96 protein-coding genes and 1 tRNA gene (2 of these 97 only partly in view) are annotated in these 115343 nt (G+C 67.5%); 53 read left to right on the plus strand and 44 right to left on the minus strand.

The genetic code is table 11. The annotated features are described in order from the left end of the window. The 3 genes from BWQ93_RS17605 to BWQ93_RS17615 all read right to left on the minus strand — a co-directional run. Positions 1-839, minus strand: the 5' end (the start) of a protein-coding gene (locus BWQ93_RS17605; RefSeq protein ID WP_077031626.1) for a beta strand repeat-containing protein. The gene continues 1519 nt to the left of window position 1, outside the view; 839 of the gene's 2358 nt are visible here — the first part of the coding sequence; it begins with the start codon at positions 837-839; its stop codon lies off the left edge, out of view. Between the two features lies 1 nt (position 840). Next, positions 841-2760: a proprotein convertase P-domain-containing protein gene (locus BWQ93_RS17610; protein WP_077031627.1), complete on the minus strand. Its 1920-nt coding sequence runs from the start codon at positions 2758-2760 to the stop codon at positions 841-843. 332 nt (positions 2761-3092) lie between these two features. Next, positions 3093-3836: a 16S rRNA (uracil(1498)-N(3))-methyltransferase gene (locus BWQ93_RS17615; protein WP_077031628.1), complete on the minus strand. Its 744-nt coding sequence runs from the start codon at positions 3834-3836 to the stop codon at positions 3093-3095. 203 nt (positions 3837-4039) lie between these two features. On the opposite strand from BWQ93_RS17615, the gene BWQ93_RS17620 reads away from it, so the two are divergent. Genes BWQ93_RS17620 through ubiA form a run of 4 tightly spaced genes read left to right on the plus strand, consistent with a single transcriptional unit; the run spans position 4040 to position 8266 of the window. Continuing rightward, the gene (locus BWQ93_RS17620; RefSeq protein WP_077031629.1) at positions 4040-6037 is read left to right on the plus strand and encodes a TadE/TadG family type IV pilus assembly protein; all 1998 of its coding nucleotides are present in this window, start codon (positions 4040-4042) and stop codon (positions 6035-6037) included. Beyond that, positions 6034-6630: a TadE/TadG family type IV pilus assembly protein gene (locus BWQ93_RS17625; RefSeq protein WP_077031630.1), complete on the plus strand. Its 597-nt coding sequence runs from the start codon at positions 6034-6036 to the stop codon at positions 6628-6630. Before BWQ93_RS17620 ends, BWQ93_RS17625 begins: the two co-directional genes overlap by 4 nt. Continuing rightward, the gene (locus tag BWQ93_RS17630) at positions 6627-7298 is read left to right on the plus strand and encodes a TadE/TadG family type IV pilus assembly protein (RefSeq protein WP_077031631.1); all 672 of its coding nucleotides are present in this window, start codon (positions 6627-6629) and stop codon (positions 7296-7298) included. The genes BWQ93_RS17625 and BWQ93_RS17630 overlap by 4 nt, the downstream gene beginning before the upstream one ends. Before the next feature lie 56 nt (positions 7299-7354). After that, a complete protein-coding gene (gene ubiA, locus BWQ93_RS17635; RefSeq protein ID WP_077031632.1) occupies positions 7355-8266 on the plus strand; it encodes a 4-hydroxybenzoate octaprenyltransferase in 912 nt (303 codons plus the stop codon). Here ubiA and smc read toward each other — a convergent pair whose 3' ends face one another. The 4 genes from smc to BWQ93_RS17655 all read right to left on the minus strand — a co-directional run bounded on the left by smc (position 8267) and on the right by BWQ93_RS17655 (position 14153). Further along, on the minus strand, positions 8267-11710 hold the full coding sequence (gene smc / locus BWQ93_RS17640; protein ID WP_077031633.1) for a chromosome segregation protein SMC: 3444 nt from the start codon (positions 11708-11710) through the stop codon (positions 8267-8269). 343 nt (positions 11711-12053) lie between these two features. Beyond that, positions 12054-12794: a thioredoxin domain-containing protein gene (locus BWQ93_RS17645; protein ID WP_077031634.1), complete on the minus strand. Its 741-nt coding sequence runs from the start codon at positions 12792-12794 to the stop codon at positions 12054-12056. 35 nt (positions 12795-12829) lie between these two features. Next, positions 12830-13561, minus strand: a complete 732-nt coding sequence (locus BWQ93_RS17650) for a thioredoxin domain-containing protein (protein ID WP_077031635.1) — start codon at positions 13559-13561, stop codon at positions 12830-12832. 16 nt (positions 13562-13577) lie between these two features. Then, positions 13578-14153 (minus strand): DUF721 domain-containing protein, encoded by a 576-nt coding sequence (locus BWQ93_RS17655; RefSeq protein ID WP_077031636.1) that lies wholly within the window; start codon positions 14151-14153, stop codon positions 13578-13580. 26 nt (positions 14154-14179) lie between these two features. Here BWQ93_RS17655 and BWQ93_RS17660 point away from each other — a divergent pair, with 26 nt between their 5' ends. The 7 genes from BWQ93_RS17660 (at position 14180) to BWQ93_RS20565 (ending at position 20563) form a co-directional block, all read left to right on the plus strand. Then, the gene (locus BWQ93_RS17660) at positions 14180-15208 is read left to right on the plus strand and encodes an A/G-specific adenine glycosylase (protein ID WP_077031637.1); all 1029 of its coding nucleotides are present in this window, start codon (positions 14180-14182) and stop codon (positions 15206-15208) included. After that, on the plus strand, positions 15205-16491 hold the full coding sequence (locus tag BWQ93_RS17665) for a serine hydrolase domain-containing protein (RefSeq protein WP_077031638.1): 1287 nt from the start codon (positions 15205-15207) through the stop codon (positions 16489-16491). The genes BWQ93_RS17660 and BWQ93_RS17665 overlap by 4 nt, the downstream gene beginning before the upstream one ends. Then, positions 16491-17360 (plus strand): NAD(+) diphosphatase, encoded by an 870-nt coding sequence (nudC, locus tag BWQ93_RS17670; RefSeq protein WP_077031639.1) that lies wholly within the window; start codon positions 16491-16493, stop codon positions 17358-17360. Before BWQ93_RS17665 ends, nudC begins: the two co-directional genes overlap by 1 nt. A gap of 80 nt (positions 17361-17440) precedes the next feature. After that, on the plus strand, positions 17441-18163 hold the full coding sequence (locus BWQ93_RS17675; RefSeq protein WP_156878282.1) for a hypothetical protein: 723 nt from the start codon (positions 17441-17443) through the stop codon (positions 18161-18163). Next, on the plus strand, positions 18160-19392 hold the full coding sequence (locus BWQ93_RS17680; protein ID WP_077031641.1) for a hypothetical protein: 1233 nt from the start codon (positions 18160-18162) through the stop codon (positions 19390-19392). The genes BWQ93_RS17675 and BWQ93_RS17680 overlap by 4 nt, the downstream gene beginning before the upstream one ends. Positions 19393-19403: 11 nt before the next feature. Further along, the gene (locus BWQ93_RS17685; protein WP_077031642.1) at positions 19404-19736 is read left to right on the plus strand and encodes a hypothetical protein; all 333 of its coding nucleotides are present in this window, start codon (positions 19404-19406) and stop codon (positions 19734-19736) included. Positions 19737-19805: 69 nt separating this feature from the next. Continuing rightward, positions 19806-20563, plus strand: a protein-coding gene (locus tag BWQ93_RS20565; protein WP_232314652.1) for an IS5 family transposase whose coding sequence is annotated in 2 segments (ribosomal slippage) — positions 19806-20133 and positions 20133-20563 — 759 coding nt in all. Because the reading frame shifts where the segments join, the coding sequence is not laid out codon by codon here. A 31-nt stretch (positions 20564-20594) separates the two neighbouring features. Here BWQ93_RS20565 and BWQ93_RS17700 read toward each other — a convergent pair. From BWQ93_RS17700 to BWQ93_RS17710, 3 genes are all read right to left on the minus strand, one after another. After that, positions 20595-21023, minus strand: coding sequence for a DUF2497 domain-containing protein (locus BWQ93_RS17700; RefSeq protein ID WP_077031645.1), 429 nt, complete (start codon positions 21021-21023; stop codon positions 20595-20597). Between the two features lie 76 nt (positions 21024-21099). Continuing rightward, positions 21100-22572 carry a TolC family outer membrane protein gene (locus BWQ93_RS17705; protein WP_077032512.1) on the minus strand — a complete coding sequence of 491 codons (1473 nt, stop codon included), beginning with the start codon at positions 22570-22572 and terminating at the stop codon, positions 21100-21102. Positions 22573-22607: 35 nt separating this feature from the next. Next, positions 22608-23285: a protein-L-isoaspartate O-methyltransferase family protein gene (locus tag BWQ93_RS17710; protein WP_077031646.1), complete on the minus strand. Its 678-nt coding sequence runs from the start codon at positions 23283-23285 to the stop codon at positions 22608-22610. Between the two features lie 222 nt (positions 23286-23507). Between BWQ93_RS17710 and BWQ93_RS17715 the strand changes: the two genes are divergently transcribed. Then, a tRNA-Cys gene (locus BWQ93_RS17715) sits at positions 23508-23581 on the plus strand. Between the two features lie 198 nt (positions 23582-23779). Here BWQ93_RS17715 and BWQ93_RS17720 read toward each other — a convergent pair. From BWQ93_RS17720 to BWQ93_RS17745, 6 genes are all read right to left on the minus strand, one after another. Beyond that, positions 23780-24475: a lipoate--protein ligase family protein gene (locus tag BWQ93_RS17720; RefSeq protein ID WP_077031647.1), complete on the minus strand. Its 696-nt coding sequence runs from the start codon at positions 24473-24475 to the stop codon at positions 23780-23782. Then, the gene (locus BWQ93_RS17725) at positions 24476-24706 is read right to left on the minus strand and encodes a biotin/lipoyl-containing protein (RefSeq protein ID WP_198040418.1); all 231 of its coding nucleotides are present in this window, start codon (positions 24704-24706) and stop codon (positions 24476-24478) included. It lies immediately after the preceding gene. Then, positions 24706-25749 carry an alpha-ketoacid dehydrogenase subunit beta gene (locus BWQ93_RS17730; RefSeq protein ID WP_077031649.1) on the minus strand — a complete coding sequence of 348 codons (1044 nt, stop codon included), beginning with the start codon at positions 25747-25749 and terminating at the stop codon, positions 24706-24708. The genes BWQ93_RS17725 and BWQ93_RS17730 overlap by 1 nt, the downstream gene beginning before the upstream one ends. Then, positions 25736-26725, minus strand: coding sequence for a thiamine pyrophosphate-dependent dehydrogenase E1 component subunit alpha (locus BWQ93_RS17735; protein WP_077032513.1), 990 nt, complete (start codon positions 26723-26725; stop codon positions 25736-25738). Before BWQ93_RS17735 ends, BWQ93_RS17730 begins: the two co-directional genes overlap by 14 nt. Then, positions 26722-27495: an SDR family NAD(P)-dependent oxidoreductase gene (locus BWQ93_RS17740; protein ID WP_077031650.1), complete on the minus strand. Its 774-nt coding sequence runs from the start codon at positions 27493-27495 to the stop codon at positions 26722-26724. The genes BWQ93_RS17735 and BWQ93_RS17740 overlap by 4 nt, the downstream gene beginning before the upstream one ends. 70 nt (positions 27496-27565) lie before the next feature. After that, the gene (locus BWQ93_RS17745; RefSeq protein ID WP_083721006.1) at positions 27566-28561 is read right to left on the minus strand and encodes a helix-turn-helix domain-containing protein; all 996 of its coding nucleotides are present in this window, start codon (positions 28559-28561) and stop codon (positions 27566-27568) included. Between the two features lie 276 nt (positions 28562-28837). On the opposite strand from BWQ93_RS17745, the gene BWQ93_RS17750 reads away from it, so the two are divergent. The 5 genes from BWQ93_RS17750 (at position 28838) to BWQ93_RS21405 (ending at position 34610) form a co-directional block, all read left to right on the plus strand. After that, positions 28838-31060, plus strand: coding sequence for a TonB-dependent receptor (locus BWQ93_RS17750; protein ID WP_198040419.1), 2223 nt, complete (start codon positions 28838-28840; stop codon positions 31058-31060). Positions 31061-31083: 23 nt separating this feature from the next. Further along, entirely contained in the window at positions 31084-31476 is a 393-nt protein-coding gene (locus tag BWQ93_RS17755; protein WP_077031653.1) for a 2,4'-dihydroxyacetophenone dioxygenase family protein, read from the plus strand. Between the two features lie 4 nt (positions 31477-31480). After that, the gene (locus tag BWQ93_RS17760) at positions 31481-33364 is read left to right on the plus strand and encodes an AMP-binding protein (protein ID WP_077031654.1); all 1884 of its coding nucleotides are present in this window, start codon (positions 31481-31483) and stop codon (positions 33362-33364) included. 137 nt (positions 33365-33501) lie between these two features. Next, positions 33502-34293 carry a serine hydrolase domain-containing protein gene (locus tag BWQ93_RS17765; protein WP_198040420.1) on the plus strand — a complete coding sequence of 264 codons (792 nt, stop codon included), beginning with the start codon at positions 33502-33504 and terminating at the stop codon, positions 34291-34293. A gap of 194 nt (positions 34294-34487) precedes the next feature. Continuing rightward, a complete protein-coding gene (locus BWQ93_RS21405) occupies positions 34488-34610 on the plus strand; it encodes a hypothetical protein (RefSeq protein ID WP_257787751.1) in 123 nt (40 codons plus the stop codon). Between the two features lie 12 nt (positions 34611-34622). Here the strand turns inward: BWQ93_RS21405 and BWQ93_RS17770 are convergent, their stop codons facing one another. The 6 genes from BWQ93_RS17770 to BWQ93_RS17795 form a co-directional block, all read right to left on the minus strand. Then, positions 34623-36647: a glycoside hydrolase family 97 protein gene (locus tag BWQ93_RS17770; RefSeq protein WP_083721010.1), complete on the minus strand. Its 2025-nt coding sequence runs from the start codon at positions 36645-36647 to the stop codon at positions 34623-34625. A 25-nt stretch (positions 36648-36672) separates the two neighbouring features. After that, on the minus strand, positions 36673-37719 hold the full coding sequence (locus BWQ93_RS17775; protein WP_083721012.1) for a cupin-like domain-containing protein: 1047 nt from the start codon (positions 37717-37719) through the stop codon (positions 36673-36675). Then, positions 37719-39194: a tryptophan 7-halogenase gene (locus BWQ93_RS17780; RefSeq protein WP_077032516.1), complete on the minus strand. Its 1476-nt coding sequence runs from the start codon at positions 39192-39194 to the stop codon at positions 37719-37721. The genes BWQ93_RS17775 and BWQ93_RS17780 overlap by 1 nt, the downstream gene beginning before the upstream one ends. After that, entirely contained in the window at positions 39191-40741 is a 1551-nt protein-coding gene (locus BWQ93_RS17785) for a tryptophan halogenase family protein (protein WP_077031655.1), read from the minus strand. Before BWQ93_RS17785 ends, BWQ93_RS17780 begins: the two co-directional genes overlap by 4 nt. Before the next feature lie 73 nt (positions 40742-40814). Further along, positions 40815-44207 carry a TonB-dependent receptor gene (locus BWQ93_RS17790; protein WP_077031656.1) on the minus strand — a complete coding sequence of 1131 codons (3393 nt, stop codon included), beginning with the start codon at positions 44205-44207 and terminating at the stop codon, positions 40815-40817. A 284-nt stretch (positions 44208-44491) separates the two neighbouring features. After that, complete coding sequence (locus BWQ93_RS17795) at positions 44492-46018, minus strand: MFS transporter (protein WP_232314653.1); 1527 nt, start codon at positions 46016-46018, stop codon at positions 44492-44494. Positions 46019-46074: 56 nt separating this feature from the next. Here BWQ93_RS17795 and BWQ93_RS17800 point away from each other — a divergent pair, with 56 nt between their 5' ends. After that, on the plus strand, positions 46075-47079 hold the full coding sequence (locus tag BWQ93_RS17800) for a LacI family DNA-binding transcriptional regulator (RefSeq protein WP_077031657.1): 1005 nt from the start codon (positions 46075-46077) through the stop codon (positions 47077-47079). Positions 47080-47088: 9 nt separating this feature from the next. Here the strand turns inward: BWQ93_RS17800 and BWQ93_RS17805 are convergent, their stop codons facing one another. The 3 genes from BWQ93_RS17805 to BWQ93_RS17815 are packed head-to-tail and all read right to left on the minus strand — an operon-like array spanning position 47089 to position 49341. After that, positions 47089-47472 carry an OsmC family protein gene (locus tag BWQ93_RS17805; RefSeq protein WP_077031658.1) on the minus strand — a complete coding sequence of 128 codons (384 nt, stop codon included), beginning with the start codon at positions 47470-47472 and terminating at the stop codon, positions 47089-47091. A 20-nt stretch (positions 47473-47492) separates the two neighbouring features. Then, on the minus strand, positions 47493-48461 hold the full coding sequence (locus tag BWQ93_RS17810; protein ID WP_077031659.1) for an alpha/beta fold hydrolase: 969 nt from the start codon (positions 48459-48461) through the stop codon (positions 47493-47495). 22 nt (positions 48462-48483) lie between these two features. Further along, positions 48484-49341 carry an oxygenase MpaB family protein gene (locus BWQ93_RS17815; RefSeq protein ID WP_232314654.1) on the minus strand — a complete coding sequence of 286 codons (858 nt, stop codon included), beginning with the start codon at positions 49339-49341 and terminating at the stop codon, positions 48484-48486. Between the two features lie 79 nt (positions 49342-49420). Here BWQ93_RS17815 and BWQ93_RS17820 point away from each other — a divergent pair, with 79 nt between their 5' ends. Further along, complete coding sequence (locus tag BWQ93_RS17820) at positions 49421-50632, plus strand: acyl-CoA dehydrogenase family protein (protein ID WP_077031660.1); 1212 nt, start codon at positions 49421-49423, stop codon at positions 50630-50632. A 157-nt stretch (positions 50633-50789) separates the two neighbouring features. Here the strand turns inward: BWQ93_RS17820 and BWQ93_RS17825 are convergent, their stop codons facing one another. The 3 genes from BWQ93_RS17825 to BWQ93_RS17835 form a co-directional block, all read right to left on the minus strand. Further along, a complete protein-coding gene (locus BWQ93_RS17825; RefSeq protein WP_077031661.1) occupies positions 50790-51881 on the minus strand; it encodes an acyl-CoA dehydrogenase family protein in 1092 nt (363 codons plus the stop codon). 31 nt (positions 51882-51912) lie between these two features. Next, entirely contained in the window at positions 51913-52560 is a 648-nt protein-coding gene (locus BWQ93_RS17830) for a TetR family transcriptional regulator (protein WP_077031662.1), read from the minus strand. Positions 52561-52696: 136 nt separating this feature from the next. After that, a complete protein-coding gene (locus BWQ93_RS17835; RefSeq protein WP_077032519.1) occupies positions 52697-53707 on the minus strand; it encodes a GlxA family transcriptional regulator in 1011 nt (336 codons plus the stop codon). Positions 53708-53836: 129 nt separating this feature from the next. On the opposite strand from BWQ93_RS17835, the gene BWQ93_RS17840 reads away from it, so the two are divergent. Both BWQ93_RS17840 and BWQ93_RS17845 read left to right on the plus strand, forming a co-directional pair. Then, on the plus strand, positions 53837-54664 hold the full coding sequence (locus tag BWQ93_RS17840; RefSeq protein ID WP_077031663.1) for an alpha/beta fold hydrolase: 828 nt from the start codon (positions 53837-53839) through the stop codon (positions 54662-54664). Positions 54665-54720: 56 nt separating this feature from the next. Next, a complete protein-coding gene (locus BWQ93_RS17845) occupies positions 54721-55206 on the plus strand; it encodes a hypothetical protein (RefSeq protein WP_077031664.1) in 486 nt (161 codons plus the stop codon). A gap of 137 nt (positions 55207-55343) precedes the next feature. Here the strand turns inward: BWQ93_RS17845 and BWQ93_RS17850 are convergent, their stop codons facing one another. Together BWQ93_RS17850 and BWQ93_RS17855 are read right to left on the minus strand one after the other, a co-directional pair. Further along, positions 55344-56840, minus strand: a complete 1497-nt coding sequence (locus tag BWQ93_RS17850) for an MFS transporter (protein ID WP_077031665.1) — start codon at positions 56838-56840, stop codon at positions 55344-55346. 249 nt (positions 56841-57089) lie between these two features. After that, positions 57090-58124 carry a LacI family DNA-binding transcriptional regulator gene (locus BWQ93_RS17855; RefSeq protein ID WP_077031666.1) on the minus strand — a complete coding sequence of 345 codons (1035 nt, stop codon included), beginning with the start codon at positions 58122-58124 and terminating at the stop codon, positions 57090-57092. A 325-nt stretch (positions 58125-58449) separates the two neighbouring features. On the opposite strand from BWQ93_RS17855, the gene BWQ93_RS17860 reads away from it, so the two are divergent. The 10 genes from BWQ93_RS17860 to BWQ93_RS17905 all read left to right on the plus strand — a co-directional run bounded on the left by BWQ93_RS17860 (position 58450) and on the right by BWQ93_RS17905 (position 78306). Then, the gene (locus BWQ93_RS17860) at positions 58450-61314 is read left to right on the plus strand and encodes a TonB-dependent receptor (protein ID WP_077031667.1); all 2865 of its coding nucleotides are present in this window, start codon (positions 58450-58452) and stop codon (positions 61312-61314) included. A 78-nt stretch (positions 61315-61392) separates the two neighbouring features. Continuing rightward, entirely contained in the window at positions 61393-62892 is a 1500-nt protein-coding gene (locus BWQ93_RS17865; RefSeq protein WP_077031668.1) for a tryptophan halogenase family protein, read from the plus strand. Further along, on the plus strand, positions 62889-64700 hold the full coding sequence (locus BWQ93_RS17870) for an alpha-amylase family glycosyl hydrolase (RefSeq protein ID WP_077031669.1): 1812 nt from the start codon (positions 62889-62891) through the stop codon (positions 64698-64700). The genes BWQ93_RS17865 and BWQ93_RS17870 overlap by 4 nt, the downstream gene beginning before the upstream one ends. A gap of 10 nt (positions 64701-64710) precedes the next feature. Next, a complete protein-coding gene (locus BWQ93_RS17875; RefSeq protein ID WP_077031670.1) occupies positions 64711-66354 on the plus strand; it encodes an alpha-amylase family glycosyl hydrolase in 1644 nt (547 codons plus the stop codon). Then, entirely contained in the window at positions 66354-68393 is a 2040-nt protein-coding gene (locus tag BWQ93_RS17880) for a glycoside hydrolase family 97 protein (protein ID WP_077031671.1), read from the plus strand. The genes BWQ93_RS17875 and BWQ93_RS17880 overlap by 1 nt, the downstream gene beginning before the upstream one ends. Then, positions 68390-69886 carry a tryptophan halogenase family protein gene (locus BWQ93_RS17885; protein ID WP_077031672.1) on the plus strand — a complete coding sequence of 499 codons (1497 nt, stop codon included), beginning with the start codon at positions 68390-68392 and terminating at the stop codon, positions 69884-69886. Before BWQ93_RS17880 ends, BWQ93_RS17885 begins: the two co-directional genes overlap by 4 nt. Positions 69887-70059: 173 nt before the next feature. Continuing rightward, entirely contained in the window at positions 70060-70758 is a 699-nt protein-coding gene (locus BWQ93_RS17890; RefSeq protein ID WP_077031673.1) for a glutamine amidotransferase, read from the plus strand. Between the two features lie 223 nt (positions 70759-70981). Beyond that, on the plus strand, positions 70982-72307 hold the full coding sequence (locus BWQ93_RS17895) for a hypothetical protein (protein ID WP_077031674.1): 1326 nt from the start codon (positions 70982-70984) through the stop codon (positions 72305-72307). Between the two features lie 300 nt (positions 72308-72607). After that, entirely contained in the window at positions 72608-77326 is a 4719-nt protein-coding gene (locus BWQ93_RS17900; protein WP_083721017.1) for an NAD-glutamate dehydrogenase, read from the plus strand. A 116-nt stretch (positions 77327-77442) separates the two neighbouring features. Continuing rightward, positions 77443-78306 carry an ATP-grasp domain-containing protein gene (locus BWQ93_RS17905; RefSeq protein ID WP_077031675.1) on the plus strand — a complete coding sequence of 288 codons (864 nt, stop codon included), beginning with the start codon at positions 77443-77445 and terminating at the stop codon, positions 78304-78306. A gap of 31 nt (positions 78307-78337) precedes the next feature. Here the strand turns inward: BWQ93_RS17905 and BWQ93_RS20945 are convergent, their stop codons facing one another. The 3 genes from BWQ93_RS20945 to BWQ93_RS17915 are packed head-to-tail and all read right to left on the minus strand — an operon-like array spanning position 78338 to position 79168. After that, on the minus strand, positions 78338-78601 hold the full coding sequence (locus BWQ93_RS20945; RefSeq protein ID WP_156878284.1) for a hypothetical protein: 264 nt from the start codon (positions 78599-78601) through the stop codon (positions 78338-78340). Positions 78602-78624: 23 nt separating this feature from the next. After that, positions 78625-78930, minus strand: a complete 306-nt coding sequence (locus BWQ93_RS17910) for a hypothetical protein (protein ID WP_077031676.1) — start codon at positions 78928-78930, stop codon at positions 78625-78627. 1 nt (position 78931) lies between these two features. After that, the gene (locus BWQ93_RS17915) at positions 78932-79168 is read right to left on the minus strand and encodes a ribbon-helix-helix domain-containing protein (protein ID WP_077031677.1); all 237 of its coding nucleotides are present in this window, start codon (positions 79166-79168) and stop codon (positions 78932-78934) included. Between the two features lie 106 nt (positions 79169-79274). Here BWQ93_RS17915 and BWQ93_RS17920 point away from each other — a divergent pair, with 106 nt between their 5' ends. After that, complete coding sequence (locus BWQ93_RS17920; RefSeq protein WP_077031678.1) at positions 79275-80024, plus strand: helix-turn-helix domain-containing protein; 750 nt, start codon at positions 79275-79277, stop codon at positions 80022-80024. A gap of 304 nt (positions 80025-80328) precedes the next feature. On the opposite strand, the gene phbB is transcribed toward BWQ93_RS17920, so the two are convergent. The 7 genes from phbB to BWQ93_RS17955 form a co-directional block, all read right to left on the minus strand. Continuing rightward, a complete protein-coding gene (gene phbB, locus BWQ93_RS17925; protein ID WP_077031679.1) occupies positions 80329-81051 on the minus strand; it encodes an acetoacetyl-CoA reductase in 723 nt (240 codons plus the stop codon). A 93-nt stretch (positions 81052-81144) separates the two neighbouring features. Continuing rightward, a complete protein-coding gene (locus BWQ93_RS17930; RefSeq protein WP_083721019.1) occupies positions 81145-82896 on the minus strand; it encodes a DUF1963 domain-containing protein in 1752 nt (583 codons plus the stop codon). A 70-nt stretch (positions 82897-82966) separates the two neighbouring features. After that, the gene (hemH, locus tag BWQ93_RS17935; protein ID WP_077031681.1) at positions 82967-83962 is read right to left on the minus strand and encodes a ferrochelatase; all 996 of its coding nucleotides are present in this window, start codon (positions 83960-83962) and stop codon (positions 82967-82969) included. Beyond that, entirely contained in the window at positions 83959-86247 is a 2289-nt protein-coding gene (locus BWQ93_RS17940) for a xanthine dehydrogenase family protein molybdopterin-binding subunit (protein ID WP_077031682.1), read from the minus strand. Before BWQ93_RS17940 ends, hemH begins: the two co-directional genes overlap by 4 nt. Before the next feature lie 189 nt (positions 86248-86436). After that, positions 86437-87060, minus strand: a complete 624-nt coding sequence (locus BWQ93_RS17945) for a hypothetical protein (protein WP_232314656.1) — start codon at positions 87058-87060, stop codon at positions 86437-86439. A 165-nt stretch (positions 87061-87225) separates the two neighbouring features. Then, positions 87226-87648, minus strand: coding sequence for a CoA-binding protein (locus BWQ93_RS17950; protein WP_077031683.1), 423 nt, complete (start codon positions 87646-87648; stop codon positions 87226-87228). Continuing rightward, positions 87648-88625: an Mrp/NBP35 family ATP-binding protein gene (locus BWQ93_RS17955; protein WP_077031684.1), complete on the minus strand. Its 978-nt coding sequence runs from the start codon at positions 88623-88625 to the stop codon at positions 87648-87650. Before BWQ93_RS17955 ends, BWQ93_RS17950 begins: the two co-directional genes overlap by 1 nt. A gap of 91 nt (positions 88626-88716) precedes the next feature. Here BWQ93_RS17955 and hflK point away from each other — a divergent pair, with 91 nt between their 5' ends. From hflK to BWQ93_RS18000, 9 genes are all read left to right on the plus strand, one after another. Next, positions 88717-89898, plus strand: a complete 1182-nt coding sequence (hflK, locus tag BWQ93_RS17960; protein WP_083721021.1) for a protease modulator HflK — start codon at positions 88717-88719, stop codon at positions 89896-89898. Then, on the plus strand, positions 89898-90749 hold the full coding sequence (gene hflC / locus BWQ93_RS17965; protein ID WP_077031686.1) for a protease modulator HflC: 852 nt from the start codon (positions 89898-89900) through the stop codon (positions 90747-90749). Before hflK ends, hflC begins: the two co-directional genes overlap by 1 nt. 118 nt (positions 90750-90867) lie before the next feature. Beyond that, complete coding sequence (locus BWQ93_RS17970) at positions 90868-92370, plus strand: trypsin-like peptidase domain-containing protein (protein ID WP_077031687.1); 1503 nt, start codon at positions 90868-90870, stop codon at positions 92368-92370. Positions 92371-92495: 125 nt separating this feature from the next. Further along, positions 92496-92864, plus strand: a complete 369-nt coding sequence (locus BWQ93_RS17975) for a VOC family protein (RefSeq protein WP_077031688.1) — start codon at positions 92496-92498, stop codon at positions 92862-92864. 64 nt (positions 92865-92928) lie between these two features. After that, on the plus strand, positions 92929-93492 hold the full coding sequence (locus BWQ93_RS17980) for a methylated-DNA--[protein]-cysteine S-methyltransferase (protein ID WP_077031689.1): 564 nt from the start codon (positions 92929-92931) through the stop codon (positions 93490-93492). A gap of 563 nt (positions 93493-94055) precedes the next feature. Next, positions 94056-95651, plus strand: coding sequence for a helicase HerA-like domain-containing protein (locus BWQ93_RS17985; protein WP_077031690.1), 1596 nt, complete (start codon positions 94056-94058; stop codon positions 95649-95651). After that, entirely contained in the window at positions 95648-96100 is a 453-nt protein-coding gene (locus BWQ93_RS17990; RefSeq protein ID WP_077031691.1) for a hypothetical protein, read from the plus strand. Before BWQ93_RS17985 ends, BWQ93_RS17990 begins: the two co-directional genes overlap by 4 nt. A gap of 248 nt (positions 96101-96348) precedes the next feature. After that, positions 96349-97635: a cytochrome P450 gene (locus BWQ93_RS17995; RefSeq protein WP_077031692.1), complete on the plus strand. Its 1287-nt coding sequence runs from the start codon at positions 96349-96351 to the stop codon at positions 97633-97635. A gap of 96 nt (positions 97636-97731) precedes the next feature. Beyond that, complete coding sequence (locus tag BWQ93_RS18000; protein ID WP_077031693.1) at positions 97732-98124, plus strand: hypothetical protein; 393 nt, start codon at positions 97732-97734, stop codon at positions 98122-98124. Here the strand turns inward: BWQ93_RS18000 and BWQ93_RS18005 are convergent. Beyond that, on the minus strand, positions 98121-98531 hold the full coding sequence (locus BWQ93_RS18005; RefSeq protein ID WP_077031694.1) for an acyl-CoA thioesterase: 411 nt from the start codon (positions 98529-98531) through the stop codon (positions 98121-98123). The genes BWQ93_RS18000 and BWQ93_RS18005 overlap by 4 nt on opposite strands. A gap of 159 nt (positions 98532-98690) precedes the next feature. Here BWQ93_RS18005 and BWQ93_RS18010 point away from each other — a divergent pair, with 159 nt between their 5' ends. Continuing rightward, a complete protein-coding gene (locus BWQ93_RS18010) occupies positions 98691-99377 on the plus strand; it encodes an N-acetylmuramoyl-L-alanine amidase (RefSeq protein ID WP_077031695.1) in 687 nt (228 codons plus the stop codon). Between the two features lie 9 nt (positions 99378-99386). Here the strand turns inward: BWQ93_RS18010 and queF are convergent, their stop codons facing one another. Continuing rightward, positions 99387-99857: a preQ(1) synthase gene (queF, locus tag BWQ93_RS18015; protein WP_156878285.1), complete on the minus strand. Its 471-nt coding sequence runs from the start codon at positions 99855-99857 to the stop codon at positions 99387-99389. Between the two features lie 113 nt (positions 99858-99970). Between queF and BWQ93_RS18020 the strand changes: the two genes are divergently transcribed. The 5 genes from BWQ93_RS18020 (at position 99971) to BWQ93_RS18040 (ending at position 105973) form a co-directional block, all read left to right on the plus strand. Beyond that, complete coding sequence (locus BWQ93_RS18020) at positions 99971-101326, plus strand: hypothetical protein (RefSeq protein WP_077031697.1); 1356 nt, start codon at positions 99971-99973, stop codon at positions 101324-101326. Positions 101327-101501: 175 nt separating this feature from the next. Then, a complete protein-coding gene (gene sseA, locus BWQ93_RS18025; RefSeq protein ID WP_077031698.1) occupies positions 101502-102341 on the plus strand; it encodes a 3-mercaptopyruvate sulfurtransferase in 840 nt (279 codons plus the stop codon). Positions 102342-102501: 160 nt separating this feature from the next. Then, positions 102502-103818: a chromate efflux transporter gene (gene chrA / locus BWQ93_RS18030; RefSeq protein ID WP_077031699.1), complete on the plus strand. Its 1317-nt coding sequence runs from the start codon at positions 102502-102504 to the stop codon at positions 103816-103818. A 20-nt stretch (positions 103819-103838) separates the two neighbouring features. After that, positions 103839-105047 carry a cystathionine beta-lyase gene (gene metC, locus BWQ93_RS18035; protein ID WP_077031700.1) on the plus strand — a complete coding sequence of 403 codons (1209 nt, stop codon included), beginning with the start codon at positions 103839-103841 and terminating at the stop codon, positions 105045-105047. Further along, positions 105044-105973 (plus strand): mechanosensitive ion channel family protein, encoded by a 930-nt coding sequence (locus BWQ93_RS18040; protein WP_077031701.1) that lies wholly within the window; start codon positions 105044-105046, stop codon positions 105971-105973. Before metC ends, BWQ93_RS18040 begins: the two co-directional genes overlap by 4 nt. A 100-nt stretch (positions 105974-106073) precedes the next feature. Here the strand turns inward: BWQ93_RS18040 and ppa are convergent, their stop codons facing one another. Both ppa and BWQ93_RS18050 read right to left on the minus strand, forming a co-directional pair. After that, positions 106074-106610: an inorganic diphosphatase gene (gene ppa, locus BWQ93_RS18045; protein WP_077031702.1), complete on the minus strand. Its 537-nt coding sequence runs from the start codon at positions 106608-106610 to the stop codon at positions 106074-106076. A 211-nt stretch (positions 106611-106821) separates the two neighbouring features. Next, positions 106822-108747: a M61 family metallopeptidase gene (locus BWQ93_RS18050; protein ID WP_077031703.1), complete on the minus strand. Its 1926-nt coding sequence runs from the start codon at positions 108745-108747 to the stop codon at positions 106822-106824. 93 nt (positions 108748-108840) lie between these two features. Here BWQ93_RS18050 and hisS point away from each other — a divergent pair, with 93 nt between their 5' ends. The 6 genes from hisS to BWQ93_RS18080 all read left to right on the plus strand — a co-directional run. Next, positions 108841-110124: a histidine--tRNA ligase gene (hisS, locus tag BWQ93_RS18055; protein ID WP_083721023.1), complete on the plus strand. Its 1284-nt coding sequence runs from the start codon at positions 108841-108843 to the stop codon at positions 110122-110124. Positions 110125-110132: 8 nt separating this feature from the next. Further along, positions 110133-111200, plus strand: coding sequence for a peptide chain release factor 1 (gene prfA, locus BWQ93_RS18060; protein WP_077031704.1), 1068 nt, complete (start codon positions 110133-110135; stop codon positions 111198-111200). A 129-nt stretch (positions 111201-111329) separates the two neighbouring features. After that, positions 111330-112172, plus strand: a complete 843-nt coding sequence (gene prmC, locus BWQ93_RS18065) for a peptide chain release factor N(5)-glutamine methyltransferase (RefSeq protein WP_077031705.1) — start codon at positions 111330-111332, stop codon at positions 112170-112172. 253 nt (positions 112173-112425) lie between these two features. Further along, positions 112426-113301 carry a DUF4167 domain-containing protein gene (locus BWQ93_RS18070; RefSeq protein WP_232314657.1) on the plus strand — a complete coding sequence of 292 codons (876 nt, stop codon included), beginning with the start codon at positions 112426-112428 and terminating at the stop codon, positions 113299-113301. A 63-nt stretch (positions 113302-113364) separates the two neighbouring features. Next, positions 113365-114771 carry a DUF4139 domain-containing protein gene (locus tag BWQ93_RS18075; RefSeq protein WP_156878286.1) on the plus strand — a complete coding sequence of 469 codons (1407 nt, stop codon included), beginning with the start codon at positions 113365-113367 and terminating at the stop codon, positions 114769-114771. A gap of 10 nt (positions 114772-114781) precedes the next feature. Next, positions 114782-115343, plus strand: the beginning of a protein-coding gene (locus BWQ93_RS18080; RefSeq protein WP_156878287.1) for a DUF4139 domain-containing protein. It continues 1058 nt past the right edge of the window; only the first 562 of its 1620 coding nucleotides appear in the window; its start codon is at positions 114782-114784; its stop codon lies off the right edge, out of view.

Consider the following 115343-nt stretch of genomic DNA (forward strand, 5'->3'; position numbering starts at 1 on the left):
GTCTCGCTGCTTTCGGTCGCGGTGTCGTCGATCACCGCGATGCCGAGCGGCACGGTGGTGTTCTGATAGGTCCCCGCGGGGATGGTGACGGTGAAGCTCGCCGCGCCGTTCGGCGTCGTATAGTCGGTGCCGCGCGTCGCGGTGCCGCCGGTGATGCTGACGTTGACCGTGCGCGCCGAGAAGAGCGTGCCGCTGATCCGCAGCGCGGGGATGTTCGCCGAGGGGATCGATTCGACCCCCGAACCGGTCGCCGCCGACAGCTCGACAAAGGGGTTGAGGCTGATGCGGATGTCGTCGAGGAAATTGCCGAAGCTGCCCGCGTCGGTGGTGATGAACTGGACGCGCTGGACCCCCGACGCACCCGTATAGGTCGTGGTGCCGGAATTGACGTTCCAGACATTGTTGATCGTCGAGGCCTGAGTGGCGAGAAGCTGGAGCTGTGTGCCGCTGCTGTTTGCGATCTGGAAGCGTGCGGTCTGGGTGGCCGGGCCGCCGGCGCGGGCGCGGTGGGCAAAGGTCCAGCCGATCGTCTCGCCATTGACCATGCAGATATTCTGATAGAGTGCGCCGGGAACATTGGCGTTCATTTCGGCAAAGACCGCGCCGTCATAGGCGGGGACCGCGTTGAAGCCGCCGTCCCACAATTCGACCTCGCCCGAGACCGAGTTCCAGCCCGACACCTCGCCGTTCGAATAGATTTCGTAATTGGCCGCGCCGGCGCCCTGCGGGTCGTTCGCCTCGAACGAGGGATTGACGATGACGCGCTGGGCGTGCGCGGTGCCCGTCAGCGCGAGCGCCGCGGCGAGCAGCGCGGGCAGGAAATGCGCGCGGGCGGCCATCTCAGTTGACCGTGGCGGTAAAGGCGATCGCCATCGCCGCGGCCGGCGCGAGGCTGGCGGTGTTCGCGGTCACATTGGTGCCGACAAAGGCCGCGCCGAAGGGGTCGCTCTCGTCGGCACCCGTCGCATTGTCGTCCTCGACCGTCGTCGCGCCGGCGCAGCTGGTGCCGCTGCGCAGCGAGGCGGGGGTGTAGGTCATCGTCGCGGGGATCGCGTCGTTGATCGCGACGCTCGTCGCGGTGGCGCTTCCGGTGTTGGTGACGAGCAGGCAATAGCGGATCACCGCGCCCGGGATCGCCTTCGGGTTGGTTGTGCCGTTCGTCGGGTCGCTGACGATGCTGCTCGTCTTGGCGAAGACAAGGTTGGTCGTCGGGCGGCAGAAGACGATGTCGTGGATCGCGATCGCCTGCTGCCCCGGGTCGGTCGGCGCGGTCGAGTGGTTGCCGTAGTTGATGACGATCGTGTCGACGGGCGACGAAAAGGTGACGACGACATTGCCGTTCGCGCTGGTGTCGGCGGCGACGACGTCGCCATACGCGCTGTTGCCCACGACATAATTGCTGACGCCGTTGGTCAGCGTCGGGGTGACGCTGGCGCCATTGTAGCTGCCGGTCACGGTCACGCGGTCGGCGAACTGGTTCGCGTTATAATCGATGTCGAACAGGCGGAACTGCGCGCCCGGAACCGCGGTCGGCAAGGTGATCGTGCTGGTGACGCTACCCGATTGGCTGGTCATGTCGACCAGCTCGAAGATCGAATATTGCGCGGGCGAAAAGCCGCCGGTCACGACATTCTGCCTCGTCGGCGACTGGCCGCCATAGGTCGCGTTGCTCAAAAAGCTGCCGCCGCTGATCGCGATGGCGAAGTTCATCGTGCCGATATTGGCGAGCGCATAGCTGCCGCTGGTCGTCCCCGCCGACCAGCTGATGCTGTCCCAGTCGTGCGTCGTCGTGCCCGCGCTGCAGACAAGCGTCGGCGGCGTACCCGCGGTGCGGCTGCCCGCGACGGTGAAGCTGACGCTGTCATAATCGTCTTCGCCGATCGCGCCGTTGTTCGGGGTCGAATCGCTGTCGGTGATCGAGGACGCCGTAATCTCGGCGCTGTTGACGATCGTCGCGCCCGAGGTGGCATTGACAGTGCCGCTGATGGTCAGCGTGCGCGTCGTTCCCGCGGGAACGCTGCCGACGGTCCAGACGCCCGTGCCGCTGTTGTAGCTGCCGAAACCCGAGGCGCTGGCAAAGGTGAAGCCCGCGGGCAAAATGTCCTCGACCGTCACCCCTGTCGCACTCTGCGGCGAGCCGCTCGCGTTTGTGACGCTCAGGGTGTAGCTGATCGTCGCACCGTTGTTCGGCGACGCGTTGCTCACCGCCTTGGTCAGCGACAGGTCGGCATAATTGGCGGGCAGGCTGGTGATGTAAAGGTCGGCGCGGGTGAAGCTGCCATTGTCGGCCTGCGGATATTGGTCGCAGATCTCCAGCCGCCAGGTGCCCTGCGCATTCTGGCCGTTGAACGCCGAGAGCGCGGCGTTGGGGGCGAACTGGTTCTGATACGGCGGCGCGCTGGTCGAATGGTTCGCGGTGTTGCCGTCGGTGTTGACCGTGCTCGCCGCGGCGTCGTCGAGCCGGACGTTGAAATTGTCGCCCGAGATATTGTTCGTGTCGCCATCGACGAGCTGGACGCGCGTGCCCGCGGGCGACTGCAACGTGATGCGCAGGTCCCCGCGCCAGCTGTGCGTCGCGAGCACGCCGAGATCGACGTCGCCGACGAGATAGCTCGTAGACACGGTGAAATTGCGCACCAGCGGCGCGGTGCAGGTCGTGCCGTTGTTGATCGTGCCCGTGGTGCTGTTGCTGTAGGTCGTTATGGTCTGCGCGCGCGCGGGGGTTGCAACGGCGGCGAACGCCAGCAGGACGAGCGCCATCAGCGCCCGCCACAGCTGCGTTTGCCGGGCCCCACCCCGGCAATCTCGGCTCTGGTCCCGCCGTTGCATCGCGCCGCTATGGCGCGTTTGTGGCTAACATCGGGTTAAGGATGGTGAATTCGGGCCGTAACTGTGTCGGATGGGGACAGAACGACGCGATGGGTTCGGCGGGTTTTGGGCGTTTATGGACGAACCGCCCTATAAAGCCCGTTCGTGTCGAGCGAAGTCGAGACACGCGTGGGAAGCGCCACCCTTGACGTGTCTCGACTTCGCTCGACACGAACGGAAATAGGTGAATGTCTTAAATCCACCCCAAAACCGTCCCCGCAATCCTATCCGGCCCAATCGCCATAGGCCGCCATCCACAGCGCTGTCGCGGCGATCGCGGCGGTTTCGGCGCGCAGGATGCGGGGGCCGAGCGCCATGCGCCTTACCGCGGGCGCGGCGAGGAGCAGGTCGCGTTCGCGGTCGGTGAAGCCGCCCTCGGGACCGGTCAGGATTGCGGCGGGCGCGGGGGCGGCGAGCGCGGCCATCGGCACGCCGCCCGCCTCGTCGGCGAAGAGCAAAGCGCGATCTGCCGGCCAGGTCTTGAGCAGCGCGGGGAGCTTGACCGGTTCGGCGAGGTCGGGAAGCGCGGTGCGGCCGCATTGCTCGCACGCCTCGACGATCTGCGCGCGCAAGCGCTCTTCCTTGACGCGCTCGACGATCGTGCGCTCGGTGATCACCGGCTGCAGCCGCGCGACGCCGAGCTCGGTCGCCTTTTCGATGATCCAGTCGAGCCGCGCTTTCTTGACCGGCGCGAAGCACAGCCAGAGGTCGGGCACCAGCTCAAGCGGACGCATCTGCCGCTCGATCGTCACGGTCAGCGCGCGCTTCGCGGCATCGGCGACGATGCCAAGCCATTCGCCGCTGCGATTGTCGCAGAGTAACAGCGGGTCGCCCGCCTTGGCGCGCATGACGTTGAGCAGATAATGCGCCGCGCCGCCGTCGATCACCGCGTTGACGCCCGCTGCGAGCGGGGTTTCGACGAACAGACGCGGGGTGCTGGCGGGCGGCCAGGCAGGAACGGCAGGCATAGCGCCGCGATAGCAGACGCAGGAAATTTGCACATCCCGCGCCGCGATTTCGCGATTCTGTCTCATGCCGGGTCAGAATAGGGCCTTTGGCTCCGGCGCGGCTGCGCCCGATTAGCGTTTTGGTAAGCAATCCCGCCCTAGGTGCAGGTTACCTGCCGTGCGTCCGTTGGGGCGAACTGCGCGGCCAAGAGGGGTTTGTGACCATGCGAGGGACCTCGTTCCGCGATATCTGGCGCGCCATTCGCAGCTTTGCGCGCGACCAGCGCGGCAATGCGATGATGCTGACCGCTGCCGCGGTGGTGCCGATCATCGGGATCGTCGGGTCGGCCGTCGATATCGGCCGCGCCTATATGGCCGAGGCCCGGCTGCAGCAGGCGTGCGACGCGGGCGTGCTGGCGGGGCGCCGCGCGATGACGGGGACGACCTACAGCAGCGCGGCGCAGGCCGAAGCGAACAAGATGTTCAACTTCAACTATCCTTCCGACACCTATGGCAGCACGAACGTCGTCTTCACCTCGGCGGCGCAGGGCGCGTCGAACGTCAACGGCACCGCGACCGCGCGCCTGCCGACCGCGCTGATGCAAATCTTCAATTTCACCCAGTTCAACCTGTCGGTGGCGTGTACCGCAAAGCTCGAAATCTCGAACACCGACGTGATGATGGTGCTCGACGTCACCGGCTCGATGACCACGGTCAATTCGGGCGATACCGTCAACCGCATGGACGCGCTCAAGGACGCGACCATGGACTTCTTCGATACGCTGACCAATGCCGAAACCGGCGACGGCCGGCTCCGCTTCGGCGTCGTTCCCTACAGTTCGTCGGCGAACGTCGGGGCGATCCTCAACGCGAAGAACCCGGCGTGGCTGCGCAATTCGGTGCTCCTGCCCTCGCGGACGCCGATCTACCGCGTGACCTGGGGCAATGCGTCGACCACGACGGGGCCGAGCAACGACGGCACGACCACCTATGGCAATTGGAGCAACGTCGACACGATCAGCGGTAAGAACGCGACCACCTGTCCCGCAACCGAACCGCCGGCGGATACCACCCCGACGACGTCGGGGACGCCGTCGACCAACCAGACCGGTCAATATGTCGACGGCGACGGCAACCGCATCACGACGTACAACAACAGCCAGACCTACACCTATTACAACTACCGCTATTATTGGGACACCAGCGGCAGCAACAACCGCTGCCGCCAGCAGCGCCGCGTCGCGACCTTCACGCGGACCTCGACGTCGACGACGACCGAGACGCCCGTCCAGACCTTCGACAATAAATATCGCTACGAGAACCGCACGTTCGACGTCAGCGCGGTAAAGAACGGCACTACCGCGATCGTCACCGACACCGGCGATTCGGGGGCGAATGTCAGCTATACCTGGGGCGGCTGCGTCATGGAGCGCGAGACCGAGCCCTTTGCCGCGAACCAGACGGCGCCGTCGGACGCGCTCGACATGGACATCGATTCGGCGCCGACCAGCGACGATGCGACCAAGTGGCAGATATTGATCCCCGAGATCGCCTTCCCGCGCGCCAGCGGGCCGGGCAATACGCCGTCGAACACGACGACCGCGATCCAGGTGAACAGCAGCAACGTGTCGGCCGACACCACCACCAACGGCAGCTGGCAGCGTTATTCGAAATATTGGTCGAACGGCTGGGGCGTGTGCCCGGCGCCGGCGATGAAGCTGACCACGATGACCAAGAACGACCGCGCGACGTTCAACACCTACGTCCAGTCGCTCCAGGCGGTCGGAGGCACCTATCATGATTCGGGCATGGTATGGGGCGCGCGCCTGCTGTCGCCCGACGGCATGTTCGCCGACGAAAATTCGACGGCGCCGAACGGCCGCCCGATCAGCCGCCACATCGTCTTCATGACCGACGGCGACATGTCGGCGAACATGGGGAACCTGGGTTTCCAGGGCTATGAGTGGACGATGAATCGCGTCGGCGGTACGAGCGACAGCGACCTCACCTCGCGCCACAACAACCGCTTCCTGCAATTGTGCGAAAAGGCGAAGGCGAAGAACATCACTGTCTGGGTGGTCGGTTTCGGCGTGACGCTGAACAACCAGCTCACGACCTGCGCGACCGCGGGCAAGGCGTTCCAGGCGAACAACGCCGCGCAGCTCAACGACCAGTTTCAGGCGATCGCGCGGCAAATTTCTAAGCTGAGGCTCTCGCAATGACCCGGTTCCAACGCTCCGCACGCGCGCTTCGCCGCGACAATCGCGCCACCGCGGTGACCGAATTCGCGCTGACCGCACCGCTGTTCCTGCTCGTCCTGATGGGAATCTTCGACTATTCGTGGCAGATGTACGGGAAGCAGGTGCTGTCGGGCGCGGTGGCGAAAGTCGCCCGCGCCTCGACGCTGGAAGGGAATGCCAGCAGCCAGACCGCCCTCGACGCCGGGGTGCGGACACAGGTGCAAAAGGTGTTCAAGGGCGCGACCGTGACCTTCACACGCAAGGCCTATGACAGCTACGACGAAATCGGCGACCCCGAAAATTACACCGATTCGAACAGCAACGGCCGCTACGACAAGGGTGAATGTTTTCAGGACAGCAACGGCAACGGCAGCTGGGACACCGATCGCGGCCAGACGGGAAATGGCGGCGCCGAGGACGTCGTCGTCTACACCGCCAGCATGCAGGTCACCCGCGTGCTGCCAGTGTGGAGGATGCTCGGCCAGACCCAGAACAAGACGATCACGGCGAGCACGGTGCTGCGCAACCAGCCCTATAACGCCGCGACGTCGGTCAACACGGTGATCTGCACATGACCACCCAGCTTCCTCGCCGCCTTCGCCTGGCGATCGCCCGCGCAGCGCGCGTCGCCCGCGACGTCCGCGCGACGGTCATCATCGAAATGGCGTTCGCCATCCCCTTCCTCGTGCTCGTGGGCTTTGCGGGGCTCGAGATCGCCAATCTGACGCTGACCAATACGCGGATCAGCCAGATCGGGCTCAGCGCCGCCGACAATGCGTCCCGTATCGCCTTCGGCAACAATCTGTCGCTGCCGCGCGTGCGCGAGATCGACATCAATCAGGTTTTCACCGGGGTGGAGGAACAGGCGAAGGGCCTGAATTTCCAGACCCGTGGCAAGATCATCTTGTCGAGCCTCGAGCGCAATCCCGACGGCGGCCAGTGGATCAAGTGGCAACGCTGCTACGGCAATCTGGCGGTCAGTTCGAGCTATGGCACGCAGGGCCAGGGCGCGACGGGCACCGCGATCGCCGGCATGGGCCCCGCCGGGCGCCAGGTTGCGGCATCGACCGGCACCGCGGTGATGTTCGTCGAGATTGTCTATGACTATCAGCCTTTGCTCTATGGCAAATGGCTGGGTTCGAAGCGCATCCGGTCCACCGCGGCGTTCAATATCCGCGAGGCGCGCGACCTGACACAGGTGTATAATCCGTCGCCGTCGGTGACGGCGTCGACCTGCAGCTGATCTGCTGACGATCTTCCGTTTATCGGACCCGCGCGGGCTGCTATCGCGCGGGTCCGATGACGACCGCTCCTCCTCCCGACAGCCAGCTCACCGGCTTCGTCGCGCTGCTTCCCGCCGCGGCGCGGCCCTATGCGCTGCTCGCGCGATTCGACCGGCCGATCGGCTGGTGGCTGCTCTATTGGCCGTGCACCTTCGGACTGGGGCTCGCGGGCGGGGCAAAGAGCCACTGGCCGCTGTTCCTGTGGATGCTGCTCGGCGCGATCGCCATGCGCGGCGCGGGCTGCGTCTATAACGACATCGTCGACCGCGACCTCGACGCCAAGGTCGCGCGCACCGCGTCGCGGCCGGTGGCGAGCGGCGCGGTGTCGCTCCGCAATGCCTGGCTCTGGACGATCCTGCTGTCGCTCGTCGGGCTGCTTGTGCTCGTGCAATTGCCGCTGCGCGCGCAGCTGATCGCGCTGCTCAGCCTGCTGCTGGTCGCGGCCTATCCCTTCATGAAGCGCATCACCTGGTGGCCGCAGGCGTGGCTGGGGCTGGTGTTCAGCTGGGGCGCGCTCGTCGGCTGGGCGGCGGTCGGCGCGAACCCGCCGGGGCTGGCGCTACCCCTGCTCTATGCCGGCTGCATCGCGTGGGTGATCGGCTACGACACCATCTATGCGCTGCAGGATATCGAGGACGACGCGCTGGTCGGCGTGAAGTCGAGCGCTCGCGCGATGGGGCGTCACGTGAAGGCGGGGGTCGGGCTCTGCTACGCCGTCGCGCTCGCCTGCTGGGCCGGCGCGCTGTGGCAGGTGCGGCCCGACCCGCTGGTCTTCGTCGCGCTGCTGCCCGCGGGCCTGCATTTCATCGGGCAGGTGGTGACGCTCGATCCTGGACGCGGCGAGGACGCGCTGGCGAAGTTCCGCAGCAATCGTTTTGCGGGGCTCTTGATCTTCGCGGCAATGCTGGTGGTCGGTAACGCGCCCTAGTTACTCCGCCGCGAGCAGTTCCTCGGCGCCGCCGAGGTCGACCGAGACGAGGCGGCTGACGCCCTTTTCGATCATCGTCACCCCGAACAGGCGGTGCATGCGCGCCATCGTCACCGCATTGTGGGTGACGATCAGATAGCGCGTCTTGGTCTCGCGCGTCATGCGGTCGAGCAGGTCGCAGAAACGCTCGATATTGGCGTCGTCGAGCGGCGCGTCGACCTCGTCGAGGACACAGATCGGCGCGGGGTTGGTGAGGAACAGGCCGAAGATCAGCGCGATCGCGGTCAGCGCCTGCTCGCCGCCCGAAAGCAAAGTCAGCGTGCCGAGGCGCTTGCCCGGCGGCTGCGCCATGATTTCGAGCCCCGCCTCGAGCGGATCGTCCGAATCGACGAGCTCGAGATGCGCCTGGCCGCCGTTGAACAAAGTCGTGAAGAGGCGCTGGAAATGCTCGTTGACGGTTTCGAACGCCGCGAGCAGGCGGACGCGGCCCTCGCGGTTGAGATTGCCGATCGAGCCGCGCAGGCGGTGCACCGCCTGCGTCAGCTCCTCGATTTCGGCGGCGCTCTTCTCGCGCTCGGTGTCGAGTTCGATCAGTTCGTCGGCGGCGACGAGGTTGACCGGCCCGAGCCGCTCGCGGTCGGCGATGAGGCGGTCGTGCTGTGCCGATTCGGCGCCTGCGTCGCCGACGCTCGCGCTTTCGAAACCGGCCTTTTGCGGCAGCAGCGGCGGCGGGCATTCGAAGCGCTCGCCCGACAGGCGGCCCATTTCGACGCGGCGGAGCTCGGCATTTTCGGAGCGCGCGACCGCGCCGGCGCGGGTCTCGCGCGCGCTCGCCAGCGTCTCGCGGATCAAACCCAGCGCGGCCTCGGCCTCGCGCAGCGCGGCTTCGGCGGCGCGCTCATGCGCTTCGGCGGCGGCGACCGCTTCGCGCAGTTCGGCCTGCTTCGCCTCGGCCTCGCTGCGCTGTGCGGCGAGCTTTTCGGGGAGGTCGGCGAGCTTCGCGGCTTCGGCGGCGAGCGCTTCGGCGCGCTTGTCCATTTCGGTGACCCGGCGCGCGGCCTCGCCGGCGCGCGCCTTCCAGCTCTTGATCTCGGCGCTGACCACCGCCTGGCGTTCGCTCAAGGCGGCGAAGGCGCGTTCGTGCGCGGCCTGCGCCTCGCGCGCGGCATTGGCGTCGCTCCGCGCTCGCTCGGCGGCACCTTCCTGTGCGTCGAGCGCGGCGCGCGCGATGCTGTCATCGGGCAGCGCGGCGAGTGCGGCCTCGCTGTCGGCGAGTTCCTTTTGCGCTTCGGTCGTCGCCGCGGCGAGTTCGGCGCGGCGGCGGTCGAAGAGGCTCGCGGCGTCGCGGTGCCGGTCGAGCGCGGCTTGCGCCTGGTCGGCGGCGCGTAGCATCGTGCGGCGGCGCTCGTCGGCGTCGGCGAGCGCGCGGCGCGCGGTCGAGACGGCGGCCGTCGCTTCGGCGAGTGATGCGCTCGCGGCATCGCGGCGGTCGCCGAGCTGGGTGACGCCGAGCTCGACTTGCGGGCGCTGCGCGGCGAGCTCGTCGAGGCGGTTCTGGCGGACGAGGCGCTCGGTCGCGGTGGCGCCGTCGCCGCGCGCGACGAAACCGTCCCAGCGGCGCATCACGCCGTCCCTGGTCACGAGGCGCTGACCGACCGCGAGCGGCTGGCCCGAGTCCGTGTCGGCGACGGCGACCTGGCTCAGGCGGCGGAGCAGCGCGGCGGGCGCCTGGACGACGTCGGCGAGCGCGGTAGCGCCCGCGGGCAGCGTAGGGTCGCTCGCGTGCCGGTCGGCGCCGCGCCAACTGCGCTGCGCCTCGGCATCGGTGCCGGCGTCGAGATCGTCGCCGAGCGCGGCGGCGAGCGCGGCTTCATAACCGGGAGTGACGCGGAGCTGGTCGAGCACGGGGTTGGCGTCGGATCTGGCGGCGGCGAGCGCGCGCGCCAGCGTCGCGGCCTCGCCTTCGAGCGCGGCGAAGGCCGCGCGCGCTTCGGCGAGCCCCGCCTCGATTTCGGCGAGGCTCGCGGCCGCGGCCTCGCGGTCGGCCTCGGCGTCCTGCAGCGCTTCCTCGGCGGCGCCGATCGCGCCTTCGGCTTCGGCGGCGGCGCTCGCGGCCTCGGTCTGCCGCGCGGCGAGCGCGGCGCTGTCGCCCAGCGCCGCGACCTCGGCCTCGACGCGCGCGCTGTCGTTGGCCAAGCGGCGGACGGCGCCCTCGGCGCTGTCGCGCGCCGAGACGGCGATGCGGCGGTCGGCGGCCTCGCTCGCGGCCTGCGCGCGCGCCTGCGCCAGCGCGACCTCGGCATCGCGGAGTAAAGCCTGCGCGGCCTGGCTCGCCTCGACGAGCGCGGCTTTGCCGGCTTCGTGGACGGCGAGCTGCTGCGCCAGCGTCTTGGCCTCCGTATCGAGGTCGGTGAGCGCGCCATGCGCCTCGCGCGCGAATTCGCCCTCGCGCTCGCGGTCGTCGGCAAGGCGGGTTTGCTGCGCGGCGAGATCGTCGAGCCGCTGGCGCGCGGCGCGTTCCTCGCCCGCGAGGCGGACCTGCGTCGCGGTCGCCTCGGCAAGCGCGTCGCGCTGCGCCTGCGCGGCGCTGCGCGCGTCGGCGACGCGGGTCGCGACCTCGGTCTGCGCGCGGGCGAGCGTGTCGAGCTTTTCCTGCGCGGATTTGACGGCGGCCTCGGCGGCGTCGGCGTCGCGGCGCGCCTGGTCGGCGGCGGCGGCGGCGTCGCGCCAGCGCGCGTAGATCAGCCGGCCTTCGGCGATGCGAATCTCGTCGCTGAGTTTCTTGTAGCGCTCGGCGGCGCGCGCCTGGCGGCGCAGCGCATTGGCGCGCACCTCCATGTCGGCGACGATTTCGGACAGGCGGCCGAGGTTGGTCTCGGTCGCGCGCAGCTTCTGTTCGGCGTCCTTGCGGCGTACGTGCAGCCCGGCGATGCCGGCGGCTTCTTCGAGCATCGCGCGGCGGTCGGTCGGCTTGGCGGCGATGACGTTGGCGATCTTGCCCTGGCTGACGAGCGCGGGGCTGTGCGCACCGGTCGCGGCGTCGGCGAAGATCAGGGCGACATCCTTGGCGCGCACGTCGCGGCCGTTGGCGCGGTACGCGCTGCCCGCGCCGCGTTCGATGCGGCGGATGATCTCGAGCTCGTGGCCGTCGCTGGCGTCGGACAGCCCCGCGACGATGTCGCCCTCGCTGTCGCAATGGATCGCGACCTCGGCGAAGTCGCGCGGCGGGCGCTGCGTCGTGCCCGCGAAGATGACGTCCTCCATGCCGCCGCCGCGCATCGATTTGGGGCTGGATTCGCCCATCACCCAGCGGATCGCCTCGAGCAGGTTCGACTTGCCGCAACCGTTGGGGCCGACCACGCCGGTCAGCCCGGGTTCGATGCGGAGTTCAGTGGGTTCGACGAAGCTTTTGAAACCGGTCAGGCGCAGGCGTTTTATCTGCACGGGCGCATCCCGTGCAGTCGACCGAATCGCAGATGATGCAACCTGCTTGTCACATATCCCCCTTGGCCCCCGTCATGCCGCGCGGGCGGGGGAGTCGCAAGGGGGTTGGGGCGGGATGAGGCGCGGTTTCGCGTGGCCCTCGAATTCGGGCGCCGCCGTAGAGATCCTCCCCTTGGCGCAGCCATGGGGAGGTGGCAGCGCGAAGCGCTGACGGAGGGGTAATATCGCCGGGGTCGAGACCCCTCCACCACCGCCTACGGCGGCGGTCCCCCTCCCCAACGCTTCGCGATGGGGAGGATCTTTAGGGTCGCTTATCACCCCAAAGTGGGAGTCGAATGCGCCGTCAGCGCGCGCCGAGCGTCTTCAGGCGGTCGCGCAGCACCGGCCAGGTGCCGATGCCTTCGGCGAGCTGGCCGTTGATGATGAACGCCGGGGTGCCGGGGATCGGATAGGCCTCGTTCGCGGCGTTTACGCCCTTTTCCAGCTTTTCGAGATTGGCGACGTTGCCGAGGCAGCTGTTGATCTGCTCGGCGGTCATGCCGCGCGACTGGAAGAAGGTGTCGAGCTTGATCGCCTTGGCGAGCGCGGGAAAGCGCTGCGCCGGGGGCAGACCCATCGCGGCCTCGTAACCCGCCTGGTTGCCCTGCGCGTTGGCGAAGATTTCGGCTTGCGCCGCCATCGCATTTTCCATCAGCGCGAAATAGCGTTCCTTGGGCGCACACTGGATGATCGCCGCGGCAGTGATGTCGATCGGGTCGCGGACATAGTTGCGGATTTCGAAGCTGACGCGGCCGGTGTCGACGAAGTCGCGCTTCAGCTCCTCGTGGCTGGTGTTCGAGAAATCGGCGCAGTGCGAGCAGGTGAGCGAGGCAAATTCGATCACCTTGATCGGCGCCTCGGGGTTGCCCATCGCATAGCCGCCCTCGGGGGTAACGGTGACGGTCTGCGACCAGCTCTTGCCCGCGGGCGCCGCGACCTTTGCGATCGCCGCCTGTTCCTTGGCGGGATCGGTCTTGCTGTCGCCGCAGGCGGCGAGGGCGAGCGCGCCCATCGAGGTCAAGAGGGCAGTACGCAGCAGGGTCATTGGTATCATCTCCACTGATCGGGGAAGGCGGGCTTTTACGAGGCCTTGAGCGCAAGGTCGAGTTGCGATTTCACCGCCGGCCAGGCGGTGACTTCGAGCCGGCGGCCGTTGAGGAAAAAGGCCGGGGTGCCGCCGACGCGGTCGGCGTTGCGGCCGATGTTGGTCATGCCGGTGAGTTCGGCCTGCGCGACCTCGTCGTCGAGGCAGGCGTTCTGCTGCGCGGCGGTGTAGCCGCGCGCGGTCATCAGCGCGGTGAGGCCGGTGTCGGCGGCGATCTTGCGCGCGCGCTGGCCGGTGGTGCCCTCGAACCAGCTGGTCTTCTGCGCGTCGCTCGCCTTGGTCACCTTGTCGAGCAGCGCTACCTGGCCGCCGAAGATCGCGGCGTGGTTGCCGGCAAAGGCCTTGGGTCCGCCGCAGCGCGCGAGCAGCGCCGCGGTCATGTCGATCGGATCGCGCACGAGGTTGCGATATTCGAAGAGGACGAGCCCTTTGTCGACATAGAGCGTCTTGAGCGGCACCGCTGCCGCCTTGGCGAAGTCGCCGCAGACGTGGCAGGTGTAGCTGAAATATTCGACCAGCTTGATCTTCGCCGCGGGGTTGCCGACGGTATAGGCGCCGATGCTGCTGGCGGTGACGGTCGACGACCAGCGCGGCGCGGCGGCCGCGGCCTTCTTGGCGGGGGCGGCGTGGACGGCCGACAGCGCGAGGATGCCGAGCGCGGCGGTGGCGGCAAGGGCGATGATAGAACGCGGACGGAATGGCTTCATCGGGGCCGGGTCTTCCTCAACTGATGCGGGGGAGCTTGGGCGGCGTCGCGAGCCCGGCCGCCATCCGTTCGAGCACGGTGCGAAGCTCGGGGTCACCGATGTCGCGCAAACTGTCCCCCAGTTCGGCGGGTACGGGTTTGAGCATTGCTGGCGGCTGAACGGCGGGCGCGGGGGTGACCTGCCCGTGGCTCATGCGCACGCCGGCGATTGCGGCATAGCCGAAGAAGCGGTTGACCGCGGCGATCAGGTCGGGGGCGACGTGCTGGAGCATCGGCGCGTGCGCGCCGCTGATCGTCAGGTGCAGCGTGCCGCCGGCCTTTTGCCCCGCGGGGAAACGGATCATCGCGGGCTGGGTGACGTCGGCGAGGCGGTCGCCGACGATCTCGCGCCAGCGGCTGACCACCGACGACTGGATGAAGCCGAATTTGCGGAACGCCGTGCGGCCGATTTCGGGGACGAGGTCGGAGATCGCGCGCGCCTCGCCGCCGCGCGGGCGTTCATAGGGGCGCGCGGCGGGCTTGGCGGCTTTCGCCTTCGCCTTTTTCGCCTTCGGCTTGGGAGCCGGGCCATCCTCTCGCGTCTCTTTCGTCATTCGGGGCGTCATGCCATAGGCGGGGGGTGAGCGTCCAGACTTCCGACATCGCTGGAGACTTCGCCGCGCGCCTGCTTGGCTGGTACGACCGCGCGGCGCGCGTGCTGCCTTGGCGCGTGCCGCCGCGGAGCGCCACGGTGCCCGACCCCTATCGCGTGTGGATGGCCGAGGTCATGCTGCAGCAGACGACGGTCGCCGCGGTCGCGGGCTATTTCGAACGCTTCACGGCGCGCTGGCCGACGGTCGCCGATCTCGCCGCGGCCGAGGATGCCGACGTCATGGCGGCGTGGGCGGGGCTCGGCTATTACGCCCGCGCGCGCAACCTGCTCGCCTGCGCGCGCGCGGTGGTGAGCGAGCATGGCGGCCTGTTTCCCGATAACGAGGCAGGGCTTCGCGCGCTGCCCGGGGTCGGCGACTATACCGCGGCGGCGGTCGCGGCGATCGCCTTCGGGCGGCCGTCGGTGGTGGTCGACGCCAATATCGAGCGCGTCATCGCGCGCCACCGGCTGATCGAGATTCCGCTCCCCGCGGCGAAGCGTGACATCAAGGCGGCATTGGCGCCGCTGGTGCCCGCCGATCGCCCGGGCGACTTCGCGCAGGCGCTGATGGATCTCGGCGCGACTATCTGCACCGTACGCAGCCCCGCGTGCGGCATCTGCCCGGTGATGGCCGACTGCCGCGCGCGCGGGCGCCCCGATATCGAGCGGTTGCCGGTGAAGCCGCCGAAGAAGGCGAAGCCGCATCGTCACGGCCTCGCTTACTGGATCGAGCGGGACGGCAGCGTCTGGCTGGTGCGGCGGCCCGACAAGGGCATGCTCGGGGGGATGCGCGCGTTGCCGGGCGGCGACTGGACCGACATACGCCCACGCGAGTCGGGGATCGTGTCGGTCGACCATGGCTTTACCCATTTCGACCTGACGCTCACCCTGGTGCGCCGCGAATCCGCCGATGCCGCAGCGGAAGGCGCGTGGTGGCCGATCGCGGAGCTTGACGCGGCGGGGCTGCCGACGCTCTATCGCAAACTGACCGACAAGATGCTGGAGAGGTTGAGATGAACATGATGGTTTCGCGCCGGGCGATGCTCGGCGGGCTGGCGCTGGGCGGTTCGAGCCTCCTGCTCCCCAGTGCGGCGTGGGCGTATAAGGAGAGCGGGGCGCAGCTCTATCCCGCGACCAATGCCTTCATCAAAGGCTTTGTCGACCGCAAGGAACTGGCGGGCACGCTCGCCGCGATCGGCAAGGGGCAGGCGGAGGCCAGCTTCTTCGGCGCCGGGGTACAGTCGCTGAGCGACGGCGTGCCGGTCGGCCCCGATACGCTGTGGCGGCTCTATTCGATGACCAAGCCGGTCACCGGCATCGCCGCGATGCTGCTGATCGAGGATGGCAAGATGACGCTCGACCAGCCGATCGCCGACTTCCTGCCCGCCTTCGCCAATATGAAGGTACAGAATACCCCCGACGGCTCGATCACCGACGTGCGGCCGGCGAAGACGCAAATCACCTTGCGGCATCTGCTGACGCATACCGCGGGGCTGGGCTACAACATCATCCAGAAGGGGCCGATCAAGAAAGCCTATGACGACAATGGCATCGTCGGCGGGCAGGCGAGCCGGCTGCCGATCCCGGGGCTGCCGCCGGTCACCGCGGCGCCGAGCCTGGCGCTGATGGCCGACCGGCTCGCGACCTTGCCGCTCGTCTATGAGCCGGGGACGAAGTGGAGCTATTCGATCAGCCTCGACCTGATGGGGCGCGTGATCGAGGTCGTGTCGGGGCAGGCGTTCGACGCCTTTCTGAAGGCGCGCATTTTCGATCCCCTGGGCATGACGAGCACCGGCTTCCAGGTCGCGGCGAAGGATGTCGGGCGCTTCACGAGCAATTATGCCGCGTTCAACGGCGTGCTCATCCCCTTCGATCCGGCGAGCGCATCGATCTATCTCGACAAGCCGCCCTACCCCTTCGGCGGCGGCGGCCTCGTATCGAGCGCGCGCGATTACGACCGTTTCCTCGCGATGCTGCTCGGCGAGGGGGAGACGGGCGGCAAAAGGATCATGAAGGCCGAGACCGCGCGGCTCGCAATGTCGAACCTGCTCGACGACAGCGTCGATCGCAAGGGAACCTTCGTCGACGGCCAGGGCTTCGGTGCTGGCGGGCGCGTGTCGCTGCCGACCTCGCCGGGGGGCGAGGGGCTGTTCGGCTGGGCGGGCGCCGCGGGGACGATCGGATTTGTGCATAGGAAGCTCGGCTACCGCGTCGGCGGCTATACGCAGATCATGCCGTCGGAAACGGTGCCTTTCCAGGCCAAGTTCGGCGAGACGGTGCTGAAGGATGTGACCGCCTGATGCCGCGACCGCTGGGCTTTACGGGCGCGCGGCTCGACCGCGCCGACCAGGTCCGCACCAACGAAGCGGCCTTCGCGGCGGCGCTGGCCGATCCGCGTGCGCGGTGCCTCGTCCTCGACGGCATCGACTTCGTTCCGGGCGAGGGCGGAGGGCTCTGCTGGGAGCCCTTCGACCCCGCCGACGATCGCGCGGTCATGCTGCTCGGGCTCGACGAGGCGGGGGTGCCGCACTTCGTGCGCGAACCCGCGCCGAGCCAGCGGATCGATGCGCGCTCGCGCACGGTGATGCGGTTGTTGCCCATGCTTTCAACCGAGGAAGCCGCGCTCTACGGCGGTGCGCGCAGCCTGGTCGACTGGCACGCGCGGCATCGCTTCTGCGCGGTGTGTGGCCAGCCGACGGACCTCTTCCGCGGCGGCTGGGGGCGGCAATGCGGCAGCTGCAACGCCGAACATTTCCCGCGCGTCGACCCGGTGGTGATCATGCTCGCCGAATGCGAGGATCGCGTGCTCGTCGGACGCCAGCCGGGTTTCCCGCCGGGTTTCTTCTCGGCGCTCGCGGGCTTCGTCGAGCCCGGCGAATCGCTCGAGGAAGCGGTGGCGCGCGAATTGTTCGAGGAAGCGGGAATCCGCGTTGCGGACGTGACCTATGTCGCGAGCCAACCCTGGCCTTTCCCCTCATCGCTGATGATCGGCGCGCGCGCGGTAGCGCACGACCCGGCGCTGACGCTCGACACGACCGAGATCGAAGCGGCGATGTGGGTCGACCGCGCCGACGTCCGCGCCGCGCTGGCGGGCGACATGGGCGCGCCCTTCATGGCGCCCCCGCCGCTGGCGATCGCACGGTTTTTGCTGGAGGATTGGGCCGCTTAGCGAAACCGCCGCGATATTCGAAGAAATTTTCCCAAAATTATAGTAAATAGAAAACGAATCACGCGGATGGGGGAGGCGGGATGCAGAAATATTTGCTGTTACCGGCGCTATTGTTGTTGCCGGGATGTGTTTCCACTTTTGAAGACAAGCATCACTTCGCGACCGTCGATACGAGCACCGGTCAGGTGGTGAATGTCTTTCGCGTCTCTGTCACCGGCGGTGCGGAGATGGCGAATCTGCGGTATATCGCAGGCTATTACGATCCGCGCGCGGTCGACCTCTTCTTCAACGAAGTCAATTCCCAGAACTACACCGACGCCGAGCTGAAAGGCGCGGTCCCGTCGATCTTCAAGACGGTGTCGTGCGACGACCGGGGGGACGACGACTGCAAGAAGAAACAGGACGCCGTGCTGCGCACCGTGCCGGTCGGCGCCGATGGCGGCAAGGAAGGCCGCTTCGTCATGATCCTGTCGAGCAACGCCAATGCCGTGGCGAGCTCGATCGGCAAATTTGCCGAAAATGAACTGGTGATCAGCTCGGCGCTGTTCCTGGCGACCAAGAATGATCGCGAAGCGGTGGCGAGGCTGGACGCCGAGGCGCCGATCGTTTCGGCGCGGCGCAACGCAACGACGGGGGAGATCGGTAAAATCCTGGAAGGGACCGACGCCGATTATAACAGCAAATATCTGCGTACCTTGCAGGCGATAGCGGCCGGACTGGCGCCGGATGCGGCGCCGGCGTTCAAGGACAAGGATGAGGCGGCCGCATGGTTCGCCGCGCGGCCGCGCGGAGGTCGGCAATGACCGGCTTGGGCAGGCTCTCGGCCGCGGTCTTGCTGGGTAGCGTGGCGCTGGGCGGCTGCGCGCGATTGACCGTGCAGGTCGATGTGATGGACCCGGTCTATGCCAAGCAGGCCGCGCGCGATGCCGAAATGCGGATCGAAGGCCAGCGGCTGGCGGAAGGCAATTACCGGACGACGCGGACGCTGGTCGTGCGGCAATTCGCCACCTATCGAAGCTTTCGCGCCAATTGCCTGACCGATGCGGCCACCGCTTATGAGGAGATCGCCGGCGGAATGACCGCCGCCGACGCGGCAACGCAGGGACAGCGGCAGGCCAGCATCGCTCTGGCCCAGACCTATCGCACCGCGATCGCCGATCCCGCCCTGCTGGCGGCCATTGCGGCGCAGGAAAAGGCCTGGCTCGATCGCCTGATCGCCGCCGATCGAAATGCCGGGGCGGCGGTGGCTGCGAGCGGCGGAATCCTGCCGCAGAAAGCGCCGGTGAGCGACGTCGTGCAGCGGACCTGGCTGGCGCGCAACGAGGCGATTGCCGAGCTCGAAACTTATCTGAGGGGCGAGGTCGGGCAATGGCACGCGATCTGCGGACCCGCTGCGGAAAGCGCGGCAGGAGCGCTCGGGCAGAGGGGGCAGGCGATCAAGGCCAAGGTCGAAGCCGAAAAAGGCGCGACCGAGGCGCAGATGGCCGCTGCGACGCGGCAATCGATTGCCGGCGGCGGTATCCTGTTGAACGATCGACTGGAGGCTTTCTATGTCACCGATGCGCCCAAGGAGGCGTGGGCGGAAAGCTATAATCGCGCGTTCGGCGAAGGGATTGGTGGCAGCACCAGCATCGCCGTGGTCATGAACGAAACCGCCGATTTTTCGATCAAGGGCTTTGTCTTCGACGGACGCTCGACCGCCGATATGATCGGCAAGGTCGCGGTGCAGGCCGTCACCCTGCTCGCGGCGTCGCAGGGCCTGCCGGTCGGGACCAGGGCCGCGACGGATTCCGCTCCGGCGGCGTTCACGTCGGACACCACGAAGCTCGTCGCCGATACGCAGAGCAAGCAATATGCGGCGGAGGCGAGCGAAGCCGCCTATCGCGCCTTTCTGTTCCGCATGGCCGATACGATCATGGCCGACATGGGAGCGCTGACGACGGCGGGCGGCTCCGGCGACCCGGCCCGTCAGCGGGTCAAGGACACCTTCGACGCCCACAAGGATAGCTGGAAGTTGCCAGAGCCGAAATAGGGGAGGAAGCGATGCCGGGGTTGGAACATTATCGCGTCGGCGATGTGGTCGAGGTGCAGGATGCGAGCGTCGGCTGGATTCCCGGCGTCGTCATCGGGGCGGGCGTCGGAATGCCGGTCACCGTGAAGACGTCGGGTCCGATACCGGTCGCGGTCACTAATCCGGCGAAGATACGCCCGAGTGCCGCCGGTGTGGCCGCGCGAATACCGGGCAGGACGACTGGGGCGCCGATGCGCGGTGCGTTCCTGCTCGGCGGGATGCAGCATGAAATGGTGCTGGTAAAGCTGGCCGGCCGCGGCGGCGCGAAGCTGCTGGTCGACGTGAACGATATTGAAATCGACTAGGCTCAGGACCTATTAAAAAGCTTGCGCGTGATGGGAGTGGGTGATTCAAGGGTTGCGGGATGTGCAGCCATGGGTGATTTGCTGTTGCTGAGCGAGGCGCAGATGCGCCGGATCGAGGGCTATTTTCCGCTGTCGCACGGGATACCGCGGGTCGATGACCGGAGGATATTGAGCGGCATTTTCTTCGTGTTGCGCAACGGGGTGCGCTGGCGCGACGCGCCGCGGGATTATGGGCCGCACAAGACGATCTACAACCGCTTCATCCGCTGGAGCCGACTGGGGGTGTTCGATCGTATCTTTGCCGAACTGGCCAAGGATGGCGATGGGGTGCTGATGATCGATGCGACCCATATCAAGGCGCACCGGACGGCGGCGAGCCTCTTCAAAAAGGGGCTCTACCCCGCGCTATCGGACGCAGCCGCGGCGGCCTGACCAGCAAGCTCCACCTCGTATACGACGGTCGGGGACGGCCGCTGCGGCTTCACCTGACCGAAGGACAGCGCAGCGATCACAAGGGCGCCGAGGCGCTCATCGGCAGCCTGCCCCCGGCCCGAACCATGATCGCCGACCGCGCCTATAGCTCGGCCTGGTTCCGCCAGGTGCTGGCAGCACGCGCCATCGACGCCTGCATCCCCCCGCACCCCACCCACAAGGTCCGGCACGACTACGACCGGACCCTCTACAAACAGCGCCACCGCATCGAAAACCTCTCCGCCCGGCTCAAAGACTGGCGCCGTATCCATACCCGATACGACCGATGCGCCGACATCTTCAAAGCCGCCATCACATTCGCATGCATCTGCATCTTCTGGATTAATGAGTCCTGAGCCTAGCCGCCGATGGCTCCGCCGGTCGCCGTTACAGCCGCCGACCGGTAATCCGGCTGATTTCCTTCGCCACCATCGCCTCGACCATCGTCGGCAAATTGGCGTCGAGCCAGTCCTTGAGCATCGGGCGCAGCGCGTCGGTCACCACATCCTCGAGCGTGCGGCCGGCAGCCGCCGGTGCGGCAACCGCGGCGGCGACGGCGGGCGCGACCGCGGCGGTCAGCGCTTCGAGCGACTGGCGCGCGGCATCGGCGCTGGCGGGCGAGACGAGTTCCTCGGCGGAGCCTGCCTCGGGCGCGGGGTCGGCGTCATAATCGTCCTCGGCATCCCTCAGTTCGAGGATGTCCTCGCGGGCGGGCTCGCGCGTTTCGCGCGCGCCGGGGGCTTCATCGCGCGCGATGACGCGCCGGATCGACGACAAAATGTCTTCCATCGACGGTTCACGCGACATGTCGCCCATATGGCCCCCTGTGAATCGCCCGGGAAGCGGACGATTAACCATCTCTTACCGGTAGCCGGCGATGGTTAACAAGTTCTTATTGCGGGTTCAGCGGATCGCCGGCGGGGACGCTGGCGTCGGCGGCGGGCACGGCGCGCGTGTCGGTCGCGACCTGCTGGGGCTTCGGATCGTCGTCCCAGTCGAAAATCTTGCCCTTCACGCGCTTGTAATTGACCTCGGGGTCGTAGAGCGCGCCGCCCTCGATCCCCAGGTCGCGCGCCTCGGCCTTGCCCATCGCGGCGAGCACCGAAAAGGCTGCGACATAGGAGTTGCGCCGTGCCGAGACGAGTTGGACCTGCGTGTTCAGATATTCTTGCTCGGCGTTCAGGATATCGAGGATCGAGCGCGTGCCGACGCTGTTCTCGGCGCGCACGCCCTCCAGCGAGAGCGCGTTGGCGCGCACCGCCTGCTCGGTCGCGGCGATGATCTGTTCGTTCGCCTGCCACGCGGCATAGGCGCCGCGCGTCTGGGCGATCACGCCGCGTTCGGTCTCGACATAGGCTTCGATCGCCTGGCTGTTGCGCGACTGCGCCTGGCGCACCTGCGCCGCGGGACGGCCACCCTGGAAGATCGGGATCGTAAGCGATACCGCGGCCTGGGTGCTGGTTGTGATATTCTCCGACGTCGCGCTCGTCACCGAATTGAGGTTGTTGTTATAGCCGCCGCTGAGCGTCGTCGACAATTTGGGCAGGCGCGTCGCGCGGGCGACGCCGATGTCCGAGCGGCTCGCATTGACCAGCTGGTTCGCCGCCTCGATGTCGGGATTGTTGTTGAGCGCGATGGCGACGGCATCCTCGGCGGTGGCGGGCAGGTTAGGGAGCTGCGGCGGCTGTTCGAGGTCGACCGGCGCGTCGCCGACCAGGCGGATATAAGCCTCGCGGCTGGAGATGAGGTTCGATTCGGCGGTGCGCAGATCGCCTTCGGCCAGCGCGAGCCGCGCCTGCGACTGCGCGACGTCGGTGCGCGTGAGGTCGCCGATCTCGAAGCGGTCGCTGGTCGCCTGCAAATTGGTGCGCAGGACCGAGACATTCTTCTGGTTCAATTGGACGATTGCCTGGTCGCGGATGACGTCCATGTAGGCGCCGACGGTCTGCGAGAAAATGCTCGCCTCGGTCGCGCGCAGATCGGCCTGCCCCGCTTCGACGCGATATTTGGCGGCCTTGACCGCATTTTTCACCGCGCCGCCCTGATAGATGGGGACGGTCAGCTGGCCGCCGACGGTCAGCGTGCGCTTCGGCGAGAAAAAGGCGTTGCCGGGAAGGACCAGATTTTCCTGATAATCGACCCCGGCGCCCGCGCTCGGCAGGCCGTCGGCTTTGCGGATCGGCACATTCTCGTCGTTCGCGCGCTGCCCTGCGCGCGCGGCGGTGAGCGTCGGGTTGTTCTCATAGGCCTTGGCGAGCGCCCCCTGCAGCGTTTCGGCGTGCGCCGCGGCGGGCAGCATCAGCGCGCCGAGCGCGAGGCCGGCAAGCCAGCGGGCGCGGGGCTGTTTCTTGTTGGTATCGAGCATCGTCATGATCAGCCTGAAAACTGGGGAGGTGCCGGTTAGAACTGGAAACCCTTCGGTGCCGCAAAGCCCGGCAGCGGCGCGACATCCATGTCGGCAAAGGGCCGCAGCACGATCGTGCCGCCGGTCTTCACCCCCTGCACCAGGCGGCTGACGCTGCCGTCGCGCAGCGCCGCGACGATCCGGCCGCCCTCGACCAGCTGATCGGCGAGCGCCGCGGGCAGCGCCTCGATCGCGCCTTCGACGATGATGCGGTCGAACAGCCCCTTGCCCGGCGTGCCAGCGGCGAGCGGACCTTGCGTCCAGCGGATCGCGGGGTTGGTCGCCGCAAGCTTCGCCATTTCGATCAGCCCGGTCTCTTCCTCGAGCGCTTCGACCTCGGCGCCGAGCAGCGCGAGGCATGCGGCGGTGTAGCCGGTCGCGGCGCCGACGAGCAGTACGCGCATGCCGGGACGGATCGCCGCCGCGACGAGCAGGCGCCCGGTGACCAGCGGCGGGTTGAGCGCGCGGCCGCTGCCCAGCGGGATCGCGCGGTCCATATAGGCGACGCTCGCCAGCGCGGGCGGCACATGCGCCTCGCGCGCGACCGCGCCCATCGCGCCGACGACGGCAGGGTCGATCACGTCATTGGTGCGAAGCTGGCTGTCGATCATCGCAGCCCGCATCTCCGCGGCACTTGCCTCGTTCAATTTGGCCTCGCTCAATTTCGTCGCCATCAGCGCTGTCCGTTTCCTGGAATGACTTTCATTGCAGCCCGCTCTAGCCCAAGCGATGCTGTATTGCAATGCTAATACAGCATGAGCGTCTGCTGGGCCGCGCATAGCTGCCCCGGCCGCCGCCGCCAAGGGTGCATCGGCGAATCCTTGACAAGGGTGGCAAAGCCCATCACTAGCGCAGGCCCACCCAGGCCGTCCGACAGGACCGGCCGTTCGGCATGAGGCCCGATGGCGGAGTGGTGACGCAGCGGACTGCAAATCCGTATACGCCGGTTCGATTCCGGCTCGGGCCTCCAACCATATCCATCGAACCGACTTATGGACAGTTTCGTCTGCGAAACGGCGCAATTGTGCGTGTCCGCAAGGCGTGGACGGTCTCTGATCATGGTACTCTCGCATGTGAATAGCGTGAAATTGGCCAGAGTCTCTGCGCGAGAATCTCGATCTACGGAATTGAAATCACGGCGGGGCTTGTCCGGTAGTCGACGGTCTGCTTACGTGCCTGCATTTGCAAAAGCCGACATATAACGCTGTTCCAGCGTTGCATGCACATTCTCGGAGTATGAAGTATCAAGTTCCAAGGCTGCCTCGAAACATTCGATAGCCTTCACATCCGCCGCGACGTCGCCTTCCGCCCAAATTGACGCATGGCATAGCAAACCGATATAGTCGCCTTTGCGTCGTACAAGCGACGCGGTACCGGCCAATTTCCGCCCCGCCGATACCAGATTGAAGCGGCCGTCGCAGTGGCTGCCGTCTACACGGCCCAGGCATGCGCGGACGCCTATCGAACATATCGACGCTGCCAGATGTTCGCAGAATATCCGGAACCGACGGATCGCATCGTCGCCGTCCCCGCGCCACGATTGAAGATGGCTGGCGTTCAGTGTGCCGGGCCGGTGCGCCACCGTCGTTCCCCCACTCGGCCGCACAAACACCGGCCACCCTCGGCAGGCGCTCTCCAGCGCTGCATCGGCGAAACGGGGCATAGCCGCAAAACGCCGCGTCGTGACGAGACAAGGGCGGTTCGTCCAGAGCCGCCACCCGCCCGCGCTGGCGTCACCCCCGAGCAGCGCGTCGAGGCGCACGGAATCCGCGTCGATCGCTGTCCGTCCGTCGCCGCACTCGACCGGAACATCATCCGCTATCGCCATCGCCAGGCGCGACACGATCGTCGGCGGCATGATCATTCAGACGATCCGTGCCGCCACCGCCCCCGCACGCACCGGGACCTCAGCCGCGATCAGGATTTGCAGCGTTCCGGTGGCCGACGCGATGAGTTCATAGCTCGATTTCTCCACCATGATCTCGGCGATGATCGCGCCTTCCGCGACGGCGTCGCCATCCGCATAGAGCCATGCCGAGATCGCGGCTTCATCGTCGGCGCGCCACACGCCGAATGGAATCGTCACATCGGTCATCAGTTCGAAATCCTCATCATCTGGCGCACGGCGGCCGTGACCTTGTCGGCATTGGGCAGCACGAAATGCTCCATCACCGGGGTGAAGGGCACGGGAATGTCGGGGAAAGCGATGCGCTGCGGCGGCACGAGAAGCGGGATGCTAGCTTCGCAGACGCTAGCGATGATCTCCGCGCCGACGCCGTAGCTCAGATAATCATCGTCGACGACAAGCAGCCGCCCGGTCCGGCGCACCGATGCGCGCACCGTTTCGCGGTCGAGCGGCGCGATGCTGATCAGATCGATGACCTCGACCGAAACATCCTCGTTGGCGAGCCGCCCGGCGGCGTCGAGCGCCTGATGAACCGAAAGACCCAGACTCACGACCGTAATATCTTCGCCCTCGCGCACGCATTTCGCTTTGCCGAGCGGGACGACATAATCTCCCTCGGGCGCATCGGTGATCGAACGCTGCACGGTCCCGAGCCAGCCCATGCCCTGCAGAGCCTTGTGATACATGAAGATCACCGGGTTGGGATCGCGGATCGCCGCCAGCATCAGGCCCTTCGCGTCGTGCGCGTTCGAGGGAATGACAACCTTCAGCCCCGGCAGATGGCCGAAGGTCGCGTAGAGCGCCTGGCTGTGCTGACCGGCGTCGCCATAGCCGCCGCCGACGCTGGTCATCAGCACCATCGGACACGTCACCTGTCCGCCCGAAAAATAGCTCTGCTTGGCCGCGAGATTATAGATCGCGTCCATGCACACGCCGAAGAAATCGACGAACATCAGCTCGACCACGGGGCGCATTCCCGCAGCCGCGAGGCCCACCGCGGCGCCGATAAAGGCGGTCTCGGAGATCGGCGTATCGCGGACGCGTTCGGGGCCGAAACGGTCGAGCAGCCCGGTTGTCGTGCCGAAGACGCCGCCGAGCTTTGCAATGTCCTCGCCCATGACGAGGACATCGGGATCGCGCTCCATTTCCTGCCCGATCGCTTCGGCGATCGCGCGGGCGATGGTCAGGCGGCGAGCCGGCCTAACGGCCGTTGCGGTGTCAGGCGAAGACATGGGCAAAAGCCTCTTCTGGATCGGGATAAGCCGCGGCGCGTGCGAAGGCGAAGGCGGCATCGACGGCCGCCCGCGCGTCGGTCTCGGCGCGGTCGAGGTCGGCCGCCTCGAAACCGTCGGTGAGCAGGCGCGCGCGATAGGCCGGAATGGGATCGCTCGCCTTCAACCGCTGGACCTCCCCCTCAGGCCGATACCCTTCCGCGTCGCCCATAAAATGTCCCTCGAGCCGGCAGGTCTCGATCTCGATCAGCGATGGGCCCTCGCCGCGCCGCGCGCGAGCGATCGCCGCTCCGGCAATGGCATGGACCGCGTCGGCGTCGTTGCCGGCAACGAAATGGCCGGGCATCGCATAGGCCGCCGCGCGATCGGCGTTGCGCTCGACCGCCGTGCAGTCGCGCTTGGAGACGGAGATGCCATAGGCATTGTCCTCGATCACGAAAACCGCCGGCACCTTCCACACCGATGCGAGATTGAGCGCCTCGTGAAAGGCCCCCTGGTTCGCAGCGCCCTCGCCGAGAAAGGCGATCGCGACAGTATCGTCACCGCGCAGCTTGCTCGCCAGCGCCGCGCCGACCGCTGGCCCCAAACCCTGCGCAATGATGCCCGAACAGGCGAAATTCACCCGAGCGTCGAACAAATGCATATGGCCGCCGCGGCCGCCCGACAGCCCGCTCGCCTTGCCGAAAATCTCCGCCGCCATGGCGCCCAGATCGACCCCCTTGGCGATCGCGACATGGTGCGGGCGGTGCGTCGCGGTGACCGTATCGCCGGGCCGAAGATGCGCGCAGACTCCCACGGCGCAGGGTTCCTGCCCGTCGGACAGATGCATCTCGCCCGGGAGAGGCCCCTTCGCCATGTTGAACACCGGGCTTTTGCCTTCGAAATAGGCGGGCTTGATCAGTGCCTCGAAATGGCGGCTCTTGACCATCGTGGCGTACATCCACAGCCGGTCGCTGGCGTTGCTCGCGCCGCTCATCGCGCGACCCATCCGCCATCGATGACCAGTTCGATCCCGGTCACGAAACGCGCTTCGTCGCTGCCAAGATAAACCGCGCCCATCCCGATATCCTCGGGACTTCCCACCGCGTTGAGCGGGCACAGCGAAGCGACCGCGGCCCACGGATCGTCGGCGGGGATCGACCCTTCGCGCACCCAGCCCTCGACCGCCATTTCGAGCATCGGGGTACGGATGCAGCCGGGGTGGATCGAATTGCAACGGATCGGCAGTGCATGGGACGCCCACTCGATCGCGAGGCTCTTGGTCATATGGCGCACTGCGCCTTTCGACGTATTATAAGCGAGCTGGTCGGGATAACCGACGAGCCCCGCAATCGACGAGATGTTGACGACGCTGGCCGCACCACTCGCGGCGAGCAGTGGCTGCATCGTCCGGCAGCCGAGGAACAGTCCGTCGACATTTACCGCCATCAGCCCGCGCCAGTCGGCAAGGCTATGCTCGGTCATCGGCTTGACCAGTTCAACGCCGGCATTGTTGACCAGGATCGAAAGGCTGCCGTGCGATGCAGCGATATGCCCGGCCGCGGCGGCCCAGTCGTCTTCGCTCGTCACGTCGAGCGCCAGCGCCTCGACGCCGATCTCGTCCGCCAACGTCTCGCAGCCCGCAACATTGCGGTCTGCTGCGACGACGCGCGCGCCTTCGGCCGCCATCGCCCGCGCGATCCCCGCCCCAATGCCTTGTGCTGCGCCCGTGACCAGCGCGACCTTGCCTGCGAGCCTGCCCGCCATATCCGTCTCCCATCGTCTTTGGTCCGGACTAGGAGAGCGGACGCCTCGTGACTTGCATCAGAAAGGCGGCTTATTTGGGCAGGAAGGAACTCGCAGCTTCTCCGTCCCGGCTCTCGGCCGCCGCCCGGCGAAAGGTGCGCGGCGAGAGTCCGAAAGCATCGCGAAATGCATGGCTGAAATGCGAGGCATCGGCGAAGCCGTGCCGCATCGCGATCTCGGTGATCGAGTAGGAAGCCATCGACCGGCTCGACAGGTCGCTCCGTGCCGCGAGCAGACGGCGTTCGCGGATCCAGGTGCCGACGGTGACGTCGAACTCCTCGAACAGGCGGTGGAGATAGCGCGGGCTGAACCGGAAGGCCGCCGCGATGCTCGCTGCGGACAATCCGGGGTCGCCGAGATGCGCCACGATATGATCTTGGACCCGGCCGAGCAGTGCGCGGCGAAAATTGGTGCCGCCGAGCTTCTCGGTGTCGGGGCGAAACGCCGCCGCGACCAGTTCGACCGTTGCGCGCAGCACCGCGGTCCGGTCGCGTGGATCGACGGTTTCGACCGTGCGGTGGATTTGCCGCAGGTGCGACAGCAGAATTGCGCCCAGTCCCGCGCTGCCGTCGACGGTGAGCCCGCACATATCCTCGATCCCCGGCACGATCGTCTTCGCCATCTGGTGCGGGATCATGATCGACAGCTGGTGCAACTGCTCGCTGTTCTGGAACATAGCGGGACGCGTGCTGTCCCACACCGCGATCGTGTCGCGCCGCACCACGGATTCATTGCGCCCCTGCCGCAGCAGGCAATTCCCCTCCTCGAAATGGAGCAGGCAGAAATAATCCTCGGTTCCGCGCTTCACATCGTCCATCGTGCGGTAGCCGGTGACGGGGTCGCACACGATGTCGGTAAAAACGAAATCGTCGATGGCGCGCCGGCGCACCTGCGCGTCGTATCGCTCGCCATTGCCCTTGCTCAGCCCCCAGTGGAAATGCGTCCGGTCGAACACTTCCTGGAATCCCGGCAATTGCCGTGGCGGCGGCAAATGCGCCGATGTCCATTGTTCCTCGGTCAGAAGCATTGGCCTGCCCTCTCTCCAACGCGGCAAGCTATGCCTTTTGGCGTGGCGATGCAATCGAGGGGGCGGCCGGGTTCACGCTGACACAAATATGGCTACGCGATGAGACAATTGCCGCCACAAAAGCACGGCCTTCCGTGCGCTTTGCGCCGCACGCAGTTCCCGCTCAACCAAATTTTGCACCGCTCAGGCACATGCGCCAAGCATCAGCACCGGCCTAGAAGACGAGAACAGCAGGACGCCCAAACAAAGGGCGCCGATATCCTGGGAGGGGACATCATGAAAAGCCAGTTCCGAACTTCGCTACTGACCGCCGCCACCGTTTCCGCACTTGCTTTGGCCGCGCCGGCGTTTGCGCAGGACAGCGCCGAGGGCGACCCGCCGACCGGCGGCGTCGGCGAAATCGTCGTCACGGCGCAGAAGCGCGCGCAGAATCTACAGGACGTCCCGATCTCGGTCAGCGCGTTCGACGACACCGCGATCCGGGAAGCGGGCTTTACGAACAGCCTGTCGATCGGCGACCAGGTTCCGAACCTTGAGATCAAGACGTTCGGCGGCGTCCCCAACATCTTCATCCGCGGCGTCGGCAACAATGATTTCAACGCCTCATCGATCGGTCCGATCAGCATCTACCGCGACGATGTGGTTGTCGCCTCGACCGGTAGCCAGATCTTCTCGCTGTTCGACCTCGAACGGATCGAGGTGGTGCGCGGCCCGCAAGGCACCCTCTTCGGCAAGAACACGACCGGCGGCGCGATCCAGTTCTTCTCGAAGCTTCCCGATGGCGAATTCGAAGGCAATGCCCGCTTCGGCTATGGCCGTTTCGACCTGTTCGAAGGCGAGGCGGCGGTCAGCCTGCCGCTGGCCGATACGCTTTCGCTGCGCGTCGCGGGAATCGTCCGCCGCCGCGACGGCGAAAAGGTCAACCTGTTCACCGGCGACCGCGCGATCGATGTCGACGAAGCCGCCGCCCGCGCGATCCTGCGCTGGCAGCCGTCGGGTGACACCGACGTCCGCTTGTCGGTCGGCGGCGGCCGCGACCGCAGCGATTATCTTGAAAACAAGCCGGTCGGGACGATCAGCGGCGCCGACCTGTTCGGCTATTCCGACCCCTTCCCCGACAATCCCAATTTGCTCAACTTCAACGGCCAGTCGCGCAATCACAGCGACAATGTCTTCGTCAATCTCAACATCGCCCAGAGCTTCGGCGACTTCACCTTCAAGTCGATCAGCGGCTACGACAAGAGCGATGTCGACAACCGCGTCGATGTCGATGGCGGCACCAAGCGCGTCGATGAAATCACCTTCCTGACCGACGCGAAACAGCTGACCCAGGAGTTTCAGATCGCCTATGATAACGGCCCGCTCAACGCGATCGCGGGCCTTTACTATTTTCAGGAGAATCTCGACGCCGACAGCAATGCCGATCTGCTCGGCGAATTGACTTTTGCGCAGGGTGCGCTGCCGCTGATCACGCGCGCGACACGCAAGAACCGCGCTTATGCGATCTTCGGGCAGGCGACCTATGCGGTGATGCCGACGCTGCGATTGACCGTCGGGGGGCGTTACACGATCGACAAGGTGCGCGCGACGCACCGCGCCGATCTGGTTCCCGGTTTCTTCGATGCCGACATTCCCGACGGCGCACCGGTGCCGCTGGTGCCCTTCGCGGCACTGCGCGATACCTTCAAATCCTTCACGTGGCGGATCGCAGCCGACTTCGACGTGACCGACGACATACTGGCCTATGCCAGCATCGACCGCGGCTTCAAGGCGGGCGGCTTCAACATCGGCATCATCACCAGCATCGCCGAGCGGACGCAGGTCGATCCCGAATATCTGACCTCTTATGAAATCGGGCTAAAGAGCACCTTGTTCGATCGCCGCCTGCGGTTGAACCTCTCGGCCTTCTACTACGACTATACCGATCTGCAGGTGCTGTCGGTGAACCGGCAGGCGGGGAGCGCGGTGCCGACGCTGGGGCTCGACAATGCCGCCGACGCCACGATCAAGGGGATCGAGGTCGAGGCGACAGCCGTGCCGACGGACTGGCTCGACATGGGACTCAACCTCGGCATCCTCGATGCCAAGTACAAGAATTACCTGTCGGGTGCGATCGATCCCGTGACCGGCGATCCGCGCGACTTTTCGGGCAACCGCATGCCCGGTGCACCGAAATTCACGCTGTCGACCTTTGCACAGGTCACCGTGCCGGTGGGCAGGTTCGAGACGCGCTGGCGTGCCGAGTACAACTACACCGGCAAGAAATATTACAACAATGCGCAGGACGAGCTGATCAGCTCGGGCGAAGGCTATGGCCTGCTCAATCTGCGCGTCGCCTTCGCCGATCCCGACCAGGGATGGGAACTCGCCGCCTGGGCGAAGAACGTCACCGGAAAGGCCTATATCGTCGATGCGACCGACACGAGCGGCTTCGGTTTCGTGCCCCGCTATTATGGCGAGCGCGCGACCTATGGCGCCGAATTTTCCGTCCGCTTCTGACCCTCTCAAACGAGTATTTCAACATGATGGATGAACATCTGACGCCTCCCGCCGCCATGAAATGGGCAACGATCGCCGACGGGATCGAGTTTGCATTGCTCTATTCGAGCGCCGAGACGGGCCGCTGGACCGTGTTGTTTCGCGCCCAGCCCGGCAGCTTCTTCGGACCGCACCGCCACCTCGGTGCCGGGGAATATTATGTGACGAAAGGCCGGATGACGTACCGCATGGGCGAAGCGGGCCCCGGCACCTATGGTTATGAGCCGCTCGACGTGGTGCACGATCACACCGCATTTCCCGAATATACCGAACTGCTTTTCACCAACTATGGCCCGATTGCCTTTCTGGACGAAGCGGGCGAGATATCGTCGATCCTCGACCACAAGTTGCTGGAGGATCTTTCAGCGGCTGTATGAGACGATGAGCGCAACTTACGAAGACGCCTATGCGAGCAGCCTCTCGGATCCCGACGCCTTCTGGCTGGAGGCGGCCGGGGCCGTCGACTGGATCGAGCGCCCGCAGTCCGGATGGACCGAGGGCCGGGGCTGGTTCGCCGACGGCACGCTCAACACCTGCTACAACGCGGTCGACCGCCATGTCGCCGCAGGGCGCGGGAAAGACATCGCGGTCATCTACGAAAGCCCGGTTACGGGCACACGCCAGCAGATCGATTTCGACACACTTCTCGAACGGGTGTCGCTAACCGCCGGAATGCTGAAGAACCTCGGCATCGCCAAAGGCGACCGCGTCATCATCTATATGCCGATGATCCCGGAGACGCTCTTCGCGATGCTCGCCTGCGCGCGCATCGGGGCGATCCATTCGGTCGTCTTCGGCGGCTTCGCCGCTCCGGAGCTCGCCAAGCGTATCGACGATGCGGCGCCGCGCGCCCTGCTGACCGCCTCGTGCGGGATCGAGGGCGGGCGGATTCTTCCTTACAAGCCGCTTGTCGACCATGCGCTCGCATTGGCGTCGCACCGGATAGAGCATGTCGTGCTGTTGCAGCGTCCGCAATGCGTCGCGGAACTCGTCCCGGGACGCGACCATGACTGGACCGAAAGCTATGAAACTGCCGGCCCTGCCGCCTGCGTCCCCGTCGCTGCGACCGACCCGCTCTATATCCTCTACACCTCGGGCACCACGGGGACGCCGAAGGGCGTCGTGCGCCAGAACGGCGGGCATGCGGTGGCGCTCGCGTGGAGCATGCGTCATATTTATGGAGCCCAGGCCGGCGAGACCTTCTGGGCGGCATCCGACGTCGGGTGGGTCGTCGGGCACAGCTATATCGTCTACGGTCCGCTGATCGCGGGATGCACCACGCTGCTTTTCGAAGGCAAACCGGTGGGCACCCCCGACGCCGGGACGTTCTGGCGCACGATCACCGCGCATCGGGTCGACATCTTCTTCACCGCACCGACTGCGATCCGCGCGATCCGCAAGGAGGATCCCGAGGGTCGCTTCATTCAGGACATCGGCACCGGGCGCCTGCGCGCGATGTTCCTCGCGGGCGAGCGTGCCGATCCCGACACGTTGCTCTGGGCGGAGCAGCAACTGGACATTCCGGTGATCGACCATTGGTGGCAGACCGAACTCGGCTGGCCTGCGGTAGCAACCTGCCTCGGGCTCGGCGACAGACGGCGGCGCGCGGGCAGCGCGGGTTTTCCGGTTCCCGGATTCCGCTTCGCCGTACTGGACGACGACGGCGCGCCGGTCGCACCCGGGGCGAGCGGTCATATGGTCATCGGGACGCCACTGCCGCCCGGTTGCTATTCGTCGCTATGGAACAATGTCGAAGGCTACGGCCGTGCGTTCCAGAGCTTTGCCGGTCATTATGAAAGTGGCGATGCGGGCCATGTCGACGATGACGGGTTCGTCCACATCATGGGCCGCACCGACGACATCATCAACGTCGCAGGCCATCGCCTGTCCACAGGGCAGATCGAACAGATCATCGCCACCCACCCCGCCATTGCCGAATGCGCCGTTATCGGCGCCGACGACCAGCTCAAGGGCATGATCCCGCTCGCCTTTGCAGTGGTCAAGAGCGGTGTGAACGCGGCGGAAGAATTGTCTGGCGAGATTATATCTCTGGTGCGGGAAGAGCTTGGACCCGTTGCCGCTTTAAAGCAGGTCGTCATCGTCAATGCTCTGCCCAAGACCCGCTCGGGCAAGATTTTGCGCGCCGCCATTCGCGGGCTGGCCAACGGAAGAGACGTCGGCACGCCGCCAACGATCGAAAACCCCGGGGCGCTGGCAGCAATTGCAGCTTCGTTGCAAGTTCGACTGAATCCCCACTCCACATAATCGCCAATCGCCGCTTACGGCCAGACCGCTTTCGGCGCAGATATAAAAAGGCGGACGCTACCGCCGCTTTCGGCTAGGGCATGCGTTCTCATCCTGCATGTCCGGACGGGCGCATGGCCGATGGGAGGGGGAAGCCAGTGAAGAAGCTGGGGCGGCGGACGGTGCTGGTCGGATCCGCGGCGATGACGGTCGGCGGCGCAGCCTCTGCCCGCGCGCGGGCGAACCCGGCATGTCCCGACGCCGATTCGGCGTGGATTCCGTCGGAGGCGCTGGTCGGCGAACTGCCGCGCCTCATGCGCGTCGCCGGGGTGCCCGGCGTCGCCATCGCGGTGGTCGACCGCGGGCGGCTCGCCTGGAACCGGGGCTTCGGCGTAAAGAACATCCTCACCGGCGACCCGGTGCGCGAGGACACGCTGTTCGAGGCCGCGTCGATGACCAAGCCGGTCTTCGCCTATGCCGTGATGCGGCTGGCCGACGAGAAGCGCCTCGATCTCGACGCGCCGCTCGTCGCCTATCGCCGGCCCGACCATCTGGGCGACGATCCGAATCTGGAACGCATCACCGCGCGGCACGTGCTGGAACATTCGACCGGCTTGCCCAATTGGGCATCGGCGCCGCTCGTCACGAGCAGCGCGCCGGGATCGGGGTACAGCTATTCGGGCGAGGCCGTCGTCTGGCTTCAGCTGGTCGTCGAGACGATCATGGGCATGGGGCTCGGCGACGCGATGCGGACAAAATTTTTCGAGCCCGCGGGCATGTCCAGCAGCAGCTTCGGCTGGGACGAGGCGATCGCGGCGGCCGCGGTCTACGGTCATTCCGAGCCGCCCGAAGGCGAAGCGACGCTGCCGCCGCAGCCGACGCGTGAACTCGGCGACAAGCTGCTTGCGATCGCGGTGAAGCGGCGCAAGCCGATCGCGTCCTGGCCCTAGGCGGATTCGGTCGCGGCGATGTGCGAGATGGATCCGAAGGCGGTGCCGTCGACGCACGACCTGCTGGTCAATTCGGCGGGCGGCCTCCTCATGACCGCGTCCGACTATGCGCGCTTCATGGCGCTGATTATGGACCGGCGGGCCCGCTGTTTCAGCACAGCGGCAGCAATTACGGGATATTCAAGACGCTGGGCGTGGGCGACGCGCGCAACGGGCGCGCGATCATCGTCTTCACCAACGCCGCGAACGGCAATGCGCTCGCCGCGCGCATCGTCCGCGAGGCGACCGGGATCGACCGTCTGAAAACTTTGATCTGATCGCGGCGCTGCTCAGCGATCGAGCAGCCGGAAGCGTACCGCCACGCCGCCGCCCGGCGCCATCGCGAGATCGAGGCTGTCGGCGCTTGTCACCACGCGCTTCGAAATCGCCAGCGCTCCGGGATTGGTGCGATAGTCGGCACCGGGACCGTCGGCGTAGATTTGCGCCTCGTATCGCCTGCCAGGCGCGAGGAAGTCGAGGCGCTGGCTGAGCCCCCGCGCTTCCTCGTCGCCGATCGCGCCGAGATACCAGTCGCCGCCGCCGCGCTCCTGCCGGGCGACGACGACATAGTCGCCGATCGCGCTCTGAAGCGTGCGCGACACCTCCCAGTCGGCGGGCACGTCGCGGATGAAGCGGAAGGCGTCGGGGCGGGCGGCGTAATTTTCGGGGAGGTCGGCGGCCATCTGGATCGGCGAATAGACGACGACATATTCGGCGAGCTGCGTCGCGAGCGTCGATTGCACGCGGCGCGTCAGCTCCTTGCCGCTACGCGCGATGTCGAAGATCCCCGGGGTGAAGTCCATCGGCCCCGCGAGCAGCCGGGTGAAGGGCAGGATCGTCATATGCTCGGGCGGGTTGGTCGGGTTGCCCCAGGCGTTGAACTCCTGCCCGCGCGCCCCCTCGCGGCTGACCCAGTTGGGCCAGGTCCGGCGCAGCCCGGTGTCCTTGACCGGCTCGTGCGTGTTGATCGCGATGCGAAGCTTCGCCGCACGCTTGACGACGTCGAGATGATGGTCGACCGCATATTGGCCCGCGAACCACTGCAGCCCGCCGTCGCGATCGGCGATCGTGCCGCTGTGGCGGACATAGCCGGTCTTGATCAGCGACACGCCATTGTCGGCGTAGAGCTTCAAGCCGGCATCGAGCTGGCGCGCATAATTTTCGATCGCGCCGCCGGTCTCGTGATGCCCGATCAGCTTCACCCCTTTCGCCCTGCCGTAGCGCGCGATCTCGGGAAGGTCGAAATCGGGATAAGCGGTGGTGAAGCTGAACTTGTCGCCATTGGCGATCCAGTCGCCGTCCCAGCCTTTGTTCCAGCCTTCGACGAGGACGCCGTCGAAGCCGTTCGCGGCGGCGAAGTCGATGTAGCGCTTGACGTTGGCGGTGTTGGCGCCGTGCGTGGGCCCGCTGCCCCAGGTCGACTTCTCGAGGTGCATTTCCCACCACACGCCGACATATTTGCCCGGTTTGAACCATTTTGCGATGCCGGGAAGCCGGCTCGGCTCGTTGAGGTTGAGCGTGATGCGGCTGTCGGCGAGCGCACCCGGCGTCTCGCCGACGAGCACGGTGCGCCACGGCGTCGTGAACGGCCCGGTCTTTTTCGCGAGCACCCCGTCGGGCCAGGGCATCAGCCACGCGCTGTAGGTGCCCGCGCCATTGCCCTGGAGCAGCATCGACGGGAAATCGACGAGCGCGGCCTCGTGGAAGCTCAGATAAAGGCCGTTGTCGCCCTTCAGTGTCAGCGGGGTCTCGGCGAGGGTGATGCGGCGCGCGTCGGTCTGCTTGTAGAGATATTCGTCGCGTTCCTGTCCCAGCCCCTCGTACCACCAGGCCTGATAGGCGCCGACGGTGCGAAACTGGGTGCGGTCGGCGGTCACCGCGACCGCCTGCCCCGCGGGGATGCCGGCATAATCGTAGCGAAAGCCGAGGCCGTCGTCGAAGAGGCGGAAGGTGACCCCGACCGACCGGTTGAGCGGCGTGTCGCCCGCGAGCTTGACCGAAAGCTCGCTGTGATTGTCGCGGATCAGGCGCTCTTCGCCCCACGGCTGTTCCCAGCTCGTGTCCGACGCCGAGCGCCTGGCGTCGCCGAGCGCGGTGAAGCGCGGATCGTTTTCGCCCGCGAAGCTCAGCCCCAGCCGCGACGGCGCGATCACCGTCACGTCGCCGCGCCGCACCTCGTAACGCGCGTCGCCGCCCTCGACCGCAATGCAGAGCTCGAGCACTTTGCCGGGCGACGCGATGCATTCGCGCGCCGTCGCGGGCGACGCGAGCGCCAGCAGCGACAGGCCGGAGAACAGGGCAAGCTTGCGGATCATATGTTCGTCTCTTTCGGGCGAGGGGTCATTTGTCGAAGGCGGCGCGCAACCGGCGGCGCAGCGCGGCGCGCTCGGTGGCGGACATCGGGCCGAGCACGCCGCGCAGCGCTTCGGGGATATGCGCCACGGCGGCCGCGGGGTCGCCGAACACATGGCTCTCGAACATCGCCTGCCAATAGGCGCGCTCGCCGGCCGGCAGGTCGCGCAGCGCGAGCAGCGCGGCGAGGAAGATGTCGTGCGGGTTTTCGACGCCCGCGCCCGCGCCGCCCCACCAATAATTGACCATCGCATTATAGGGGTGGAGCGAGGTCACATGGTGCCACCAATAGCGCGGGATGAAGATCGCATCGCCGGGCTCGATCATCGCGACGCGCGCCTCGGCCATCGCCTCGCGAAAGCGCGGGAAGCGGTCGTAGTCGGGACTTTCCGGGTCGACGAGCGACAGCGGCGGCGGATTGTCGAGCGGGCCGATGTAGAGGTTCGCCACCTGCTCGGGCGGGAAGAGCAGGAAGCGCCGCCGCCCCGCGATCACGCAGGCGAGATTATGGTCGCGGTCGTTGTGCGTCTGCGTCTTCACCGCGCCGCCGAGCCACAGCTTCGGCCCCGTATCGGCGGGGAGCAAAGGCATCGGGTTCTGGCCCGTGAAATCGGGCAGCGCCTCGGCGAGCGGCAGCATCTGGATAGCCACCGTCGGGGCGTTCGCCTGGCCCATCAGCGCCTCGATCCGCGTCAGCGTGTCGCGCAGCGGCGCGTGGCGCTTGGTGAAGCTGAACTCACGGATGTCGGCGCGATAGGCGAAGCGCCCCGCGGCGCGCGCGGGCGCCTCCATCACGGGCACCGGCACCCTGCGGTCGAGCCCCGCCAGATAGGCGTTGAGGCGGCCGGGCGAATGGCGCCCGGCCGCCAGCGCGACCCAGTCGTCGAACAGACCCTTGACGACGACAGGCTTTCCGGCCGCGACCAGCGCGGCGAAATCGGCGGGCGCCGGCGCGCTGCGCGCGGCGATGCGCGGCAGCGCGTCGAGCGGCGACGGCGCGGCAGCGGGCGGATCGAGGCGCGCGGGCTCGGCCATCACGCGCGCTGCATGATGCGCGCGAGCGCGGCGTCGTGCGTCGGCTGGCGCAGCACCTGTTCGCGTACGGTGCCGAGCATCTTGCGCAGATGCGCCTTCACCGTATCGGGCGGGGTGCGGTCGACCGACGGCCGCCAGCCCTCGGGCAGGATGCCGTGGCCGGTGAGCAGCGCGCGCCAGCTGTCGGGGGGCAGGCTCTCGTCCTCGTGCGGCGCAAGCTCGCCGCGCGCGCGGAAGAAAGCGAGCAAATGCTCGAGCTCGGCCGAGCGCGGGACGGCGCGCGCGGCGTCCCAATAGCGCCCGCTGTAGGTCTGCAAGGCGAAATGCGCGGTCTGGAAGTCGGCCACGCGGTCGAAATGCGAGCGCATGAGCCGGTTATATTCGGCGCGCCGCACGTCGCAGGCAGCCGCGCCCGGATAGGCCGCAATCAGATGGACGATACCGAGCTGCAACGCGTGCATTGGCAGGCCGTGGAGCTGGTCGAAGGCAGCGGCGGCTTCGCCTAGCGCGACGACATTCTGCGCCCAGGGCGCGGCCGCCATACCCGTCGCCAGCGGGCGGATCGCGACGCTTTCGAGCGGCAGCCCGCTGGCGGCTTGTGCGGCGGCCAGCGCGTCGTCGTCGTTCGTGACGGCGCTCGAAAAGATATGCGTGACATGGGTGTGCGCCATGGCGGGGTAGAGCGCGGTCCAGCCGTCGGCGCTCGCGCGGACCTCCGAATAGACAGGCAGCGCGGCGAAGCGCGGGGCGCGAGCGACGAGCAGGCGATCGCCGGGCAGCGGTGTCGGGTCGAACGCGGCGCCCGGCGTCCTGCGCAGCAGCTGCCCTTCGCGCGTGACATCGACGAACAGTCCGGCCTCGATACGCGGCCCGCCGTCGAGCAATAACGCGGTGATGCCATCCTCGCCGTGCGCGACGTCGATGCTAGTCGCCTCGACGATCTCGACCCCCAGATGCAGGGCGATCGCGCGCAGGCTCTTCGCATAGGCGGCGGCGGGGAGGTGGTAGCCGTAGTCGGCGCGCGCGTAGCGCTCGCTCTCGTCGTCGGGAAAGAAGAGACGGCCCTGATGCGCCGCGCTTGCGGTCAGCGAAAAATCGTCGAGCCCGACGCCGAGCCCGTGGCGGCGCGCCTTGACCCAGTGCGGGAAGAAGTCGCCGCCGTCGATCGCACTGCCGAAGCCGCCATAGCTGTGGAGGAAGGAAGCACGCCCGGCGCCGCTCCGCTCGGTGAAATTCTGGCCGAGGGTGAAGGCGCCGCCCGTCGTACGCAGCAGCGCCGCCTCGTCGATGCCGATCTGGTTGTGCAGCGCCTCGATCGCCGGCAGCGTCGCATGGAGGTCGGCGGGTCCCGCCTCGCCCGGCAGCGCGACCGCGGTGACCGCCACCCCAGCGGGCGCGAGCGCGCGGCGCAGCGCCGCCGCCGCGAGCCACAGCGGCGCGTCGCGGCCGAGGAGCGCGATGTGCAGCGCGCTCATGCCGCGCTCGCGGTGGCGCCGGGCGCCGCGATCCCCGCCGCGGCGCAATAGCCGGCGATGAACTCGGCGTGCGGCGTCATGTCGGCGGCGTTGACCGCGATCCGCTCCGCCAGATCGTCGAGCCGCGCCTGCAATTCGGTATCGGGCTGGCGGTGCGTCAGCAGGTTGGTGGCCGACGGCAGCACACCTTGGCCTTCGAGCACCGAAAGCCAGCTGTCGCGCGAGAAGAGGCCGAGCTTATAGTCGGGCGCGATCGCGCTTTCGCGGAACAGCGCGATCTTGTGCGCGAGGCTGTCGGGGAGCGCCATATGGCGGACATGGTCCCAGAGCGGTTCGCCCGCGCGCGCATTGGCGGTGTAGTGGAGCACGAGGAAGTCGCGCGTGCGGTCGTAGTGGATTTCGAACAGGCGGTTGAACTCGGCGACGAGCCGCGGGTCGACCTTCTCGCCGCGCCGCGGCATCAGCGCGGCGAGGTCGGTCGTCGCGGCCTGGATCAGAAAGATGCTCGTCGATTCGAGCGGTTCGAGAAAACCGCTCGAAAGCCCGATCGCGACGACATTGCCCGCCCAGCCGCTGGCGCGCCGCCCCGCCTGGAAACGCAGCAGCCGCGGCTCGTCCATCGCCTCGCCGTCGATCGCGCCGAGCAAGGTTTCGCGCGCTTCCTCTTCGCCGCAGAAATGGCTCGAAAAGACATAGCCGTTGCCGGCGCGATGCTGGAGCGGGATGCGCCAGGTCCAGCCGCCTTTTTGCGCTGTGGCGCGCGTATAGGGGGTGAGCGGCGCGACCCCGGTGCAGGGCAGCGCAAGTGCGCGGTCGCACGGCAGCCATTCGCTCCAGTCGATCCACGGCACGCCCATCGTCTGCCCCAGCAGCAGTGAGCGGAAACCCGAGCAGTCGACGAACAGGTCGCCCGCAACCACCGCACCCGATTCGAGCGTCACGCTGGCGACATCGCCGTTTTCGGGGTCGCGCGCGACATCGACGACCTTGCCCTCTATCCGCCGGATCCCGCGCGCGGTCGCCCATTGGCGCAGGAAACGCGCATAGAGCCCGGCATCGAAATGATAGGCATAGGCATAGGTCGAGCGGATCGACTTCGGATCTTCGTTCGGATGCTCGAAGCCGTTGGCGCGCGCCGCGGCGACCGCGAAGCTGTAATCCTGGAGCGAGCGCGTGTCGGTCCCGGCGAGCCGCGCGCGCGCCCAGGCGTGCTGGAAATCGCTGCCCGCCCAGCGGTCGCCGAAGGTGCCGAAGGGGTGGATATAGCGCGCGCCATGCGCCTTCCAGCCGACGAACTCGATGCCCAGCTTGAAGCTGCCCATCGTCTCGCGCATGAACTCGGCCTCGTCGATGCCGAGCATGTCGTTGAAGGTCTTGATATGCGGCAGCGTCGCCTCGCCGACGCCGACGGTGCCGATCTCGTCGCTCTCGACCAGCGTGATGTCGTAATCGGCGGCGGGCAGCAGGCGCGAGAGGCCCGCGGCGCACATCCACCCCGCGGTGCCGCCGCCGAGGATCACGATCCGATAGACTTGCTCCGCCGTCATGCCCGTTCCGTCACTCCCGCCTTAAAACGAAGACGCGGCCGCCATGTTAGCGCGGCCGCGTCCCAGTGGAGGATCAGAATTTCACGCGCGCCCCGAACTGGAAGCGGCGGTCGACGCGGCTCCACGCCGAGTCGAAATATTTCGCCGCCGCGCCCGGGGTCTGCGGCGAGTCGCCGAAGACCTGCTGTTGATATTTTGTGGTCGTGTTCAGCAAATTGGTCCCGTCGACCGAAAGCTCCAGCCACTTCGTCGGCGAGAATCGCAGCGACGCATCGAGGAAGCCCGCGCCCTTCTGGAACACCGGCAGGCCGATGCAGCAGTCGAGATTCTGCGTGAGATAGCGCGAGCGCCAATTATAGGCGACGCGCAGCCCGACCGGTCCCTTTTCATAGAGCCCGACGAGGTTGAACGTGTGTTTCGATATGCCGGCGAGCCGGTGCGAGTCGATGACGAAGCCCGAGCCGCCCAGCGACTGCTGACCCGCGCCGAACGCCCCCACGTCGCCGCTCGACGAGGCGGTGAACAGGTTGGAGTTGTTGATCCCCGACTGCTTCACAAAGGTATAGTTGGCCTGCATGCCGAGACCGCTGAACAGGCCGGGCAGGAAGTCGAAGAAGGTCTGGTAGGCCAGTTCGCCGCCCCAGATTTCGCCGCCTTTCCGCACGTTGCTCGGCCCGCTGATCAGCACCGTTTGGGTCGATGCGCCATTGGGCACGTCGCGCGCGAACTGGCCGAAGGAGATCGCATTGGTCAGCTTCTTGTAGAAGAGGCCGGCCGTCAGCGAGCTGTTCGATCCCATATAGCGTTCGAAGGTCAGGTCGAACTGGTCGGCGCGCAGCGGCTTGAGCGCCGCATTGCCCGAATTGGCGAGGAACACGAAGTTGTACCCCGTGATCGCCCCGGCCGCGTTGCGCACGATATAGGGCGAGTCCGCCGTCGTGTTGATGATCGGCGCGTTGATCGCGAGCGTGTTGCGCAGGAAACCGAACTGCGGCCGCGAGATTGCCCGCGAATAGGCGAAGCGAACGAAGGTCTTGTCGTCGAAGCCGAAGCGCAGGTTGAAGCTGGGAAGCCAGTCGGTGCGGGTCGTCTTGTACTTGTCCTCGGCGGCGGCGCCGTTGGCGAAGGCGATGATGTCGGGCGTCAGGAAGCATCGCGGATTGACGACATTGTTACCCGTCAAAGGCGTGTTGCACGGCACCAGATTGTCGAAGATGTTCGCCGCCGGAAAGGCGACGCTGCCCGTGCTCGCGATCTTGGTGCGCACCACGCGCAGGCCGACATTGCCCTGCAGCGCGACGCTGCCCAGCATCAGCCGGTCGCCGCCCCCGAATTTGACCATCGCATAGGCCGCCTGGGTCTGTTCGCGGACGCGAAACTTTTCGCCGGGCGTGAAGCATTGGTCGACGGTCGCCTCGGGGCGGTCGCAGATCGCGGTATAGCCCCCGCCGATCGGCGACGAGGTGGTCGCGCCGCTCAGCGAGTCGATCAGCCGCGGAAAATCGCGGAGCGTATCGCGGTTGAGATAGACGAGCGGCCCGTTGGGATAGGCGCTGCCATTGTAGAAATCGCCGAGGCTCTGCGATTCCCAGATGCCCTCGCCATAGCCCTGGAAGGGCGCATGGCCGGCATTGCCGCCGCAATTGCCCGTATTGGTCGGATAGGCGCCGCCGGTCGTGTTGTCGGCGTTGAAACCCGGGCCGTTGCAATTCCAGGGCGCGGCGATCGGGGTCCAGTTGAAGGTCGAATAGCGCACCGTCTGCTTGCGATCGGCGTAGCGCACGCCGACCTTCAGCGAATCGAGCCAGCCGCTGTCGGGAAAATCATATTCGGCGTCGCCGCGCAGCGCGAGTTCGTTGGCGTCATTGTCCTCGACATGGCCCTGGATGAACGGGATCCAGTAATTGTGGGGATTGGCGAGGCCGCCCGCGGCATAATTGACGTTCGAACCGGGCAGCAGCGTCACCTGCGGCGTACCGTCGCCGTTCACGCTATAATCGTAATCGGCCATCGATCCCGTCGCGACCAAGATGTCGTTATTATAGGTCGAGGCATCGATATATTGCGCGTCGATGTCGATATGCAGCCGGTCGCTCGCGTCCCAGCTGATATTGGCCGACAGGTCGCGCGTGCCTTCGCGGTGATCGAAATTGCGCGCTTCGTTCTGGAAATAGAGCCCGTCGCGCTGCGTCGTGCAGGCGCCGCCCGGCCCCGGTCCGCAATAGTTTACGAAGGGCTGGCCCGGCACCGCCGAGCCCGCGTTGATCGCGGCCTGCACGCTTTCGGTCGTGCCGCTGAAGCTGCCGTGCGGCTGGGTCAGGATTCCTCCGGTCAGCATGCCGTCGGGGCCAAAGGTCAGGCCGCTGCTGCCGACGAGCACCGATCCGGTGCGCGGATTATATGCGCGCGTGCCGAAATAATTACCGTCGAGGATGGCGTGGCTGGCGCGCTCGAGCCAGGCGTTGGTGTAATGCGAGTCGATATACTGGATCGTCGCGCGCAGGCTGCCCGAATTATTTTCATATTGCAGCGCGCCGGCGATGCCGCGCCGTTTGCGGTCATAATCGACCTGCGAATAGCGGATGCCGTCGGGCGCATAGGCCCAGCCCGTTCCGCCGAAGGGATTGGCGGTGCAGGGCAGGCTGCCGTCGGCAGCGGGGGTGGCGCGCACCACGCCATCGGCGCCCGTCGTGCCGAAACCGGCCGAGCAATAGGTGTCGATCTTGTCCATGATCACGCTCTCGGTCCGCGTGACGAGATGGCTTTCGGCATAGCTGGCAAGGATACCGAAGCGGCCGATCGCGGTATCCCATGTATTGCTGATCAACCCTGAAAATTCGGGGTTCCAGCGCCCCGAGCGATCGCCGTAATTGACCCGGACGGTCCCCGTGACCACCAGCCCCTTCTGGTCGAACGGCACGCGCGTGCGCAGATCGACGGTGCCGGCGATGCCGCCCTCGATCAGGTCCGCGGTCTGGTTTTTATAGACGTCGATCCCCGCGAGCAGTTCGGGCGCGATATCGTTGAACTGCAGCCCGCGCGCGGCGTCGGCGGAGAAGCTGTCGCGGCCATTGATCTCGGTACGGACATTGGTCAGGCCGCGGATGAGCACGTCGGTCGGCTCGCCCGACGGGTGCGTCGAATCGTCGGCCGATTGCAGGCGGTTGACCGTGATGCCCGGGATCCGCTGCAGCGCCTCGGCGGCCGACTTGTCGGGAAAGGCGCCGATGTCGGTGGCGGTCACCGAATCGACGACGGTCAGCGCGTCGCGTTTGCGCCCCGCCGCATCCTCCAGCGCGGCGCGCACGCCGGTGACCACGATTTCGTCATCGGCGCCGGCACCGCCCTCGGGCGGTGCGTCCTGCGCCATCGCCGGCGCGGCGAACAACAGGCCGGCGGCGACCACCGGCAGCGAGGCGCCGCCCAGCAGCATCCGCGCACGAGATTTCGCGATAGTGTCGAGCATGAATGCTCCTCCCCTTTCCCAAATGGCGCCCCCTTTGGCGGGGCTTTCTCATTCTGGGCCGAGGCGGAGACTACCCGCTCGACCATTTGCATGATTTTGCGCATTGTTGCACAAATGGCAAGCGTATTTTCCGGCGCCCGGAATGGGATATTTTATCTATGAAAATCAATTATATGAACGGGAATTGATGCGGTTTTTGGATTTTCTGCGGTGCGTGAAGGGGCGCCCTGCATACGTTTGTACACCAATCAATTGATGCAAATATTTGCATTCGAGAGGTTAAGTCAGGGCTGTGGGCGCGGAATCAGCAGCGCGGCGAGCGCCGCCACGCCGAGCAGCTCCGCTGCGATCGCGAGCGCCATCGCCGGCGCGCCGCCCATCGGCCCGGCGACGAGCGGGCCGAGGCCGATCGCCGCGACGAGCTGCGGAATCACGAGGAAGATATTGTGGATGCCGAGGTACACGCCGACCTTCGCGGGCGGTACCGCGCCGACGATGATCGCATAGGGCAGCGACAGGATCGCCGCCCAGGCGAGCCCGACGCCGACCGCCGCGAGCCAGAGGAGGCCGGGGTCGGAGATCAGCACGAAACCCGCCATGCCCGCGGCGCCGCACCACAGGCAAGCGGCATAGGCGCGGCGCTCGCCGATTCGCGCAGACAGCGTCGGCAGCGCGAGCGCGCCGAGCGCCGCGACGCCATTATAGGTCGCGAACAAGATGCCAACCCAGTCGGCGGCGGCGTTATAGGCGGCCGACGCCGGGTCGGCCGCGCCGAAATGGCTGCGCGCGATCGCGGGGGTGGCATAGATCCACATCGCGAACAGCGCGAACCAGGTGAAGAATTGCACCACCGCCAGCCGCCGCAGCGCGGCGGGCATGCGCACAAAATCCTCGCCGATCTGGAACAGGCCGAGCGACGCGTCGCCGCGCGCGCGGCGGCGCCCGGCGGCGAGCTGCGCCAGCCCGATCAGCGCCGTCGCCGCGGCGAGCACGACCACCTCCCATTGCCAGCGCAGCAGCAGCGCGGCGAGCAGCAGCGCCGCGCCGCCGATCGCGGGCGTGCGTCCGCCGGCGCTGAGCCGCACGATCGGGCCGGTCGTGGCGGGCGCAGGGCGCTCAGCGGGCGCCGCGCCGCCGGTTGCCGGTCGCTCGCGCGTGAAGGTTACGGTCCACAGCACCGACACCACCAGGCACGCGCTGCCGATGTAGAAGGCATAGCGCAGCGCGGGGGGCAGCGCGCCCGGCGCCGCGGTGCCCGCGACGCCGAACCAGTTCACCAGCATCCACGGCAGCGCCGAGGCGAAGACCGCGCCGGTGCCGATGAAAAAGACCTGCACCGCATAGCCGCGCGCGCGCTGCGCCGGCGGCAGATTGTCGGCGACCAGCGCGCGCGAGGGATCCATGGTGATGTTGATCGACGCGGTGAGCAGCCACAGCGCCGCGATCGCGGTCCATAATGTCGTGGCATTGGGCATGACCAGCAGCGCGAGCGCGGTGAGCAATCCGCCGGCGAGCAGGAAAGGGCGCCTTTTGCCGAAGCGCGAGCGCGAATGATCGCTGAGGTGGCCGACGATCGGTTGGACGATCAGCCCGGTGATCGGCCCCGCGATCCACAGCGCGGGCAGCGCGGCGACATCGGCGCCCAGCGCCTGGAAGATGCGGCTGGTATTGGCGTTCTGCAGCCCCCAGACGATCTGGATGCCGAACAATGCAAAGCACATCGTCCAGATATGCAAATTGGGCGCGCGATATTCGGACGATTCGGGCGTATGCCCACGCTGCGGCGGGTCAGCGATATGCAAATCTTGCATTCCCTCCCCCCTCCTGTGCTAGGGCAGCCCCCGACGCCGGACACGGATGGCCCTTCATGAGCAGCAACAATACCAGATTGGAAGACTTGGCAAGGCTGGCGGGCGTGTCGATCTCGACCGTCTCGCGCGCGCTCAACGACCATCCCTTGATCAGCGTGGCGACCAAGAAGAAGATCTGGGCACTCGCGCGCGAACATCATTATCCCTTCCGCAGCCACATGCCCGCGGCGCCGATGGGGGCCGAGGGATCGATCGTCGTCGTCACCCCGCATATGCACGGCCGCCCGCTGCCGCTGTCGCACCCCTTCTTCCTCGAGCTGCTCGCGAGCATCGGCGAGGCGGCGCGCGCGCGCGACTGCGATTTCACCGTCAGCCATACCGCGCCGCGCGACATCGACGACCTCGTTGCGGTGATGACCACCAGCCGCGCCAATGGCGTGATCTTCCTGGGGCAGAGCATGCTCCACGACGGCTTCAACCAGCTCGCCGAGGCGAACAGCAACTTCGTCGTCTGGGGCGCGCATCTGCCGGGGCAGAAATATCGCTCGGTTGGCTCCGACAATGTCCTCGGCGGGCGCCGCGCGACGCTGCATCTCGCGCGGCTGGGGCGCAAGGCGATCGCCTTCGTCGGGTCGAGCGATCCCGAGGCGATGCAGCGGCGGCAGGGCTATGTCGAGGCGCTGGAGGCGAACGGGCTTCAGGCCGACCCGGCGCTCGACGTGCGCGTCGATTTCGGCTTCGAATCGGCCGAACGCGCGCTCGGGCAATTGCTCGCGCGCGGCCAGCGCCCCGACGCGATCTTCGCTTCGAGCGACCTCATCGCGCTCGGCGCGATCCGCGCGCTGCGCAAGGCCAATCTGTCGGTGCCCAAGGACGTCTCGGTCGTCGGCTACGACGACATGCTGCTCGCGCGGCTCAGCACCCCGGCGCTGACGACGATCCAGCAGGACACGCTCGAGGCGGGCCGCCGCCTCGTCTCGCAGGTGATGGACGCGCATGCCGAACAGTTCCTCGACTATCTACCGACGCATCTGATCGTCCGCGAATCCTGCGGGGCGTGAGGCGGCGGTTCAGACGAGCCGCGTGTCGATCGGCAGCCCGCCCTTCAGCGTCAGCGTCACGGGGGTACGCTCGGCGATGTCGGCGAGGCGCGCCGCCTGCTCGGCGTCGAGCCCGGCGATCTTGAGCGTGCGGTCGATGCGGCGGTCGGGATGCTGGCCCGACAGGCGGAGGCCGACCTCGACCGATTCAAGCGGCCACTCCTTGCGGTCGGCGTACATGCGCAGCGTGATCGCTGTACAGGCGCCGAGGCTGGCGAGCAGCAGGTCGTAAGGCGCGGGCCCGGCCGCGCCGCCGCCGAGCGCGGGCGGCTCGTCGGAGACGAGCTTGTGGCCGCCGACGTCGATCTCGGTGCGATAGCGGTCCTTACCGATGATCGCGGTACCGTGCGCCATGCTCGTCTCTCCTTCGGTGGTCAGGTGATGGTGCGCCGGAGCCATGGAATGAGCAAGGCCTCGACCTCCGCCGCGCGCTCGGCCTGCGTCCAGTGGCCGCAGCCCTCCAGCATATGCGCCTCGAGATCGGGAACGACTTCGCGCATGAGCGGGATGGGGTCTGCGGTGCCCAGCACGAGCGCGGGGTCGCTGGTGCCGCCGACGAACAGCGCGGGGCGGCGGATGACGGGATCGAACTGCCCCGCCCAATCGAAGTCGCGGCCATGGTTGCGATATCGGTTCAGCGCCCCCGCAAACCCCGTGCGCGCAAAAGTCGCCGCGGCCTGCTCGAAATAGCCCGCATGGAGCCACGGCGGCACGCGGTCGGGGAAGCGCAGCCCGTCGAGCAGTTTCGCGCCATGCGGCTTGTCGTTGGGCCAGTCGCCGGGCGCGGCATCGCCCGAGATGCAATGGTAGAAAGCGCGCAGGAAGCGCGCAGGATCGGTCTCGAGCTCGGCCTCGGCGACCCCCGGCTCCTGGAAATAGGCCTGGTAGAAAAAGCGTCCCTTGTCGGTGAAGCGGCGCTTGAACATCGCGTCGAACGGTGCGGCGGCGCGGCCGAGCCAGGGGATCGACAGCGCCGCGACCGCGCCGAAACGGTCGGGGCGCGCCATGATGCTGTTCCAGACGATCGAGGCGCCCCAGTCGTGGCCGACGAGCGTGACGGGCTCGTCCGGCGCGAGCGCGTCGGCGACCGCGACCAGATCGGCGACGATCGCCTCCATGCGATAGGCCTCGACCGCGGCGGGCCGGTCGCTGTCGCCATAGCCGCGCACGTCGATGGCCGCGGTGCGATAGCCCGCCGTTACCGCGGCCGCGGTCAGGCGCTGCCACGACTGGCGCAGCTCGGGGAAGCCGTGGACGAAAAGGACCAGCGGTCCGGAACCCGCGACGTCGGCGGCAAGGCGCACGCCGTCGGGGGCGGTGATGATCGTTGCTGCCTCGCTCATTCCGCCCCGCTTGCTTCGTCGCCTATCGCCAGGCGGTATCGCCGGGAAGGCCGAGGCGCAAGGCGGCCTGCCACGCGGGCGAGGTGGGGTCCTTGCGGCGGTCGGCGAGCTTGCCCATCGCTTTCACCATGATCCGGTCGCGCGTGCGAAGGTCGTGCTCGGGTCCGAGCTCGAGCCGCTGGCGCACCACGGGCGGCAGCAGCGACACCGCGGCGCGCGCGAGCGCCTTGTGCAGGAAGCGCGGCACCGACGGCGCGGCGCGGCCCGAGCGGATGATATCGAGGAACTCGCCGTTGATCGGGTGCGGCTCGAAGCGCGGCAGCAGCTCTTCCATCATCGCCAGGAATTCGGCCTCGGACTTGGGCGTGTGCGTCACGCCGTAGAGCGCCGCGACGGGCTCGCCGTCGGCCCAGTAACGCGCCTGCTCGGCCGCCGACAGCGGGCGCACGAAGCGGTGATAGGCGGTGAGGAAACCATATTGCGCCGTGGCATAGACCCAGTTGAGCAGTTCGGGGTCGAGCGCCGTATAGGCCTCGCCCTTCGGCGTTTCGCCCGACACCTTGGCGTGCATGCGATTGACCCCGCCGATCACCCGCCGCGCCGCGCTGGCTGGACCGTAAACCCCCACCATCGCCGCCATCCCCGTGCGCTGCGAGCGGCCGATCGGGTCGGTCTTGTAGATCGAATGGTCCCACACCCCCGAGCGGATGCGCGCGTCGGCGAATTCGAGCAGCACCGCCGCGACCCCGCCGACCGCCATCGCGATCGGGTTCTTGAAGATGCGCCACTGCAGCGAATCGGGCGCGAGCAGTGACGGTTCGCCCGTCGGCTTGCTGAAATCGATCGCCATGCCCGGCGGCGTATTCGTCATGCGGTTCATGCGGATTATCTTCCGTCGCAATTGACCATGTTCGCAAAGCTGTTATCAGATGTGATAACGATAGGCAACGGACGAGACGATGGACCTGAACTGGAGCGCCGAGGAAGAGGCTTTCGCCGCGGAGATGCGCGACTTGCTGGCGCGCGAACTGACGCCGAAACTCCGCGCCGGGGCTGAGCTCGCAACCAGCGTCTATCCCGACCATCAGGTGTCGATGGACTGGCAGGTACGGCTGCACGCCGCGGGGCTGGCGGCGCCGCACTGGCTGCCCGAGCATGGCGGGCGCGCCTGGACCCCGGCGCAATTTTATCTCCACGCCCGCGAACGCGCGCGCGCCGGGGCGCCGGCACTGTCGCCGATGGGCATCCATATGGTCGCGCATGTCATCGCTGCCTTCGGCACCGATGCACAGAAGGACTGGTTCCTGCCGCGCATCCTGACCGGCGAGGTCTTTTTCTGCCAAGGCTATTCGGAGCCGGGGGCGGGCTCGGACCTCGCCGCGCTCCAGATGAGCGCGGTCCCCGACGGCGACGACTTCGTCCTCAACGGGTCGAAGATCTGGACGACGCACGCGGGCGAGGCGAACTGGATCTTCTGCCTCGTGCGCACGTCAAAGCACGAGCGGCCGCAGCAGGGGATCACCTTCCTGCTCGTGCCGATGGACCAGCCGGGGGTGACGGTGCGCCCGCTGACGATGATCTCGGGCGAGACGATCCAGGCCGAGGTGTTCTTCGACGACGCGCGCGCGGCGCGGAGCAATGTGATCGGCGAGGTCGATCGCGGCTGGACCGTCGCCAAATATCTGCTCGAATTCGAACGCGGCGGATCGGCGCACGCCCCCGCGCTGGCGATGCGTGTCGATGCGCTGGCCAAAGAGGCGCAGGCGACGATGGAGGGCGACCCGGTCTTTGCGCACAAGCTCGCCAGGGCGCGCATCCGCGTCGATGTCCTGGAGATGATCGAGCTCAAATTGCTGTCCGCGGCGGGGCAGGGCGAGAGCGTCGGCGTGATGGCGTCGATGCTCAAGATAATGTCGACCGAGCTTGCGCAGCATATCACCGAGCTCGCCTATGAGGCCGCGGGCCCCGCGGGGCTGGCGTTCCAGCCGCACGCCGCGATGCCGGGGGCCGAGGTGCCGGTGCATGTGGTGCCCGGCGACGGGCATGTGACCGGCGCAGCATGGCAGGCGATCGCGCCGCTGCGCTATTTCAACGAGCGCGCGGGGTCGATCTACGCTGGCTCGAACGAGATCCAGCGGAATATTTTGGCGAAGGCCGTGCTGGGGCTGTGACCTGACGATCCTCCCCACGCGCAGCGATGGGGAGGTGGCAGCCCGCAGGGCTGACGGAGGGGTTCGACGCCGTCAGGCGTCGGTGCAAGGCCAGACCCCTCCACCACCGCTTCGCGGCGGTCCCCCTCCCCAACGCTTCGCGATGGGGAGGATCTGATTAGATCGCCATCCCCGCCGCATAACGCGCGACATGCATCTCGCTCGTCCCCAACCGTTGCTCGATCGCAGTCGCGCGTTTGAAATAATGGCCGACGCGAAGTTCCTCGGTCATGCCCATCGCGCCGTGCAGCTGCACCGCCTCCTGCCCGATCTTGCGCAGCGCGTCGCCGATCGTCGCCTTGGCGGCGGCGGTCGCCTGCGCGTCGCCGGGCTTGAGCGCGGCGAGCAAGGCGGCGGCCGAAATCGCCTCGCGCAGCATCAGCATGTCGACCATCCGGTGCTGGAGCGCCTGGAAGCTCGACAGCGTCGCGCCGAATTGCCGGCGCTGCTTGGCGTAGAGCAAGGTATCGTCGAGCAGCACGCGCGCGAGCCCCGCCGCCTCGGCCGCGAGCGCGGCGATGGCGGCATCGACCGCCGCCTGCAGCGCGGCCTCGCCGTTCTGCCCGCGCCCGATTTCGGCGGCGCTGTCGACCCACAGCCCATCGAGATCGATGTCGGCCGCGGGCATGTCGTCGATCGTCCAATAGGCATGGAGCCGCCCCTCGAGCGACGCCGCGGGGACGAGGAAGAGACGCAGATCGTCCTCGCCGTCGCGCGCGGGGATGACGACATGGTCGGCCTCGGCGGCGAAGGCCACTGCGATCTTGCGCCCCGCCAGAGTCCAGCCGTCGTCGGCGCGCGCTGCGCGCGCCGCGATCGCGCCGATCGCGCCGCGCGTCGCGGGCTCCTCGATCGCCGTGACGATCAGCGCCTCGCCGCGCGCGATCGCGGCGGCGCGCGCGCTCTCGCCGAGCGCCAGCAGCAATTCGGCGGTCAGGACATGGCAGTCGATATAGGGGGTGACCGCCAGCGCGGCGCCAAGCTCCTCGGCAACGATCATCGCCGCGACGCGCCCGCCGCCAAAGCCGCCGATGCTCGTCGGCAGCGCCGCTGCGCCGATCCCGATGCCGCCGTCGGCTGCGCGCCACAGCGCAAGCTGCGCCGCCGCATCGCGCATCGCACGGCGCTTTTCGAACGGCAGCTGCTGCGCCAGGAAGCGCGCGAGCGCGTCGCGCAGCATCCGCTGGTCGTCGTCAAATTCGAGGTTCATGCCCGGCTTATGCGGCGCGGCGGCCTAATTATCAAGTCTGATAATTCTTCACCAGCCCCGCGAGCAGGGTCTCGACGGTATGCGCGCGGTAGCGCGTATGGAGGTCGTCGTCGGCGTGCGGCTTGCCCTTGAACACGACCTGCAGGGTCAGGCGGTTCGAGTAGAGGCCGTCGGCCGCGCCGATGGTGTTGAAGTAGAAAAGCTTGGGATCGACAGGATTGAACTCGCCTGCGGCGATGCCCTCCTCGATCATCCGCGCCTGCGCCCCCGCGATCTTCGACAGCAATTCGTCGCCGATGTGGCGCACGCGCTCGGGCTCGGCGTCGCGGACCATATATTGGATCAGCCGGTTGAGATACGGGATGCGGTAATAGGTATCGACGATGCCCTCGAGGTGGATGCGCATCCGCTCGGTCGGGGTGACGGGCAGGCGGAACAGCGCGTCGAGCTGGTGGATCGCGCGGATCACGTCGCGGTCGAGCAGCGCGGCGAGCATGCCTTCCTTGTCGCCGAAATAATAGCGGATCATGCCGTGGTTCACCCCGGCGCGCGCGGCGATCTCGACGATGCCGATGTCGATCTTGTCCTGCTCGCGCATCAGCGCGCTCGCCGCGTCGAGCAGGGCGTCGCGGATCGATCCGCGCGTCCGGCTTTCCGCCTTTTCACTTCGGGTGGCCATTGTCGCTCCTCGCGCCCGACAGACCATCATTGCCCGCAAAATGCAAATGCTGTCGCCTTATCTATCATGATTGATAGCGGACGCGGCTTATAATTTCGTTTCTGGAAGCCCTCATCGCCGCGCGGCAGTCAGCATCTCAGGCGACGCTCGCCAGCGATCCGGTCGAGAAGCGCTGGCGATAGTCGTTGGGCGACAGGCCGGTGATGCGGTGGAAGAGTTTGCGGAAGGCCGCGGCGTCCTCGTAACCGACGCTCCATGCGATCTGGTCGACGGTACGGCGCGTGAACTCCAGCAGTTCGCGCGCCTTGCCGACGCGCAGATGCTGCGAATATTCGATCGGAGTCAGGCCCGTCGCGGCCTTGAAGCGGCGCTGAAAGGTGCGCTCCTCGAGCCCCGCCTCGGCGGCGAGTTCGGCGACCCCCGACATCCGGCCCTCCTTCGCCTGCAACCAGTGCTGGGCCTTCAGGATGGCTTCGTCGCCGTGGGTGAGGCGCGGGGCGAAGCTCGCGTAATTTTTCTGCTCGCGGCCGCCGGGGTCGATCAGGAAGAAGCGCGCGGTTTCCATCATCACCGTCGGGCCGAGCAGCCGCTCCACGATGCGCAGGCCCAAATCGGTCCACGCCATCAGCCCGCCCGCGGTGATGATGTCGCCGTCGTCGATGACCATGCGGTCCGATTCCATGCGCACCTCGGGGAAGCGCGCGCGGAATTCGTCGGCGAAGAACCAGTGCGTCGTCGCGGGGCGCCCCGCGAGCAGCCCGGTCGCCGCGAGCGCAAAGGCGCCGCCGCAGGTCGAGGCGAGCGTCGTGCCCTGCGCGTGGCGGTCGAGCAGCCAGCGCGCATAGGGAACGACCTCGTCGGCCTCGAGCAATTTGTGCAGGCTCCCCGGGGCGATGAGGTAGGTCGGCGCGGTGGTGTAGGGTTCGCCGGAGTGGCTGTCGTAACAGCGCGCAAAGCCGCCCGCCTCCTGCAGCCGCCAGTGGCTGACGCGGATCGGCGCGCGCTCATGCTCGGCGGCGAAGCGGCCGGCGACGTGGAACAGGTCGGTGATGCCGCTGACCATGCCCATCTGGCAGTCGGGGTAGAGCATCAGCCCGATCTCGGGGAGCGTCGCTGCGGTCGTGTCTGGAACCTTGATTCGGGGCATCGTCGCTCCTTTGTCGCAATCGGCCCGCATAATGTCGTTTCCGCCAATCCCGCGCAAGCCCCTTGCGGCGTAGATGAGGTGGCACAGGGACGGACCACTTTCGCCCCACCGAAAGAAAGGAACCACGACATGACCACGATCACCACAAAGGACGGCACGCACATCTTCTACAAGGACTGGGGTCCGCGTGATGGGCAGCCGATCATCTTCTCGCACGGCTGGCCGCTCAGCGCCGACGCCTGGGATGCGCAGATGGTGTTTTTCGCCAACCAGGGCTTTCGCACCATCGCTCACGACCGCCGCAGCCATGGCCGCTCGGACCAGGTCTGGGAGAACAACAATATGGACCAGTACGCCGACGACCTCGGCGAGCTGATCGAACAGCTTGACCTGCATGACGTCATCCTCGTCGGCCACTCGACCGGCGGCGGCGAAGTCACCCGTTATATCGGCCGCCACGGCACCGACCGGGTCGCCAAGGTCGCGCTGATCGGCGCGGTCCCCCCGCTGATGCTCAAGACCGAAGCCAATCCGGGCGGCCTGCCGCTCGAAGTGTTCGACGGCATCCGCAAGGGCACCTTCGACAACCGCCCGCAGTTCTTCAAGGATCTGACGCTCCCCTTCTACGGCTATAACCGCGAAGGCGCCGTGATCAGCGAAGCGGTGCGCGACGATTTCGTGCGGCAGGGCCTGAACGGCGGCCTCAAGGGCCTGCTCGACAGCATCCGCGCCTTTTCGGAGAGCGACTTCCACGAGGATCTGAAGCGCTTCGACAAGCCGACGCTCGTCCTGCACGGCGACGACGACCAGATCGTGCCGATCGGCGCCGCAGCGCTCTCGACCGTCAAGATCGTCAAGCAGGCGGTGCTCAAGGTCTATGAAGGCGCCGACCATGGCCTGACGGTCACCCATCAGGACCGGTTCAACGCCGACCTGTTGGACTTCATCAACAGCTGATATGCAGCGGGCGCGGGCTCGAACCCCGCGCCCCTTCTGCTCGAAGGAGACGTGCCATGATCCTCGGTCTCACCATCCCGCAGTTCACCCTACTCCACGTCGCGATCAGCTTCGTCGGCATCCTGACCGGCCTGATCGCGCTCCCCGCCTTCGCGCGCGGACGCATCCTGCCCCGGCTGACCGGCGTCTTCCTGTGGACGACTTTGCTCACCAGCCTGACGGGCTTCCTCTTCCCGATCGTCGCCTTCACCCCCGCGCTCGGGGTCGGCATCCTCTCGACGCTGATCCTCGTCCTCACCTTCTGGGCCTGGTATGTGCGCAAGCTCGCGGGTTCGGCGCGGACGATCTACGCGGTGACCGCGACGATCGCGCTGTGGCTCAACCTGTTCGTGCTGGTCGTGCAGAGCTTCCTCAAAGTGCCCGCGCTCAACATGCTGGCGCCCAACGGCAACGAACCGCCGTTTCTGGTGGCGCAGGCGGTGCTGCTGGCGGGGGTGGTCTGGCTTGGCTACCGCGCAGTGAAGGCGAAGGCGCTCGCTTGATGATGATCCTCCCTGTGGCGAAGCCATGGGGAGGTGGCAGCCCGCAGGGCTGACGGAGGGGCTTCGACGTCGCGGCCCCTCCACCACGCCCTCCGGGCGCGGTCCCCCTCCCCACCGCTTCGCGGCAGGGAGGATTTCTATTGGCGCACCTCGCCCGCCACCCGCGTCATCGCCAGCGCCGCCAGCGCCCACGCGGCGGCGGCGAAGGCCATCGTCCAGATCGGCTCGCCGGGAAACAGCGCCTTCATGACCTGCCCCATGAGCGTCGCCACCAGCAGCTGCGGCACCACGATGAAGATGTTGAACAGCCCCATATAGATGCCGAGCTTGGCCTGCGGCAGGTTCGAGGCGAGGATCGCATAGGGCATGGCGAGGATCGACGCCCAGGCGATGCCGATCGCGATTTCGGAGAGCAGCAGCGCCTGCGGATCGCGCAGCACGAGGAAGCTCGCGAACCCCGCGGCGCCGGTCAAGAGGCAGATCAGATGCGTGCGCGCCTGCCCCACGCGCTTCGACAGCAAGGGCAAAAGCGTAAGCGCGGCGATCGCCGCAACGCCGTTCTGCACCGCGAACAATATGCCGACCCAATTGCCGCCCTCCTGATAGGTCGCCGACGCGGTGTCGGTGCTGCCGAACATATATTGCGCGACCACCGGCGTCGTGTTGATCCACATGATGAACAGCGCCGACCAGCTAAAGAATTGCACCAGTGCAAGCTTCTTCATCACGGGGGGCATGCCCGCGAAGTCGCCGACGATATGCGCGAGCATATTGTTTTCGCGCCCCGCGCGGGCGAGCGCGATGGCGACCGCGCTGGCAAGGCCATAGCCCGCGACCAGCGCGGCGAGCAGGTACATCTCCTTTTCGAGGCCGAACTCGGCGACGAGGGCGGCGATGGCCAGGCCCGCACCGGCCCAGATCGCGCTGCCGCGATAGCCGCGCGCCGCGAGCAGGCGGAGCGTGTCGGGGCTGTCGGCGACGGTGTCGCTCGTCGCGAAGGCCGCCATTTCTTCGGGCGAATATTCGCGCGTCGTCAGCACGGTCCACAGCACCGAGAGGAAAAAGACGAGCCCGCCGGCCCAGAAGCTGTAGCGCACCGTGTCGGGGATCTGCCCCGGCGGCGCGGTGTTGGCGACGCCCAGATGGTCGAGGAGCCAGGGGAAGGACGAACCCGCCACCGCGCCGACCCCGATGAAGAAGGTTTGCACGGCATAGCCCGCGGCGTGCTGGTCGCGGCGCAGCATGTCGCCGACGAAGGCACGAAACGGCTCCATCGAGATATTGATCGACGCGTCGAGCACCCACAGCATCAGCACCGAGAACCACAGCACCGAGGATTCGGGCATGATCAGCAGCGCGAGCGCCGCAAGGATCGCGCCGGCGAGGAAATAGGGCCGCCGCCGCCCCAACCTGCCGAGCCAGGTGCGGTCGGACATATGGCCGATGACCGGCTGGACGAGCAGCCCGGTGAGCGGCGCCGCGGCCCACAGGATCGGCAATTGTTCGAGCTCGGCTCCCAATGTTTGGAAGATGCGGCTCATATTCGCGTTCTGCAGCGCGAAGCCGATCTGGATGCCGAGGAAGCCGAAGCCGATGTTCCACAGGCCGGCGAAATTCTGGCGCGGCTTTTCCATATGCTCTCCCCGGCGCGCCGGCTGGTGCGGCGTTTGCTGCGCAAGGATTGCCGGGTTGGGCGGGGGAGGGCAAGCGTGGCTGGGTGGGTATACGAATGCGTTGGGGGTGGGTCGCTCGAAGCCCCTCTCCTTCAGGGGAGGGGTGGGGGCCATCGGCCTTGCTCAAGGTTTCGGGCCCCCACCCGCTGCGACTAGGCAGCAAGCTGCCAAGTCTCGCTGCCTTCCCCTGAAGGAGAGGGCGATATTGTTCTAAACCGCCGTGCTCTGCCTTTTGATCAACCGCGTCGGCAGCACGCTCCGCTCGACCGCCACATCATCGATCCGCGCGAGCAGCGCGTCGACGAGCAGTTCGCCCGCGCCCTTCAGATCCTGCATCACCGTGGTCAGCGTCGGCGAGGTTTGGCTGGCGGCGGGGATGTCGTCGAAGCCGATGATCGCGACGTCGTGCGGCAGCTTCAGCCCCGCCTCGGTCAGCGCGCGCATCGCGCCGATCGCGATCAGGTCGCTCGCGGCGAAGATCGCGTCGAAACTCTTGCCCCCCGCGAGCAGCGCCTGCGCCGCGGCATAGCCCGATTCCTCCGACGACACAGCATCCTGCTGGAGCGCGGGGTTGGGGGTCAGCCCCGCCGCCGCCATCGCGCGGCAGAGGCCGGTGTAGCGGTCCTGGAACTCGGGCGCATGGTCCGACGCGTCGCCGAGGAAGGCGATCGCCCGGCGCCCGATCGCGACCAGATGCTCGCCCGCCTGCACCCCCGCGCCAATATTGTCCGAACCGACGGTGAGCCCGATGCTGTCGTCCGACACCGAACCCCAGCGCACGAATTTGGTGTCCATTTCGACCAGATGCTCGAGCTTCGACCGGTAGGTCTGATAGTCGCCGTAGCCCAAGAGGATGATCCCGTCCGAGCGGTGGCTGTCCTGATAGGCGACGTGCCAGTCGTTGTGCATCTGCTGGAAGCTGATCAGCAGGTCGTAGCCGCGCAGCGCGCATTGCCGCGTGATCGACCCCAGCATCGAGAGGAAGAAGGGGTTGATCATCGACTGGTCGGGGGTCGGATCCTCGAAGAAGAGCAGGGCGAGCGTGTGGGTGCGCTGCGAGCGCAGGCTCGAGGCATTTTTGTCTACGGTGTAGTTGAGCTCGCGCGCGATACGCTCGATGTTCGCGCGCGTCGCGGCGCTCACCGACTTGCTGCCGCGCAGCGCGCGGCTGACGGTCGGTTGCGACACGCCCGCCAGATAGGCGATGTCGAAGCTGGTCGGCTTGGCGGAGGGCGGGCGCCCCATGCTCCTCTCCTGTCGTGCGGGCGCCTGTTTCCGGCGCCCTGCAGCGCATAAGCCTAGCGATTGGTCCGGTCGATGCAACGCAGGAACGGCAGGCGGCGGCGCACACGGTCGATTGTCTAAAAGCGTGGCTTTTCGGCGACACTCTGCGCCGCCGCATAATATGCGTATACGTATACCCTATGGTGGCGCCGGGCGATTGGTTCCAAGTGCGGGGGCAGACGATGGGATCAACCCACGCGGAAGGTGAGGATGCCGTGCGGCCGACTGGCGCCGCCCCCTTTGCCGACGCGTGGCCAGACCACCCCGTCGCACCAGGGGTAAGAACATGAGCAAGCCGACCAATCGCCATCCGCAACTGCGCCGCGGCGCCAGCGTCCTCGCGCTGGGCCTCGCGATGAGTGTCTTCGCGCCGCACGCCTTCGCGCAGGACAGCGCGCCCGTCGCCGACGATGCCGGCGAGGACGAGATCGTCGTCACCGGTTATGGCGCCAGCCTGCAGAGCGCGGTCAACGCCAAGAAGACCCGCGACCAGATCGTCGAATCGGTGTCGGCCGAGGATATCGGCAAGCTACCCGATGCGTCGATCGCCGAAGCGATCGCGCGCCTGCCGGGCCTCACCTCGCAGCGCGTGTCGGGGCGTTCGAACGCGATCTCGATCCGCGGTTTCGCGCCCGACTTCTCGACCACCCTGCTCAACGGCCGCGAGCAGACCTCGACCGGCGACAATCGCGCGGTCGAATATGACCAATATCCCAGCGAGGTCGTGAACCAGGTCCTCGTCTACAAGACGCCGATGGCGTCGATCGTCGGGCAGGGCCTGTCGGGCACCGTGGACCTGCGCACCATCCGTCCGCTCGATTACGGCAAGCGCGTGTTCTCGATCGGTGGGCGCGGCACCTGGGCCGATCTCGGCAAGCTCAACGTCGGGTCGAAGAAATATGGCTACCGCGTCAACGGCGTGTTCGTCGACCAGTTCGCGAACGACACGCTCGGCATCGCGCTGTCGGCGAGCTATGTCGACGAGCCCTATCAGATCCAGGAATTCAACGCCTGGGGCTATGCCGGGGGCGGCACCGCCGCGAGCCCGGTGGTGATCGGCGGGTCGAAAAGCTATGCGACCTCGACCCAGCTGACGCGCCTCGGGCTGCAGGGCACGGTGCAGTGGCGCCCGCATCCCAATTTCACCTCGACCTTCGATGCGTTCTATTCGGATTTCAGCGACGACCAGATCAAGCGCGGCATCGAACTGCCGCTCGGCTTCGAGGGCAGCGTCGGGGTCAATGTCACCGACGTCGACAGCAGCGGCGAGTTCGTCTTTGCGCGCGCGGGCACTTTCACCAATGTCGAGGGCGTGGTGCGCAACGACGTGTTCGAGCGTAACGCCAAGCTCTATTCCTTCGGCTGGAACAACAAATGGGAAGGCGACGACGGTTGGAACGTCACCGCCGACATCAGCCTGTCAAAGACCGACCGCAACGAACTGATCCTCGAAAGCAACGCTGGCACCGGGCGCGGCGCGGGCGTCGGCGCGCGCGATACGATCGGCTTCACCAGCGACATCAACGGCACGGTGTTCAGCCCGACGCTCAACTATGGCGACTATAATCTGATCAAGCTGACCAGCCCGCTCGGCTGGGGCGGCAACCAGACCGGGGTCAACGGCGACCGCATTCAGGGCGGGCAGGACGGCTATTACAACAACCGTATCATCGAGGACGAGCTGTGGCAGTACCGGGTCGAGGTCGAGCGCGAACTCGACGGCTTCCTGAAATCGGTGCAGTTCGGGGTCAATTATACCGACCGCAAGAAGAGCCTGACCCCCGACGAGGCCTTCGTCGGGCTGGTCGCGAACACCGACGGGCTGACCAGCGTCACCATCCCCGAGGAGTTCCGCCGCGGCACGACCAATCTCTCGTACCTCGGGCTCGGCCCGGTGGTCAGCTACGACCCGCGCGACCTGCTCGCGGCGGGCATCTACCGGCTGGTGCCCAACCCCTATGGCGACGTCGTGGTCAAGGCCTATGACGTCTCCGAGAAACTGATGACCACCTATCTCCAGGCCAATATCGACCAGGAAATGGGCTCGTCGGCGCTGACCGGCAATATCGGCGTCCAGGCGATCTTCACCGACCAGAATTCGAACGGCGCTTCGGGCTCGTTCATCGGGACCAACCCCAATGGCTCGCCGAACATCCAGGGCATTCCGCAGCGCCGGAGCACCGATTATCTCGACGTCCTGCCCAGCCTGAACCTGTCGCTGCGCACCGACAGCGATTTCGTGATCCGCCTCGGCCTCGCGCGCGAGATCATCCGGCCGCGGCTCGACGACATGCGCGCGTCGCTGAGCTATGGCACGACGATCGGCGATCCGGGCGGGATCGTCTGCCCGGCCGGTCGGACCTGCGCCGTCGTGCGCGGCGATGCGGGTAATCCCGACCTCCGCCCGTGGCGCGCCAACGCCGCCGATTTGACCTTCGAGAAATATTTCGGCGGCTCGGGCTATGTCGCGGTGCAGCTGTTCTACAAGCAGCTGAAAAGCTATATCTACAACCAAGCGATCCCGTTCGACTTCACCGGCTATCCTATTCAGGCGCCGGGTAACGATTCGGGGGATACGGATGGCGACGGCTTCCCCAACCGCGATCCGCTGCCGATCATCGTCAACTACATGGGCACGATCAACGCGCCGATCAACGGCGAGGGCGGCAAGCTCTACGGCGCCGAATTCGCCGCGACCTTGCCGTTCAGCACCTTCACCTCGGCGCTCGATGGCTTCGGGCTGACGGGCAGCGCGTCCTATACCAAGACCAATATCCAGCCGACCCCGGGCGCGCCGTCGGAGGACATCCCCGGCTATTCGAAATGGGTCGCCAACGGCACCGCCTATTTCGAGAAATGGGGCTTCAACGCCCGCGCCAGCGCGCGCTACCGGTCGAGCTTCATCGGCGAGCTGTCGGGCTTCGGCGGCAACCGCGTGCGGCGCCGCGCGCGGGCCGAGACGATCATCGACGCGCAGATCGGCTATGATTTCCAGCCGGGCAGCGCGCTCGAAGGCCTGTCGGTGTTCGTCCAGGGCCAGAACCTGACCGACGAGCCCTTCGTCACCGACGATCCGCGCGATAGCCGGGCGGTGATCGACTATCAGACCTATGGCCGCCGCTTCCTCGCGGGCGCCTCGTTCAAATTCTGATACCCTCCCCCTTGCGGGGGCGGCGGGATGCCGCCGCCCCCGCAATTTTGTTTGCACCCGAGGCCTGAGGTCGATCAAATGACCCCCATGCGGCTCATCATCATCGGCGGGGGCACGGCGGGCTGGATGGCCGCGGCGTGCCTGCGCCGCTTCCTGCCGCAGGGCTGGTCGGTGACTTTGGTCGAGAGCGAGGCGATCGGCACCGTCGGCGTCGGCGAGGCGACGATCCCGCAGATACGCCTGTTCAACGAAGCGCTCGGCATCGACGAGGACGCGTTCCTGCGCGCCACTCAGGGCACGATCAAGCAGGGCATCGAATTCGACGGCTGGACGCGGCCGGGGCATCGCTACATGCACGCCTTCGGAGCGATCGGGCGCGGGCTGGGGCTGCTGCCCTTTCACCAATATTGGCTGCGCGGGCGGAGCTTGGGGATCGCGGACAGCCTCGACGCCTATTCGCTCAACGAGCAAGCCGCCCACGCGGGGCGCTTCCGGCGCGGCGCGGGGGGCTCGGCGCATGCGCCCGCGATGCCCTACGCATTTCATTTCGATGCCGGGCTGTACGCGGCCTTCCTGCGGAAACGCGCTGAGGGCTGGGGCGTGACGCGCGTCGAGGGCAAGGTCGTTTCGGCCGAGCGCGCCGACAATGGCGATGTCGCGGCGGTCCTGCTCGAAGGCGAGCGCCGCGTCGCGGGCGAGCTGTTCGTCGACTGCTCGGGTTTCCGCGGGCTGCTGATCGAGGGCGCGCTAGCCACGGGCTATGAGGACTGGTCGCACTGGCTGCCCAACGACCGCGCCGTCGCGGTGCCCTGCGGCCATGGCGACACGCCGCAGCAGCCCTATACCCGCGCGGTCGCGCGCGAGGCGGGGTGGCAGTGGCGCATCCCGCTGCAGCACCGCATCGGCAACGGCTATGTCTATTGCTCGCGCTTCCTGGACGACGATGCGGCGGAGGCGGCGCTGCTCGCCAGCCTCGACGGGCCCGCGCAGGCCCCCCCCAACCGGCTGCGCTTCACCAGCGGCAAACGGCGCAAGATGTGGAACCGCAACGTCGTGGCGCTCGGCCTCGCGGCGGGCTTCATGGAACCGCTCGAATCGACGAGCATCCACCTCGTCCAGTCGGGCATCTCGCGGCTCCTGAACCTGCTCCCCGCGGGCGCACCCGACCCCGCGATCGTCGCCGAGTTCAACCAGCAGAGCGATTTCGAATGGGAGCGCATCCGCGACTTCATCGTCCTCCACTACAAGGCCACCGAACGCGCCGACACGCCCTATTGGCGCGAGCGCGCGGCGATGGACATCCCCGATACGCTCGCCGCGAAGCTCGACCAGTTCCGCGCGCAGGGCCTGATCGTGCGCGAGCATGAGGAATTGTTCACCGAGCCCGGCTGGCTGCAGGTGCTCGTCGGGCAGGGGGTGATGCCGACCGCCTGGCACCCGCTCGCCGACACGCTGAGCGAAGCCGACCTCAAGACCTTCCTCGATACGAACCGGCTGGTGATCGAACGCGAGGTCGCGGCGATGCAGCCCTACGACGCCTTTCTGAACAGCATGTCCCCGACCGGAGTTGCCGCATGATCCGCCGCCTTGCCCTGCTTGCCTTGCTGCTGGCACCGCTGCCTGCCGCGGCCGAGGATTCCGATATCGCCGCGGTGCGTGCACGCGCGCCGACCGACGAGCTCGTCTATTTTGTGCTGCCCGACCGTTTCGAAAATGGCGATGCCAAGAACGACAAGGGCGGACTGAAGGGCGACCGGCTCGCGACGGGCTATGACCCGTCCGCCAAGGGCTTCTACCATGGCGGCGACCTCGCGGGGCTGACCAAGCGGCTCGACTATATCGCGGGGCTGGGCGCGAGTGCGATCTGGTTCGCGCCGGTGTTCAAGAACAAGCCGGTGCAGGGGCCGAAGGGCGACGAGAGCGCGGGCTATCACGGCTATTGGGTGACCGACTTCACCCAGGTCGACCCGCATTTCGGCACCAACGCCGAGTTCAAGGCCTTCGTCGATGCGGCGCACAAGCGCGGGATGAAGGTCTATATGGACATCATCACCAACCATACCGCGGACGTGATCCGCTATGCCGAGGGCGAGGCCGAGGGCTATAAATATCGCAGCCTCGCCGACTATCCTTATTCGCGGCGCGGCGGGGTTTCGGGCGCGCCGATCAACCCGGGCTTCGCTGGCGAGCATGATGCCAGCGCGGAGAATTGGGCGAAGCTCACCGATCCAGACTTCGCCTACACCCCGGTGGTGCCCAAGGGCGAAGAGAAGGTGAAGGTGCCCGCGTGGCTCAACGACCCGATCCATTATCACAACCGCGGCAACAGCGACTGGGTCGGCGAATCCTCGCTCTACGGCGATTTCGCGGGGCTCGACGATCTCGCGACCGAGAGCCCGAAAGTGGTTCAGGGCTTCGTCGACATCTACGGCCGCTGGATCGACGAATTCGGCATCGACGGCTTCCGCATCGACACCGCCAAACATGTGAATCCCGAATTCTGGCAGGCCTTCGTCCCCGCGATGCAGGCGCGCGCCAAAGCGAAGGGCATCCCCAATTTCCACATCTTCGGCGAGGTCTATATCGACGCGGTCGACCCGGGCGGGCTCGCCTGGCACACGCATGCGGCGGGGCTGCCCGCGGTGCTCGACTTCGCCTTCGCGCGCGCGACGATCGACGCGGTGAGCGGCACCAAGGGCACCGCCGACTTCGCGCGATTGTTCGACGGCGACCTGCTTTACAAGGGCGGCGCAAACGCCGCGCTCGAACTGCCGACCTTCCTCGGCAACCACGACATGGGGCGCTTCGCGATGTTCGTGAAACAGGCGAACCCGGGCGCGAGCGAGGCCGAATTGCTCGCACGCGTGAAGCTGGGGCACAGCATGTTGCTGGCTTTGCGCGGCGTGCCGGTGATCTATTATGGCGACGAACAGGGCTTCGTCTCCGATGGCAACGACCAGCTCGCGCGCGAGGACATGTTCGCCTCGCAGGTTGCGGTGTACAACGACAACGACCTGATCGGCAGCGACGCGACGACCGCGGCCGCCAATTTCGACACCGGCCATCCGCTCTATCGCCATATCGCCGAGCTCGCGGCGGTGCGCCGCGCGAGCCCGGCGCTGTCGCGCGGCGCCACGAAGCTGCGCGCCTTTTCGGAGAAGCCGGGGCTGTTCGCACTGTCGCGCTTCGACCCCGACAGCGGGCGCGAGACGGTGGTCGCGTTCAACACCTCCGCAGAACCCGTTACCGCCAATATTGCCATCGATATGAAAAGCGCGGGCTTTACCGCGCTCCATGGCGAGTGTCCGGCGGCGCCTGCGGCGCCGGGCAGCTTGCCCCTTTCCCTCCCCGCCTTCGGCACGATCATCTGCCAGGCCAGCGAATAAGCGACGCCAAGTGACGACGAACCAGTCCCTCCCCAAACCCGATTTCGCCCCCGCGCCCGGCGCCGCCCTGCCGTGGTGGAAGGGCGCCGCCATCTATCAGATCTATCCGCGCAGCTTCGCCGATTCGAACGGCGACGGCATCGGCGACCTCGCCGGCATCACCGCGCGGCTCGACTATGTCGCCAGCCTCGGCGTCGATGCGATCTGGCTGTCGCCCTTCTATCCCTCACCGATGGAGGATTTCGGTTACGACGTCGCCGATTATTGCGACGTCGACCCGATCTTCGGTACGCTCGCCGATTTCGACGCGCTGGTGGCGAAGGCGCACGGCCTGGGGCTGAAGGTCACCACCGACCTCGTCTTCGCGCACACCTCCGACCGGCATGCCTGGTTCGCGGAGAGCCGCGCGAGCCGGACCAATGCCAAGGCCGACTGGTATGTCTGGGCCGATGCCAGGGACGATGGCTCGCCGCCGACCAACTGGCAGTCGGTGTTCGGCGGCCCGGCGTGGACATGGGACGCGCGGCGCGGCCAATATTATATGCACAATTTCCTGAGCAGCCAGCCGCAGCTCAACGTCCACAACCGCGACGTGCAGGACGCCTTGCTCGATGCGGTGCGCTTCTGGCTCGACCGCGGGGTCGACGGCTTTCGCATCGATGCGATCAATTTCGCGATGCACGACCCGCTGCTACGCGACAATCCGCCCGCGCCGCCGTCGAACAAGCCGCGCACGCGGCCCTTCGATTTCCAGCAGAAGATCTACAATCAGTCGCACCCCGACATCGCTTTGTTCCTCGAGCGCATCCGGGCGCTGACCGACCAATATGAGGGCGCCTTCACCGTCGCCGAGGTCGGCGGCGAAGAAGCCGAGCGCGAGATGAAATTGTTCACCGCGGGCGAGCGGCGCCTCAACAGCGCCTATGGCTTCAACTTCCTCTACGCCGACGCGCTGACCCCGCGGCTGGTGCGCGAGGCCGCCGAGCAGTGGCCCGACGCGCCGGGCATCGGCTGGCCGAGCTGGGCGTTCGAAAATCACGACGCGCCGCGCGCGCTGTCGCGCTGGGCGGTCGAGGGGGTCGATGCGTCCGCCTATGCCGCGATGAAGATGGCGCTGCTGTGCGCGCTGCGCGGCAATATCATCCTCTATAATGGCGAGGAATTGGGGCTGGGGCAGGTCGATATTCCGCTCGAACTGGTCAAGGATCCCGAGGCGCTGAAGAACTGGCCGCTGACGCTGTCGCGCGACGGCGCGCGCACGCCCTTGCCGTGGGTCGCGGGGGCGCGCCACGCGGGGTTCAGCGACGGCGATCCGTGGCTGCCGCTCGGCGAGGCGCATGATGCGCTTGCGGTCGACCGGCAGGAGGCCGATGCCGGCTCGATGCTGGCGCTGACGCGGCGCCTGCTCGCGCTGCGGGCGGCGAGCCCGGCGCTGCGGCTCGGCGCCAATGCGCGCTGGGTGGTGCAGGGTGACCTGCTCGGCTTCGACCGGATCGGTGAGGGGCAGCATCTGCGCTGCCTGTTCAACCTCGGCGCGGGGACGATCGATGTGGCGACAGAGAGCGGGCGCATACTGCTCGCGCTGAACGGCGCCGAGCCCGACAAGTTGCCGCCTGCGGGCGTCCTGTGGCTCGAAATGGAAGAGACGAAGTGATGCGTATCCCGATGCTGTTTGCCGCCGCCGCCGCGGCGGTCCCCACCTTCGCGCAGCAAGCGCCCGCGCCGGTCACCGCGGCCTCGCCCGACGGCGCGCTGGTGCTGACCGTCGCAACCGACAACGACCAGCGCCCGACCTGGTCGCTCTCGCGCAAGGGCCAGCTGTTGATCGCGCCGTCGAAGCTCGGCTTCATCCTCACCGACCGCATCGGCCTCCAGCGCGGCTTCGCGATCGAGCGCGTCGAGCGCGCGAGCGGCGATGCGACCTGGGAGCTGCCGTGGGGCGAGCGGCGCTTCGTGCGCGACCGTCACGAAGAATTGCTGGTGCGCTTCCGCCAGAACGAAAGCTGGGGCGGGCATTTGATGAACGTCCGCTTCCGCCTGTTCGACGACGGCATCGGCTTTCGCTACGAACTGCCCGAGCAGCCGGGGCTGACCACCGCGAAGATCGCCGACGAGATCACCGAATTCGACATCGCGCCCGCGGGCACCGCCTGGTGGATTCCCGGCGGCGAGTGGAATCGCTACGAGCAGGTCTATCAGGAAACCCCGATCGAGGGCGTCGCGACCGCGCACACGCCCATGACGATCCGGCTCGAAGACGGCACGCATATGGCGTTCCACGAGGCGGCGCTGGTCGATTATGCCGGCATGTGGCTGAAGCGCGCCGAAGGGCGCAAGTTCCGCGCGACGCTCTCGCCCTCGTCGCGCGGCCCGCGCGTCGTGCGCGACCTGCCCTTCGCGACGCCGTGGCGGACCATCCGCATTACCGATAATGCCGCCGGGCTGGTCGAGAGCGACCTCGAGCTCAACCTCAACGAGCCGAACAAGCTCGGCGACACCAGTTGGTTCAAGCCGATGAAATATGTCGGCATCTGGTGGGGGATGATCCGCGGCGACTGGAGCTGGGCCGAGGGCCCCAAGCATGGCGCGACCACCGAGCGCACCAAGGCGACGATCGACTTCGCGGCGAAGCACAAGTTCGGCGGCGTGCTCGTCGAGGGCTGGAACAAGGGCTGGAACGGCAACTGGTTCGGCCATGGCGACGAGTATAGCTTCACCCAGGCGACCCCCGATTTCGACCTCAAGGGCGTGACCGACTATGCCCGCAAGAAGGGCGTGCAGCTGATCGGGCATCACGAGACCGGGGGCAATATCGCGGTCTACGAGGCGCAGCTCGACGAGGCGATGAAGCTCTATGGCGCGCTCGGGGTCGGGACGGTCAAGACGGGCTATGTCGCCGATGCCGGCGGGATCATCGCGCCGGGCGATGCGCCGGGCGAGACGCGTATGGAATGGCACGACGGCCAGCGCCAGGTGCAGCACCATCTGAAGGTCGTCGAGACCGCCGCGAAATACAAGGTCGCGGTCAATCCGCATGAGCCGGTGAAGGATACGGGGCTGCGCCGCACCTACCCGAACTGGGTCGCGCGCGAGGGCGCGCGGGGGATGGAATATAATGCGTGGGGCCGGTTCGCGAACGGGCCCGAGCATGAGCCGACCCTCGTCTATACGCGCATGCTGTCGGGGCCGATGGACTTCACCCCCGGCGTGCTCAGCCTCGAGGGGGCGAACCACGACCCGCTGGCGTCGACCTTGGCGAAGCAGCTCGGCCTGTACCTTGCCATCTATTCGCCGATCCAGATGGCGGCCGACTTCCCCGAGACGCTGGCCAAATTCCCGCGCGAGCTCGATTTCATCAGCAAGGTTCCCGCCGACTGGGCCGAGAGCAAACTGATCGCGGGCGCGGTCGGCGACTATGCGATCTTCGCGCGCAAGGACCGCGCGAGCGCCGACTGGTATGTCGGCGGGGTCAACGACGCGACCGCGCGCACGCTCGACCTCGCCTTCGATTTCCTCGAGCCGGGCAAGACCTACACCGCGACGATCTACAAGGACGGCGAGGGCGCCACTTATCTGACCGACGCACGCCACCGCATCGCCTATGAGACGATCAAGGTGAAGAAGGGCGACACCTACAAGCTCTGGCTCGCGCCCGGCGGCGGCGCGGCGATCCGGCTCGTGCCCGGAAAGTGACCGACAACCCGCCCTTCCGCATCGTCATACTCGGCGGCGGGACGGCGGGGTGGATGACCGCGTGCCTGTTCGCCAAGCAATGGGCGGGGCGCGCGGCTATCACCGTGATCGAATCGCCCGAGATCGGGATCATCGGCGTCGGCGAGGGTTCGACGCCGCAATTGAAGGCTTTCTTCGACGCGCTGGGCATCGCCGAGCGCGACTGGATGCCAGCGTGCGATGCGACCTACAAGATCGGCATCGGATTCGAAGGTTGGGGCGGCGCCGTCGCGCCGGGCTATTTCCATCCTTTCCCCGCACCGCTCGACGTCCACACGCAGTCGGCCTTCATCCGCAATGCGGCGCTGCGCCGCGGCGGGGTCGACGTGCCCGCGCATCCCGACGCCTTCTACCTCGCGCCGCGGCTCGCGGCGGCGGGACAGGGGCCGCATCCCGCCGAGAGCTTCCCCTTCGAGCTGAGCTACGGCTATCATTTCGACGCCTATAAGGTTGGCGCCTTCCTCTGCGACCATGCGGTTGGGCTGGGCGTGACGCATCTGACCCGCAAGGTCGAGGATGTGCGCGTCGGTTCCGAAGGCGCGGTCGAGGCGCTGTTGCTCGAAGACGGCGAGGCGGTCGAGGGCGATTTCTTCGTCGACTGCTCGGGCTTTCGCGCGCTGATCGCCGAGCAGGCGCTGGGCACGAAATTCCTGCCCTTTGCAGACAATCTCTTCAACGACCGCGCGGTGGTGATGCCCACCCCGCACGCCGAGGGCGCCCCGCTGCCGATCGCCACCGGCAGCCGCGCGATGGCGGCGGGCTGGCGCTGGACGATCCCGCTGACCACGCGGATCGGCAACGGCTATGTCTATTCCAGCCGCTACATCGATCCCGAGGCGGCAGCGATCGAACTCCGAACCGCGCTCGGCGTCGGCGACGAGGTCGCGGCACGGCACCTCTCGATGAAGGTCGGGCGCCTCGCCGAGAGCTGGACGGGCAATTGTCTCGCGATGGGGCTGGCGCAGGGCTTCATCGAACCGCTCGAAGCGACCGCGCTGCACATCGTCATCGCGACCGCGCAGGAGTTCATCGCGGCGTTCGAAAGCGGTGGCTTCTCTCCAAAGCACCGCGCCGTCTTCAACGCGCGTATCGCCGCGCGCTACGAGGGCATCCGCGACTATATCGTCGCGCACTACCGCATGAACCGCCGCGCCGACGCGGGCGATTATTGGCGCGACGCCGCGGCGATGGAGACCCTGTCCGACGACCTCAAGGCGATGATCACCGCCTGGTTCACCCGCAGCGACATCGACGCGGTGATCGCCGAACGCGGTATCGGCGCCTATTATGGCAGCATCAGCTGGCACTGCCTGTTCGCGGGCTATGGAGTGTTTCCCGACGCGGCGCGGATGCGCGCGGCGGCGCCGGGCGACGGCGCGGCGGACATGGCGGCGATCGATGATTTCCTGCGGCGCGCGGCGCTGAACTTCGGCGCGCACCGGCCGCCGACTTGAGGAATCGGGCGGCCCGTAGCTGAGGGAAGCCAAGCTCAGCTACGGGCCGCCACAGTATCTCTACTGCTTTGGTAGAGTGACAGCGGGTATCGATTCTGGCTAGATGCGAGTCGTTCGAAACGGCGCGGCAAATACTCGCTTCGTCGCCAGATTTATCGAGTCAGTTCAGCCCCATGACCAAGACCGGTCTCATCATCCGCCATGTACCGCACGAGGGACTCGCGGGTTTCCGCGAGCCGATCGAGGCCGCGGGCTACAGGCTCGACCGCATCGACGTCGGCGACCCGGGCTTCGGCGCACTCGACCTCGGCGCGCCCGACCTGCTGATCATGATGGGCGGCCCGATGGGGGTCTATGAGCAGGCCGAGCATCCGTGGATCGCGTGCCAGCTGCGGCGCCTCGCGCGCCGGCTCGAGGCGGGGCGGCCGACGCTCGGCGTGTGCTTCGGCGCGCAGATGATCGCCGCTGCGCTCGGCGCGTCCGTATATCCGGGCCCCGCGAAGGAGGTCGGCTTCGACGCGCTGACTATCCTCGATCCCGCCTCGCCGCTCGGCCATCTCGCCGGGGTGCCGGTGCTCCACTGGCACGGCGACACCTTCGACCTGCCCGCCGACGTCGAACTGCTCGCGTCGAGCGCAGCCTATCCGCACCAGGCCTTTCGCCGCGGACCCAACATCCTCGCGCTGCAATTCCACGCCGAAATGGGCCTCGACCCGCGCTTCGAACATTGGGTCGACCAATGGCCCGAGGCGCTGGCCGAGGTCGGCAGCTCGCCCGATACGATGCGCGCCGACCACGCGCGGCTGGGCCCGGGCGCGGTTGCGGCGGGGCGGCGGATGATCGGGCAGTGGCTGGGGGAATTGGCAGGGTAGGGGCAGAGCAGCCCATCCTCTATTCCGTTCGTGTCGAGCGAAGTCGAGACACCCCGAAGGTACGCGCTCCCAAAGCGTGTCTCGACTACGCTCGACACGAACGGGATTTGTGGAACGGCCCGTCGGCTACCGGCCTCAACCAGCCCCCATCCACCATCGTTTACGCCACCTTTACCAGTGTTGTTGCATGACATTTACCAATGTTTGCGACTGGGGATAAATGATGGACAGCATGCGCGGACTGCTTTCGGGCAGCCACGGCCAGGACGATGGTGCGATCGATTCGCCGCCCTCCGTCGGGGTCGACGAACGGCGGATGCAGGTGCGCGCCTATAATTATTGGGCGTCGCTGCTGTCCGACCGCGCCTATCCCTCGGTCGACGATCTCGACCTCGACCATCTCGACGATTTCGGCCCTTATGCGGTGCTGCTCGATTTCACGTCGGGAATCGAAAATCCCGGCCTGTCCTTCCTCGGCGACAAGCTGCGCGCCGAATCGCAGATCGACGAGGACGTCCAATATATCCGCGAGGTTCCCGGCCGCTCCTTGCTGTCGCGGCTGACCGACCATTATCTCCAGATCATCGCCAACCGCGCGCCGATCGGCTTCGAGGCCGAATTCGTCAACGATCGCGGCACGACGATCATGTACCGCGGCATCCTGCTGCCCTTCTCGTCCGACGACGATACGATCGACTTCATCATGGGGGTGATCAACTGGAAGGAAGCCGCGCCTGCCGCGCAGGTAGAGGAATTGCAGCTGTCGGTCGAACAGGCGCTGCGCAGCGCCGCGCCGCTGACCGCCCCCGTGCCGGTATGGGCCGACGGTCCCGACAGCGAACATATCGACGACGACCCCGCGCCGGGCTTCGGCGCCTTCGCCGATGTCGACGCCGCGCTGGCGCTGCCGGTCGAGGACGGGCTCGACGTCGGCGCCGAACTGGGCGCGGGCGCCGCGCTCGCCGACTGGCTGGCGCTCGCGCGCGACACCGCCGAGCGCGCGCTCGCCGCCGACAGCCGCAGCCGCAGCGCGCTGTACCAGGCGGTCGGCCAGGCATGGGATTTCGCCATCGCCGCCGGGGAAGCGCCAGACGAATTCGCCGAACTGCTCGCCGACGCGGGGCTGAAGGCGCAGGAGCGCGCCCCGATGACGCCGCTGGTCAAGCTGGTGTTCGGCGCCAATTACGACAAGACGCGCGTCGCCGAATATGCGTGCGTGCTGGGCCATGCGCGCGAGGAAGGCGTCGGCCGCGGCGAACTGGCGCGCTATCTGGATAGCTATCCGGGTGGGCTCAAGGGGCTGGTCAAGGACGAGCGCGCGAAGCGGAGGCCCGCGGGCGTTGCGAAAGCGAAGCGCGATCCGGTGCTCGACACGCTCCGCGCCGCGCAGCCGGCGGTGATCCTCGAGCATGATGCCGGCGAGGCCGAATTCGTCGTGCTGATCGCAAAGGCGATGCCCGGCGGGCACATCGGCATCGTCGCCAGGGCCGACGACGACGACGCACTGCTCGCGAAGCTCGCGCGCAAGGCGGTGGTGATTACGGGTTGAGCTCCTTCCAAGATCCTCCTCACGCGAAGCGATGGGGAGGTGGCAGCGCGAAGCGCTGACGGAGGGGTAACAACGCTGACGCGAAACCCCTCCACCACCGCCTGCGGCGGCGGTCCCCCTCCCCAGCGCTTCGCGATGGGGAGGATCTTTGCGCAACAGACAAACCAAAAATTGAAATAATTTAACGCGGCCCTTTGCGCGGGGGGTTGAGCCGCGCGCGCGAGAGGCGCATAGGGGCGGGCAGCGAACGGGCCAGCCACCCCCCGGCACAGGCCCGCCTCATCGGGAAGCCTGAACCCTATGCCCCAAAAGATTGCCGAAACCGCCGAAGCCGACAACGAGGCCGCGGCGCCCGCCCCCGTTCCCGCGAAGATTTCCAAGGCCTATCAGGCCGCGCTGAAGGACAGCGCGCTGCCCGGCGAGGGCGACGACCTCGACGCGACGGCGCTGAAGGACGCGGGCGAATTCGCCGCGCGCGCCTCGCTCGCGCGCACCCCCGGCACCCCGTCGCTGCTGCTCGAACCGATGGCCGCCGACGGCACCGATCGCCGCATGCGCCTCGCCGTGGTCAACGACGACATGCCCTTCCTGGTCGATTCGGTGTCCCAGATCGTCGGCGCGCAAGGGCTGGTGATCCACCGCATCCTGCACCCCGTGGTCGCCGCGACGCGCGACGCCAAGGGCGCGCTGACCGGCGCCGAGGCCGTGACGCCGGGCTGCGACGGCCGCGAATCGGTGATCTATATGGAGCTCGAGCGCGGCGACGCGCGCGCGCGCCGGCGCCTGCTCGACGGGCTCGAAGGCGCGCTCGCCGACGTGCGCGCCGCAGTGACCGACTGGAAGGCGATGCGCGCCGCGATGCTCGCCGACGCCGCGATGCGCGTCGAGGGCGAGGGCGCCGAGCTGCTCCGCTGGTTCGAGGGCGGCGCGATGACCCAGCTCGGCCACGAGTGGCGCACGCGCAGCGGCGACGTCGAACAGCCGCTGGGGATCAGCGCGTCGAGCAGCGGGCAACTCCTGTCGCCCAACGCGCTCGACGCCGCCTTCGCCTGGTTCGACGGCGGCGGCCATTCGCCGCTGCTGATCAAGTCGAACCGGCTGTCGGCGGTGCACCGCCGCGTGCTGCTCGACCTCGTCATCGTGCCCGAGATGAAGGGCAAGACCGTCGAGAAGCTCTCGATCCACGCCGGCCTCTGGACCAGCGCCGCGCTGTCGACCCCGCCCGCGAAGGTGCCGATGCTGCGCGCGCAGCTCGACGCGCTGATGGCGAAATTCGGCTTCGACCCCACGGGGCACGCGGGCAAGGCGCTCGCGCACGCGCTCACCGCGCTGCCGCACGACCTGCTCATCGCCTTCGACGCCGCCTCGCTCGAGGATCTCGTGCTCACCTCGATGTCGATCACCGACCGGCCGCGGCCGAAGCTGGTGATGGTGCGCAGCGCGCTGGGCCGCCACCTGTTCGCCTTCGTCTGGTTGCCGCGCGACGAGGTGTCGACCGGGCGCCGCATCGCGGTCGAGGCGATGCTGGTGCGCGAAGCCCGCGCGGGCGTGATCGGCTGGACGATGGTGCTCGAGGACGGCGGCGCGGCCTTGCTGCGCTACACGCTGGATCTCCGCAGCGGCGGGGTCGTCCCCGACGCCGACAAGCTCAACGCGCAGCTCGAACAGATGGTGCGCGGCTGGCAGCCCGAGGTCGAGGCGGCGCTCGCGAAGCGCGGCGACCCGGGCCGTGCCGCGGCGCTGGCGTCGCGTTTTGCGCCGCTGTTCCCGGCCAATTACCGCAACCTCTACGACCCCGAGGAAGCCGCGCGAGACATATTGCGCCTGCGCGACCTCGACGCCGAGCGCCCGCGTAGCGTGCGCCTCGCGAAGAAGAGCCTCGACGGCGACGACCGGCTGCGGCTCAAGGTCTACAGCGCGGTGGGCCCGCTCGCCCTCTCCGATGTCGTCCCCGCGCTCGAACATTTCGGCTTCGAGGTGCTCGAGGAAATCCCGACGACGCTCGGCGTGAGCCGCGTTCCGGGCGCCGAAGGCGACGACGACGTGCCCGCAGTGATCCACGACTTCTCGCTGAAGCTGCCCGCCTCGGTCGACGAACTCGCGCTGCTCCCGCACACCGAGGTGATCGAGGGCGCGATCGCCGCTGTGCTCGACGGGCGTGCCGAGAACGACGCGTTCAACGAGCTGGTGCTCGTGACGCAAACCGATCCGCAGGCGATCGTCTGGCTGCGCGCCTGGTTCCGCTACATGCGCCAGGGCGGGTCGAGCTACGGCATGGACACGGTCGTCGCGGCGCTGCGCCACGCGCCCGACCTGACCGCGGCGCTGGTCGAGCGCTTCTGCGCGCTCCACGATCCCGCGAAGCACGACGCCGACCGCGCGGCCTTCCTCGATGCCGAGATCCAGGCGGGGTTCGCCGCGATCAAGTCGATCGACGACGACCGCATTCTGCGCCTCTTCCACGCCGTGATCGGCGCGACCTTGCGCACCAACGCCTTCGCTCCCGCGGCCGCCGAAGCGCTGGCGTTCAAGATCGACAGCAGCAAGGTCCCCGGCCTGCCCAAGCCTTTGCCCTGGCGCGAGGTGTGGGTCTATTCGCCGCGCGTCGAGGGCATCCACCTGCGCGCCGGCCCCGTCGCGCGCGGCGGCCTGCGCTGGTCCGACCGCCGCGACGACTTCCGCACCGAGATCCTCGGCCTCATGAAAGCGCAGCGCGTCAAGAACGCCGTCATCGTGCCGACCGGCGCGAAGGGCGGCTTCTATCCCAAGGCCTTGCCCGACGTGGCGCTGGACCGCGACGCCTGGTTCGCCGAGGGCACCGAATGCTATCGCATCTTCATCCGCTCGCTTCTGTCGATCACCGACAATCTGGTCGCGGGCAAGGTCGTGCATCCCGCGGGCGTGGTGATCCACGACGGCGACGATCCCTATTTCGTGGTCGCCGCCGACAAGGGCACCGCGACCTTCTCCGACGTCGCCAATGCGCTCGCGATGGAGCGCGACTTCTGGCTCGGCGACGCCTTCGCGAGCGGCGGGTCGAAGGGGTATGACCACAAGGCGATGGGCATCACCGCCAAGGGCGCGTGGGTCTCGGTCCAGCGCCACTTCGCCGAGCTCGGCGTCGACGTCCAGACCGACACCATCCGCGTCGTCGGCTGCGGCGACATGTCGGGCGACGTGTTCGGCAACGGCATGCTGCTGTCGAAGGCGCTCAAGCTCGTCGCGGCGTTCGACCATCGCCACATCTTCCTCGACCCCGATCCCGATCCGGCGAAGAGCTGGAAGGAGCGCGAGCGGATGTTCAACCTGTCGCGGTCGAGCTGGGAAGATTATGACAAGAAGCTGATCTCGAAGGGCGGCGGCGTCTTCCCGCGCAGCCAGAAGAGCATCCCGCTGACCCCCGAAGTGCAGGCCGCGCTCGGCCTGTCGCAAGCGGAGATCGACCCCGGCTCACTGATCTCGGCGATCCTGAAGGCGCCCGCCGACCTCCTCTGGTTCGGCGGCATCGGCACCTATGTGAAGGCCGCAAGCCAGAATAATGCCGAGGTCGGCGATCCCGCCAACGACGCGCTGCGCGTCGATGCCGAGGATCTGCGCGTGAAAGCGGTCGGCGAGGGCGCGAACCTCGGCGTAACTCAGGCGGCGCGCATCGCCTTTTCGGCGCACGGCGGGCGGATCAACACCGACTTCATCGACAATAGCGCGGGCGTCGACTGCTCGGATAATGAAGTCAATATCAAGATCGCGCTGAACCGCGAGATGGCCGAGGGGCGCCTCAGCCAGGACGACCGCGACGCGCTGCTCGTGCGCATGACCGACAATGTGTCGGCGCTGGTGCTCGAGGACAACCGGCTCCAGGCGCTCGCGCTGTCGATCGCCGAAAAGGGCGGCTCGGCCGCGGTGCCGTCGCTGGTGCGCGTGATGGAGACTTTCGAGGCCGCGGGGCGGCTCGATCGCAAGGTCGAGGGGCTGGCCGCGAACGACGAGCTCCTCCGCCGCTCGGCCGAGGGGCGCGGGCTGACGCGGCCCGAACTCGCGGTGCTGCTGTCGACGTCGAAGCTGGCGCTGCAGGATGCGATCGAGCATAGCGACCTTGCCAACGATCCGGCGCTCGCGAGCGACCTTGCGGCGGCCTTTCCGGCCGAGATGCAGCGCGATTTCGCAGCTGCGATCGCCGACCATCAGCTCCGCCGCGAGATCATCGCGACCAAGCTCGCGAACCGCATCGTCAACCGCATGGGCGTGGTGCATCCGTTCGAGCTGGTCGAGGAGGAAGGCTGTTCCTTGGGCGACGTCGCCGCCGCCTTCGTCGCGGTCGAGCGATTGCTCGGCATGCACGACATCTGGGCGTCGCTCGACACCGCGAAGATCGACGAGGCGATCCGCCTGTCGCTGTTCGCCCAAGCGGCGTCGGCGATGGCCTCGCAGATCGCCGACCTGCTGCGCGCCGCGCCGGGACAGCCGCAGCCGGGCCCGCTCGTCGCGCGGCTCGAGCCCGGGGTCGATCGCCTCATGGCAGGGGTCGACGGCCTCCTCAGCCCCTCGGTCAAGCGCCAGTGGGACATGCTGAGCCTGCAATTGCTCGACGCGGGCGCGCCCGAGGCGCTGGCGTCGTCGGTCGTGCGCCTGTTCAAGACCGACGGCGCGATCGGCATCGTCGACCTCGCCGAACGCCGCGGCGACGACGAGATCGCGGTGACGCACGCCTTTACCCATTTGGGCGAAGCGCTCGGGCTCGACTGGGCGCAGACGCTGGCGGCGCATATGAGCCCCGCCGATCCGTGGGAACGCCTGCTGGTCAACAGCCTCGCGCGCGATTTCCAGCAGATGCGGCTGACCTTCCTTGGCCAACTGCCCGCGGGCGACCTCGACGCCGCGGTGACCAAATGGCTCGCCGACAATGGCCCGCGCGTCGCGCAGTTCCGCGCGACGGTCGACCGCGCGCGGACGATCCCGAACCCCAACGGCGCGATGCTCTCGCACATCGCCGGCCAGGCGCGCGGATTGCTGGGACGGTAGTCACCGGCGGCGCGGGCAATAAATAGGGACAGTCCCTATTTAATCATCCGCGCCGTTCCGGACCAGCCGATCGATGAAATTAAATAGGGACTGTCCCTATTTATTGGGAGACTCCCTTGCCCTATCAACCGCGCGTCGCGATCCTCGTCCCGGGGGCCGAATATTACGAGAAATGGCAGCCCGCCTTCGCGCGCAAGGCGCTGGCGCTCGCGGGCGCCGGGCTCGCGGTCGAGCAACGCGTGTGGGGCGACCCGGGCGACCTCAAGGGCTTCGACCTGATCCTGCCGCTCTTCGCCTGGGGCTATCAGCGCGACGTGCCCCGCTGGTACGCCTTGCTCGACCGGCTCGAGGCCGAGGAGTTGCCGGTGGTCAATCCGGTCGCGGTGCTGCGCTGGAACAGCGACAAGGCCTATCTCTCGCAGCTCGCGGCAAAGGGCGTCGCGGTGGTGCCGACGGTCGAGATCGCGGCGCTCGATGACGCCGGGTTGGCCGACGCGCGTGCGCGGCTCGGGGCTGATGAGGTGGTGATAAAGCCCGCGATCTCGGGCGGCGCCGACGGCACGCACCGCGTCGCGGCGGGCGTGGGCGTGCCCCCCGACGCGGTGGGCCAGCGGCGGCTGGTGCAGCCGCTGATGCCGGGCATCCTGACCGAGGGCGAATATTCGCTCTTCTTCTTCGACGGCCAGTTCAGCCACGCGATCGTCAAGCGCCCGGCGGCGGGCGATTTTCGCGTGCAGGAACAGTTCGGCGGGCGCGAGACCGCGTGGGACGCGAGCGCCGAAGCGCAGGCGCTCGCCGCCGCGGCGCTGGCGGCCGCGCCCGCGCCGCCCGTTTATGCGCGCGTCGATATGGTCGGCGATGCCGCGGGGGTGCTCCACATCATGGAGCTCGAACTGATCGAACCCTCGCTGTTCCTGCACTTCGCCGAGGACAAAGGCGCGGCCTTCGGGAAAGCCGTGGCGGGGGTGGCGGTGCGGTGAACGTCGCGACCTGGACCCGGATCACGCTCCCTCATTCCTTCAAATAGCTGGCGACAAGCGCATTCGATTCATCGACCGTGAAGAAGCGATCGCAGTGCGGGCAGACATAAGCGTCGAGGCCGCTTGTCGATATCAAATAGCCAACGACTACTTCAAAATCGTCATGCCTAACCTGCTCGACGATCCGTTGTGCGAGCCGCTCGATTTCCTCATCGGGGATCAGGGTCGATCGGCACGGCGATGGGGCGAGAGTATCGCTAAACTGATGTCCGACAGGGCAACGAACTTGCGTCATTCAACGACTCCATGAAGAGCGGTTTATCGCTCGTGCCTGAACTGCCAGCTTCGGTCCTCCGCTGGTTTACCGTCGATCAGGAAATCGATGTCCACGCTGGCGGGATAGATGACCAGTTCGCGCTCATCGATGACCTGAACCTCGATGGCGGCTTCGGCGTCTCCGACGACGAGCGTCAGGCTTTCTTCCGGCTCCAGTTCGAAGCATTCGGGCCATGGCTCGACCGACACATAGATCGGAAAACTGTTGCGGTTGGCGATGACGTGCCGCGTCGCTTCCCGATCGATGGGCGCCAGCTTTCCCTTTCGTCGAAACGGATTCCACGCCATCTCACTCCTCCGTTCTGCCCCGCCACAACCACTGCCTAATCGCCGACGTCAAATTCGGCGGATCCTCCGCCTCCATCCGTTCGACATCGATCCGCGCCACCAGCGCGTTGATCGGCAGCGCCTGCCGCGCGGCTTCGGCTTCCAGCGCGTCCCAGAAGACCGGCTCGAGGCTGATCGAGGTCGGGTGGCCGGCGATCGTCACCGAGCGTTTGACCGGGGGGTGATAGGGGGCGGCCATGACGAGAGCTTACCGCCTCCGCCCTTGAAGAGGTACGATTTATTTGGGGGTGACCGGGTTCCGGGCGGGGCCTAGATTATCGTCCGACGGACAAGGATCGAACGACGTGACGACAGCCGGAATCCACGCCCTCACCGAAAAGGAGAAGGAGACGCTTCGCCTGCTGGTCAGCGGCTATGACGCCAAGTCGATGGCGCGCCACCTGGGGCTGTCGGTGCATACGGTCAACGAGCGATTGCGCGACGCGCGGCGCAAGCTCGCGGTATCGAGCAGCCGCGAGGCGGCGCGGCAACTGCGCGATATCGAGCATCGGGACCCCCAAATCCTCGGGGACAAGGCTTTGGGGGAAGCCGCCGCGGCCCCCGGCGTGGAACAACCGACGGCATCAGTCGAGGCGCGCCGCATGGGGCGGCGGTCCGGCTGGATAGCCGGAGGTTTGTTCATGTCCTTTGCTCTTGCCCTGCTCGCTTTCGCCTCAATGTCCGGAAGCGCCGATGCGCCCGCCGCGCCGCCCGCGACCGCCGCCGCCGACAGCCCCGCGGTCGCGGCGGCGCGCGATTGGTTTACGCTGGTCGACAAGGGCGACTGGAACGCCAGCTGGGAGGCGACCGGCCAGTCGTTCAGGGCCATGAATAGCGTCGAGACGTGGGCGCGCGTGGCAAGCCAGGTGCAGGGGCCGCTCGGCGCGGTGAAGGCGCGCACCCTGCTCAGCGAAGAAACCGTGCCGGCGCCGCCCTACGGCTACCAGCTGGTCAAGTTCCGCACCGACTATACGAACAAGCCGGGCGCAATCGAGACGCTGTCGCTGGTGCACGAAGGCGGGAGCTGGCGGGTTGTTGGGGTGACGGTGGAGTAGGGGGTCTGGGGGCGGGTCTGGTCTCAGGAACCGTCCTCTCTTTCCGCTTGTGTCGAGCGAAGTCGAGACACCTTGGCTTGGCGCTATCCCGCAGGGTGTCTCGACTCCGCTCGACACGAACGGATTTTGTATTTTGGACGGAGCGTAGGCGGCGACGGCAAAGCCGCCGCCATGACGTTAGACGGGTTCGGCCGGCCTTGCGGGGCCGTCCGCCCCGCTGGCCGAGCCGGTGGCTGCCGCTTCGCGGCACCGGCGCCTAACGCGACGTTCGCTGCGCGAACGCCTTGTTACGCGCCTGCCACCATCAATACATATGCTGCCCCCCGTTAATCGACATCGTCGACCCCGTAACAAACCCCGCATCCTCGCTGCACAAAAACGCCACGCCGCGCGCGATCTCGTCGGCCTGGCCCAGACGCCCCACCGGGATCTTCGCGACGATCTTTTCCAGCACCGGGGCGGGGACCGCGGCGACCATGTCGGTGTCGATATAGCCCGGCGCGATCGCGTTCACCGTGACGCCCTTCTTGGCGCCTTCCTGCGCCAGCGCCTTGGTGAAGCCGTGGATGCCCGATTTCGCCGCGGCATAATTGACCTGGCCGTACTGGCCCGCCTGGCCGTTGATCGATCCGATGTTGACGATGCGGCCCCAGCCGCGCTCGACCATGCCGCCGAAGGTCGCCTTGGCCATGTTGAAGCAGCCGCCGAGATTTACGCGCATCACATCGTCCCAGTCGCCATAGCTCATCCGCGCGAGCGTGCCGTCGCGGGTGATGCCGGCGTTGTTGACGACGATGTCGATCGGGCCGAATTCTTCGGCGATCGCCGCGCACTGGTCGAGGCACGCCTGATGGTCGCCGACGTCCCATTTGCGCGCCGCGATGCCGGTGCGTTCGGTGAACGCGCGCGCCTTGTCGTCGTTGCCCGCATAATTGGCGACGACGGTGACGCCCTGTTCCTGAAGCTTGAGGCTGATCGCCTCGCCGATACCGCGGCTGCCGCCGGTGACGATTGCTACACGTGCCATATTCTATGCTCTCCCAATGGGCCTGTTTGCCCCTGATTAGGTCGCGCGGGAGAGGCTCGCAAGTTTACCGTTACGTCAAGCGCATAGCTATTTTCAGTTGCTCACCTGGACGATCGGGCGGTCCCAGCGCCCGGCGGCGAGGTCGGCCTTGCGCATCGTCAGCACCAGATGGTCGACGTCGCCGAACATCCAGCTCATCAGCCCGCTGGTCGGCAGCTCGAGCAGGGTCGCGTGACTCTCCTCGTCATAATCGTGGACATAGCGGAAGGGGATATGCCCGATGCTCGGCATCTCGCGCGCCGCCAGTTCCTGCGCATAAGGTTCGAACACCGCGCGCGCGGCGTCGGACAGCGCATCGGGGTCCGCGGCATAGGCGTGCTTCGCATGGTCGAACCAGATGCTGTGATAGTCGTGGACCCACAAAGGCGCATCGGGATGATGCTGGGTCAGCGGCAGCGTCAGGCTCTCGATCAGCTCGGCGCCGGGGCGCCCCGCGGGGTCGGGCTTGCGCAGCACCTTGACCCAGGTGATCGCCTGCAGCGCTTCCATCACCGCGGCGGCGTCGGTCGCGGTGAAGGCCATTCTGGTCGCGCTCTCGCGGACGATGTCGATGATCTCCTCGGCGCGGAAGCGCGCGACATGATTGGCGGCGCGTGCAGCGGCGGCGGCATCGTGCAACTCCTGCAGCGCGGCGCGCATATTGACCAGGCCCTCGCGGCCGAGCGGGTCCTTTTCGCCGTCGTCGTGCTTGACCAGGCGGCGCTCGACGCTCGCGAGCTGCGTGTCGATCGGCGAGGGGCCCTCGACCTCCTTCCAGTAACGTTCGATGCGCATCGCGAGGATCTCGACCATCGCCAGCATCGAGGGCCAGTCGAAGGGGTGAAAGGCGGGGTCGGCGATATCGTAGCCGAGACGATAGAGGCGGAAGCCGGGCCCGTCGCCGTCCTCGCCATCCGCCTGGCGCGGGTCGGCGTCGCCGGGGCGCACCGCGACCAGGTCGACGGGCCATTCGGGAAAAGCGGCGCGCGCGAAGGGCATCAGGTCGCCGAAGCGTAGCCCGCCGTGCGGCGCGAAGAAGCTGCCGCCGGGGTCGAGCGGGTGCGGCGGTTCGACCGGCTCGCCCGCCTCATGGACATGGACCAGCGCGGCGTCGCCGTCGCGCGGGTGGATGAAGAGCGCCAGGCTGCCGCGGCGCGGGCCGAGCCCGTCCCATATGCCGGCCGGCAGGTCGGCGCAGGCGATCTGCGCGATGAACTGGCCGGGGACCTCGCGGATCTGCGGCCAGGCCGCGCCGGGGTCGAGCCGCGGGCGGCCGCCGAGCCAGCTGGTCCGCGCCTCGTCGGTGCGCGGCGGAATCTGCGGCGCCAGGCGGACCGCGACGGGCTCGGTGCCGCGGCGTTCGATCAGATCGGCCTCATGCTCGACCTGCGCGACCATCGATTCGAGCATCTGCGTGACCATCGCGCGGTCGGCTTCGGTCGGCTCGGCGGGCACCGGGGGCAGCGGGTCGCGTTCGTCGACGAGCACATCGGCGTGGGCCGCAGCGGGCGCCTCCACGGACGCGTCGAACGCGCTTTCGGTGGCGGGTTCGAGCGGCGCGCGGCCGCTGACGCGCGCGAGGCGCGAGGCGGAGATCTCGACCGGCTCCTCGGCGATGCGTTCGCGCGCGCGGTCGCGGCGCGGCAGGCTGGGCAGGCGGCTTTCGCGCGGCGCGCCGGGAACGCGCGGGGCTTTCGGCGCCTTGGGTGCCACGGGGCCACGGCGGCGCCAGACAAAATAGACGATGAGTAGGTAGGCGAGCGTACCGCCCCCCAGCATCAGCATCGCCGATTGCACCTGACTCATCGCGGACCTCCTGGAGACTCGCGGAGCAGCCTAGGGGAATAGGTTAAACAGGAGGTAAGCGATGCCCCGCTCAGGCCCAGCCGGCGAGTTCGCGGCGGATCAGGGCTTCGAGCATCGCGAGCCCGGGGGCGCTGTCGTTGAGGCAGGGGATGTAGGCGAAATCTGTGCCCCCCGCGGCTTCATATTGCTCCTTGCCGCGGATCGCGAGTTCCTCGAGCGTTTCGAGACAGTCGGCGGCGAAGCCCGGTGCGAAGATCGCGACCTTTTTTCCCTCGCTGCCCAGCCGTTCGAGCACCGCGTCGGTCGCGGGTTCGAGCCATTTGGCGCGGCCGAAGCGCGACTGGAAGGCGACCTCGACCGGCCGTCCCAGCGCTTCCGAAAGCAGGCGCGCGGTCTTCCGGCACTGGCAATGATAGGGATCGCCCAGGTGAAGCGTCCGCTCGGGCATGCCGTGGAAGCTGGCGAGCAGCACGTCGGGCGCGAAATCGAGCGCGGCAAGGCCGGTTTCGACCGAGGCATTGAGCGCGGCGATATAATGGGTGTCGTCGGCGTAGGGCGGCAGGAACCGCAGCGCCGGCTGCCAGCGCAATGTGGCGAGATGCGCGTTCACCGCGTCGGTCACCGTCGCGGTCGTCGCGCCGCAATATTGCGGATAGAGCGGCGCGACCAGGATGCGGCGGCAGCCTGCGGCAAACATCGCATCGAGCGTCGCGGGAATCGCGGGCCGGCCATAACGCATCGCATGCTCGACGCGCACGCCCTCGCCGAGCGCCGCCTGCAGCGCAGCTGCCTGGCGCCGCGTGATTGCGGCAAGCGGCGAGCCTTCTTCGGTCCACACCTGGCTGTACGCATGCGCCGACTTTTTCGGCCGGGTGGTCAGGATGATCCCGCGCAGGATCGGCTGCCACAGGATTTGCGGGATTTCGACGACGCGGCGGTCGGACAGGAACTCGGCGAGGTAGCGGCGCACCGAGCGTGCGTCGGGGGCATCGGGGGTGCCAAGGTTGACCAGCAGCACGCCGACGCGCGGCGGTGCAATGGTGGGGTGGTCGGCGGGCCGGGTCATGCGCGTTCGGGGCTCAGCGGGATGCGGCGGATGCGGCGCCCCGTCGCGGCGTAGAGCGCGTTGGCGATCGCGGGGGCGACGACGGGCACGCCGATCTCGCCCAGCCCGCCGGGGTCGCGGTCGCTCTCGACGAACTCGACGACGATCTCGGGCGACTGCGCCAGCCGCGGCAGCCCGAGCTGGCCCAGCTTGCGCGCGGTCGCGACCCCGCCCTTATAGTCGGTGGTTGCACCCACCGCGGCGGCGAGGCCGAAGATCAGCCCGCCCTCGACCTGCTGGCGCGCGATCGCCGGATTGACCAGCCGCCCGGCGTCGACAACCGCGACCAATTGCTCGACCTGCAGCCCCTCGCCGCTCGGCCGCGCGGTCGCCATCAGCGCGATATGGCTGCCGCGCATGCTGTGGCAGGCGAGCCCCTGCCCGGATCCCGAGAGCATGCCCTCCCACCCGCCGATGCTCGTCGCGGTCAGCAGGCAGCGCGCGAGCAGCGGCTGCTGCCCCAGCATCGCCATGCGGTACGAGAGCGCGTCGAGCCCCGCCTTCGCCGCCATCTCGTCGACGAAGCTTTCGGTGAAAAAGGCGGTGTAGCTGTCGGCATTGCCGCGCCAGCGCCCGGTCGGCAGCCCGATATCGGCGGGGCAATGATCGACCGCAAGATGCGGGATGGCATAGCCGTTCGCCGCGCCCTCGACCGCGGCGGCGTCGGACGCGCCCGCCGCGGCGCGCTGCGCGGCGTCGGGGGCTTTATGCTCGAACAGGCGCTCGCGCACCTCGTGCGTCGTCGGCGGCACCGCGATGCGCGCGACGAGCGCGTCGATGCCGCCCGCGGCGTTCAGCGTCGCGACCATCCGCGCGCGGGCCGGCGGGCGGGGGATGTCGCGCATGATCTCCTCGGCGCGCGACCAGGCGAGCTGGACGGGGCGCTTGATCGTCCGCGCAATCAGCGCCGCCTGCACCGCGACATCGTGGTTCAGGCAGGCGTCGAACGATCCCCCCGCCATCATCGGGAAGAGCGTGATGTCATTCTCCGAAAGCCCCGTCGCCGCGGCGATCGCGGCGCGGCACTGCGCGGGCGCCTGCGTCGCGGTCCATACGCGCAGCCGCGCGCCGTCGGGCGCCGCGGTCGCGGTGCGCGTCTCGATCGGCGCGTGGAGCGCGGGGGCGACGGCGTAAGTCGCGCCGATACTCGCGCGGCCCTCCATCGCCTCGCTCGGGTCGCCGCGCTTGACGATGCGGTGGCCGTCGGCCTTGAGCGCGGCCTTCAGCGCCTTATCGATGCCGTCCGAGCCGATCGGCGGGCCCGCGGTCTCGAACACCGGCGCGAATTTGTCGAGCGCGCGGTTCGCCGCCCACCAGTTGCGCGCGACCGCGGCGACCCAATGCTCCTGCTCGACGACATAGAGCATGCCGGGCGAGGCGAGTCCCGCCTTTTTGTCGATGCTCTTCAGCCGCGTCGCGCCCAGCGGCCCCTGGCGGATCGAGGCGAAGACCATGTCGGGCAGGCGGATGTCGCCGGCATAATTGGCCGACCCGTCGACCTTCGCGGGCAGGTCGAGGCGGATGAGGTCCTGGCCATAGAGCGGGTCGGCGCTGGCGGCGCGATAGACGGGCGCGGCGGGCGGTTCGAGCAGCGCCGCGGCGGCGGCGACCTCGGCGAAGCGCAATTTCTTTGCGCCCAAAGTGACGAAGCCGTTCGCGGTGTCGCATTGCTGCCAGTCGGCGTCCCAGCGCCGCGCCGCCGCCATCATCAGCAGCGCGCGCGCCTGCGCCGCGGCGTCGCGGCACGGGCGCTCGAACATGCGCACCGACGACGAATTGGCGGTGAGCATCACCGCATGGCGCACCGCCCATTCGCGCCGCGCCCAGCTGCGCACGTCGGCGACGGCATCGGGCATCATCGAGCGCGGGGTGAAGGTCGCGCTGTCCTCGTCGACCAGCAGCGTGTTGGTATAGAGCGGGCTGATCGGCGCGGTTTCGACCGCGATCGTGCGCCAGTCGGCGCCGAGTTCGTCGGCGATGATCTGCGGCAGCAGGGTGGTGACGCCCTGCCCCATCTCGCATTGCGGGACGATCACGCTGACATGGCCGTCGTCGCCGATCTTCAAAAAGGCGTTGAAGATATGCTCGTCGGGCGCGGCGGTCAGATTCGGCGCATAGTCGCGCGGCCAGATGCTCCACGCCAGCGCCAGCCCCCCCGCGGCGGTCGCGCCGACGAGCAGCGAGCGGCGGCTGATATGCGGCAAGCGCCGCTTCTTCGTGTCGATGCTGTCGCGAATGCCCGCCATCGGGGATGCTGATAGGCGGGGCGAGTCGGCGAGGCAAAGGCTTATTAATCCTCCCTGCGGCGAAGCCGTGGGGAGGGGGACCGCCGCCGCAGGCGGTGGTGGAGGGGCAGCGACGTCGCGCCATGGCCCCTCCGTCAGCGCTTCGCGCTGCCACCTCCCCATGGCTTCGCCACAGGGAGGATTATCGATTCACCACCCCCAGGGCGCGGGCGGCGGCGGGCTCACCGGGCGGTTCCACGAAAAGCCGACCCGGAAATGCCGCCCTTCGCGCCGCAGCTCATACGCAAAGCCCAGCGGCGTCGCTTCCATCGCCCAGACGTTCGTGTTCGATACGCTGCGCCCGGTGCGGGTGAAGAGCGCGATCGATTCGGCATCGACCGGGAACGCCTGCCGCGTCGCCGTTCCTTCGTCGGCGGTGTCGCCGCCGTACATCGTCACCTCGTCGGAGGTGCCGTCGGCGTGGCGATGGTCGTGCTTCAGGCGCAGGCCCGTTTCGGTGCGCGTCACGACCCAGGTGCGCGACCGATCCCAGCCGCCCTTCGGGCCGAGCCCTTCGATGTGGAAGGGGATTTCGATTCGGTCGGCGGTGCAGCGGCGGATATGCATCACCATCGCCTTGCCCTGCATGTCCGCGTCGGCGGCGTCATTGGTCTCGATCCGCCCGGCATAGGCCTGCCCGCATCGCGCGGTGAGCGCAGCGAAGAAGGCCTCCTGCGGGTTCGAAGGCGCGGGGGTGGCGGCGCATCCGGCGAGCGTGGCGGCGGCGAGAAGGGCGAGGGTGCGTTTCATCGCGCCCTTATGGTCGGAAATCATGTGCGAAATCCAGATAGCGTATGGGTTCGGGCGGTAGCGGACGTTCCAAGCCCCTCCTCTGAAGAGGAGGGATTTAGTGCCCGCTCCCCACCCCATCCCGTCGTCGACGGGCGTTTGCAAACGACGGAATCCGCAAAATACTCTGTACAATTCAGCCCCGCTCGATCACCGCCGCAGCCCCAATCGCGGGATTTCGATCGCCGGGCAGCGGTCCATCACCACCGTCAGCCCCGCGGCCTCGGCGCGCTTCGCCGCGGCGTCGTTGATCACGCCGAGTTGGAGCCACACCGCCTTCGCGCCATGGACGATCGCTTCGTCGACCGCCGCCCCGGCGTCCTCGCTGTTGCGGAAGATATCGACGATCTCGGCGGGCGGCTCGACATTCGCGAGATTGGCGACGACCGGCGCGCCGTGGATCGTGCTGCCGGCGTGGCCGGGGTTTACCGCGATCACGTCGTGCCCCTGCGCGACGAGAAAGGCGAGGACATGGTTCGAATCGCGCGCCGGATTGGGCGAGGCGCCGACGACCGCGATGCGGCGTGGCTGGCCCAGCAGTTCGCGGATGTCGCTGTCGTCGTTGATCGCCATCATCTGTCCTTTCGCGCCGCGAGCCAGTCGGCGACCTTCGCCGCTATCGCGTGGAACGGCGCGCCCTGCGGATCGGTTCCGGCGGCGGGCGGCACGCCGCCGTCGCTCGCGAGCCGGATGCCCATCGACAGCGGGATACGGCCGAGGAAATCGAGCCCCATCACCTTCGCCGCCGCCTCGGCGCCGCCGCTGCCGAACGGGTCGCTGGTCTCGCCGCAATGCGGGCAGGCGTAACCCGCCATATTCTCGACCAGCCCGATCAGCGGCACGTCGGCCTGCTCGAAAAAGGTAATCGCGCGCGTCGCGTCCATCAGCGCCAGATCCTGCGGGGTCGAAATGATGATCGCGCCCGCGGGCTTGTGCTTCTGGATCATCGTCAGCTGGACGTCGCCGGTGCCCGGCGGCAGGTCGACGACCAACGTGTCGATGTCGCCCCAGCTCGCATCGACCAATTGTTCGAGCGCGCGCCCCGCCATCGGACCGCGCCAGGCGATCGCCTGTCCGGGCGCCGCGATCTGCCCGGTCGAGAGCATCGGCACGCCGTAAGCATTGGGGACGGGCGCGAGCTTCGATCCGCGCGCCTCGGGCTTCACGCCCTCGCTGTCCATCAGCCGGGGCTGCGACGGGCCATAGATGTCGGCGTCGACGAGGCCCACCTTGACCCCTAGACGCTGGAGCGCGACCGCGAGATTGGCGGCGAGGGTCGATTTGCCGACCCCGCCCTTGCCGCTGCCGACCGCGACGATGGTCAGGCCCTTGCGTTCGGCGGTCATCGCGACGCGGACGCTGGTGACGCCCGGACGCGCGAGCAGCCCCGCGCGGATTTTCTCTTCGAGCGGTTTGCGCTCTTCCTCGGCGATCCCGGTGACATCGAGGACGATCGCGAGCGTGCCCTCGCCGTCGAGGAAGCGGAGGCCCGAGGTGCGGCCGCCGCTGAGGTCGGTGGCGATGCTGGCGAGGGGAGCGGTGTCGGTCATGCCGGTGGCAGATAAGGTCGCGCGAACCGATTGCCAGCCATTTTCGCGCGCACCCCCTGTTAATCGCGCGGCTCGCCCCTATAAAAGCGATATGAGCAACGAGAATAGCGACGTTATGGGACGCCGCGCCCTTTCGGGTGTGCGGCATTTTTTGAACCGGATCGCGACCGCGATGGCGAACAACCCCTGGGGACCCAAGGGCGGCGACGACGGGAAAGGCGACGGCGGCAGCGGCGATGGCGGCGGCAAGAAGCCCGGCCCGCGCAACCCGTGGGTCAGCCCCGATCCGGTCGACATCAACCGCGGCCGCAAGCCGCGCGGCCCCTCGGCGCTCGACGAGCTGCTGCGCAAGGGCCGCGGCAGCTTCGGCGGCGGCGACGGCGGGAGTGGCGGCGGTGGCCGCATGAACTTCGGCGATTCGGCGAAGCTGTGGAAATGGGGCGTGATCGCGCTGGTCGCGGTCTGGCTGGTCTTTTCCTCCTTCCACATCGTGCCGCCCGAAAAGGAAGGCGTCGTCGTCCGGCTCGGCAGCTATTCGCGCACCGTCGGGCCCGGCGTCAAACTCACCTGGCCCGCGCCGATCGAGACGATGCGGCTGGAGGACGTGCGCGCGATCCGCACCATGCCGATCGGTTCGCCCAACGCCACCGATGAGAATTTCGTGCTGACGCGCGACCAGAGCCTCGTCGACCTCGCCTATGAAGTGCGCTGGTCGGTGCGCGATCCCGAGCTGTTCTTCTTCCAGCTCGCCGACCCCGAAGGCACGATCCGCGAGGTCGCCGAAACCTCGATGCGCGCGACCGTCGCCAATTTCGACCTGGTGTCGGCGATCGGCCCGGGGCGTGTCGACATCGAGGCGCAGGTGCAGCAGCGCATGCAGGCGTTGCTCAACGAATATCGCGCCGGCGTCCTGATCCAGGGCATCGCGATCCGCCAGGTCGACCCGCCGAGCGCGGTCGACGAGGCGTTCAAGGCGGTGACCGCCGCGCAGCAGCAGCGCGAATCGGCGATCAACGAGGCGCGCGCCTATGAGGCGCAAGTCTTGGAAGGCGCGCGCGGCCAGACCGCGGCGTTCGACAAGATTTACGAGCAGTATAAATTGTCGCCGCAGGTGACGCGCCAGCGGCTTTATTACGAAACGATGGAGCGCGTCTTGTCGAACGTCGACAAGACGATCGTCGAGGCGCGCGGGGTGACCCCCTATCTGCCGCTTCCCGAGGTGCAGCGCCGGATGCCCCCGGCCACCGAACCCGCCCCGAAGGGAGGCCAGTGATGTTCGAGAATCTGACCCAGCGCCCGATGCGCCTGCTGATCGGCATCATCGTCCTGCTCGTCGTCCTGTCGCAGACGCTGGCCATCGTGCCCGAGGACAAGCAGGCGCTGGTACTGCGCTTCGGCGAGATCGAGCGGACCAAGAATGTCTATCGCGACGGCGAGCAGTTCGGCCGCTCGGGCGCGGGGCCGCTGATCCGCGTGCCCTTTACCGACAGCGTCCAGTTCATCGACAAACGCGTGCTCGGCGTGAACATGGAGCGCCAGCAGGTGCTCTCGACCGACCAGCAGCGCCTGCAGGTCGACGCCTTCGCGCGCTTCCGCATCACCAACCCGGTGCGCATGTACACCGCGATCCGCACCGAGGAGCGGCTGCAGCAGCAGCTGGCGACGATCCTCGGCTCGTCGCTGCGCAACGAACTCGGCAAGCGCACCTTCGCGACCTTGCTGTCGCCCGAGCGCGGCGCGGTGATGGACAATATCCAGGTCGCGCTCAACCGCGAGGCGAACAAATATGGCGCCGAGGTCATCGACGTGCGGATCAAGCGCGCCGACCTGCCCGAGGGCGAGACGCTGCAATTGGCGTTCAATCGCATGCGTACCGCGCGCCAGCAGGTCGCGACCGCGATCCGCGCCGAGGGGCAGAAGGAAGCGGCGATCATCCGCGGTAATGCCGACGGCGAGGCCGCGCGCATCTATGCCGAAAGCTTCGGCAAGGATCCCGAATTCTACGACTTCTACCGCGCGATGCAGAGTTATCAGCAGACCTTCCTGGGCGAGAACAACCAGGGCGGGACATCGGTGATCCTGTCGGCGGACAATGAATATCTGCGCCGCTTCCGCGGCAACTGACCCAGCGGCTGAACGGCGCCTGCAAGGCTCGTTCATGTTCAATCGCCGTTCAGCCACGGCGAAGCAGACAAATGCCGCCGGGGTAAGCGTTTTTAAGTTCAGAAAAGGAATTTCGATCGTGCGTTATGTTTATGGCATCACTTCGGCTCTGCTGGCGGGTGGCACGGCGCTGGCGCTGGTCACTCAGTCCCCCGTCGGCGCGCAGGTCGCGCAGAATGAATCGAGCGAAATCGCCAAGGTCGTCCCGCGGTCGGGCGCGCCCGAAAGCTTCGCCGACCTCGTCGAGCAGCTCCAGCCCGCGGTGGTCAACATCTCGACCAAGCAGGAGGTGACGCTCGGCGTCCGGCTCAATCCCTTCGCGGGCACGCGCGAGCCGATCACGCAGGAACAGCAGGGCGGCGGCTCGGGCTTCCTGATCTCGGCCGACGGCTATATCGTCACCAACAACCACGTCATCTCGGGCGGCCCGCGCGGCGAGGCGGTGAACGAGGTGACGGTCACGCTCACCAACCGCAAGGAATATAAGGCGAAGATCGTCGGCCGCGACCCGGCGTCGGACCTCGCGCTGCTCAAGATCGAAGCGACCGGGCTTCCGTTCGTCAAATTCGCCACCGGCAGCGACGCGCGCGTCGGCGACTGGGTCGTCGCGATCGGCAACCCCTTGGGCCTCGGCTCGACGGTGACCGCGGGCATCATCTCGGCCGTGCAGCGCAACCTGGGGCAGGGCGGCGCCTATGACCGCTATATCCAGACCGATACCGCGATCAACCGCGGCAATTCGGGCGGCCCGCTGTTCGACCTGCAGGGCAATGTCGTCGGCATCAACAACATGCTGATCTCGCCCGTCGGCGCGAACATCGGCGTCAATTTCGCCATCCCCGCCGACGCCGCGATCCCGGTGATCGACGCGCTGAAGGCCGGCCAGGCGGTCGAGCGCGGCTATCTTGGCATCGGCATCACGCCGGTCGACGAGGATATGGCGGCGGCACTGGGCCTGCCCAAGGACCGCGGCGAGCGCATCGGCCGCATCGAACCCGGCGAGGCGGGCGAAAAAGCGGGGCTCAAGCGCGGCGACGTCGTGACCAGGGTCAACGGCCAGGAAGTCACGCCGCAGCAGACGCTCTCCTACATCGTCGCGCGCGTCAAACCCGGCACGCGCATCCCGCTCGAGGTGATCCGCGACGGCAAGACGATGACGATCAACGCCGTCGTCGGCAAGCGCCCGCCCGAGGAACAGCTCGCGGGCTCGACCTTCGACCCCGAGGACGAGCAGGCGCTGCCCGACGATCCGGCGGGCGCCGCCGACACCGCGATCCAGAACGAGCTCGGCCTGTCGGTGCAGCCGCTGACCGCCGACATCGCGCGCGCGATCGGCGTCGACCCGAGTGCCAAGGGCCTCGTCATCGGCGCGGTCGCGGGCACCAGCGACGCGGGCCGCAAGGGCATCCGCCGCGGCGACGTGATCCTGAGCGCGGGTAACGCCCGCACCCCGGTGACGACCGCCGAGGCGCTGGCCAAGGTCGTCGCCGACACCAAGGCGGCGGGCCGCGACGCGGTGCTCGTCGAAATCCTGCGCCGCGGCGGCCCCTCGGCCGACGTCGCGCTGCGGATCAAGCGCTAAGCTCTTTCCCCCCGGGGAGAGCCGAAGAGCGGGCGCCGCGACCCCATGGGTCCGGCGCCCGTTTTTCTTTGCGCGCGGCGCGCATTGTTCCTATTATGTTCCTACAACGAATCGGGAGAGAAGAGATGATCGGATATGTGACGCTGGGGACGCAGGATCTCGCGAAAGCGGCGGTCTTCTACGATGCCATCGCGGGCGAGCTCGAAACGCCGCGGATGATGGAGTTCGACGGCTTCATCGCCTGGGGCAAGCCGGGCGGCGGCGCGGGGATCGGACTGACCAAGCCCTTCGACGGCAATGCCGCGAGCGTCGGCAACGGCGTGATGGTCGCGCTCGAGGCGAAGGACAAGGAACAGGTCCACCGCCTCTACGACCTCGCGCTGGCGAACGGCGGCACCTGCGAAGGTCCCCCGGGACCGCGCGGCGAGGGTTTCTATGCCGGCTATTTTCGCGACCCGGACGGCAACAAGCTCAACGCCTTCGTCATGGGGTGAAGGACGCGGCTTGGTCTCGGGCTAGGCTGGCCCCATTTCGCGCGTTCCGATAGGGACGCGGGCGATGGCGCGTGACTTTTACCAGCTGTTCGAAACCGCCGCGGGCGTCGCCGCGATCGGCTGGAACGGCGTGGGCGTCGCCAGCTTTCGCCTGCCCGCGCCAGATGCGTGCGAGAGCGAACGCTCGCTGCTGAACCGCCGGCCCGGCGCAGTGCGCGTCGCGCCGCCGCCCGAGGTACGCGCGGTGATCGATATGGCCATCCGCTATTTCGCCGGCGAGCGTATCGATTTCACCGGCGTCCCGGTCGACCCGGCGGTGCAGGACGCCGAATTCGCCGACATCTACCGCCGCGTGCGCGCGCTCGGCTGGGGCGAGACGACGACCTATGGCGCCGTCGCGCAGGCGCTCGGCCACGGCCCCGAATATGCGCGCGACGTCGGCCAGGCGATGGCGCGCAACCCCGTCCCGCTGATCGTCCCCTGCCACCGCGTCACCGCCGCCGGCGGCCGCATCGGCGGCTTCTCGGCGCCCGGCGGCTCGCAGTCGAAGGCGGCGATGCTCGCGCTCGAGGGCGTCGTGCCGGATGCCCCGGTCGCGGTGCCGGCGCAGCGGGGGTTTGATTTCTAGGCGAACGGTCGCTGTAAGCGCTGGCAAGCATGGTCCGGATGGTCCGGTTTCGGGCGATTGCTGCCGTTCGCAGGGTTATGCTCTCTCCCCTTGAGGGGATAGATATGCGGCTTGGCAGCCTGCTGCCTAGCCGGAGTTGAGAGGGGTTTCCGACCGCCAGAGGCGTCCAAGCACCCCTCTCCAAGCTTCGCTAGCTCCTGACGGAGCAAGCTGCGCTATCCTCTCCCCTCAAGGGGAGAGGGCTTTACGGCAGCTTCCCACCCTGAAGCCGCCGAACCATGCAAAAAACTTCTTTCCTACATTATCCGGCTGTGCCAGCCTTCATCTAACCGGATAGAAGCGGTCGCTGCCCGGCTTGCCAGTGCGACCACGACGCGCGCGCAGGGCTGAACTTTACTGAACTTTGGCGTATCGCGCGGCCTTTGCGCCGACCCGATACAAGCCCGGACAACGAAAGAGGGGCAGAGGCTTACGCCCTGAGGCCACCCGCGCTCTTGCCGATTGCCTGTGCTTTCGCCGCGTTCTAGACCGGGGCCAGGCTTGGACCAGCGGAGGAAAGCAGCGTGAGCGACGGCAGCACGGCCAGCGAAATCTATATCGGGCTCGGCGGCGGCGGGGCCGCGGACGGCGCGCGCCAGTCGCTGGTGCTCAAGCGCGCGAACCGGCACGGGCTGATTGCCGGCGCGACCGGGACCGGCAAGACGGTGACGCTGCAGGGGCTGGCCGAGGGTTTCTCCGCGGTCGGCGTGCCGGTGTTCGTCGCCGACGTGAAGGGCGACCTTGCGGGCATGGCGATGGCGGGCAGCCCGACGTCGAAGATGCACGAGATTTTCGCGAAGCGCGCGACCGAGATCGGCGACAGCGAATGGGCGTATCGCGACAATCCGGTGATCTTCTGGGACCTGTTCGGCGAACAGGGCCACCCCATCCGCACGACGATTTCCGAAATGGGCCCGCTGTTGCTCGCACGGCTGATGGGGCTCAACGAGGTGCAGGAGGGCGTGCTCGCGATCGCCTTCCGCATCGCCGACGAACAGAATCTGCTGCTGCTCGATTTGGGCGACCTGCAGGCGATGCTCGCCTGGTGCGCGCAGAACGCCGACGAGCTGACGGTCAAATATGGCAATGTGTCGAAGGCTACCGTGGGGACGATCCAGCGGCAATTGCTGACGCTCGAAAGCCAGGGCGGCGACCATTTCTTCGGCGAGCCCGCGCTCGATATCCAGGACATGATCCGCAGCGACGAGAGCGGCCGCGGCTACATCAACATCCTCGCCGCCGACAAATTGATGGCGAGCCCCAAGCTCTATGCGACCTTCCTCCTCTGGCTGCTCAGCGAGATGTTCGAGACGCTTCCCGAGGTCGGCGCCCCCGACAAGCCCAAGCTCGTCTTCTTCTTCGACGAGGCGCATTTGCTCTTCGACGACGCACCGCCCGCGCTCGCCGAGAAGATCGAGCAGGTCGTGCGCCTGATCCGCTCGAAGGGCGTCGGCGTCTATTTCGTGACGCAGAACCCGATCGACATTCCCGAAGATGTCGCGGGCCAGCTCGGCAACCGCGTCCAGCATGCGCTGCGTGCCTTCACCCCGCGCGACCAGAAGGCCGTGAAAGCGGCGGCCGACACCTTCCGCCCCAACCCCAAGGTCGATGTCGCGCGCGAGATCACCGAACTCAAGGTCGGCGAGGCGCTCGTCTCGCTGCTGATGCCCGACGGCGCGCCGTCGCCGGTCGAGCGCACCCTGATCAAGCCGCCCTGCTCGCGCGCCGGGCCGCTCGACGCCAAGGAACGCGCGATCATCAAGTCGATCTCGCCGGTCGAGGGCAAATACGACACCGCGGTCGACCGCGAGAGCGCCGAGGAGCTGCTCGCCGCCAAGGCCGAGCAGGCGCAGGCCGCCGCGGTCGAGGCCAAGGCGCAGGAGGAGGCGGATAAGCAGGCCGCCATCGCCGCGAAGGAAGAGGCGAAGCGCAAGGTCGCCGAGGAGAAGGTCCGGCTGCAACAGGAAAAGGCGGCGGCACGCGAGGCCGCGAAGCCGAGCTTCGCCGAGAAGATGGTCGAATCGGCGGCGCGCTCGGCGGCGACCAACCTCGGGCGGCAGGTCGCGGGCAAGTTCGGCGGCCAGCTGATGCGCGGCATATTGGGCAGCCTGTTCAAATGAGGCCGGACGATGCCGCGCGGATGGAGGCGAGCCTGATCGCCGTCGCCGATGCCGGCATCGATATCCGCCTGACTTTGTTCGAACGCTTCTTCGCGGCCTATCCCGAGCGGCGGCCGAGCTTCATTTCGGTCGACGCCGCGTCGCGACGGATGACCGACGAAACGCTGCAGATGATGTTCGGTCTGGCGTCGGGCGAGGCATGGGTTTGGCCGCTCGTCGCCGAGCTGGTGTTCACCCACCGCAGCTATGGCGCGCTGCCGATCGGCGAATATGACGCCTTCATCGACATGACCGTCGCCGAACTGGGGCTCGCGGCGGGCGATGCCTGGAACGCCGAGGCCGCCGCCGCCTGGGCGCGCAGCGCCGAGGCGCTGAAGGCGATGATCCGCAAGGCGCGCGCCGAATGGGCGGGCGCCATGCCCGCCGGCGCGCCGCAACTTGCGGAGTGATGGACCACCCTCCCCCTCGATGGGGGAGGCAGCGAGACTTGGAAGCTCGCTTCCTAGTCGCAGCGGTGGGGGTGCGGTCTCGGCCCAAAGCGACGGCGCCAGGACGCACCATCACCCTCATCCAACTTCGCCTAAGCGCCAAAGGCGCAAGGCTTCGTATCCTTCCCCCATCAAGGGGGAAGGGAGGAGGCACGGTTCATAGCCGTCCCCCCTCGACAAGCTCCGCGATTCACGGCAGCTTCGGTTGCATGACAAAACCGATATTGCCCGGAGAGGTAGCCGCCGCCGTCGTCGATCCCGTCGCTTACGGGCAGTGGGACGGACTTCATGAACAGCTCGCCTGGGCGCGGACCAACGCCCCGCTCGCGGTCGCCGAGACCGCCGAGGTCGACCCCTTCTGGCTCGTTACCCGCCACGCCGATATCATGGCGATCGGCAAGGATCCGCAGCGTTTCGCCAGCGGCATCCGCCCGACGGTGCTCACCAACCGCGACGGCGAGGCGATCGCCCGCGCCGCGACCCCCAACAATGACGGCCATCTGATTCGCTCGCTGGTGCAGATGGATGCCCCCGACCATATGAAATACCGCCTGCTCACCCAGAGCTGGTTCATGCCCAAGAATTTGAAGATCGTCGAAGACCGCATCCGGACGCTGGCGCGCGAGACGGTCGACGCGATGCTCGCCGCGGGACCCGAATGCGACTTCGCCCGCGACGTCGCGGCGCATTATCCGCTGCGCGTGATCATGGACATCTTGGGCGTGCCACCCGAGGACGAGCCGCGCATGCTGATGCTGACGCAGCAGCTCTTCGGCTCGACCGACCCCGACCTCAACCGCAGCCGCGAGGCGATCACCAGCGCCGAACAGGCGATCGCGATGCTCCATTATGTCATCGCCGACTTCGAAAATTATTTCGGCGCGCTCACCGCCGACCGCCGCGCCAATCCGCGCGAGGATATCGCCACGGTGATCGCCAACGCGACGATCGACGGCGGCCAGATCCCCGACCGCGAGCTCGCGGGCTATTATATGATCATCGCGACCGCGGGGCACGACACGACGAGCGCCTCGACCGCGGGGGCGATCATGGAGCTGGCGAAAAATCCCGCGCTGTTCGAACGTTTCCGCGCCGCCGACAGCGACAAGGCGGGGCTGATCGAGGAAGCGATCCGCTGGACCACCCCGGTCCAGCATTTCATGCGCAGCGCCAGGGAAGACGTCGAGATCGGCGGACAGCAGGTACGCGCCGGCGACTGGCTGATGCTCAATTACGTCTCGGCCAACCGCGACGAGGGGGTATTCGACACGCCCTTCGCCTTCGACCCCGACCGGCCGAAGAACCAGCAGCTCGCCTTCGGCTTCGGCGCGCATGTGTGCCTGGGCCAGCATCTGGCGCGGATGGAGATGCGGATCCTGATGGAAGAACTGCTGCCGCGGATCAAAAGCCTCGAACTGACGGGCGAGCCCGCGCGGGTGCAGTCAGTCTTCGTCGGCGGGCTGAAGCGGCTCCCGATCCGGTTCGCGGCGGCCTAGCGGCGATGCGGGGAGGGGGGCGATATCCGCATTTTCCGCTTTGCGCCGGCCCCGCGCCATGCCAAGGCTGCTCCCGGGTCGATATCGGGGGAAACCATGAAATATCCGACCCTTGCCGCCGCTCTCCTTTTCGTCGCCGCCGCGCCCGTGGCCCAGGCGATGACGATCGACGCCGACGAGCGCGAGCTTTACGACAGCAGCATCCAGTGCATGGCCTTTTTCGGCATCATGGCCGGCCTCGGCAGCGAAGGCGTGGCCGAGGATCCGAAGATGGTCGCGTCGGGGACGAAGTTCCTGGCGATCGCCACGGTGCTCGCCGACGAGGACGACGCGCAGATCCGGACCGACTTCGACGCTCAGATGAACCGCTTCGCCCACATCGCGGCAAAGGCCGACGACCCCGCGATGGTCAAAGAGGTCAAGGATATCGACGAAAGCTGCAAATTCCTCGAAACGCTCGTCGACGCGATGCTCGAGGGATCGAGCTAGGGCTTTCCGTTCGGGAAGAATTTCGCGACGACCTCGCTCGCGAGGCGTGCGGGGCGCAAAGTTTCGGCGTCGATGCAGCACCAGCTCGACTTGACCTCGGCCAGCACTTCTTCGCCGCGCTTGATGATCGTCTCGTAAAAGGCGCGGGCGCCCTGCACCTTTTCGAGGATCACCGTCGCGATGACCTGGTCGTCGAGGAATGCGGGGCGGCGATAGGTGATCTCGTGCTTCAGCGCGACCCACAGATGCGCCGCGACCGCGTCGGGCGGCGCAATGTGGCGCCAGTGCGCCAGCACCGCGTCCTGCACCCAGCTGAGGTAATGGGCGTTGTTGACGTGCCCCATGAAGTCGATCGCGTCGGCGCCGACGGCGATGGCGTGATCGTGTGGGAGCGAGGCTTTGGTCATATCGTTGACACTAATGTCAACAAAGTGTGACGGGAAGATGAAAATTGGCCAGGCAGCCCGAAATTCCTTGGCGTTTCGATCCAATACGCCGGCGGACGCCGCGGCGAATATCCTCAGGCGCCGACTCGACTCCGAGGCTCGGCAAAATTGGGGGGCATCATGGCGAATCCCGAAACCTATATCCTGGATCTGAATGGCAAGACGCGGCCGCCGCGCAGTTCGCTCGCGGAAACGGTGGTCCACGACATCGACTGGTTCAACGCCAGCCGCGCGAGCAAAAGGCGCTTCGACCCCGTATTGGGGATCAAGGGCGTGGTGATCCATGCCACGGCGGGCAGCACCTCGGGCGGGGCGTTGCAGCACTGGCGCACCGCGGCGAATGCGTCGGCGCACTGGATCGTCCCTGCCGAGCGCGAGGCCGAGCATGGCCGCAAGGTCATCGCTTCGGTCTATGAGGCGCGCGCGGCGCGGCATGTGCGCGACGACAAGTCGAACCGGGCGATCAACGGCGGCGCGGCGCTGATCAACCACTGGACGCTGGGGATCGAGATCGTGAACCGGCAGGACCTCGACAATTACACCGATACTTATTCGGACTGGCAGGTCCAGGCGACCGCCGACATCGTGCGCTATTGCTGGGCGAAATATCCGAATTTGCGCTGGGTCTTTTCGCACGCGTCGGTCGATCCCAGCCGCCGCGCCGACCCGGGCAGGCAATTTCCCTGGACGGAATTCGCCGGTCTGGTCACCGCGGCGACCGCGCCGCCGGCGCCGTTGCCGCTGGTCAGCCCGGTCCCCGACGACGACGAGATGGCCGACGACAGCCGCCAGCCCTGCTGCGGCTAGGCCGGCGTTCTAGCCGCGCCCGCGATAGGGCGCGACGCCCTGGTCGGGGAGCCACAGCCCCGCGGGCGGCGCGCCCGACTGCCAGAAGACGTCGATCGGAATGCCGCCGCGCGGATACCAGTAACCGCCGATGCGCAGCCATATGGGCTGCATCTCGTCGAACAGACGGCGGCCGATGCCGACGGTGCAATCCTCGTGGAAGCCGGCGTGGTTGCGGAACGAGCCGAGGAACAGCTTGAGGCTCTTCGATTCGACGATCGTCTCGCCGGGGGCATAGTCGATCACCAGATGCGCAAAATCGGGCTGGCCGGTCACCGGACAGAGTGACGTGAACTCGGGTGCAGCGAAGCGCACGAGGTAAAGCTCGCCCGCGCGCGGGTTGGGCACATAGTCGAGCTGCGCGGCTTCGGGTGAGGCAGGCAGTTCGCTCGATTGGCCGAGATGTTTGGGCGCGAGCGGCGGAGGGCTGGAATCGGACATAGAAACCATCTAGGGACGCGCGCGGCCGCTGTCATCCGTCGATGACGCCGGTTCATTCAGCGCCAATTCAGCGGATCGGGCGCGAAACAGACGGTCGGGATCGTACGGACAGAATGACGCACAGGCATTTCGGGATGACGGGCAGCGCGCGGGCGGTGCTGGCGTTGGCGCTGGCAGCGGGGCTCGCCATGCCCGCCGGTGCGCAAGAGGCCGAGACCCCGGCGCCCGCGCCGCCGCGCTCGATCGACTTCCGCCTGCCCCCCGCGGCCGAGAATGACGGCCGTGCACCCGGCGTGCAGGGACCGTCGAACAACGGCATCGCCCCGACCGGCCCGAACGAGACGCGCCCGACGCCCGCGCCGACACCGGCCCCGCCGCGCGTCGCGCCGACCCAGCCGCAGGTGCAGCCGCAGCCCGGTGCGCCGACGACCGCGCGCCCGTCCGCCACCGCGCCGGCACCGCGCGACACCGCCACCGCCGCGCCGCGCACTGCGACGCCGACCGGCGATGCCGTGCCCGCCGATACGCCGCCCGCGGCGACCGACGCGGCCCCCGGGTTGAGCCTCCCCTCCGCAACGGGCGCGAGCGAGGCACCGGCCGACGACGCGCCGGTGGTCGATGCTGCGCCCGCGGCACCTGCTCCCGATTCGGGAATGCCGTTCTGGACCTGGCTGCTCGCGCTCCTCGCGGCGGGCGGGGCCGGTTACTGGTATTGGCGCCGTCGCCCGGTGGTCGTCGCTGGCCCTTCGACCGAGCCCGCCAAGCCAGCGGTGCCCCCGCCGCCGCGCCCGGTTCCCGCGCCCCAGCCAGCGCCGCGCGCCGCGCCGCGGGCTCCAACCCCGCGCCCGCAGCCCGCTGCGCCCGTCATGCCCGCGCGCCAACCGGTGCTTGAAGACGCCGTCGCGGGCCAGCGCGCGCCGTCGCCGCTCGTCACCCGCCCTGTCGCCGAGAATCGCGCGGTCGTCTCGATCGCGCTCGACGTCGTGTCGATCCGCATGACCCCCGAGCATGTCGTGGTCGGCTTCGCGCTCAACCTCGCCAACCAGGGGTCGGCCGACGCGACCGGGCTGATGGTCCGCATTGCGCTCAACCAGGGCTCGGCGATGCCCGAACCCGTGCTCGCGCGCTTCTTCGACGGCGCGGGCGGCAGCGTGCTGCGCGACGACATGGAATTGAAGGTCGGCGCGGGCGAGGCGCTCACCACCGAGGCGATGCTGCCGCGCGCCATCGTCGAGCCGCTGATGATCGGCGGCAAGCCGATGCTCGTTCCCGTCATGGCCTTCGATGTGACCTATCATTGGGAGGGTGACGATCCGGACGCTTTCGGCCAGAATGCGGGCAGCTTCGTGCTCGGCCGCGAACAGGGAGCGAGCGGCAGCGAGAAGCTCGCGCCGCTCCCGCTCGATCGTATGTCTTATGTGATCGACCGCCCCGGTTCGCGCGCGACCGCGGTGCGCCGCGCCCAATAGAGGCGTCACAAGCGCGTCACGCTTTTCTGTTGCAGTGCAGCATCTGCTCGGGCAGGACACCGCGGCGCTTGAAAAGGCGCCGGTGGGGGCATAGGCTTGCCATCCCCGGAAAGAGCAGGTTGGCTGGCGAGTGGACAGGCACAGGTCCGCCGCCGGGTCGTAACAGGAGCATGACATGGACGCCTTGGTCTCAACCGACTGGCTGGAACGCGAACTGGGGGCATCGGACCTGCGGGTCGTCGATGCGACGAAATTCCTGGAGGCCGACCGCGACGCGCGCGGCGAATATGAAGCGGGCCACATCCCGGGCGCGGTGTTCATGGACCTCGCCGAGCTGACCGACGCGAACAGCAGCGTCGACAATATGGCGCCCCCGGCGGAGAAATTCGCGAGCCGCATGCAGTCGCTGGGCCTCGGCGACGGCAGCCGCATCGTGCTCTACGACGATAGCCCGCTGAAGAGCGCGGCGCGGGCGTGGTGGCTGCTCAAGCTGTTCGGCGCGCATGACGTGGCGCTGCTCGACGGCGGGCTCGCCAAGTGGAAGGCCGAAGGCCGCCCGCTCGAAATGGGTAAGCAGACCTTGCGCCATCGCCACTTCACCGTGTGGCGCGATGCCAAGGCCGTCCGCACCAAGGACGAAGTGCTGGCCAACCTCGACAGCGGCACCGAGCAGCTGGTCGACGCGCGTTCGTCGGCGCGCTTCACCGGCGAAGAGCGCGACCCGCGCCCCGGCGTCGCGCCGGGCCATATCCCGGGGTCGAAGAGCCTGCCCTATGGCGAACTGTTCAACGCCGACGGCACCTGGAAACGCGGCGACGATCTCAAGGCCGCGTTCGACGCCGCGGGGGTCGACCTCGACAAGGCGCTGGTCACCACCTGCGGCAGCGGCATGACGGCGACCGTCCTGGCCTTCGGCGCGCACCTGCTCGGCAAGGACGACGTCGCGGTCTACGACGGCAGCTGGACCGAATGGGGCGCCGATCCGGCGACGCCCAAGGCGACCGGCGCGGCGTAACGCCCAAGCGCGGCTTTCGGGCCGCGCTGGTTTTTCTTGCTTGCCCGTCCCCGCTGCCCGGCGTTAGTCCGGTTGCATCGGGGCGAGGCAACCTCCCGGTCAGGCATCCGCCCAAGCGTTGCTTTTTCACCCGGCTTTGCCGGCTGGAGAAGCGTGACCGATGACCGAGCTTTCCCCTCCCATCACCCCGAGTTTCGCCGAAGCGGTGCGCGCCTATGCGCGGATCGGCTGTTTGAGTTTCGGCGGCCCCGCGGGGCAGATCGCGCTGATGCACCGCGAATTCGTCGACGAGCGGCGCTGGGTCGACGAGGCGACCTTCCTCCATGCGCTCAATTTCTGTCACCTGCTGCCCGGGCCCGAGGCGCAGCAGCTCGCGACCTGGATCGGCTGGCGGCTGCACGGGCTGCGCGGCGGGCTCGCGGCGGGGCTGCTGTTCATCGTCCCGGGCGCGCTGGTGATGCTCGGCCTGTCGGTCCTCTATGTGATGGCGGCGGGGCTCGACTGGTTCGCGGCGCTGTTCCTCGGGATCAAGGCGGCGGTGCTGGCGATCGTCGTCCAGGCGTTGTTGCGCATCGCCGGACGTGCATTGAAGACGCCTTTGCAGCGCGGGATCGCGGTCGCGTCCTTCGTCGCGATCGCGATCCTGACCTTGCCTTTCCCGGTCGTGATCCTCGGCGCGCTGCTGATCGGCTGGGCGGCGGGGCGCTGGCGACCCGAGTGGCTGAAGCTCGCGCCCGTAGCGATGGCTCCCTCCGCGCCCGCGCGATCGGCGTGGCGGCAGAGCGTTTCGGCGGTGCTCGGCTGGGGCACGATCTGGGCGGCGCCGATGCTGCTGATCCTCGTCACGCTCGGCAAGGAGCATGTGCTGTGGGACATCGGCGTCTTTTTCTCGCAGCTCGCGGTGGTCACCTTCGGCGGCGCCTATGCGGTGCTCGCCTATATGGCGCAGGAGGCGGTGTCGGGTTTCGGCTGGCTCAGGCCCGGCGAGATGGCCGACGGGCTGGGGCTTGCCGAGACCACGCCGGGGCCGCTGATCCTGGTCACGCAGTTCGTCGGCTTCCTTGCGGCCTATCGCGACGCGGCGCCCTTCACGCCCTTCGTCGCGGCGTTGCTCGGCGCGGGGCTGACCCTGTGGGTGACCTTCGCGCCCTGTTTCCTGTGGATCTTCGCCTTCGCGCCGTGGATCGACCGGCTCGAGCGCGCCGCGGGGCTGAAAGGCGCGCTGGCGGCGGTCACCGCGGCGGTCGTCGGCGTGATCGCCAACCTGTCGCTGTGGTTTGCGCTGCACGTGCTGTTCCGACGGCTCGCGCCGAGCGGCTGGGGTTTCGAGGTGCCGGTGTGGGCGTCGGTCGACTGGGCCGCAGTACTGCTCAGCGTGCTCGCGGCGCTGCTGCTGTTCCGCTTCAAGCTCGGGATCCTGTCGATGCTGGCGATCTGTTCGGCCGCGGGCCTCGTGCTCGGGCTTGGCTTTGCCTAGCATCGCGCTAACAGGGGCGCATGAGCAAGAGCGACGACGACAGCCTCCGCCCGGCGACGAAGCTGGTGCAGGGCGGGCGGCGGCCCGAATGGACCGGCGATCCGCGGCTGGGCGGCAGCATCGTCAATCCGCCGGTATGGCGCGCGTCGACGATCCTCTACGACAGCATCGCCGACCTGAAGGCGCGCGGGCATGCGACGCACGACAAGCTCTATTACGGCCGCCGCGGGACGCCGACGGTGTGGGCGCTCGCCGATGCGCTGACCGACATGGAGCCGGGCGCCGAGGGGACGTTGCTTTACCCCTCGGGCGTCGCGGCCAATTCGGCGGGCATGCTCGCGCTGCTCGCGCCGGGCGATCACCTGCTGATGGTCGACAGCGCCTACGAGCCGACGCGCGCCTTCTGCAACGGCATGCTGGCGCGGATGGGGGTGCGCACGACCTATTACGACCCGCTCGTGGGCGCGGGAATCGCCGACCTGATCACCCCCGAGACGAAGCTGATCTTCCTCGAATCGCCGGGCAGCCTGACCTTCGAGGTGCAGGATATTCCCGCGATAACCGCGGTGGCGCGGCAGCGCGGCGTGACGACGATGCTCGACAACACCTGGGCGACGCCCTTGCTCTTCCCCGCGCTGGCGCATGGCGTCGACGTCACGATGATGAGCCTCACCAAATATGTCGGCGGGCACAGCGACGCGATGATGGGCTCGCTGACCGCGACGCGCGCGGTGTGGCCGAAGCTGCGCAGCGCGGCCTACCAGCTGGGGCAGGCGGTCTCGCCCGATGATTGCGCGCTGATGCTGCGCGGGCTCCGGACGCTCGACGTCCGGATGGCGCGGCATCAGGCGAGCGCGCTGGCCGTGGCGGAATGGCTCGCGGCAAGAGCAGAGGTCGGCCGCGTGCTGCACCCCGCGCTGCCCGGCGATCCGGGCCATGAAATCTGGGCGCGCGACTTCGGCGGCGCGAGCGGGCTGTTCGGCTTCACGCTGAAGGGCGCCGACGAGGCGGGGCGGACGCGCTTTATCGAGGCGCTGGCGCATTTCGGCATCGGTTTCAGCTGGGGCGGCTATGAAAGCCTGGTCGTGCCGAGCAATCCCGCCGACATCCGCACGGCGACCGCATGGACCGATCCCGATCCGCTGGTACGGCTGTCGATCGGGCTCGAGGATCCCGCCGACTTGATCGCCGACCTCGCGCGGGGATTTGCTGCGATGCGCGCGGCATGAGCGTCAAGGCCGACTTGCGCGAGGGTGCCGAGGGCATCGCTGCGTCGATGCAGGCGATCGGCATCGATGTCGGCCAATACCGGCTGTCACTGTACAGCGTTGCATCGACGGTGGTCGTCGCGGTGCTGCTCTATGTCGGCGTCAAGCTCAGCATGCGCGCAATCAAATGGCTGCTGCGCCGCAATACCTCTATCGACGACACCCAGCGCATCCTGACCGAGAAGCTCATCGCGATCGCGCTGTTCGTTTTCGCGATGCTGTTCGGCATCGACCTGCTCGGCATCGACCTGACCGCGCTTGCGGTGTTCTCGGGCGCGGCGGGCCTCGCGATCGGTTTCGGGCTGCAGAAAACCGTCGGCAATCTGATCGCGGGGATCATCCTGCTGATGGACCGCTCGATCAAGCCCGGCGACGTGATCGTCGTCGGCGACGGCAGCAGCATGGGCGGATCGGCAGCGCTGAACGGCATGCCCAATGTCGGGCGCGTCGCCAAGATCGGGGTGCGCGCGGTCAGCGTCGTGACGCGCGACGGCAAGAAGCATCTGATCCCGAACGAGCTGCTGATGACGCAGCCGGTCGAGAATTGGAGCTATTCGAGCCGCGACGTCCGCGTGCGGATGCGTGTGCCCGTCGCCTATGACTGTGATCTGCGCGCCGCGCAGGCGATCATGGTCGAGACCGCGAAGGCCAATCCGCGGATACTGACCGATCCCGAGCCGGTGGTGTGGATCACCGCCTTCGGCGAGCGGTCGGTCGAGCATGAGCTGCGCTACTGGATCTCCGACCCCGAAGCGGGGCTGGGCAATATCCAGGGCGAGGTGTTCCTGGGGATCTGGGACCGCTTCAAGGAAGCGGGGATCCGGATTCCCTATCCGCGGACCGACGTGCGGGTGCTGGCGGATGAGGCGCCGGACGCGCCAGCCTGACTGAATTCGTCATCCCGGCGAAGGCCGGGATCTCGCCGGTGCGTCATGATCCGAGGTCGAGATCCCGGCCTTCGCCGGGATGACGATTCAATAGCTTATCTCAGAACCCCACCTTCTTCGCGCGCTCCACGCATTCGACGATGATGCGCTTGGCTTCGTCGACGTCGCCCCAGCCGTTGAGCTTGGCCCATTTGCCGGGTTCGAGGTCCTTATAGTGGGTGAAGAAATGCTCGATCTGCTGGAGCACGATCGGCGGCATGTCGGTGTAGCTCGCGACATCGGCATAATAGGGAAAGGTCTTGTTGACCGGCACGCAGAGCAGTTTCTCGTCGCCCCCGGCATCGTCTTCCATCAGCAGCACGCCGATCGGGCGGCACTTGACCACCGCGCCCGCGACGATCGGCGAGCGCGCGACGACCAGCGCGTCGAGCGGATCGCCGTCCTCGCCCAGCGTGTGCGGGACGAAGCCGTAGTTGGCGGGATAGCGCATCGGGGTGTGCAGGAAGCGGTCGACGAACAGCGCGCCCGACGCCTTGTCGAACTCATATTTCACCGGCTCGCCGCCGATCGGCACTTCGATCAGCACGTTCAGGCTGTCGGGCGGGCTGTCGCCGGCCGGGATCAGGTCGATGCGCATGGGAGATGTCCTTATGGTTTTTGATTCGCGCGCGCCTTAGCCGCTGGGCGCGAGGGAGGGAAGGCGGGAGCTTGGTTCCTCCTCCCGCAGGCGGGAGGGGCAGCGAGACTTACGAGCTTGCTCGTTAGTCGCAGTAGGGTGGGCAGCTGCGCCGTCGCTTGCTCGCTACGCTCGCGCCCACCCCTAACCCCCCCCGCCCGCGGGGGGGGAATCAGAGCGCGCGTTTCGGCATGAACAGCGCGTCGAAGGCGTCGGGACCGGCGCCCGCCTTCTCCAGATGCGGCCAACGCAGCCCGCCGCGATAGTCGATCTCGACAGTGCGATAGCGCCCGCCGCGCTCGACGAGCAATTTCACCGGAGTCTTGCCGTCCATCGCGGCGCGGATCGCGGCCTCGATGCGCTCGCGGCTGTAGCTCACCCCGTCGACCGCAACGATCTTGGTCCCGTTGACGATGTCGGCCTTGAAGGCGGGGCTGTCCCACAGGATGCTGCCCGCGATGCCGTCCTTGTCGATGACGAGGCCGAGGCTGTGGGTCAGGTCGGCGTTCTTCGCCTGCGCCATCCGGTCGCGGTCATAGGAATTGGGGGCGTCGCGCCAGACGAGGCGATAGCCCGCGGCCTCGATCCCGCCGGTCGGCGCGGGGCGACCCGGTGCCTGCATGCGCTCGCGCAGGAACTTCGCCCAGTCGTACGGATGCACCGCGTTCAGCGCCGCGACGACATCGTCGAAATCATAGGTCGACTGCCCCCAGTCGCCCTCGCGCCCGCCGAAGAAGCTCCTGGCGAAATCGTCGAGGCTCTTTGCATTGTTCGTTGCCTGGCGGATCAGCATATCGGCCTCGAGCCACATCAGCCCGCCCTCGTTGTAATAATCCTCGGTGCGCGTCGCGCTCGGGAAGGCGCGTTGTTTCCGCGCCGCGATGATCGGGTCGAGCGTCGTATCCTCGACCGAGCGCCAAGTGCGCCCCGCCTGAACCGCATAGAAGCCCGCGTTGGTCGCCCATTCGGCGAGGATCATGTCCTTCGACTGCATGCCCGAGCGGCCCGCGAGGACGAGGTCCCAATAGCTGGTCTGGCCTTCATAGACCCATAGCAGATTGTCCTGCATAGGGGTGCGGTAATCGGGGGTCCAGAGCTTGTCTGGACGGCGGTATTTGCCGTTCCAGCTGTGCACCAGTTCGTGCGGGAGCAGTCCGCGCTCGCTGTCGTTCTCGTCCCATTTGGTGAAATAATCGGGGTTGCGGCTGTTCTCGCTCGACCGGTGGTGCTCGAGCCCGATGCCGCCGAGCTCGTCCGACAGCGCGAGCAGGAAGTCGTAGCGGTCGAAGTGGCGCACCCCGAATAGCGCGACGGCTTCGGCGACGAGCGCGGCGTGTCGCGCGATATGGTCGGGGCTGGCGGCGAGATATTTCTCCTCATCCGCGACGACATTGAGCGTCACCCCGTTGCCGAGCGCCCATTGGCGGAACCAGCGCCCCGCGAACATCGGGCTGTCGACCAGATTCTCGTAGCTCGTGACGCCGAAGCTGTAGCGGTTGCCCGAAACCTTGAGCCCGTCGAGCGCCGCGGCGCCGGTCCAGCCCTCGGGCAAAGCTACCTCGAGTTGCACCGGGATCTGGCGCGTGAAATATCCCGCGGGATAGAAGCTGACCTGCTCCCATTGCAGGTTCATCATCGCGGGGGTGACGACGACGCGGCCCTCGGTCGTGCGCGTCGGCGACAGGAAGTCGAACGCGATGTCGATGCTCTTCACCCCCTGCGGCACGTCGATGTCGAAGGCGTAGACGTCGGTCGGCTGGCGCGTCCAGGTCAGCGGCCTGCCGCTGGCCGAGGCCTTGAACCCCGCGACCTCGGCGATCGCGCCGCGCGGGGCATGTTTGCCGGGCAGCCATTCGGGATAGAGCAGGGTGAACTTGCCCCCCTTCGTCACCGGGATCGTCTGGCGGACATGGAAGATGCCGCGCGCGTAGTCGGTCGCATCGACGCGGAGCTGCATCGTCCCCGGATAGGGGCGGTCGGCGGGCAGCGGGATGGTCAGCGGCTGGACCACGGGCTCGGGGCGGCTGTTGCCGTCCTGCGCGTGCGCGGGGGCGGTCAACGCGATCAGGGCGGCTGCGACAAACGGTGCTTTTTTCATGGCGGCTCTTTGCCGCGAATCGCCGGGGAGGTCCAGCCGGGGTCCTGCAAGCGCGCTTTGCCTTTCGACCAAAAGCGACTAGACGCCGCCGGCATGAGCAAGGACAAATCCGCCAAGATCGCGACGCCGCAGCCGGTGCGGGGCACGCAGGATATGCTCGGCGACTTCGCCGACCGTTTCCAGCATGTCGTCGACACCTTCGACCGCGTGCGCCGGCTCTATGGATACAAGCGCATCGAGGTGCCGGTGATCGAGCCGACCGCGGTGTTCGCGCGCTCGCTCGGCGAGACCACCGACGTCGTGTCGAAGGAAATGTATTCGTTCGAGGATCGCGGCGGCGAGTCGATCACGCTGCGCCCCGAATTCACCGCCGGAATCGCACGCGCCTATATCACCAACGGCTGGCAGCAGTTCGCGCCGCTGAAGGTCGCGACGCACGGCCCGCTGTTCCGCTACGAGCGGCCGCAGAAGGGGCGTTATCGCCAGTTCCATCAACTCGACGCCGAAGTGCTGGGCAGCGACAGCCCGCTCGCCGACGCCGAACTGCTGGTGTTCGCCGACCAGCTCTTGAAGGAACTCGGAATTGTCGAGGGCGTGACACTGACGCTCAACACCTTGGGTGACGCGGCAAGCCGCGATGCCTGGCGCACCGCACTGGTCGATCATTTCGAGGCGCATCGTGGAGACCTGTCTGAAGACAGCCTGGCGCGGCTCGACAAGAATCCGATGCGGATTTTGGACAGCAAGGACCCGCGCGACCGCCCGATCGCCGACAGCGCGCCCGATATCGACGCCTTCCTGACGGGCGAGGCGCAGGATTTCTTCGGCGCCGTGGCGGCAGGGCTCGATGCCGCGGGGGTCGGCTGGGAACGCAACGCGCGCCTGGTGCGTGGGCTCGACTATTATCGCCACACCGCGTTCGAATTCGTCACCGACCGGTTGGGGGCGCAGGGCACGGTGCTGGGTGGTGGCCGCTACGACGGTCTGATCGAGGCGCTGGGCGGGCCGCCGACGCCGGCGGTGGGCTGGGCGGCGGGGATCGAGCGATTGGCGATGTTGCTTGCCGAGGAGCAATTTGGTGAGCGATTGGACATTGCCATAGCTGCTGAGAATCCTCTTCGAGAAGCTGAAGCAGTCGAGGCTGTTACACTATTTCGGAGACTTGGGCTTAGCGCTGAACTATTCGCAACAGGAAGCCCGAGAAAGCGATACGACAAAGCGCGGAAGTGCAATCCGGGCATTTTAATCTCGATGGATGTTCGCGATGGAATAGCCACCCAAGGTTGGCTCGTTACGAATCCGGCGCCTGCGCGAGAACAAGAGGCGTACGAAGCGTTCAGTCAGCGATGGGAATTGTCGGAAATCGGCCAAGGCTGAGTAATTAGATGACCTCCGTTTCCGCCCGCCAGATCGACGCCATCATCGAACGCCACGCCGCCTTGCAGGCGCGCATGGCGACGGGCGATATGGCGCCCGCCGACTTCGTCGCGGCGTCGAAGGAGTTTGCCGAGCTCGAACCCGTGGCCAGGGCCGCGGCCGAGGTGGTGCGGTTGCGCGGCGAGCTGACCTCGCTGAACGAGATGCTCGCCGATCCCGAGATGAAGGCGATGGCGGCCGAGGAACTACTGGCGGTCGAGAAGGCCTTGCCCGCTGCCGAGCACGACCTCGCGATCAAATTGCTGCCCAAGGATGTCGCCGACGAACGCTCGGCAATGCTCGAAATCCGCGCCGGGGTGGGCGGCGACGAATCGGCGCTGTTCGCGGGCGACCTGCTCCGCATGTACAGCCGCTATGCCGATCTGCGCGGTTGGAAGGTCGAGATCATCTCGGCGAACGAGGCCGAGGTCGGCGGTTACAAGGAAGTCGTCGCGAGCGTCGCGGGGCAGGGCGTCTTTGCCAAGTTGAAATTCGAGAGCGGCGTGCACCGCGTCCAGCGCGTGCCGGTGACCGAAAGCGGCGGGCGCATCCACACCAGCGCGGCGACCGTCGCGGTGCTGCCCGAGGCCGAGGAGGTCGACGTCGCGATCGCCGACAGCGACCTCAAGATCGACATTTATCGGGCGAGTGGAGCGGGCGGGCAGCACGTCAACACGACCGACTCGGCGATCCGCATCACGCATATCCCGACCGGGCTCGTCGTCATCCAGCAGGACCAGCGCAGCCAGCACAAGAACCGCGCCAAGGCGATGCAGGTGCTTCGCGCGCGGCTCTACGACCTCGAGCGCGAGAAGATCCACAGTGCCGAGGCATCGGCACGCAAGTCGATGGTCGGATCGGGCGACCGCTCCGAGCGTATTCGCACCTATAATTTCCCGCAGGGGCGCGTGACCGATCACCGCATCAACCTGACGCTCCATCGCCTGCCCGAGATATTGGAAGGCGCGATGGACGAGCTGGTCGACGCGCTGATCGCCGAGGACCAGGCACAGCGGCTGGCGGGGCTTGGTGACTGACCGGGTAAGCCTTGCCATCCCAAACCCGTTCGCATCGAGCGAAGTCGAGATGCCCATCGGGACGGCACCATGCCGAGGGTTGTCTCGACTTCGCTCGACACGAACGGAATTTTGTGTGGGTGCCAGGGTTTGAACGAGGTTGCCGACAATATCCGCACCGCGGCCAATCTGCTCGGCGCGACCAGCGACACGCCGCGGCTCGATGCCGAATTACTGATGGCGCATGCGCTGGGGATCGAGCGGCAGGCGCTGCTGCTCGATCCGGGGCTGTTCGAGGTGCCCGAGCACTACGCGAACCTGGTTGCCCAGCGGATGGCGCACGTGCCGATCGCCTATATCCTCGGCTATCGCGATTTCTGGACGATCCGGATCGAAGTCGGCCCGGGGGTGCTGATCCCGCGGCCTGATAGCGAGACCTTGGTGGAGGCGTGTCTCGACTTCGCTCGACACCAACGGGGAGAGGGGTGGCCGAGGCGCGTGCTCGATCTCGGGACGGGGCCGGGCACCTTGCTGCTCGCGGTGCTGAGCGAGTTTCCCGAGGCGACCGGCGTCGGCGTCGATGCGTCCGAATTCGCACTCGCCTATGCACGCGACAATGCCGAGGCGCTGGGCATGGCGGCGCGCACCGAGTTCCGCGCGGGCGACTGGGGCGCCGGGATCGACGGCCCCTTTGACCTCATTCTCTGCAACCCGCCCTATATCGGCGACGGCGAAGTGCTGATGCCCGACGTCGCTGACCATGAGCCGGTCGAAGCGCTGTTCGCGGGCGCCGACGGGCTCGATGACTATCGCCGGATCATCCCCGACCTGCCGCGCCTGCTGGCGCCCGGCGGCATCGCGGTGCTTGAAATCGGCGCGAGCCAGCATATCTCGGTACGCGAACTCGCCGAAACGGCGGGTTTCGACGTCGCTTGCCGCCAGGACCTCGGCGGCCGCGACCGCGCTCTCATCCTGTCCCGTTCGCCGCGATGACCCGCAATAATTTGCTTGGTTTCGCGCCGAAAGCGGGTTAGGGGCGTGGATACAGGCCTGATCAGGGTCCCTTTGGCGGTGCAGAGCATCGATACTGGTCCGGCGGGTCTGCTTCCCATTTACGATGCTGGTGCGGGACGAAGGTCCCGGGCGAGCGGTAACAGGAAGAACCGCGCAAGGGAGCGCGGGCACGACGCGCAAGGGCGCGGTCGGCCAAAAGGGGTTGGCATAGCTAAGAGCTTATTTCGACAGGATGTCTCAGTTGAACATGAACAACCGTCAGGGCGGTCGCCGTCGCGGCCGCAACAACAATAACAACAATAACAACCGCTCGGGATCGGGCGGCGGTGGCCGCGGCGGGGTCGATCAGGCCAACCGCATCGACAGCCGGGCCCGCGGCAACGCGGTCCAGATGATCGAGAAATACAAGAATCTCGCTCGCGATGCCCAGCTTTCGGGCGACCGCGTGCAGACCGAATATTATCTGCAGTTCGCCGACCATTATTTCCGCGTGCACAGCGATTTCCGCGCGCGCCAGGAAGAACGGAACGGCGGCTCGCAGGATCGCCCCGACCGCCAGCGCGAAGTGCGCGGGGTCGAGGATTTCGACGCGCATGACGACACCGACCTCGACGAGGGCCAGGGCGATCAGGACGAAGGCCGCGAGGATAATCGCGGCGAGCGGAATGATCGCGGCGACCGCGACAATCGCGAGCGTGGTGAGCGCAACGATCGTAACGAGCGTGGCGATCGCGGCGACCGGAACGATCGTGGCGACCGCAATCAGAACCGCGGCAACCGCCGCGACGAGAATGACGACAATCGCGGCAATCGCCAGCGCCCCGAGCGCGTCGAGGCCGAACCGCGCGCCGAGCGCGAAGAGGAAGCCGCGGTCGAGGAAGCCCCCAAGCCCGCGCGCGCCGCGCGCCGTTCGCCGCGCCGTCCGCGCGACGAGGACGAGGGCAATGGCGGGATCGACAGCGCCGTGCTGCCCCCCGCGATCGGCCGCCCCGCGCCCGAACCCGTCGCCGAGGCCGATGCGGCCGACGACGAAGCGCCCGCGCCCAAGGCGCGCCGCACCCGCCGCACGCTCGCCCCGCGCGGCGCCGGCGTCGAGGCTGCCGAATAAGCCTAGCCAAGCGTCCCGAACTGACATAGCCTCTCCTCCACAACCATGTGGGGGAGAGCGATTATGCGCGCTTTGGCAAAGGCTTGGCGGAATGGGGCTTGGCTTTTGGGAGCGGCAACCGTGCCCCTCCTGGTACTTCCCGCTTCGGCCCAGGACGAACTCGGCGGCACCGCGCAGGGCGATGTCGCGGTCACCATCTACAACAATGGCCAGTCGCTGGTGCAGGACGACCGCCAGCTCGCGGTCGCTGCCGGGCGCAACCGCATCGAATTCCCCGACGTGTCGGCGCGCATCCGGCCCGAGACGGTGACGCTGTCGGGCGGCGGGCTCGCGATCGTCGAGCAGAATTTCGACTTCGACCTGCTCACCCCCGACAAATTGATGGACAAGGCGGTGGGCCAACAGATCACGCTGGTGCGCACCAACCCTGCGACCGGCGCCGAGCGCAGCGAGCGCGCCAAGGTGCTTGCGGCGAACGGCGGCATCGTGCTCCAGATCGGCGAACGGATCGAGGTGCTGCGCGACGACGGCCTGCCGGTGCGCGCGGTGTTCGACCGGCTGCCGCCGAACCTGCGCGCGCGCCCGACCTTGTCGGTGACGGTGCAGTCGGAGAATGCGGGAACCGTCCCCGCACGCCTCTCCTACCTCACACCGAACCTCGGCTGGACCGCCGATTATGTCGCGCTGTTCGACGCCGCCAAGGGCGCGATGGACATGCAGGGGTGGGTGACGCTCACCAACTCGACCGGCACGACCTTCACCAACGCGCGCACGCTGCTGGTGGCGGGAAGCCCGGGCGGCGGGGGCGGCTTTTCGCGGATGAACGCCTCGCTCGACGAAGCGGGGACCGAAAGCAACCAGCGCGAGCGGCTCGGCGACTATTATCTCTATCCGCTCGCCGAGCGCACGACGATCGCCAATGCGCAGCAGAAGCAGGTGAGCTTCCTCGACGTGAAGGGCGCGCCCGCGCGCTCGACCTATGAATATGTCAACGGTTGGCTGGGCGCGAGCACCGACCCGATCAGCGCGGCGAGCGTGCTGCGCTTCTCGACCTCGGCGAACGGCGGGCTCGGCGACCAGCTGCCCGCGGGCACGATCCGCGTCTATATGCGCGACGCGCGCGGGGACCCGCAGTTCATCGGCGAGAACCAGATCGGGCATACGCCAATGGGCTCGGCGATGACGCTGCGCACCGGCGACGCCTTCGACGTCAAGGTGCAGACCACCGTCGTCTCGCGCACGCGCAAGAGCGATTCGCGCTGGGTGACCAAGATGAAGTATGTCGTGACCAACGCGCGGCCGGGGCCGGTGACGGTCGATCTCGCGCAGTCGGGCCTGTGGGGCGACGTGCGGATCACCGACGAGAGCATCAAGAGCAACCGCGTCTCGGCCGACCGCGTCGAATGGGCGGTGCCGGTGCCGGCAAACGGCAAGACCGAAGTCACCGCCACTTTCGATTCGCGCTACTGAGGCGCGGCCTGTGCGCTGGGCGCGCCTGATCCCGGCCTTGCTGCCGCTGCTCGCGCCGCTGTCGCTGGCGGCGCAGACCGGCGCGCGCCTGCCCGCCGCGCCGCCGCGGCCCGAGGCGCCGGTGATCATCTCGTCGGTGCTGCAGGACGTCGCGGTCACCGTCTATCGCGCGCCCTTTCGCGGCGCGGGGCCGATCAACCCCCAATGGCCGCAGGGTTTCGCGCTGGTCACCGAGACGCGCAAGGTGACGCTGCCCGCGGGCACCGCAGTGCTGCGCTTCGAGGGCGTGTCCGAAGGGCTGCTGCCCGAAACCGCGGTCGTGTCGGGCCTGCCCGACGGCGTGCGCGAGAAGAATCGCGACGCGCGATTGCTGTCCCCCGCGGGGCTGGTCGACGCGTACCTCAAGCGCAGCGTCACGCTCCGCCGCACCGACCGCAAGACCGGCAAGGTGCGCGAGCAGAATGCGATCATCCAGGCGGGGCCGAACGGCGGGGTGATCCTGCAGACCCCCGAGGGTTTCGAGGCGCTCGGCTGCTCGGGGCTGCCCGAGCGCATGCTCTACAGCCGCGTGC

The sequence above is a fragment of the Sphingopyxis sp. QXT-31 genome, assembly GCF_001984035.1.
Lineage (GTDB): Bacteria > Pseudomonadota > Alphaproteobacteria > Sphingomonadales > Sphingomonadaceae > Sphingopyxis.

What these genes read in the sequence shown, in the direction of transcription:
- BWQ93_RS17610 (WP_077031627.1), bottom strand. Translation starts at nt 2,760, where the DNA reads ATGGCGCTCGTCCTGCTGGCGTTCGCCGCCGTTGCAACCCCCGCGCGC.
- BWQ93_RS17615 (WP_077031628.1), bottom strand. Translation starts at nt 3,836, where the DNA reads ATGCCTGCCGTTCCTGCCTGGCCGCCCGCCAGCACCCCGCGTCTGTTC.
- BWQ93_RS17620 (WP_077031629.1), top strand. Translation starts at nt 4,040, where the DNA reads ATGCGAGGGACCTCGTTCCGCGATATCTGGCGCGCCATTCGCAGCTTT.
- BWQ93_RS17625 (WP_077031630.1), top strand. Translation starts at nt 6,034, where the DNA reads ATGACCCGGTTCCAACGCTCCGCACGCGCGCTTCGCCGCGACAATCGC.
- BWQ93_RS17630 (WP_077031631.1), top strand. Translation starts at nt 6,627, where the DNA reads ATGACCACCCAGCTTCCTCGCCGCCTTCGCCTGGCGATCGCCCGCGCA.
- ubiA (WP_077031632.1), top strand. Translation starts at nt 7,355, where the DNA reads ATGACGACCGCTCCTCCTCCCGACAGCCAGCTCACCGGCTTCGTCGCG.
- BWQ93_RS17645 (WP_077031634.1), bottom strand. Translation starts at nt 12,794, where the DNA reads ATGACCCTGCTGCGTACTGCCCTCTTGACCTCGATGGGCGCGCTCGCC.
- BWQ93_RS17650 (WP_077031635.1), bottom strand. Translation starts at nt 13,561, where the DNA reads ATGAAGCCATTCCGTCCGCGTTCTATCATCGCCCTTGCCGCCACCGCC.
- BWQ93_RS17655 (WP_077031636.1), bottom strand. Translation starts at nt 14,153, where the DNA reads ATGACGAAAGAGACGCGAGAGGATGGCCCGGCTCCCAAGCCGAAGGCG.
- BWQ93_RS17665 (WP_077031638.1), top strand. Translation starts at nt 15,205, where the DNA reads ATGAACATGATGGTTTCGCGCCGGGCGATGCTCGGCGGGCTGGCGCTG.
- nudC (WP_077031639.1), top strand. Translation starts at nt 16,491, where the DNA reads ATGCCGCGACCGCTGGGCTTTACGGGCGCGCGGCTCGACCGCGCCGAC.
- BWQ93_RS17675 (WP_156878282.1), top strand. Translation starts at nt 17,441, where the DNA reads ATGCAGAAATATTTGCTGTTACCGGCGCTATTGTTGTTGCCGGGATGT.
- BWQ93_RS17680 (WP_077031641.1), top strand. Translation starts at nt 18,160, where the DNA reads ATGACCGGCTTGGGCAGGCTCTCGGCCGCGGTCTTGCTGGGTAGCGTG.
- BWQ93_RS17685 (WP_077031642.1), top strand. Translation starts at nt 19,404, where the DNA reads ATGCCGGGGTTGGAACATTATCGCGTCGGCGATGTGGTCGAGGTGCAG.
- BWQ93_RS17700 (WP_077031645.1), bottom strand. Translation starts at nt 21,023, where the DNA reads ATGGGCGACATGTCGCGTGAACCGTCGATGGAAGACATTTTGTCGTCG.
- BWQ93_RS17705 (WP_077032512.1), bottom strand. Translation starts at nt 22,572, where the DNA reads ATGCTCGATACCAACAAGAAACAGCCCCGCGCCCGCTGGCTTGCCGGC.
- BWQ93_RS17710 (WP_077031646.1), bottom strand. Translation starts at nt 23,285, where the DNA reads ATGGCGACGAAATTGAGCGAGGCCAAATTGAACGAGGCAAGTGCCGCG.
- BWQ93_RS17720 (WP_077031647.1), bottom strand. Translation starts at nt 24,475, where the DNA reads ATGATCATGCCGCCGACGATCGTGTCGCGCCTGGCGATGGCGATAGCG.
- BWQ93_RS17725 (WP_198040418.1), bottom strand. Translation starts at nt 24,706, where the DNA reads ATGACCGATGTGACGATTCCATTCGGCGTGTGGCGCGCCGACGATGAA.
- BWQ93_RS17730 (WP_077031649.1), bottom strand. Translation starts at nt 25,749, where the DNA reads ATGTCTTCGCCTGACACCGCAACGGCCGTTAGGCCGGCTCGCCGCCTG.
- BWQ93_RS17735 (WP_077032513.1), bottom strand. Translation starts at nt 26,725, where the DNA reads ATGAGCGGCGCGAGCAACGCCAGCGACCGGCTGTGGATGTACGCCACG.
- BWQ93_RS17740 (WP_077031650.1), bottom strand. Translation starts at nt 27,495, where the DNA reads ATGGCGGGCAGGCTCGCAGGCAAGGTCGCGCTGGTCACGGGCGCAGCA.
- BWQ93_RS17745 (WP_083721006.1), bottom strand. Translation starts at nt 28,561, where the DNA reads ATGCTTCTGACCGAGGAACAATGGACATCGGCGCATTTGCCGCCGCCA.
- BWQ93_RS17750 (WP_198040419.1), top strand. Translation starts at nt 28,838, where the DNA reads ATGAAAAGCCAGTTCCGAACTTCGCTACTGACCGCCGCCACCGTTTCC.
- BWQ93_RS17755 (WP_077031653.1), top strand. Translation starts at nt 31,084, where the DNA reads ATGATGGATGAACATCTGACGCCTCCCGCCGCCATGAAATGGGCAACG.
- BWQ93_RS17760 (WP_077031654.1), top strand. Translation starts at nt 31,481, where the DNA reads ATGAGCGCAACTTACGAAGACGCCTATGCGAGCAGCCTCTCGGATCCC.
- BWQ93_RS17770 (WP_083721010.1), bottom strand. Translation starts at nt 36,647, where the DNA reads ATGATCCGCAAGCTTGCCCTGTTCTCCGGCCTGTCGCTGCTGGCGCTC.
- BWQ93_RS17775 (WP_083721012.1), bottom strand. Translation starts at nt 37,719, where the DNA reads ATGGCCGAGCCCGCGCGCCTCGATCCGCCCGCTGCCGCGCCGTCGCCG.
- BWQ93_RS17780 (WP_077032516.1), bottom strand. Translation starts at nt 39,194, where the DNA reads ATGAGCGCGCTGCACATCGCGCTCCTCGGCCGCGACGCGCCGCTGTGG.
- BWQ93_RS17785 (WP_077031655.1), bottom strand. Translation starts at nt 40,741, where the DNA reads ATGACGGCGGAGCAAGTCTATCGGATCGTGATCCTCGGCGGCGGCACC.
- BWQ93_RS17790 (WP_077031656.1), bottom strand. Translation starts at nt 44,207, where the DNA reads ATGCTCGACACTATCGCGAAATCTCGTGCGCGGATGCTGCTGGGCGGC.
- BWQ93_RS17795 (WP_232314653.1), bottom strand. Translation starts at nt 46,018, where the DNA reads ATGCAAGATTTGCATATCGCTGACCCGCCGCAGCGTGGGCATACGCCC.
- BWQ93_RS17800 (WP_077031657.1), top strand. Translation starts at nt 46,075, where the DNA reads ATGAGCAGCAACAATACCAGATTGGAAGACTTGGCAAGGCTGGCGGGC.
- BWQ93_RS17805 (WP_077031658.1), bottom strand. Translation starts at nt 47,472, where the DNA reads ATGGCGCACGGTACCGCGATCATCGGTAAGGACCGCTATCGCACCGAG.
- BWQ93_RS17810 (WP_077031659.1), bottom strand. Translation starts at nt 48,461, where the DNA reads ATGAGCGAGGCAGCAACGATCATCACCGCCCCCGACGGCGTGCGCCTT.
- BWQ93_RS17815 (WP_232314654.1), bottom strand. Translation starts at nt 49,341, where the DNA reads ATGAACCGCATGACGAATACGCCGCCGGGCATGGCGATCGATTTCAGC.
- BWQ93_RS17820 (WP_077031660.1), top strand. Translation starts at nt 49,421, where the DNA reads ATGGACCTGAACTGGAGCGCCGAGGAAGAGGCTTTCGCCGCGGAGATG.
- BWQ93_RS17825 (WP_077031661.1), bottom strand. Translation starts at nt 51,881, where the DNA reads ATGAACCTCGAATTTGACGACGACCAGCGGATGCTGCGCGACGCGCTC.
- BWQ93_RS17830 (WP_077031662.1), bottom strand. Translation starts at nt 52,560, where the DNA reads ATGGCCACCCGAAGTGAAAAGGCGGAAAGCCGGACGCGCGGATCGATC.
- BWQ93_RS17835 (WP_077032519.1), bottom strand. Translation starts at nt 53,707, where the DNA reads ATGCCCCGAATCAAGGTTCCAGACACGACCGCAGCGACGCTCCCCGAG.
- BWQ93_RS17840 (WP_077031663.1), top strand. Translation starts at nt 53,837, where the DNA reads ATGACCACGATCACCACAAAGGACGGCACGCACATCTTCTACAAGGAC.
- BWQ93_RS17845 (WP_077031664.1), top strand. Translation starts at nt 54,721, where the DNA reads ATGATCCTCGGTCTCACCATCCCGCAGTTCACCCTACTCCACGTCGCG.
- BWQ93_RS17850 (WP_077031665.1), bottom strand. Translation starts at nt 56,840, where the DNA reads ATGGAAAAGCCGCGCCAGAATTTCGCCGGCCTGTGGAACATCGGCTTC.
- BWQ93_RS17855 (WP_077031666.1), bottom strand. Translation starts at nt 58,124, where the DNA reads ATGGGGCGCCCGCCCTCCGCCAAGCCGACCAGCTTCGACATCGCCTAT.
- BWQ93_RS17860 (WP_077031667.1), top strand. Translation starts at nt 58,450, where the DNA reads ATGAGCAAGCCGACCAATCGCCATCCGCAACTGCGCCGCGGCGCCAGC.
- BWQ93_RS17865 (WP_077031668.1), top strand. Translation starts at nt 61,393, where the DNA reads ATGACCCCCATGCGGCTCATCATCATCGGCGGGGGCACGGCGGGCTGG.
- BWQ93_RS17870 (WP_077031669.1), top strand. Translation starts at nt 62,889, where the DNA reads ATGATCCGCCGCCTTGCCCTGCTTGCCTTGCTGCTGGCACCGCTGCCT.
- BWQ93_RS17880 (WP_077031671.1), top strand. Translation starts at nt 66,354, where the DNA reads ATGCGTATCCCGATGCTGTTTGCCGCCGCCGCCGCGGCGGTCCCCACC.
- BWQ93_RS17890 (WP_077031673.1), top strand. Translation starts at nt 70,060, where the DNA reads ATGACCAAGACCGGTCTCATCATCCGCCATGTACCGCACGAGGGACTC.
- BWQ93_RS17895 (WP_077031674.1), top strand. Translation starts at nt 70,982, where the DNA reads ATGGACAGCATGCGCGGACTGCTTTCGGGCAGCCACGGCCAGGACGAT.
- BWQ93_RS17900 (WP_083721017.1), top strand. Translation starts at nt 72,608, where the DNA reads ATGCCCCAAAAGATTGCCGAAACCGCCGAAGCCGACAACGAGGCCGCG.
- BWQ93_RS20945 (WP_156878284.1), bottom strand. Translation starts at nt 78,601, where the DNA reads ATGACGCAAGTTCGTTGCCCTGTCGGACATCAGTTTAGCGATACTCTC.
- BWQ93_RS17910 (WP_077031676.1), bottom strand. Translation starts at nt 78,930, where the DNA reads ATGGCGTGGAATCCGTTTCGACGAAAGGGAAAGCTGGCGCCCATCGAT.
- BWQ93_RS17915 (WP_077031677.1), bottom strand. Translation starts at nt 79,168, where the DNA reads ATGGCCGCCCCCTATCACCCCCCGGTCAAACGCTCGGTGACGATCGCC.
- phbB (WP_077031679.1), bottom strand. Translation starts at nt 81,051, where the DNA reads ATGGCACGTGTAGCAATCGTCACCGGCGGCAGCCGCGGTATCGGCGAG.
- BWQ93_RS17930 (WP_083721019.1), bottom strand. Translation starts at nt 82,896, where the DNA reads ATGAGTCAGGTGCAATCGGCGATGCTGATGCTGGGGGGCGGTACGCTC.
- hemH (WP_077031681.1), bottom strand. Translation starts at nt 83,962, where the DNA reads ATGACCCGGCCCGCCGACCACCCCACCATTGCACCGCCGCGCGTCGGC.
- BWQ93_RS17940 (WP_077031682.1), bottom strand. Translation starts at nt 86,247, where the DNA reads ATGGCGGGCATTCGCGACAGCATCGACACGAAGAAGCGGCGCTTGCCG.
- BWQ93_RS17945 (WP_232314656.1), bottom strand. Translation starts at nt 87,060, where the DNA reads ATGATTTCCGACCATAAGGGCGCGATGAAACGCACCCTCGCCCTTCTC.
- BWQ93_RS17950 (WP_077031683.1), bottom strand. Translation starts at nt 87,648, where the DNA reads ATGGCGATCAACGACGACAGCGACATCCGCGAACTGCTGGGCCAGCCA.
- BWQ93_RS17955 (WP_077031684.1), bottom strand. Translation starts at nt 88,625, where the DNA reads ATGACCGACACCGCTCCCCTCGCCAGCATCGCCACCGACCTCAGCGGC.
- hflK (WP_083721021.1), top strand. Translation starts at nt 88,717, where the DNA reads ATGAGCAACGAGAATAGCGACGTTATGGGACGCCGCGCCCTTTCGGGT.
- hflC (WP_077031686.1), top strand. Translation starts at nt 89,898, where the DNA reads ATGTTCGAGAATCTGACCCAGCGCCCGATGCGCCTGCTGATCGGCATC.
- BWQ93_RS17975 (WP_077031688.1), top strand. Translation starts at nt 92,496, where the DNA reads ATGATCGGATATGTGACGCTGGGGACGCAGGATCTCGCGAAAGCGGCG.
- BWQ93_RS17980 (WP_077031689.1), top strand. Translation starts at nt 92,929, where the DNA reads ATGGCGCGTGACTTTTACCAGCTGTTCGAAACCGCCGCGGGCGTCGCC.
- BWQ93_RS17990 (WP_077031691.1), top strand. Translation starts at nt 95,648, where the DNA reads ATGAGGCCGGACGATGCCGCGCGGATGGAGGCGAGCCTGATCGCCGTC.
- BWQ93_RS17995 (WP_077031692.1), top strand. Translation starts at nt 96,349, where the DNA reads ATGACAAAACCGATATTGCCCGGAGAGGTAGCCGCCGCCGTCGTCGAT.
- BWQ93_RS18000 (WP_077031693.1), top strand. Translation starts at nt 97,732, where the DNA reads ATGAAATATCCGACCCTTGCCGCCGCTCTCCTTTTCGTCGCCGCCGCG.
- BWQ93_RS18005 (WP_077031694.1), bottom strand. Translation starts at nt 98,531, where the DNA reads ATGACCAAAGCCTCGCTCCCACACGATCACGCCATCGCCGTCGGCGCC.
- BWQ93_RS18010 (WP_077031695.1), top strand. Translation starts at nt 98,691, where the DNA reads ATGGCGAATCCCGAAACCTATATCCTGGATCTGAATGGCAAGACGCGG.
- queF (WP_156878285.1), bottom strand. Translation starts at nt 99,857, where the DNA reads ATGTCCGATTCCAGCCCTCCGCCGCTCGCGCCCAAACATCTCGGCCAA.
- BWQ93_RS18020 (WP_077031697.1), top strand. Translation starts at nt 99,971, where the DNA reads ATGACGCACAGGCATTTCGGGATGACGGGCAGCGCGCGGGCGGTGCTG.
- sseA (WP_077031698.1), top strand. Translation starts at nt 101,502, where the DNA reads ATGGACGCCTTGGTCTCAACCGACTGGCTGGAACGCGAACTGGGGGCA.
- chrA (WP_077031699.1), top strand. Translation starts at nt 102,502, where the DNA reads ATGACCGAGCTTTCCCCTCCCATCACCCCGAGTTTCGCCGAAGCGGTG.
- metC (WP_077031700.1), top strand. Translation starts at nt 103,839, where the DNA reads ATGAGCAAGAGCGACGACGACAGCCTCCGCCCGGCGACGAAGCTGGTG.
- BWQ93_RS18040 (WP_077031701.1), top strand. Translation starts at nt 105,044, where the DNA reads ATGAGCGTCAAGGCCGACTTGCGCGAGGGTGCCGAGGGCATCGCTGCG.
- ppa (WP_077031702.1), bottom strand. Translation starts at nt 106,610, where the DNA reads ATGCGCATCGACCTGATCCCGGCCGGCGACAGCCCGCCCGACAGCCTG.
- BWQ93_RS18050 (WP_077031703.1), bottom strand. Translation starts at nt 108,747, where the DNA reads ATGAAAAAAGCACCGTTTGTCGCAGCCGCCCTGATCGCGTTGACCGCC.
- hisS (WP_083721023.1), top strand. Translation starts at nt 108,841, where the DNA reads ATGAGCAAGGACAAATCCGCCAAGATCGCGACGCCGCAGCCGGTGCGG.
- prfA (WP_077031704.1), top strand. Translation starts at nt 110,133, where the DNA reads ATGACCTCCGTTTCCGCCCGCCAGATCGACGCCATCATCGAACGCCAC.
- BWQ93_RS18070 (WP_232314657.1), top strand. Translation starts at nt 112,426, where the DNA reads ATGTCTCAGTTGAACATGAACAACCGTCAGGGCGGTCGCCGTCGCGGC.
- BWQ93_RS18075 (WP_156878286.1), top strand. Translation starts at nt 113,365, where the DNA reads ATGCGCGCTTTGGCAAAGGCTTGGCGGAATGGGGCTTGGCTTTTGGGA.